A 111902-nucleotide genomic window follows, 5' to 3' on the forward strand; every position below is an offset into this window, starting at 1 on the left:
CGTGGCCTATCGCGGTCTCTCGGGTTCGCGGTGGTGACGGGAGGGCGGCGATACGGTCCAGGACGGCGTGTTGGGCGCGTTCGATGTCCTCCGTCCACTCGGCGACCACCGCCGCCTCGGCCCGGCCGCCCACGCCGGCGGTGAGCATCGTCCCGGGGCGGACCGCGAACGAGGCCACCCGCAGGCCCGCGCCGGCGCGGGCGGCCGTCCGCGCCGCCGAGGCCACCAGCTCCTCGGAGCCCTCGCCGGGGCCGTAGGCCGCCGTGACCCTGGTGAGCACCCCGTCCGGCCGGCAGCGGAACCCGCGCGGGGCCAGCGCGACCGGGATCGGCGAGCTGTGCAGCACCCGCTCGGCCACGCCGCCCAGCGACACCCGCCCGAGCGGGCCGGCCGGCGACGAGCCGAGCACGAGCATGCTCGCGCCGTGCCGCTCGGCGACCTCCAGCAGCCCGGCCGGGGTGGAGCGCGCCTTGGACACCACGGTGGTCGCGGGCAGGCGCGCGGTGCCCAGCGCGGCGTCCAGCGCCTCCCGTGCGCCGCGCTCCACGTCAGCCTGGTACTCCGCGTCCACGCGCGCGAAACCGGGCGGCCACGGGGCCGGGACCACCGAGCAGATCACCAGGTCGTCGCCGGTGGAGCGGGCGAGCAGGGCGGCCAGCTGCAGCACGGACTTGGCCCGCCCTTCGCGGGGCAGCCCGACGACGAGGGTCACGGCAGCTCCTCCGTCCGGGCCAGCCGGGAATGCCTGATGCCCCAGGTGAAGTACCAGACCAGCGCCACCGCCGTCCAGCCGAGGAAGGCCACGATGGTGATCAGCCGCAGGTTGTAGATGATCCACAGGCAGCCGGCCACGGAGAGCACCGGCGTCACCGGGTAGCCGGGCACCCGGAAGCCCCTCGGCAGGTCCGGCGCGGTGCGGCGCAGCACGATCACGCCGATCGAGACCACGATGAACGCCACCAGGGTGCCGATGCTGGTCATCTCGGACAGGAACGTGATCGGCAGGAAGCCGGCCAGCGCGGCGACCGCGGCGGCCACGATCAGCGTGTTGCGCACCGGGGTGACCGTGCGCGGGTTGACCCGGTGGAACACCCCGGGCACCAGACCGTCGCGGCTCATCGCGAACAGGATCCGGGTCTGCCCGTAGAGCACCACCAGCGTGACGCTGAAGATCGAGACGATGGCGCCGGCGGCCAGCAGCGAGCCCGGCCAGGTGGCGCCGGTGACGTCCTGCAGGATCGCGGCAAGGCCGGCGTCCTGGCCGGCGAACTTCTCCGCCGGCTGGGCGGCCAGCGCCACCACCGCGACGGCGATGTACACGGTGGTCACCCCGACCAGCGCGATCAGGATGGCCAGCGGCATGGTGCGCCGGGGGTTGCGGACCTCCTCGCCGGCGGTGGACGCCGCGTCCAGGCCGACGTAGCTGAAGAAGATGACCCCGGCCGCGCCCATCACGCCGCTGAACCCGGCCGGCGCGAAGTTGGCGAAGTTGTCGGCGCGCCAGCCCCCGATGCCGATCACCACGAACAGCACCAGCACCGCGAGCTTGGTCAGCACCATGATCGCGTTCACCCTGGCGGACTCGCTGGTGCCCCTGATCAGCAGCATCGCGCACAGCCCGACCAGCACCACCGCCGGCAGGTTGATCAGGCCGCCGCCCTCGGGGGCGTTGGCCAGCGCCTCCGGGATGCCCGCCCCGAACAGGTTGCCCAGCAGCTGGTTGAGGTACTGCGACCAGCCGACCGCGACCGCCGCGCAGGACACCCCGTACTCCAGCAGCAGGCAGGCCGCGACCACCATGGCGATCAGCTCGCCCATGGTGGCGTAGGCGTAGGAGTACGAGGAGCCGGACACCGGGACCGCGCCGGCCAGCTCGGCGTAGCACAGCGCGGTGAGCCCGGCGACCACGCCGGCGATCACGAACGACCAGATCACCGCGGGTCCGGCCAGTGGCACCGCCTCGGACAGGATGAAGAAGATGCCGGTCCCGACGGTGGCGCCGATGCCGATCATGGACAGCTGGAACAGCCCGATCGTCCTGGCCAGCTCGCCGGACCCGGAGTCGACGCCGGTCTCGGCGGCCATCGCGGTCACCGGCTTGCGGCGCATCAGCCTGGACATCAACGTTGGTGTCCCGTGGGCCACGGTGCCTCCTCGGCTGGGGTCCGACGCTCAGCGGGCGGTTGTCAGCTCGTCGAGCGCGGTGCCCAATGCTCTCACCGCGAGGTCCAGCTCGTCGCGCTCGACGACCAGCGGCGGGGCCAGCCGCAGCGTCGCGCCGTGGGTGTCCTTGGCCAGCACGCCGTGCGCGAGCAGCCGTTCGCACACGTCGCGGCCGGTGCCCAGCGCCGGGTCGATGTCCACCCCGGCCCACAGCCCGAGCCGGCGCACCGTTGTCACCCCTCTTCCCACCAGCCCGGCGAGCCCGTCCCCGAGGTGCTCGCCGAGCTGGTGGGCCCGCTCCTGGTACTCCCCGGTGGCCAGCAGCCCGACCACCGCCCGCCCGACCGCGCAGGCCAGCGGGTTGCCGCCGAACGTGGAGCCGTGCTGGCCCGGGCCGAGCACGCCGAGCACGTCCGCGTCCGCGACCACCGCCGACACCGGCACCACACCGCCGCCGAGCGCCTTGCCCAGCAGCACCACGTCCGGGACCACGCCGAAGTGCTCGCAGGCCAGCGTCCGCCCGGTGCGGGCCAGGCCGGACTGGATCTCGTCGGCGACGAACAGCGCGTCGTGGCGGGTGCAGAGGTCGCGGACGGCCTGGAGGTAACCGGGCGGTGGGACGATCACGCCGGCCTCGCCCTGGACGGGCTCCAGCAGCACCGCCACCGTGGTGTCGTCGATCGCTTCCGCGAGTGCGGTGGCGTCCCCGTAGGGCACCGTGCGGAAGCCGGGGGTGTACGGGCCGAAGCCGTCGCGCGCCTCGGGGTCGTCCGAGAAGCTGATCACGGTGGTGGTGCGGCCGTGGAAGTTCCCGCCGGCCACCACGATCGTGGCCTGGCCGTCCGGCACGCCCTTGACCTGGTAGCCCCACTTGCGGGCGACCTTGATCGCGGACTCCACCGCCTCCGCGCCGGTGTTCATCGGCAGCACCATGTCCTTGCCGACCAGCGCGGCCAGCTCGGCGCAGAACGGCCCGAACTGGTCGTGCGCGAACGCCCTGCTGACCAGCGTGACCCTGTCCAGCTGGGTACGGGCGGCGGCCATGATCCGCTCGTTGCGGTGGCCGAAGTTCACCGCGGAGTAGGCGGCCAGGCAGTCCAGGTAGCGGCGGCCGGCCACGTCGGTCACCCAGGCGCCGTCGCCGTCGGCGATCACCACCGGCAGCGGGGCGTAGTTGTGCGCGGCGTGCTCGTCGGCCAGCCGCAGGTGGTCGACGGTGTCATGGGTTTCGGCGAGCAGGCTCATGAGCGGATCTCCAGGGTGCAGCACTTGGCGCCGCCGCCGGCCTTGAGCAGCTCGGACAGGTCCACGCCGACGGTGTGGAAGCCGCGCTCGCGCAGCCGCGCGGCCAGCCCGGTGGCGCGCTCGGCCAGCACCACGTTGCGCCCGTCGGACACCGCGTTGAGCCCGAGCACGGCGGCGTCCGCCGCGTCGGCCAGCACCGCGTCCGGGAACAGCCGGCGCAGCACCTCGCGGCTGCCCGCGCTGAACGCCCCGGGGTAGTAGGCGACAGTCCGCTCGTCCAGCACCGCCAGCGCGGTGTCCAGGTGGTAGTAGCGCGGGTCCACCAGCCGCAGCGACACCACCGGCAGCCCGAACAGCTCCTGCGCCTCGTCGTGCGCGTTCGCCGAGGTGCGGAAGCCGGTGCCGGCGAGCACCAACCGCTCGCGCTCATCCCCGGAGTCGACCACGAGGAAGTCGCCCTCGCCCTCGTTGACATGCTCCGCCTCGGTGACCGAGCGCAGCCCGTGGCCACGCAGCCAGTCCAGGTAGGCCGGCGCCTCGGCGGCCCGCTGCGGGTGGGCGAACCTGGCGCCCAACGCGCGGCCGCCGATGACCAGCCCGCCGTTGGCCGCGAACACCATGTCCGGCAGCTCCGGGCGCGGCTCGATGACGTGCACGGTGTGCCCGAGCTCCAGGTAGACCTCGCGCAGCCGGTCCCACTGCCGGCGGGCCAGCGCGACATCGGTCGGCCGGGTGGTGTCCATCCAGGGGTTGATCGCGTACGAGACGTCGAAGTGGTCGGGTGGGCACATCAGGAACTGGCGCGGGCGAGCGACTCGATCGGCCGGCTCGCGGCGCGCCGGGGACTCCAGCAGCACTGTCACGCGATCACGGTATGTTCGGGCCGTTCGTGCAATCAATATCTAAACTTTGCAGGTATACGGTAGGTTTGTTGCGTGGTTCTGCGTCGAACGTTATTTATGTGCGTGCTATGGACGTGATCGACAGGCGGATCGTGGACTGCCTGCTCCGGGACGGGCGGGCCACCTACGGCGACATCGGCGCCCAGGTGGGGCTGTCCGCGCCGGCGGCCAAGCGGCGGGTGGACCGGCTGCGGGCCAGCGGCGCGATCCGAGGCTTCACCGTGGTGCTCGACCCGTCCGCGCTGGGCTGGACCACCGAGGCGTACGTGGAGGTCTACTGCCGGGGCAACGTGTCGCCGCGCCAGCTGCGGGAGAGCCTGGAACGGGTGCCCGAGGTGCTCGGCGCCTGCACGGTCTCCGGGGCGGCCGACGCGCTGCTGCACATGGCGGCCAGGGACATCGAGCACCTGGAGCAGGCCATGGAACGGGTCCGCGACCACCCCGACATCGACCACACCGAGAGCGTCATCGTGCTGTCCCGGCTGATCGACCGTCCCCGTTCGTGACGGCCGCGCGGGTTAGGCTCGCCGGGTGAGTGTCCCTGTGGCGGCCGCGCGCCTGGTGGCGGACGAGGCGGCGCGGCGGGCCGGGGTGCGCATCGCCCCGGTGGACGACGTGGCCGGGATCGTCGAGGTGGAGCGGCTGCTGACCCGGGTGTGGAACGCGCCGGAGCAGAACCCGCCGATGCGCGCCGACCTGCTGCGCAGCCTGTGGCACGCGGGCGGGGCCACGTTGGCCGCGTACGCCGGGGGCTCGCTGGTCGGGGCCGCCGTCGGGGTGTTCGAGCCGCCGGCCACCCGGGCGGCGTACTCGCTGGTCGCCGGCGCCTCGCCGTCCGACCGGGGCATCGGGTTCGCGCTCAAGCACGCCCAGCGGGCCTGGGCGCTGGAGCGCGGCGCTGGCGTCATGTCCTGGACGTTCGACCCGCTGATCGGCCGCAACGCGCGGTTCAACCTGGTCAAGCTCGGCGCGGTGGCCGTGGAGTACCTGGTCGACTTCTACGGGGCGATGGACGACGGCCTCAACGAGGGCGACGAGACCGACCGGCTCACCGCCCGGTGGGACCTGACGGCGGACCCGCCGGGTGCGGATCCGGGCGGGCCGCCGGCCTCGGCTTACCTCGGCGAGCGGGCGCCGGACGGTGAGGCGTTGACGGCTCGGCTGGACGGCGTGCTGTGGTGTCGGGTGCCGGCGGACGCGGCGGCGTTGCGGGCCGCCGATGCCTCGGCGGGGCTGGCCTGGCGGCGGGCGGTGCGGGCGGCGCTCGCACCGGCGTTCGACGATGGTTACCGGGCGGTGGGCATGTCCCGGGACGGGTGGTACCGGTTGGAAAAGGGGGACGGGTGAGGATCGAGCGCATCGAGCTGTGGCACATCGGCATTCCGTTGCGCAGCCCGTTCCGGACCTCGCACGGCACCCAGCACGACAAGGACACCTTCCTCGTACAAGTGGTCACCGATGCCGCCGAGGGCTGGTCGGAGTTCGCCGGCGAGCCGGAGCCGCTGTACTCCTCGGAGTTCGTGGCCGGCGCCGAGGCGGTTCTTGCCGATCACCTGGTGCCTCGGGTGCTGGCGTTGCCGTCGGTCACGGCGGCCGCCTCGGCGCGGGCGATGGCGCCGGTCAGCGGGCACCCGATGGCCAAGGCCGCGCTGGAGACCGCCGTGCTCGACGCCGAGCTCCGCACCCACGGCATGTCGCTCGGGTCGTACCTGGGCGCGGTGCGTGACCGGGTGCCGGCCGGGGTGTCGGTCGGGATCGCGGACTCCGTCCCCGAGCTGCTCGACCGGGTCGAGGGCTACCTCGCCGAGGGGTACGTCCGGATCAAGCTCAAGATCGAACCCGGCTGGGACCTGGAGCCGGTGCGCGCGGTCCGCGAGCGCTTCGGCGGTGACCTCGCGCTGCAGGTGGACGCGAACACCGCATACACCCTGGCCGACGCCGAACGCCTGCGCCGGCTCGACGAGTTCGACCTGCTCCTGATCGAGCAGCCGCTGCCCGAGGACGACCTGCGCGGACACGCCGAGCTGGCCCGCCGGCTGCGCACCCCGATCTGCCTGGACGAGTCGATCACCAGCGCCAGGGACGCGGCCACCGCGATCGCGCTGGACGCCTGCCGGGTGATCAACATCAAGCCGGCGCGGGTGGGGGGTTACCTGGAGGCGCGTCGGATTCACGATGTGGCGGTGGCGCACGGGGTGCCGGTGTGGTGCGGCGGCATGCTGGAAACCGGGATCGGGCGGGCGCCGAACCTCGCGCTCGCGGCGCTGCCGGGGTTCGTGCTGCCTGGGGATACGTCGGCGTCCGATCGGTATTTCGTGGAGGACCTGACCGAGCCGTTCGTGCTGGAAGACGGTCACGTTCGGGTGCCGGCCGGGGCGGGGATCGGTGCCGTGCCGGTGGGTGACGTGCTGCGGCGCGTCAGTCGCGGGCGGAGGAGTTTGTTCACTCGGTGATCGTGGTGCGTGCGGCTCGGTGATCCGGCCTAAGCTGCGGGCATGGCCAGGTACTTCGACGTGCATCCGGACAACCCGCAACCGCGTGCGATCGGCCAGGTCGCGGAGATGATCCAGGACGGCGGGCTGGTCGCCTACCCGACCGACTCCTGCTTCGCGCTCGGGTGCCAGCTGGGGAACAAGGCCGGGCTGGAGCGGATCAGGGAGATCCGCCACCTCGACGACCGCCACCACTTCACGCTGGTCTGCAGGGACTTCGCGCAGCTCGGGAAGTTCGTGCACATCGGCAACGCGGTGTTCCGGTCGATCAAGGCGGCCACGCCGGGCAGCTACACCTTCATCCTGCCGGCCACCAGGGACGTGCCGCGGCGGCTGATGCACCCGAAGAAGAAGACGGTGGGGGTGCGGATCCCGGAGCATGCGGTGGCGCAGGCGCTGCTCGCCGAGCTGGGCGAGCCGTTGCTGTCCAGCACGTTGCTGCTGCCCGACGAGGAGGAGCCGCTCACCCAGGGGTGGGAGATCAAGGAACGGCTGGACCACGCGGTGGACGCGGTGATCGACTCCTCGGACTGCGGAACCGAGCCGACCACGGTGATCGACTTCTCGCTGCCGGAGCCGGAGATCGTCCGGCGGGGGGCGGGGGATCCGGCCCGGTTCGAGGGCTAGTACCGGAGCGACCGGCCGGCGGCGGCGACTGAGGTTAAGCTGCCCGGCATGGCCAGCACCAGGGAGTGGTTCGAGAGCGTCGCCGAGGCGCAGCGGCGGGCGAAGCGGCGGCTGCCGAGGTCGGTCTACCTCGCGCTGGTCGCGGGCACCGAGCGGGGGATCACGCTCGAGGACAACGTGAACGCGTTCGGCGAGCTGGGCTTCCGTCCGCACATCGCCGACCTGCCGCGACAGCGTGAGCAGGCCACCACGGTGCTCGGCCAGGAGATCTCGTTCCCGGTGATCATCTCGCCGACGGGGGTGCAGGCGGTGCATCCCGAGGGCGAGGTGGCGGTGGCGCGGGCGGCGCAGGCCGCGGGCACGGCGATCGGACTCAGCTCGTTCGCCAGCAGGTCGATCGAGGACGTGGCGGCCGCCAACGAGCGGACGTTCTTCCAGGTCTACTGGGTGGGCTCGCGGGAGAGCATCCAACAGCGGCTGGAGCGGGCCAGGGCGGCGAAGGCCAAGGCGCTGATCGTCACGCTGGACTGGACGTTCGCGCACCGGCGGGACTGGGGCAGCCCGGCCATTCCGGAGCGGCTGGACCTCAAGGCCATGGCCAGGTTCGCGCCCGAGGTGCTCCGCCGCCCGCGCTGGCTGCTGGACTTCGCCCGCACCGGCAAGCTGCCCGACCTCACGGTGCCCAACCTGGCCAACCCGGGCGAGCCGGCGCCGACGTTCTTCGGGGCGTACGGGCAGTGGTTGGGCACGCCGCTGGCGAGCTGGGACGACATCAGGTGGCTGCGCGAGGAGTGGGGCGGCCCGTTCATGATCAAGGGGATCATGCACCCGGATGACGCCCGGCGGGCGGTGGACATCGGGGTCAGCGCGATCTCGGTGTCCAACCACGGCGGCAACAACCTGGACGGCACGCCGGCCACCATCCGCGTGCTGCCGTCCATCGTGGAGGCGGTCGGCGACCAGATCGAGGTGCTGCTGGACGGCGGGATCCGGCGGGGCAGCGACGTGGTCAAGGCGCTCGCGCTGGGCGCCAGGGCGGTGATGGTCGGCCGCGCCTACCTGTGGGGGATGGCCGCGAACGGCGAGGCCGGCGTGGCCAACGTGCTGGAGATCCTGCGCGGCGGGATCGACGAGGCGCTGCTCGGGCTCGGCCGGGCGTCCGTGCACGACCTCGTGCCCGAGGACCTGATCATCCCGTCGGACTTCACCCGGGCGCCGGCACCGGCCTGAGCCCGCCTGCCGGCGCGCGGCGTCAGCGGCGGGTCCAGTTGCGCGCCATCCGGGTGCCGGCGAGGGCGGCGGCCAGCACGCCGATCATCGCGCCGATGCCCAGCGTGATCAGCGTGTTGGGGAACACCGGGGCCAGCACCGAGAAGGCGGGCGCCACGATCGAGGCGATGTTGGACCTGGTCGCGAGCTGGGCGATCTGGCCCTGCAGGTCGGCGACCTGGCCCTGCAGGTCCGCGACCTGGGCCGGCGGGGTCGCCGGGTTGGCCAGCTGCTTCTGCAGGTTGTCCAGCTGGGCTTGGGTCCGTGCCCGGTCGCCGGCGTCGTTGGCCACGTCGAGGTAGCGGCGGGCCACCGCGTCGGCAAGCTGGATGCCGGAGCCCCGGTCGGGGTGGTTGACCTGGATCTGGATGATCTCGCTGTTCGGGACGATCGTGGCGATGACGTTCTTGGTCAGGTAGTCCACGGGCACGCCGGTGCTGTCCGCGACGGGCTGGAGCACCTCACGGCCGGTGATGATCACCGTCTGGGTGGTCAGCGTGCGGTCGGCGTCGCCGGCGCTGGAGCGGTCGCTGAGGTTGTAGCGGATGGTCGCCTGCGCGGCGTAGACGTGCGGCAGCGCCATCGTGGCGACCAGGCCGAGGGCGACCCCGAGCACGACCAGGATGGCCGACACCAGCCCGATACGGACCTGCTGCGGCTTGGTCAGTGACGGCCGGGAGGGCGGTCGCTGGCCGGGTGGCCCGAAGCCACCGCCCGCCGGCGGGCGGTACTGGCCGGGTACCGGTGGCGGCCCGGGTGGCCGAGGGGCCGGGCGGCCAGCGCCCCCGGCCGGGGCCGAGCTGGGGGTAGCCATCGGCAACGTGTCTCCTCGTGGGGCTCGCGGGTCAGGTTGTATCGGGCCACGACGGTATACCGTCAGTCACCAGGCTAGAGCCCTGACCCTGAGAACGCCGCGGTGAAATTCATCGTCCGCCGTGTCGCGCGGCGTGTCGCCATCCGGACCATCCGTCGACCTCGATCCGGATCACCGGGCCCGCCGGCGGGTCGGTCAGGTACTGCGGATACTTCGCCCGCAGCCGGCGTATCGGGTCGGCGCGGCCCGGCTCGTCGGTGAGCACCCGCGCCCGGCCGTCCGCGCGGACCCACCACAGCGCCGACCAGTCGGCGTCGTCATAGTGCTCGGCCAGCACCGCGACCCGGTCATTGCCGGCGATGTTGCGCAGCCGGCGCAGGTCGGTGGTCGTCTTGGGCTTCTGGTCGACCGCGATCACGATCACCGAGCCGTCCAGGTCGAACGTGACGGGCACCAGGTGCGGGCGGTTCAGCTCGGTCACGGTGGCCAGGTAGGCCACCCGCGCGGAGCCGAGCAGCCGCCGCGCCTCCGGTTCGGCCAGCCGCATGCCGTCGAGGGTACGCACCCGTGAGTGGTTAGCGTTGTCATAGCAACGCTAACCACTCACGGGTCAGTGGCCGGAGTCGCGGACGGCGCGCCAGCGGCGCATGATGTCCGGCGTCTGTGCGGTGACGAACTCGAAGAACCGGCGGGTGTCCTCCAGCCGGGTGCCGGCCGTGGTCTCGGACCCGGCGGCCTTGACCCCGTCGCCCAGCAGCCGCGCCCACCGCGCGTAGATGCGGTCCTTGCGGGCGATCGACTCGTACCACATGTCGTCGGAGAGCCGGTAGCGGTCCCGCCGCTCGCCCGGCTCGCGCTCCTTGACGACCATCTCCAGCTGGCCGAGGTAGCGGACCGCGCCGGACACGGCCGCCGGGCTCACCCGCAGCAGCTCGCCGATCTCGCCGGCGGTGGCGCCGCCGGACTCGGTGACCAGCAGCGCGACCAGCACCCTGGCGGCCATCCGGGGCATGCCGGCGTCGGCGAGCTCGAGGGCGAACCCCTCCACGAACCTCGCCAGCGCATCTTCGTCGCGATCGCTCATCGACCCCCCTTCGGGAGTGGAGGCTACACGGCTGATACAACTTTCACAAAGTTGTGAAAAGAGAGTAGGTTGCCGGCTCATGACCATGACGACCTCGTTCGACCAGGCCCTGCCGCTTGTTCGACAACTGGCCGACCCGTCGGCCGACCTGCCCCAGGTGGGCGGCAAGGGCGCCTCGCTGGCCCGGCTGGCCGCCGCCGGGCTGCCGGTGCCGACCGGGTTCCACGTCACCACCGAGGCCTACCGGCGCTTCGTCGCCGAGGCCGGCCTGAAGGACCCGATCCTGGCCGCCGTGGCCGGCGCCGACCCGGCGCGCCCGGACTCCCTGGAGACCGCGGCGGACACCATCGCCGCGCTGTTCGCCGAGCACCCCATCCCGGACGAGACGGCCGCCGCGATCGCGGAGTCCTACCGCGCGCTCGGCGCTGACGTCCCAGTGGCGGTGCGCTCCTCGGCGACCGCGGAGGACCTGCCCGAGCTGTCCTTCGCCGGCCAGCAGGACACCTACCTGAACATCCGCGGCGTGCCGGCGGTGCTGGACGCGGTGCGGCGCTGCTGGGCGTCGCTGTGGACCGCCCGTGCCATCGGCTACCGGGCGCGCACCGGCATCGACCCGGACGAGGTGAGCCTGGCCGTGGTGGTGCAGGAGCTGGTCACCGGGGCCGCCGACGCGGCCGCCGGCATCCTGTTCACCGCCAACCCGATGACCGGCGCGCGGGACCAGATCGTGATCAACGCCGGCTGGGGGCTCGGCGAGGCGGTGGTCGGCGGGCAGGTCACGCCGGACACGGTGGTCGTGGATCGCGCGAACGGCGCCGTCGTGGTGCGGCAGACGGCCGACAAGACGGTGATGACCGTCCGCACCGAGCACGGCACCGAGGAGGTCGACGTCCCCGACGAGCTGCGCCGCCGGCCGGTGCTCACCGACGCCGAGGTGGCGACGCTGGCCGGGCTGGGCGAGCGCATCGAGCGGCTCTACGGCGCGCCGATGGACGTGGAGTGGACCCGGCGCGACGGCACGTTCTACGTCGTGCAGGCCCGGCCGATCACCACGCTGCGCGTGGCCGTACCCACGCTGCCCGACCACGACTCCGCCGACGGCGGCCACCAGGTCTGGAACGACAGCCTGGCCGGCGACTTCCTGTGGACGTCGACCAACATCGGCGAGGCGGTGCCGGACGTGGTCACCCCGCTCGGCTGGTCCGTGGTCAAGATCTTCCTGGCCGGCTCGCTGCCGGTCGACGAGGTCGCCGGGCACAAGCTCGCCGGGATCATCGGCGGGCGGCCCTACCTGAACCTCAGCATGATCTACGGCCTGGCCGACGCGTTCTTCATGGGCCACCGGGCGCGGACCGGGGCCGAGCAGGTGTTCGGCTCGGTGCCGGCCGGGATGTCGGTGCCGCCGCTGGGGGAGTCCCGGTGGCGGATCATCCGGGAGGCGCTCGGCAAGGTGGTCAGGTCCAAGCGGAAGATCGCCGCCGACCGGAAGAACTTCGCCCAGGTGGTCGGGGACACCCCGGGCCGGTGCGCCGAGCTGCGCGCCAGGGTCCGGTCCGCCGGCACCCCGGCCGAGCTGGCCGAGCTGTGGCGCGCCGAGCTGGGGCCGCTGCACGGCCGGGTCTCCTCGATGCTCGGCGCCGGCACCCGCGACGACGAGAGCGCGCTCTCGATGGACGGTGACGAGCTGCGCGGGCTGGTCGGCGAGGAGGACGCGAACCTGCTGCTGTCCGGTGCGAAGGCCGACGGGAGCACGCTGGACAGCCTCGGCCCGGTGGTCGGGCTAGCGAAGGTGGCCAGGGGTGAGCTGGACCGGGAGGACTTCGTCCAGAAGTGGGGGCACCGGGGTCCGCACGAGCTGGACATCTCCGTGCCGCGCCCGGCGGAGGACCCGCACTGGCTGGACGGCCAGCTCGCCGGGCTGGCCGGGGCCGAGAAGGACGCGGTGGCGCTGCTGGAGCGCCAGGACGTGGCGCGGGCGCGGGCCTGGGAGCGGGTGTTGAAGGCGGACCCGGAGAAGGCCGCGCGGTTGCGTACCAAGCTGGACGCCTGGAGCGAGGCGGCCTCGCTGCGGGAGCGGGCGCGCTCGGAGGCGGTCCGGGTGTTCTGGGTGGTCCGCGACTGGGCGCTGCGCGCCGGGGAACTGACCGGTCGCGGTGACGACGTGTTCTACCTGGACCTGGACGAGCTCCTCGCGCTGCTGGACGGCACCCCTGGTGAAGCGCTCGGCGAGGTCGCGGCCCGGCGCGCGACCCACGACCGCTACGCCGCGCTGCCGCCGTACCCGACGTTCATCCGGGGCGCGTTCGACCCGTTCGCCTGGTTCGCCGACCCGAACCGGCGCAGCGACCGCTACGACGCCACCGCCAGCCCCTCGGCGGCCCCGGTCAGCGACACGATCACCGGCTACCCGGGCGCGGCCGGCGTGGTGGAGGGCACCGCGAGGGTGCTCACGAACGCCGCCGAGGGCGAGTCGCTGCGGCCGGGGGAGGTGCTGGTCACCATGATCACGAACGTGGGCTGGACACCGCTGTTCCCGCGCGCCGGCGCGGTGGTCACCGACGTCGGGGCGCCGCTCTCGCACGCCGCGATCGTGGCCCGCGAGCTGGGCATCCCGGCCGTGGTCGGCTGCGGCGACGCCACCATGCGGATCCGCACCGGCGACCGGGTCAGCGTGGACGGCTCGCGCGGCACCGTGCGGGTGCTCTAGGAGGTCAGAGCAGGAACCGGAACAGCGGGCTGTCCGGCGGGACCAGCTCGATGTGCGGGGGCGCGGCGTGCATGCGCTCCAGCAGGCCGTCCAGGTCCTCGGGCCGGCCCAGCTCGATCCCCACCAGGGCCGGGCCGGTCTCCCGGTTGTTGCGCTTGACGTACTCGAACAGCGTGATGTCGTCGTCCGGGCCGAGCACGTCGTCCAGGAACCGGCGCAGCGCGCCCGGCTCCTGCGGGAAGTCGACCAGGAAGTAGTGCTTGCGGCCCTCGTGCACCAGCGCGCGCTCGACGACCTCGGCGTAGCGGCTGACGTCGTTGTTGCCCCCGGAGAGCAGGCAGACGATCGTGCTCCCGTCCGCGATGTCGCCGGCCGCGCCGCTGGCCAGCGCGGCCGTGGCGAGCGCGCCGGCCGGCTCGGCGATGATGCCGTCGGACTGGTACAGCTCCAGCATCTCCACGCACACCCTGCCCTCGGGCACGGTGGTCAGGCTGGCGGCGCCGTCACGCACGCCGGCGGCCACGATCGGATGGGTGACCGCGCCCGCCCGGCGCACCGAGGCGCCGTCCACGAACGGGTCCACCTCGTCCAGGTCCACCGGCCCGCCGGCGGCGACGGCGGCGGCCATGCACGCGGCGCCGGCCGGCTCCACGCCGACCACCCGCACCTCGGGATGCCGTTCGCGCAGCCAGACCAGGGTGCCGGCCAGCAGCCCGCCGCCGCCCACCGGCACCACCAGCACGTCCGGCTCGCGCCCGAGCTGGCTGAGCACCTCGCGGACCACGGTGCCCTGCCCGGCCACCGTCCTAGGGTCGTCGAACGGGGGCACCTGGGTGGAGCCGGTGTCGCGGGCGTCGGCGAGGGCGGCCGCGGCGGCGTCGTCGTAGCCGTCGCCGACCACCCGGACGTCCACCACCTCGCCGCCGAGGAAGGCCACCCGGTCGCGCTTCTGCCTCGGCGTGGTGCGCGGCAGGTAGACCCTGGCCTGCACGCCGAGGCGGGCGCAGGCGTAGGCCACGCCCTGGGCGTGGTTGCCGGCGCTGGCGCACACCACGCCGTCCGCGCGGGCGTCCTCGTCGAGCTGGGCGATCAGGTTGTAGGCGCCGCGCAGCTTGTACGAGCGCACCGGCAGCAGGTCCTCGCGCTTGAGCCAGACGGCGGCGTCCAGGCGGGCGGTGAGCCGGCCGTTGGGTTGCAGGGGGCTCGGCGCGATCACGCCGCGCAGCCGCGCCGCCGCCTCGTCCACGTCGCCGGCGGTCACGGAGATCATCTGGGTGGCACCTGTCACGGGCCGACCGTGCCACGAGCGGCCGGGGCGCCGACGCGCGGGGGGATCACGCCGGCGCGCAGACGCCCTTGGCGGCCAGCACCCTGGCGGTGGCGGCGGCCACGTCCCGCGCGGGCAGCTGGCCGGACTGGACGGCGGCCTGCAGCCGATCCAGCACCGGCGGCACCGGCTCCCCGCTGGTCCACAGCGCCACGTCCGCCCCGGCGCGCAGCGCGGCGAACACCGCGTCCGGCAGGCTGTAGCGGTCGGTGATGGCGCGCATGGCGCCCAGGTCGTCGGTGTACACCAGCCCCCCGAAGCCGAGGTCGCCGCGCAGCAGCCGGTAGGCGGCCGGGCTCACCGTGGCCGGCAGCCCGTCGGTGAGCCCCGGCACGATCAGGTGGCCGACCATCACCGCCGTCGGCTCGGCGGCCATCAGGTTGCGGTAGGGCGCCAGGTCGGCGCCGAGCAGCGCGTTCAGCGGCGGCGTGGTGACCTCGCCCTTGTGCGAGTCGCCGCTGGAGCGACCGTGCCCGGGGAAGTGCTTGAGCACCGGATACACCCCGGCGTCGCGCAGGCCGGCCGCGAACGCCCCGGCGTAGCGGGTCACCCGGTCCGGGTCGGAACCGAAGGCGCGGTCGCCGATCACGCCGCCGGAGGATGCGCCGGGGTCGGTCATGTCCACCACCGGGGCCATGTCCATCGTGATGCCCCGGGCGCGCAGCTCCCGGCCCCGCTTGGCGGCCAGCTCGCGGACCTGCGCGGGGGTCATGGTGGCGGCCATCGCCCGGGCGCTCGGGATGGAGCCGTCCAGCTCGTCGATGCGCTGCACCCGGCCGCCCTCGTCGTCCACCGCGACGGTCACCGGCAACGGGCCGGCCGCGCGCATCGGGGCGAGCGCGTCACCCTTGAGGATGTCCGTGGGGTTGCCGCCGATGAAGATCCCGCCGATGCCGGTCTCGGCGACGACGGCGCGCGCCGAGTCCGGCCGGGCCGGGTTCACCCCGACCATCAGCCGCTGCGCGAGCTGTGCCCGTATCGGCATCTGGGCCACCCGGTCCGCGCAGCTGGGCTGGCGCGGCTCGGCGGCCGGCGGGCGGTTCTCGGGCGACCCCGGCGAGCCGGCCGGCCACGTCGTCCAGTTCGTCCATCTCGCGAGGCCGATGCCCAGGCCGGCCACGACCAGCAGGGCCAGCGCGATCAGGCCGAGGCGGCGCCTGGTGCGGGGCCGCAGTGGCACCATGCGGTGCCGGCCGGACCCGTTGGGCTGGGTCCGGTTCGAGGTGGGGAGCTGCTGCCGGCTGATATAGCAATGCTAGCGCCCTGTGCGGGGTGGACGTGCGCCGACCCCGCTACGGCTCGGCTATGGCACGGTGGCCAGCCGTACCCCCAGGCCGACCAGGAGCGTCCCGGTGACGGCCTCGACCGCGCGGCGCACCCTCGGGCGGCGCAGCACGTCACCGGCGCGCGCGATGACCGCCGAGTACAGCACCAGCCAGCCGAAGGTCATCGCCGCGAACAGCGCGCCGAGCAGCAGCAGGGTGGCGAAGGCGGCCGGGCCGGGCGGCGCGAACTGGGGCAGCAGGCTGGCGAAGAACACCGCCATCTTGGGGTTGCCCAGGTCGCTGATCAGGCCCTGCCGGTAGGCGGCGAGCGGTTGCAGCCTGGGCCGCCGCGCCGGTGCCTGGGCGGACCCGCCGTCGGACGACCGGCGCCACGCCGCCCGCAGCGCCTGCACGCCCAGGAACGCCAGGTAGGCGGCGCCGGCGTACTTGACGGCCAGGAACAGCGGCTCGGAGGCGATCAACAGCGCCACCACGCCGGCGCTGGTGGCCACCGCCCAGACGAGCTGCCCGCTGGCCACCCCGAGCCCGGTCAGCACCCCGCCGCGCCACCCGCCGGCCAGCGCCCCGCGCACGGTGACCACCGTGTCCGGCCCCGGCGTCATGATCACGACGGCGGAGACGCCCACGAACGCGAGCAGGGTCGCGGCGTCCATTCAGCTCCTCCGGCGGCCGGCTGGGCGTTCGTGCTCGGCGAGCATGCGGCGCTTGCCGGCCAGGATGTGGTCCTCCATCAGGCGGGCGACCGCGTCGGCGTCGTGCGCCTCCAGGTGGCGCAGGATGGCGCGGTGCTCGTCGTTGGAGCTGCGCCGGGCGGAGGCCGGTTCGAGCCCGTGCCGGCGGAACAGGTGCAGCTCCTTGGACACGTTGTCGTACAGCTCGACCAGCCGGGGGTTGCCGGACAGGGCCACCAGGTGGCGGTGGAACTCGACGTTGAGCGGGTAGTAGTCGTCCATGCCGGCGGCGTCGGCCAGCCGTTCGATCTTCGCCCGCAGCAGGTCGGCGTCGTCCCCGGTGAACCGCGCGGCGGCCAGCCGGCCGGCCAGCCCGAACAGGCTGGCCCTGATGTCGTAGAGCTGCGCGGCCTCCTCGACGGAGATCTCCCGCACGAACATGCCCCGGTTGGCGCGGAACTCCACCAGCCGGGTGCGTTCCAGGTGACGGCAGGCCTCCCGGACCGGACCCCGGCTCACGCCCAGCCGCATGGCCAGCGCCGACTCGTTGATCCGGTCGCCGCCCTCCAGCACCCCGGTGATGATCATCCGTTCCAGCTCCTCGACGATCAGGTGGGGCAGCGAGGTCGCCTGGCGTTCGGCCACCCGGCGCTGCAGCGCCGTGATCGGGCCGGTGCTCTCGGCCATGAACCTCCTCGGGGCCCGGACTGGAACGTCAACTGTCAGCGATTAACTGCCAAGCCGCGTTTCGGGCCGTCACACCGACAGATCATCACTTTATTAGCACGTCGCCGTCCGAAATAGCAAATCGTTGACAGTTGGCGATTTGGTGGCTCAGACTCTGCCGCACCGTTGGAGCCGACCCCCAGGGGGTGCGATGAAGATCAAGGACATCCGGGCGAGCGTGCACACCACCTCGATCGAGGTGCCGCTGCTGTCCGGGAAGGTCAGCGGCTACGGCCGTGAGGAGCAGCGCGAGTTCGTGTTCTGCGAGGTGGAGACCGACCAGGGGCTGACCGGGGTGGCGATCACCGGGCATTTCCTGGCCAGGTCGGTGGTGGCCGCCCTGCACGAGCACTTCCTGCCGGTGGTGGCGGGGATGGACCCGCGCGAGGTGGAGGCGGTGCACCAGCGGGTGGGGCGCGCGCTCAACCCCCGGGCGATGACCGGCGTGGTGTCCAGCGCGCTGTCGCTGCTGGACATCGCGCTGTGGGACATCGCCGGCCGGCACGCCGGGCGTTCGGTGGCCAGCCTGCTCGGCGGCGCGCGAACCGAGCTGCCGGTGTACGCCACCTTCGGGTTCCCGCAGTACGACAGGGACACCCTTGCGGCGGCGGCCCGGCTGCACGTCGACGCCGGGTTCCGGGCGCTGAAGCTGGTGGTCGGGGTGGACCCCGGCGGCTGGCGGGAGGATGCGGCCCGGGTGCGGGTGGTGCGCGAGGCGGTCGGCGACGACGTGGACATCATGATCGACGCCAACTACCTGTTCACCCCGACGGACGCGAAGTTTCTGTGCCGGGCAGTGGCGGACTGCGACCTGACCTGGTTCGAGGAGCCGCTGCACCAGAACGACGCGCGGGCCATGGCCGACCTGCGGGCGCACACCGCGATCCCGCTGGCGGGCGGGCAGATGGAGGGCCACCGCTGGCGGCTGCGCGAGCTGGTCGAGCACCGCGCGGTGGACATCCTGCAGCCCAACGCCTGCTACTGCGGCGGGTTCACCGAGGCGCGCAAGGCCGCGCACCTGGCCCAGGCGTACAACCTGCCGATCGCGCACGGCGGCGGCTGGCCGCTGTTCAGCATGCACACCCTGGCCGGGCTGGCGAACGGCTGGATCCTGGAGTGGCACCTGGGCATGGCGCAGGTCGGTGGCCTGCTCTTCCCGGACTCCCCGGTGCCGGCGAACGGCCGGATCACCGTCCCGGACCGGCCGGGCCTCGGCCTGGACGTGGACCGTGACGCGCTGCGCGACACGCTCGTGACGGACGGGTGAGCCACGATGACCACCCAGACCGGCAACGACGCCGGTACCAGGGCGGCACAGGCCCCACGCTGGCGCCGGCTGGCCACCAACACCAGCGTTCAGGTGCTGGTGGCGGCGGTCGCGGCGGCCGTGTTCGGCGTGCTCGCGCCCGGTGCGGCGGCCGGCCTCAAGCCGCTGGCCGACATGTTCATCGCGCTCATCCAGCTGGTCATCGCGCCGATCGTGTTCCTGGTGATGGTCACCGGGATCGTCACCGCCGGCGGCATGAAGACGGTCGGGCGGATCGCGCTGAAGGCGATCATCTACTTCGAGATCGTCACCACCGTCGGGATGCTGCTCGGGCTGCTCGCGGTCAACCTGTTCGGCCCCGGGCACGGCGTGGCGCCGCCGGGCGGGGCCTCCGGCGAGCTGTCCACCTACGTCAAGGGCGGCTCGGAGAAGTCGTTCACGGAGTTCCTCACCGACGTGGTGCCGCACAACGCCGTGAACGCCTTCGCCACCGGCAACATCCTGCAGGTGCTCGTGTTCGCGGTGCTGTTCGCGATTGCGCTGCTCGGCCTGCCGCGCGAGGTGTCCGACCCGATCCTGCGCGGCTGCCAGAAGCTGTCCGAGGTGTTCTTCCGGATCGTCGGGGTGGTCATGCTGTTCGCCCCGATCGGCACCTTCGGCGCGGTGGCGTACACGGTCGGGAAGTACGGCCCGGAGACGCTGACCGCGCTGATGAAGCTGGTCGCCGTCTCGTCGCTGGCGCTCGCCGTGTTCGTCACCGTCGTGCTCGGCGCCGCCACCCGGATGGTCGGCGTCTCGCTGTTCCGGCTGGTGCGCGAGCTGCGCAAGGAGCTCTACATCGTGCTCGGAACGTCCTCCTCCGAGGCGGTGCTGCCCCAGCTCATGGCGCGCCTGGAAAGCTTCGGATGCCGGCGCCGGGTGGTCGGCCTGGTGGTGCCGACCGGGTACTCGTTCAACCTCGACGGGGTCGCCGTGGTGATTCCGATCTGCGTCGTGTTCATCGGGCAGGTCTACGGCATACCGCTCACCTTTGGCGACCAGCTCGCCCTGTTCCTGGTCTTCCTCATCCTGTCCAAAGGCACCGCCGGGGTCACCGGATCCGCATTCGTCACGCTGGCGAACACGGTGGCCGCCACCAGCCTCGTGCCCATCGCCGGCCTCGCGCTCATCCTGTCCGTTGACCGTTTCCTCTCGCTCGTGCGGGCCCTGACCAACGTGCTCGGAAACGCCGTGGCCACCGTCGTCGTGGCCCGCTGGGAACCGGGCGGAATGGACGACGAACTGGCCGCCCGTACCATCGCCCGCCCGCACCGTCGGAAATAAGGAGAAAGCATGCCGAAAATCGTCGCCATCCACGAGGGAACGGTGCCGATCAGCTCATCCATGAGCAACGCCTACATCAACTTCCGGGACATGGACTGCTCGATCGTCGCGGTGGTCAGCGACGTGGTTCGGGACGGCCGTCCGGTGGTCGGGTACGGGTTCAGCTCGAACGGCCGCTACAGCGTGGGGGAGATCCTGCGGCGGCGGGTGATCCCCCGGCTGATGGCGGCCGGTCCGGAGGAGCTGCTGACCGAGGACGGCTCGAACATCGACCCCGCGCGGGCCTGGGCCGTGATGACCCGCAACGAGAAGCCGGGCGGCCACGGCGAACGGTCGGTGGCCGTCGGCGTGGTGGACATGGCGTTGTTCGACCTGGCCGCGAAAATCGACGAGGAACCGCTGTACCGGTGGCTGGCGCGGCGCCATGGCCTGGGCCAACCGGATAACGACGTGTTCGTCTACGCCGCCGGCGGCTACTACGCGCCCGGAAAGGGAATCCACGAGCTGCAGGACGAGATGAGACATTTCCTCGATCTGGGCTACCGCGTGGTCAAGATGAAGATCGGCGGAGCGGGACTCGGCGAGGACATCGAACGCATCGAGGCGGTGCTGGATGTTCTCGACGGGGACGGCTCACGCCTCGCGGTCGACGCCAACGGCCGGTTCGACCTGGACACCGCGCTGGCCTATGGCCGTGAGCTGGAACCGTACGGACTGTTCTGGTACGAAGAACCGGGCGACCCGCTCGACTTCGCCCTGCACGCCACCCTCGCCGAACACTATTCCGGCCCGCTGGCGACCGGCGAGAACCTCTTCTCCCTCCCGGACGCGCGCAACCTCCTCCGCTATGCCGGAATGCGCCCGGACCGCGACGTCATCCAGGTCGACCCGGTGCTCAGCTACGGCCTCGTCGAATACCTCCGTATCCAGGAAATGCTCCGCCAACAAGGCTGGTCACCCCGGCGGTGCATTCCGCACGGCGGCCATCAGTTCGCCCTGCACATCGCCGCCGCCCTCGGCCTCGGCGGCAACGAGTCCTACCCCGGCGAGTTCCAGCCCACCGGCGGGTTCGCCGACTCCGCCGTGGTCCGCGACGGCCGGATCGCCCTCACCGAGTCCCCGGGCATCGGCTTCGAAGAGAAGTCCACGCTGTACAAGGTCTTCCGCGGCCTGCACACCTGAGGGTTGACAATGGCCAGCGGTCACGGACGCCGCTAGTCCAAGGTGCCTCGTCGGCGGAGGACGGCCACCGGACGGGCCGGCTTGATCTTGTCGTGGTAGGTGGCACGCCGGGCCTGTCGGCCTCCGTCGATGCGGAGCTCGACGTCGCTGTAGAAGCTGTCGATGTGTTCGTCGATGGCGCCGAGGCTGGCGTCCACCTCGCCGCCTTCGATGGCATCGACAAGATCGTGGTGGGACTGCTCGAACGTCTCGGGCGTGTGGGACCGCAGCATCTGGGGGTAGAACAGGATGCTCAGCCTCGGGTACAACATGCGCATCGCGGCGGCGAGCGTGCCGTGGTGGGCGGCATCGCAGATGGCGAGGTGGAAGCCGAGGTCGAGGTCGAGGAGCTCGTCGACACGGCCGGCGGCGAAGGCTGGACCCATCTTCCTCGCGAGCTGACGAAGACCGGCGATATCTTGCCCGGTCGCGCGCAACGTCGCGCCGGCGATGGAGAAGTACTCGACCTGACGTCGTAACGCGACGATCTCGTCGATCTCGTCCCTGTCGATGGTGGCGACGCACGCGCCGGCGAACGGGCGCACCTCAACCAGGCCTTCGTGGTGAAGAGTCTTGATCGCGTCCCGGATCGGTCCCCGGCTCACGCCGAGGCGGCTCGCGAGGTCGCGTTCGACGATGCGTTCGCCCGGTGCCAACGCGCCGGTGGCGATGAGACGGCGCAGCTCGACAACCGCGGTGTCGCCGAGGAAGCCACGCATCTCGATGTTGTCGGACTCCGTCATGGGGAACATCTTCCACCACACCACTCTTGGTATGCCAAATCGACGAGATGGTTGACCATTTGGGGTTTTCGTTCGTAGCATGCGGACCCTGAAGTTCCAACCGGAGAGGCAGGCCATGCGGCACGTCGGACGAGTTCGGTGGCAGGTCTCCGGGCTGATCGGCGTGGGCATCGTCGTCAACTACCTCGACCGCACGGCGCTGTCGTTCGCCGGCACTTCGGTACGGGAGGAGTTCGGGCTGACCACGGGGGAGCTCGGCCTGGTCCTGTCCGCGTTCTACTGGACGTACTGCGCCTCCCAGCTGCCCGTCGGTCTGCTCCTCGACCGGATGGGCGTGCGCTGGATCACGCGGGCTTGTATCGCGGTCTGGTCGCTGGCGTCGTTCCTCACGGCGCTGGCGAGCGGGTTCGGGCTCATCCTGGCGTTCCGGCTGCTGCTGGGTATCGGTGAGAGCCCGGTGTTCCCGGCCGCCGCCAAAGCAACCGGTTACTGGTTCCCGCGCAACGAACGCGGTCTCGCCACGGCGTTCTTCGACGGCGCCGCCAGGGTGTCCAACGTCGTGGCCGCGCCGGTGCTCGCGGCCATCGTGAGCCTGTGGGGCTGGCGGGCCAGCTTCGTTGTCCTCGGCGCGTTGAGCGTGGTGTTCGGTGCCGCGTGGTGGGTGCTCTACCGGGATCCGGCCGACCACGCCCGGCTTTCGCGGGCCGAGCGTGCGTACATCATGGCGGGCGGCGCGCAGGAGCCCGGGCAGGCCACCGGAGGTGTGCTGCGCGGACTCGGTGAGCTGCTCAGGATGCGCAAGGCGTGGGCGATCATCCTCGGCTTCGCGTGTTACGAGTACGCGTTCTCGCTGTTGCTGAACTGGCTGCCGAGCTATCTGCAGCTGCAGTACGGCGTGCCACTGCTGCGTACCGGCCTGTGGGTGACGGTTCCCTGGGTGGTCGCGGCGTTGGCGTCATTCGTCGTCGGCGGCTGGCTGCTCGATCGGTTGGTTACGTCGGGTCGTGACCCCAGCCGGGTGCGCAAGGGGTTCCTCGCCGGGGGTCTCGTGCTCGGGCTCACGATCGGTCTGGCGGGGTCTGCTGGCTCGGCGGAGCTCGCGGTGGTCTATGTGAGCGTTTCCATCGCGGGGCTCTCCGTCGTTGGCGTGGTCGGCTGGAGCCTGCCCGCGCTGGTTGCTCCGCATGGCCGGGTCGGCAGCCTCGGCGGGTCGATGAACTTCGTGGCGACGTTGGTCGACATCGTGAGCATCGTCGTCGCCGGCTACCTGGCGCAGGCCACCGACTCGTTCCTGCTGCCGTTCGCGTTCGCCGCCGGCGTGCTGGCGCTCGGCCTGCTCTGTTATCTGCCGTTGCTCGGCCGGATCGAGCCGGCGCAACAGTCATCCACGGCGAGGAGGCAGCCGGTATGAGGATCGAGGACGTCCACGCGCTCGGACTGCGAGGGGCGACGCCGCGCGGCGGCTGGGCGCGCGAGCTCGAGCCGGCTGACGTGGTGCACACGCTCGTGGTGGTCACGACGGACGGCGGCGTTGTCGGCTACGGCAGCGTCTTCACCAGCGAGGACCTTGTTCGCGCCGCGCTGGCGGTGCTCCGCGACCTTCTCCTGGGCGAGAGCGCGGTCGAACCCGAACGGGTGGCAGAGAAGCTGCACAGGCACACGTTCTGGCAGGGACGCGGCGGCGCGGTCACCCACACCGTCGGCGGCATCGACATCGCGCTGTGGGACATCCTCGGCAAGGTGACCGGTCAACCGGTGGGTCGGCTGCTCGGCGGCACCTACCGCGACCGGGTGATGCCGTACGCGTCGCTGCTCGCCGACAGCGTCGAACAAGTGACCTCGCAGATCGCCGAGCTGCGCGAGCACGGGTTCCGCGCGTTCAAGATCGGCTGGGGGGCGTTGGGCCGTAAGGACAGGCGGTATGACGAGAAGCTCGTCGCCGCCGCGCGCGAGGCGGCCGACGACGCGACGGTCGCCGTGGACGTCGGGGCGAGCGACGCGAACTGGCCGCACGGCTACAAGTGGGCACTGGCCACGGCCCGGATGCTCGCCGACTACGACGTGGCCTGGCTGGAGGAACCGCTCGACCCCGACCACATCACCGAGTACGCGATGCTGCGCCGAGCGGCCGCCGTGCCGATCGCCGGTGGCGAAGTGCTCACGCGCAGGCAGTCGTTCGTACCGTTCCTCGACGCGTACGCATGGGACATCGTGCAGCCCGATGTCACGAAGGTCGGCGGGTTGAGCGAGCAGCGCAGGATCGGCTGGTACGCGCAGGAGCGCGGTGTCCGGTTGATCCCGCACGGCTGGAACACCGCCGTCGGGCTGGCCAGCGACCTCCAGCTGGCCAGCGCGCTACCGGGGACGGACCTCGTCGAGTACAAGACCGGTTCGCCCTACATCGACGAGATCGTGCGCAGCCCGTGGACCCTGGATGCCGACGGAATGCTCGCGGTTCCCGACCGGCCGGGGCTCGGTATCGCCCTCGACCCGGAGGCGGTCGGCCGGTACTGCGATGTCCCGCCCGCGTTGCGCCACGTGCTGCTCAGGGACCAGACCGAACACAACCGCCAGGAGACACGGGCGTGACCGCGACAGACGAATCCCCACAGCACGAGCAGGGCACCGCTCTGGTCGAGAAGCTGCTCGCCAGCATGACGCTGGAGGACAAGCTCGGCCAACTGCACATGCCGTTCCTCGGCCCGGCGACCAAGGCGCGCGGGCGTCACCCGTTCGTCACCGGTGAGCTGCTGGACTTCCTCGGTCCCGGCGGCGGGTTCTTCGGCGTCGTCGCAACCGCCGGGAAGACCCCGCGCGAGCAGGCGCAATGGAGCAACGACATGCAACGAGCCGCCCTCAACACCAGGCTCGGTATCCCGCTGCTGCAGATCGTGGAGGGCACGCACGGCTCGACGGCTCCCGGTGCCACGGTGTTTCCCGAAGGGCCGGGCATCGGGAGCACCTGGAACATGCGGCTGGTCCAGCGGGTGTACCAAGCGGCTGCCACGGAGGCGAGGGCCGTCGGAGTGCACGCGTTGAGCTCGTTGGTGGCGGAGGTGAACCGGGACCCACGGCTCGGCCGCAACTGCGAAACCTACAGCGAGGACCCGTACCTGACCGCCGAGATCGTCCGCGCCATCGTGCGCGGCGTGCAGGGCGAGGACGTGGCCTCGGACGAGCACACGGCGGCCATGTTGACGGTGTTCCCCACCCAGAACCCGACCGAAGGCGGGCTGGAACGAGGCGAGGTGCAGCTCAGCGAGCGCGAGCTGCGCTCGGTCGCGTTGCCTGCCTGGGTGGCGGGTGTCAGCGAGGAACACGCCTTGATGGTGATGGCCTCCTACGCGGTCGTCCTCGGCGAGGCCACCCACATGTCGGAGCGGCTGCTGACCGGCTGGCTGCGTGACGAGCTCGGTTTCGACGGTGTCGTTGTGGAGGAGGGAGGCGGGCTGTCGTCGCTGCTGCCGGACGGCGACACGTCCACGCAGAACTTCACGGATTCCTGGGAGGACGCCGGGGCGGCGGCCATCCGCGCGGGACTGGACGTCAGCATCAGCTTCATGCCCGGATACCTCGACGCTCTGGTGACCGCCGTGTGCAATGGCCAGGTCCCGATGCGGCTCGTCGACAGGGCCGTGCGACGCGTGCTGTCGGTCAAGGTCAGACTGGGGCTCTTCGACCGGCCGTACGTCGATCCGCGACGTGCCGAAGAAGTCGTCCATTCGTCCGCGCATCGCGCGCTCGCCCGTGAGGCGGCCGCCGAATCGCTCGTGTTGCTGAAGAACGAGGGTGGGTTGCTGCCGCTGGCCAAGGACGTTCGTTCGGTAGCCGTCATCGGCCCCGCCGCCGACGATGCGACAAACCAGCTGGGTGACTACGCCGCGCCGTCGAGCGACTCCGTTGTCACGGTGCTCGACGGGCTTCGGCGCAAGCTTCCACACGCCCAGGTCAGTTACAACCTGGGCTGCCAGTTCCGTGGCAACGATCGTGGCGGTATTGCCCCAGCCGTCGAGGCCGCGCGGGCCGCCGAGGTAGCCGTCGTGGTGGTCGGGGAGCGGGCCGGCCTCTGGGCGTTCGAGAACCAGGACCCGATAACAGGGCCGACGGTGGGCGAGACTTCCGACGTGGCCGACCTCGACCTCGGCGGCCTCCAAGAGGAGCTCGTCCACGCGGTCCATGCGACCGGAACCCCCACGATCGTCGTGCTGGTCAACGGGCGCACCCTTTCCATCCCGTGGATTGCCGAGCACATCCCGGCCATCGTCGAGGCGTGGTTCCCCGGCGAAGCCGGCGGAGACGCCGTCGCCGACATCCTGGTCGGAGACGTCGACCCGAGCGGCCGCTTGCCGATGACGATCCCTCGGCACGTCGGGCAGCTGCCCGTTTACTACAACACCAAGCACGCATTCGCGCGGGCGCTCGACGCGGGCACACCGCTGCTGTTCCCCGTCTCCTACGCCGATATCGGTCACGAGCCGTTGTTCGAGTTCGGGTTCGGTCTCAGCTACACCACCTTCCGATGGCAGAACCTGTGCGTCACACCCGGTCCGCTCGGCATGGGCGAGAGCCTCGACGTCGCCGTCGACGTGACGAACACCGGTCCCCGGGAAGGGTTCGAGGTCGTGCAGCTTTACCTCAAGGACCTGCTCGCCAGCGCCTCGGTCCCGGTCAAGGAGCTCCGGGGCTTCCGGAAGGTCGGGTTGGCTCCCGGCGAGACGACAACCGTGCGGTTCCAGCTACCGCCGGAGGCGTTCTCGCTGGTGGATGCCGCGTGCAGGCGCGTCGTCGAGCCTGGAGGCTTCGAGATCCAACTGGGCACGTCAGCCACGCGCATCATGCTGCGCGAGACCGTCACCCTGGCCGGCTGACATGACGAAACCGAGCGGCGGGTTGCTGATACCCGAGCTGGTCCTCGATGCCCACGCCGACGTCGGTGAAGGACCTGTCTGGGACCAGACGCGGCATCGGCTGCTCTGGGTCGACATCACGCGCGGCGTGCTCCACCGTTTCAACCCGGCCACGGGTATGGACACCGCCCTGCGGGTGGGCCCCACCCTCGGCTGCGTCGCCCTACGCGAACGTGGCGGCCTACTGCTGGGTCATGGTGCCGGGTTGGTCCTGCTCGACGAGGAGACAGAGCGGATCGAACCGCTCGCGTCCGTTGCGGCGGACCCGACAATGTGGCTCAACGACGGCAGGTGCGACACCGAAGGCCGGTTCTGGGTCGGCAGCGTGCACGAGGACGAAACCACACCGTGCGGCGCGCTGCACCGGGTCGACGTGACGGGCTCGGTCACCGCGGTCGTGCCGGGCACCACCATGGCCAACGGCATCGGATGGAGCCCGGACGGACGCACCATGTACTTCGTCGACTCGGTGACGCACGGGATCGACGCGTTCGCGTTCGATCCCCGGCACGGAACGATCCGCGATCGGCGTCGGCTGGTCACCACGGACCCGGACAAGGGCCTGCCCGACGGCTTGGCCGTGGACGCCGAAGGATTCCTCTGGGTGGCCTACTGGGGTGGTTGGTGCATCCGACGGTTCACCCCCGATGGCGGCGTCGACCACGTCGTGCCCCTGCCGGTCAGCCAGGTGAGCTGCCCGGGCTTCGGCGGGCCCGACCTCCGTGACCTCTATGTCACGACCGCCGCTCACGGCCTGACGCCGAGCCAACTCGATGAGCAACCGACCGCCGGCGGTCTGTACCGGCTCCGGACCGAGGTGCCGGGCCAGCCGGCGCCGTCGTATCGCGGCTAACGAGACCAAGGCGGTGGCGGGTGACCGATCAGACATCCACATCGAAGCAGACCTGGTTCGTCTACCTGACCGCGGGCATCGCCGGCACCGGCGGACTGCTGTTCGGCTACGACACCGGCGTGATATCGGGAGCGTTGCTGTTCATCCGCGCCGACTTCGCCTTGTCGGTGTTCGCCCAAGGCGCGATCGTCAGCTCGCTCGTCGGTGCCGCGGTCATCGGCGCGCTCGCCGGTGGACCGCTCGCCGACCGGATCGGCAGGAAACCGCTGCTCGTCGGGGTTGCCGCGGTATTCGCCCTCGGTGCGCTGCTGGCCGCCGCCGCTCCAGGGCCGGCGGTCCTCGCGCTGGCACGGATGGTGCTCGGCCTCGCGGTCGGCGCGGTGTCGCTGACCGTCCCGCTCTACCTCGCCGAGATCGTGCCCGCCGACGTGCGCGGCCGCCTGGTCTCGCTCTACCAGCTGATGGTGACCATCGGCATCGCCGTTTCCTACGCGATCGGCTACGTCTTCGCCTCAACCGGGCAATGGCGCTGGATGCTGGGCCTCGCCGTGGTCCCGGCGGTCGTGCTCGGCGTGGGAATGGCCCTGCTCCCCGAGACACCACGCTGGCTCGTCGCCCACGACCGCCCCGACGAGGCCACCCGCGTCCTGCGACGCATCCACCCTCCCGACGAGGTGGCCGCCCAACTGCGCGACATCGAGCGCGCCGCCGCATCGGAGTCCAGCATGAGCGACCTGTTCGCTCCCGCGATGCGACCAACGATCGGCATCGGCATCGGCCTCGGGCTTCTCACCGAGGCAAGCGGGATCGACACGATCCTCTACTACGCGCCGACCGTCCTCGAGTCGACCGGCCTCGGGCCGGCGTCCTCGCTGCTCGCCACCTTCGGCGCCGGGCTCGCGCTCATCGCCACCACGTTGATCGCCGTACGACTCGTCGACCGCGTCGGACGCCGGCCGCTGCTCCTGACCGGAATCGCGGGGATGACATGCACACTCGCCCTGCTCGGCGCCGTCTTCCTGATGCCCGGCCCCTCGGCCGGTTCGCCGTGGCTCATCGTCGTCGCGCTGATGTGTCACGTCGCTTGTTTCGGTTTCAGCCTGGGCCCGGTGTTCTGGCTGGTCCTCGCCGAGATCTACCCGCTGCGACTGCGTGGCGCAGCAATGAGCCTCGGCACCATCGCGGTCTGGGCGGCCACGTTCGTCGCCTCGTTGACCTTCCTGCCGCTCATCGAAGCCGTCGGAGAGACCGGAGCGTTCTGGCTCTACGGGCTCGTCTGCGTCGCCGGTTGGATCTTCGTCTACCTCCTCGTCCCCGAGACCAAGAAACGCACTCTGGAACAGATCGAAGCGAGCATGCGGCAACGGCGTGGGGACCGCCGACCGCTGGCACGACCATGACACGGCGGCCATCGTGCGTCATCACGGGCGCCGCGGCCGGGATCGGCCGGGCGACCGTGCACCGCCTGGTCCGCGCGGGCTGGGCGGTGGCGGCGGTCGACGTCACCCGGACGACACTCGACCGGCTCGTCGCCGATGCGGAAGGAAACGTGGCCGCCGTCGTCGGTGATGTCGCGACGGCACGGACCAGTGCCCGGGCAGCCGACACGGCCGCCGAGCTCGGCGAGCTGCGCGGGTGGGTCAACAACGCGGGGATCGAACTCGACGAGCCGGCTCACCGGGTCACCGAGAAACGGCTACGGCGTCAGCTCGACGTCAACCTGGTCGGGGTGATGTGGGGTTGCGCCGAGGCGGTGCGCCGGTTCCTCCCCCTCGGCGCGGGCGCGATCGTCTCGACCAGCTCGATCATGGCGGCCCGAGGTTTCCCGGGCGCGTTCGCCTACACGGCGACCAAAGGCGCCGTCAGCGCGCTGACCCGGCAGCTCGCCGTCGAGTACGCCCCCTTCGGGATCCGGGCCAACTGCGTGCTTCCCGGCGCGATCCGCACACCGCTGTCCGAAACGACCTGGAACCGCGCGGCCAACCCGGCCGAGGCGGAACGCTCGGACGCGCTGCTCCACCCGGTACGCAGGGTCGGCGAGCCCGACGAGGTCGCGGCGGTCATCGAGTTCCTCCTCTCCGACGGAGCATCCTTCGTCACTGGCCAGGACATCCTGGTCGACGGTGGCGCGTCGGCTCGCTGCTACGGCTTCGACCCCAGCCCGGAGCTGGCCCGCCAGTACCCGGTGCAGGGCGTCGGCCGCGGCGGTACCTGACGGCGTCGCTGGGCCGGTCAGGCCTGGTAGTGACGGACGTGGTCGGTGACCGTGCGGCGCAGCCTGCCCTGTTCGGCGAGCAGGTCGAGGTGGGCGGAGGTCTCGACCACGGCCAGGCACCTGTTGAACAGGTCCAGCTCGTCGAGGCGGCGGCCTCGGCGGGTCCAGGTGATGCGGCTGGCCACCTCGTAGGCGGTGTTCGCCCCGTGGGTGATCACGGCGGCCATCTCGTCCAGCCGGGTGGCGTGGTGGTCGAGCAGTTGGTCCACCCTGGCGTGCACGCTGGGGGAGACCGGGCCGTGGGCGGGCAGCATCGTGCGGTCGGGCATGCCGCGCACCAGCCGCAGCGACTGGAGGTAGTCGCCGAGCGGGGAGTGCGCGATCTCGGCCTCGAAGCCCACCGACGGGGTGATGTGCGGCAGTACGTGGTCGCCGGTGAACATCGCGTCCCGGTCGGGGTCGACGAACACGACGTGGCCCCTGGTGTGGCCGGGCGTGGGCACCGCGCGCAGGGTTCGGCCGCGCAGCGCGACGTCGACCGGCGGGTCCAGCCAGTCGTCCGGGTCCTCCCAGTCCGACGCGGTGTGCTCGCTGTCCACCTGCTCGGCCGCGGCGGCGGCCTCGGCGGCGAGCTGGTCGATCAGCGGCTGGCCGCCGCCCCGGGACAGCTGGATGAACATGGACGCCCACGGCGGGCGCTTCGGGTCGGCGACCAGGCGCAGCGAGGGCAGCTCGGCGGCGCCCATGCTGATCCGGTTGCCGAACTCGCGGCGCAGCCGCACCGCCAGCGTGTAGTGGTCCCGGTGCACGTGCGTGATCAGGAACCGGTGCACGTCGCCGATGCCGTGGCCGAGCGCGGCCAGCGCCTTCTCCAGCACCTCCCTGGCGTCCTCGATCGCCCAGCCCGAGTCGATCAGGACCAGCCCGTCGCCGTCGCGCATGGCGTAGACGTTGACCGCCTTGAGCCCGTCGGACGGCAGCGGCAGCGGGATCCGATACAGGTCGGGGGACACCTCGTACACGCCCTGCGCGACCCAGTCGCCGCCCGGGTCATCCGGCTCGATCCGCACGCCCGCTCCTCTCCAGGGACGGCACCGGGCGGACCGCGTCGGCCGGCCGGCGCTCGTACTTAACGTCGATTCGAACGGTTGCAGGCTGCAACGGCAAGTCGAGAGCGCCCGGCGGCGGTGACTGTGGGCGGAGTCACCGCCTGCGACACGGTCTCGGGCACCCTGGGAGGGGTGAGGCGGACGGTGTGTGGGGCGCTGTTGCCCGGCAGGTGGCGGGTGGCGGTCGCGGTGGTCGCGGTGGTGAGCGCGGTCGGGGTGCTGGCGTTGGGATGGTGGTACGGCGGCGAGCGGTCGGCGGGGACGCTGGACTCGGTGCTGGGCGACCCGTTGGTGGGGTTCGGCGAGGAGTACGAGGACCTGCTCTGGCCGGTGACCGGGCTGGGCACCGCGAAGGGGCTGCTGCTCGGGGTGGTCGTGCTGGCGGTGGCCGCCGTGGCGACCCGTCGGCGGCGGGCGCTGGCGCTGGCGGTCCTCGGGCCGGCGCTGTCCGTGGGGCTGTCCGCGCTGGTGCTCAAGCCGCTGGTCGGGCGCACCCACTACGGCGACCTGGCGCTGCCCAGCGGGCATGCCACCAGCGTCACCTCGATGGCCTGGGTGCTGGTGCTCGGGTTCGTGGCCGGCGGGGTGCCCCGCGCGCGGTGGCTGCGGGCGGTGCTGGTGGTCCTGGCGGTGTTGGCGGTGGTCGGGGTGTCCGGGGCGATGGTCGCGCTGGAGCGGCACTACGCCACCGACACGGTGGCCGGGGTGCTGGTCGCCACCGCGGTGGTCGGCGGGCTGGCGGTGCTGTTGGACCGTTGGCCCCGGCGGTCGTTGGCCGGGCGGTTCCGGTGAACGGACCCTTCCAGTGAGCGGAAGCGCGCCTGCCGCGGCAGGCTGATCCGGGGACACCATGCGGTACTGGACACGCCCGCAGTGAGGAGGAGCCGCTGTGACACGACCTGCGACCACACCCGCCGGGACCGCCGGCCAGTCGGACGCGACGGCGCGCGGCCTTCCGGCGTACCGACGCGACCCCGAGGGCACGCAGCCGCCGCTGGACTACCCGGGCTACAAGTCGACCGCGCTGCGGCACCCGTCGCAGCCGCTGGTGCTGCTGCCGCACCGGCTCACCGAGGTCACCGGGCCGCTGCTGGGGCCGGGGCGGCTGGGCGAGCTGGACCACGACCTGACCCGCCAGCACGCCGCCGAGCCGATCGGCCAGCGGATCATCGTGCACGGCACGCTGCGCGACGGCGACGGCCGCCCGGTGCCGGACTCGCTGATCGAGATCTGGCAGGCCAACGCGGGCGGGCGGTACCGGCACAAGGTGGACAACTGGCCGACCCCGCTGGACCCCAACTTCACCGGGGTGGGCCGGGCGCTGACCGACTCGGCCGGACGCTACGAGTTCGTCACCATCAGGCCGGGCGCCTACCCGTGGGGCAACCACGACAACGCCTGGCGTCCGGCGCACATCCACTTCTCGGTGTTCGGGCGGGCGTTCACCCAGCGGCTGGTCACCCAGATGTACTTCCCGGACGACCCGCTGTTCGCCCACGACCCGATCTTCAACTCGGTGCGTGACGAGAAAGCCCGCCGGCGCATGGTCTCGGAGTTCGACCTGTCCCGGACGATGCCGCAGTGGGCGCTGGCGTTCCGCTGGGACATCGTGCTGCGCGGGCGCGAGGCCACCCCGTTCGAGGAGCCGCACCAGTGACTGAGGTGAGCACGCCGTCGCAGACAGTGGGGCCGTTCCTGTCCATCGGGCTGCCCTGGCCGGACGGGCCCGACGTGGTGCCGCCGGGCACGCCGGGGGCCGTCACCATCTCCGGGCGGGTGTTCGACGGCGCCGGGGTGCCGGTGCCGGACGCGATGGTGGAGACCTGGCAGGCGGACGCGGACGGCCGGTTCGACCACCCCGACGACCTGCGCGGGCCGGTGATCGGGTGGCGCGGTTTCGGCCGCTGCCCGACCGAGCCCGACGGCGGCTACCACATCAACACGGTGCTGCCCGGCGCGCTGCCCGGCCAGGCGCCGCACCTGGACGTCTCGGTGTTCGCGCGCGGCCTGCTGCACCGGGTGGTGACCCGGATCTACTTCCCCGAGCACGCCGACGCGCACGCGTCCGATCCGGTTCTGGCCTCGGTTCCCGAGCAGCGGCGTCATACCCTGGTGGCCGTGGCATCAGACGGCGGATACCTGTTCGACATCCGGTTACAGGGCGCGGAGGAGACGGTCTTCTTCGATGTCTGACCGGGTGCCGGGCGGGAGCCAGGTACCGGGCGAGGCGACACGATCGTCTGTGGGGCGGGCGATGAGCGTGCTCGCGACCTTCACCGCCGCACGAGTCGAGCTGAACCTCTCCGAGATCAGCCGCCGCTCCGGGCTGCCGCTGACCACCACCCACCGGCTGGTCGGCCAGCTGACCCGGTGGGGCGCGCTGGAGCAGACCCAGCACGGCTACCAGGTGGGGCTGCGGCTGTGGGAGATCGGCGCGCTGGCCCCGCGCGGGCACGGGCTGCGCGAGATCGCGATGCCGTTCCTGGAGGACCTCTACGAGGCCACCCGGCAGAACGTCCAGCTCGCCGTGGTGGACGGCCGGGACGCGGTGTACGTGGAGCGGCTGTCCTCGCGCACCGCTGTCGGGATCATCACCAGGGTGGGCGGGCGGCTGCCGCTGCACGCCACCGGGGTCGGACTGGTGCTGCTCGCGTTCGCCGACCCGGAGTTCCAGGAGCGCGTGCTGGCGGCGCCGATGCGGCGGTTCACCGAGAAGACGATCGTGTCGCCGGGGAAGCTGCGCCGGGTGATCGCGGACGTGCGCAAGCGCCGGATCGCGGTCAGCGACGGCCAGATCACCCTGGACGCGCTGTCCGTGGCGGCCCCGGTGTTCGGCCCGGACGGGACGGTGCAGGCCGCGCTGTCGGTGGTGGTTCCCAGCGACCGGCCGCCCTCGGAGTACATCCCTGCGGTGCACGCGGCGGCCAGGGGCATCTCCCGGGGGCTCGGCTGGATGCCGGACAACCCTTCCGGTCGGCGGAAGGCGCGGTAGGTGCGGCGGCGCCGACCGCCCACGATTCGGGTATGACGTCCGCCACAGGCTTGCGGGTCGAGGCGCCCACCAGCGACCTGGACCCGTTCTGCGACGAGTTCCTCACCGACCCCTACCCGGGGCACGCCGCGCTGCGCGAGGCCGGGCCGGTGGTGTACCTGAGCCGCTACCGCGTGTGGGCGCTGGCCCGGCACGCGGACATCGACGCGGTGTTGAAGGACCCGGAGGCGTTCTGCTCCTCGGCCGGGGTGGGGCTGACCGACTTCCGCAAGGAGACGCCGTGGCGCCCGCCCAGCCTGCTGCTGGAGGCCGACCCGCCGGACCACACCCGGGCCCGGTCGGTGGTGTCGCGGGTGCTGACGCCGCCCGCGGTGCGCCGGCTGCGCGACGAGTTCGCCCGCCGCGCCGACGAGCTGGTGGCCTCGCTGGTGGCGCGCGGTGAGTTCGACGCGGTGGGCGAGCTGGCCGAGGTGTTCCCGGTGGCCGTCTTCCCGGACGCGGTCGGGCTGGCGGTGGACGGGCGCGAGCACCTGATGGCCTACGCCGCGATGGTGTTCAACGGCTTCGGGCCGCGCAACGCGCACTTCGAGCGCTCGCTGCGCAACGCCGAACAGGTGCAGGCCTGGATCGCCGCCAACTGCGAGCCGGACGCGGTGAGCCCGGACGGGCTGGGCGCGAAGCTGCACGCGGCCGCCCGCGAGGAGGGCTACTCGCCGGCCGAGGCGGCCCGGCTGCTGCGCTCGTTCCTGTCCGCCGGGGTGGACACCACCGTGTACGCGCTGGGCAACGCGGTGGCCTGCCTGGCCGAGCACCCCGACCAGTACGCCGCGCTGCGCGCCGACCCGTCGCGGGCGCGGGCCGCGTTCGAGGAGGTGCTGCGGTTCCGCTCGCCGGTGCAGACGTTCTTCCGGACCACCACCCGTCCGGTGGAGGTCGGCGCTCCCGATGACGCGGTGACGATCCCGGCCGGGGAGAAGGTGCTGCTGTTCCTCGGCGCGGCGAACCGGGACCCGCGCCGCTGGGCGGACCCGGACCAGTTCGACATCGGCCGCCGCGCGGTCGGGCACCTCGGGCTCGGCGCCGGGCCGCACGCGTGTGTCGGCCAGATGATGGCTCGGCTGGAGGGCGAGGTCATCCTCACCGCGCTGGCCGGCCGGGCCGCCGAGCTGCACCTGGCCGGTCCGGTACGGCCGCGGCTGAACAACACCCTGCACGGGCTGGACTCGCTGCCGGTCCGGGTGGTCGCCTAGCGGTCGTCTAGGCTGCGCGCCGTGCCTGAGGCTGGACGGCGGCGGCTGGGGCCGCGCGACCCGGCGGTGACCAGCCGGATGATGTCCCGGGTACGGCACAAGGACTCCAAGGCCGAGCTCGCGCTGCGCCGCGCCCTGCACGCGGCCGGGGTGCGCTACCGGCTGCACGCCCCGGACGTGGTCGGGCGCCCGGACCTGGTGATCCGCTCCCGGCGGCTGGCCGTGTTCGTGGACGGCGACCTGTGGCACGGCAACCCGGACGAGGTGCGCAGGCGCGGCCGGGAGTCGCTGGCCGACGTGTTCCCCAGCCGCACCGAATGGTGGGTGGCCAAGATCGAACGCACCATGGCGCGGGACCGCGAGGTCACCGAGGCGCTGCGCGAGCGGGGGTGGACCGTGGTCCGGCTGTGGGAGCACGACGTGCTGCGCGACCCCTCCGGCTGCGCGGAGACGGTCCGGCGCGCGCTCGCCGGTGACTGAGCGTGCGTGCGCGGGTGCGCCCAGTGGCCGGTCCGCCGCGATTACCCGAGCGTCATCACCTCATCACCCGGTGTAGCTAAAAGTTCTACACGTTCGCCGACGAACGATGCTCGTTTGTCGAATAAGCTCGGAGAAGGCCCCGTCACGTGCGACGCTCGCGGCGTAAGGGGGGACGCTCTGCTGTACACGGAGGCGAAACATGCACCCTGACGAGGGCGCCGTCGGCGAGGATGGTGCCGACCGGACGGCCAACCCGATAGCTGTCACGATGTCGGGCATGCCCGAGGTGTGGCAGGGCCTGCTGGAGGCACACATCCCGGACGACCACGGGCGCTGCTCGGCGTGCAACAACGCCGGCACCGCGGGGGTGCCGTGGCCGTGCACGCTGCAGGTCATCGCGGAGAGCGCGCGCGGCATCTTCTACGCGTCCGGGCATTCCGGCCAGGCCTCGTGCCACCTGGCCAGCTGAGCGGCGGTGGCGCGAGCGCGGGCACGGGCGGTGGGGCTGCTCCTCGGGGTGGCCGCCGACGCGGTGTTCGCGGACCCGGCCCGGTGGCATCCGGTCGCGGGCTTCGGCCGGCTGGCCGCGCGGCTGGAGCGGCGCTGGTACGCGGACTCGCGGCTGGCCGGGGTCGGCCACCTGGCGGCGTGTGCGGGCGCGGCGGTCGGCGTCGGCGCGGTGGTGGGCAGGGCGGTGGCGCGGCGGCCCGCGCTGGAGACGGTGGCGGTCGCGGCGGCCACCTGGACGGTGCTCGGCGGCGCGTCGCTGGCCGGTGAGGCGTCCGCGCTGGCCCGCGCGCTGGACGCCGGCGACCTGCCCGCCGCGCGGGCACGGATCCCGCGTTTGTGCGGGCGTGACCCGAACGCGCTGGACGCGGCCGGGATGGCGCGGGCCGGCTGTGAGTCGGTCGCGGAGAACACCTCGGACGCGGTGGTCGCCCCGCTGCTGTGGGGCGCGGTGGCCGGAATCCCCGGGCTGCTCGGCTACCGCGCGGTGAACACGCTCGACGCCATGGTCGGCTACCGCTCGCCGCGCTACGGCCGGTTCGGCTGGGCGGCCGCCCGCGCCGACGACCTGGCCAACCTGGTCCCGGCCCGGCTGACCGCCGCGCTCACGGTGGCCGCCGCCCCGCTGCTGGCCGGCCCCGGTTCGCCGGCCGCCGCCGTCCGCGCCTGGCGACGCGACGCCCGTGCGCACCCCAGCCCGAACGCCGGGCCGGTGGAGGCCACAGCGGCCGGCGCGCTCGGCGTTCGCCTCGGCGGGCCGACCCGGTACGCGCACGGGACCGAGCGGCGGCCCACCCTGGGCGAGGGCGCCGCGCCCACCCCCGCCGACCTGCGCAGGGCGGCCAGGTTGTCCCGGCTGCTTGGCTGGTCCGCGGCGGTTGTGGCCACCGTGCTCGGTCACCGGGTGACGAGGGCGTGCAGGCCGGCGCGGATGCGGTCGGTGCTCATCCGCCGGTCGGTGCGCAGATAGTCGATCACGTCGGCGCGCAGGGCGGTGAAGACGGCGTGCGCCAGGTAGTCGGCGTCGGCGTCCGGGTGGGCGGCGTGGATGCGGCGACCGAGTTCGTCGATCCAGAACCGGCTGGCCGGGTTGGCGTAGTAGGCGTGCGGGCGGCGGTTCTCCAGGGCGCGGATCAGCGCGCGGTTGTCCAGCACGAAGTCGAGCAGGGCGTCCAGGTAGGCGTGCAGTCGCTCGGGTGGCCGGCCGCCGGGGCCCAGCGGCGGGTTCCCGGTGCGCAGGGCGTCCCGCAGCGCCGTGACCCTGGGCGCGATGACGGCCTCGACCACGCCGGTCAGGTCGCCGAACCGTCGTAGCACGGTGGCCTTGCCGACCCCTGCCGCGTCGGCGATCCGAGCGAGCGTGACGTGTTCCAGGTCGTCGCGCCGGAACAGGTCCTCGGCGGCGCGCAGGACCGCGGCGCGGTTGCGGACCGCGTCGGCTCGCTCGCCCACCCTTGGCCTCCCGTTGCTGAAGTGGACCGTCGGACCGTATCGTAGGCGGCAGGAAGTGGACCGTTGGACCGTTTTGAGGTGGACAGTGGACCAGCGCGAGACCAACCGGGCGATGGTCGAGCGGCTGCGCGCGAGCCCGTCGCCGCCGTATCGGGATCGCCGGCCGGTGCCGAGGGTGATCGACGTGGTGGGCCGGCGCAGTGGCCGCCCGCGCCCGTTCCCGGTCAACGTCACGGCCGTCGACGGACGGCTCTACGCCTGCTCGTCGACGCGGGCGCGGGACTGGGTGCGCAACCTGCTCGCGGCCGGCGGCTGCCGCATCGAGCGCGACGGCCCTGCCGGCGGCGACACCGAGCGGCGGCCGGTGTTGGTGGACGGGCGGGAGGCGGCGGCGGTGCTGGCGACCTACCTGCCGCTGGCCGGGTTCCGGGACCCGCTGCTGCCGTTCGAGCCCGACGCGCCCGTCGAGGAGATCGAGCGGCACGTCGGCTCGGTCGCCGTCATCCGCTTCGACCCGGTGAAGCCCGTGAGCTAGAAGCGGGCCTTGCCGTAGCGCTCCGCAAGCGTGTCGACCTCGGGCTCGGGCTCGTCCGTCGGCTCGGCGGGGGCGCGCGGGTCCGGGCCGCCGCCCCGGCGTTGCAGCAGCTCCAGCCGGACGAAGTAGACGAGCCCGAACAGCGCCATCGCGCCGAACGTGAGCCACTGCCAGGCGTAGGACAGGAACGGGCCGCTGTCGGTCTCGGGCAGCGGCAGCACCCCGAGCCCGCCGGGCTGGCCGTCCACCAGCTGCAGGTACCCGCCGGTCAGCGGCTGGCCGGTCACGCTTGCGAGCTGGCGGCTGTCGGCGGCGTAGAGCTGGCGGCGCCCGTCGACGGTGAGCGGCGGGCGCTGTTGCGGGTCGTTCTCGTCCAGCCGGATCCGCCCGGTGAGCGTGACCGGGCCGTCCGGGGCCGCCGCGAAGTCGGCGACCTGCTGGCCCCGGCCGGGGCGCACGTACCCCCGGTCCACGGTGACCAGCCTGCCCTCGTCGGTGCGGAACGCGGTGAGCACCTCGAACGCCGGGCGCCCCTCCACGACGCGCAGCCGCACCAGCGCCTCGTCCGAGGGCAGGTAGCGCCCGCGCACGGTGGCCTGCCGCCACACCATGTCCGGCGCCGGCGCCGGGCCGGGGACCAGCTCGGCCAGCGGCGCCGGCCGGTGGGCGTAGGAGGCGGCGATCGCGTCGTTCTGCGCCTCCCGCTCGGCGTTGCGGCGGAACTGCCAGGGCGCGAGCAGCGTGTAGCAGGCCACCGCGAACCCGATGACGACCAGGACGAACGCCACCCAACCCGGCTTGAACAGGAACCGCACGCCTCTACGGTATGCCGCCGGCGAGGCGCAGCGCGGATCGGGCGGCGGCGATCGCCTGGCCGGCGTACCCGCGCCCGAACAGCACCACGTGCACCAGCAGCGGGAACATCTGGTGCAGGCCCACGCGCTCGGCCCAGCCGGCGGCCAGCGGGGTGACCTCCCGGTAGCCCGCGAGCACGGACTCCAGGTGCGGGCAGCCGAACAGAGCGAGCATGGCCAGGTCCGTCTCGGGGTGACCACCGTGCGCAGCCGGGTCGATCACCCAGGCCTCTGTGCGGCCGTCCCGGGCGCTCCAGCAGACGTTGCCGGACCACAGGTCGCCGTGCAGCCGCGCCGGCTCCACCGGCGGCCCGGCTACCTCGGGCAGCACGGCGCAGGCCGCCTCCACGGTGGCCACCTCGTCGGCGGCGAGCTGGCCGTCGTCGCTGGCCGTCCGCAGGTACGGCAGCACCCGGTGCTCGGCGTACCAGCTCGGCCAGTTGGTACCGGCGACGTTGCGCATCGGCGCGAGCCCGATCCGGGCGTCCACCGGCCCGCCCGGCGGCGCGGCGCCGAACGCGGGCGCGCCGGCCAGGTGCAGCCGCGCCAGCCGGGCGCCGAAGCGTGCCGCGGCCTCGGCATCCGGCGGCGCGGGCGGCAGGTACTCCAGCAGCAGCCACCGCTCGTCGTGGCCGATCACGGCGGGGACCGGGACCTCGGACGGCCCGGCCAGCCAGCGCAGCCCGGCCACCTCCGCGTCGACCTGGCCGGGCGTGGACTTGAGCAACGCCAACCGCCCGTCGGCGAGCGCGACGGTGCCGTCCGGGCGCACCTCGCGCGGCGGCGAACCGGCCAGCCGGCGCACCACCGCGGCCCGGTCGCGGCTCACGACACCCGTTCGCGCGTCCAGCCGAGCAGGCCCGGCATGGCCGCCTCCACCATCGCCAGCACCTCGTCGAAGCCCTGGTCACCGCCGTAGTACGGGTCGGGAAGCTCCGCCCCGGCCGGAGCGGCGGGGTCGAACGAGCGCAGCAGCCGTACCTTCTCCGCGGCCTCCCGCCCGCCGAGGACCCTGGTCAGCGCGGCCACGTGCTCGTCGGTGGCGGCCACCAGCAGGTCCGCCTCCAGGTGCTCGGGGTTGACCTGGCGCGCCACGTGGCCGGTCGGGTAGCCGTGCCGGCCCAGCACCTCCACGGCGCGCTCGTCGGCCGGGTCGCCGGCGTGCCACGGCCCGGTGCCGGCGCTGGTCACCCGCACCCGGTCGGCCAGCCCGGCGCGGTCCAGCTCGGTGGCGAACACCTTCTCCGCGATCGGCGAGCGGCAGATGTTGCCGGTGCAGACGAAGCACACGTGCAGCAGTTTCGGATCACCCACCCGAGCAGTCTGACCGACGCTCCACCGTGGTGCTCAGCGCCACCCATTGGTGTCCCGCCGTAGACCACCCGGCCGCGGTAGAAGGGACGTATGGCCGAGTTGGCGGTGTTGGGGATCTTCCTCGGGCTGTGGCGCGCGTTGGCCGCGAGCGCCGGTATGCGGCGCGATCACACCGAGACGATGTGGAGTTGGTCGCTGGTTGGTGTTTCCGTGTTACTTGCCCTCACCGCCACCTTCCCGAGCAGCCTGACCGACCCGACCGCGCCGCCGTGCTCCCGGCCGACGTCCTGCCCAGCCCGACCGCAGGCCCAGGACATCCCCCGGATGCGCGGCCCCGTGGTGGGCGACCCCGGGCTGCCGATGCCCGTGCAGCTCACCGGATAACGCACGATCGGACCCTGCGGGGAACCGGAGGTGCCCGAAGCGCGACACTGACCACGATGAACGTCGTGAAAACCGCGCCGGCCCGGCCGGTGCACGGATGGTTGGCCTTGCTGGCCCGGCTGATCCTGGCGGGAGTCTGGATCGCCGCCGGGTTGTCCAAGATCACAGACCTGAACGAGTCGGTGCGCGCGGTGCGTGCCTACCGCCTGCTGCCCGAGCCGGCCGCCCAGGTGGTGGGTGCCGGGTTGCCCATGGTGGAGCTGCTGCTCGGGCTGTTGTTGCTGGTCGGAGCGGTGGTGCGGGCGTCGGCGGTGATCTCGGCGGTGCTGATGCTCGGCTTCGTGATAGGCATAGCGTCTGCATGGGCGCGGGGGTTGCGCATCGACTGCGGCTGCTTCGGCTCGGGTGGCGAGCTGGCCGCCGGGGAGAGCCCGAACTACGGCTGGGACCTGGTCAGGGACGGTGCGCTGTTCGTCCTCGCGCTCGCGCTGGCGCGGTGGCCGTCCGGGTACCTCGCCGTTGACGGCCTGCTCGCGGGTGGGCGGAAGGAGGAGCGGCCATGATGATGGCCAAGAAGAACCGCCGGCGGCCCAAGCCCGTGGCGGTCCAGCAGCGCGGGCCGTCGATGGGGATGATCATCGGCGTGGTGGTCGTGGTGCTGTTCGCCGGCGCCGTGGGTTTCGGCATCTACTGGACGCAGCAGCAGAACACGGTGGCCGCCGCGGCGAACACGCCGGCGGGCGCCGTTGCCGACGGGGTGCCGGTCGGGCGCGCGGACGCGCCCGCCACCGTGGACGTCTACCTGGACTTCCAGTGCCCGGTCTGCCAGCGCTACGAGCAGCAGTCCGGCCCGACGCTGGAGGGGTTCGTCGCCAGCGGCGCGGCCCGCGTGGTGTACCACCCGGTCGCCTTCCTGGACAGGGTGTCCGGCGGGTACTCCAGCCGCGCCTCGGCGGCCGCCGGCTGCGCGTCCGTCGCCGGGGTGTTCCCGCCGTTCCTGAAGTCGATGTTCGCCAACCAACCGCCCGAAGGCGGCAGCGGCCTGCCCGCCGACCGGATCATCGCGCTCGGCCAGCAGGCCGGCGCCGGGCCGGACTTCGCCCAGTGCGTCAACGCGAAGACCTACGCGCCGTGGACGGCCTCGCTCACCGACGCCGCGTCCAAGGCCGGCGTCAACGCCACCCCCACCGTCAAGGTCAACGGCCAGGACATCGACAACACCGACCAGGCGCTGCGCCAGGCGGTGGAGGCCGCGAAGAAGTGACCACCGACACCCCGAGGTTCGCGCCGATCTTCCCGGTCGCCGACCTCGCCCGCGCGCTGGAGCACTACCGCGCGCTGGGCTTCGACGTGGAGCCGTATGAGGACGGCGAGGAGTACGGCTTCGCCGAGCGGGACGGTGCCCAGATCCACTTCTCGGTGCAGCGCGACCTGGATCCGAAGGTCGGCGCGGCGGCGGCGTACCTGTACGTGGCCGATGCGGACGCGCTGGCCGAGCAGTGGAGCCGACCCGGCATCGGTGGGAAGACCCTGCCGGCCCAGGACACCGACTACGGGATGCGCGAGGGCGCGCACATCGACCCGGACAACAACCTGATCAGGTTCGGCTCGGGCCGGTGAGCCGGGCGAAGTAGGCGAACGGCGGGCCGACCACCCGTTCGACCCGCAGGCCGGCCAGCGTCGCGTACCGGGCCAGGGCCGCGCGCCGTACCTGGTGGCGGTCGAAGAACTCGCCGACGACGAGGCGTCCGCCCGGTTTCAGGACGCGTTCCAGTTCGAGCAGGGTGAGGCCGGGGCTGGGGATCTCGCCGAGTGCGGTCACGAGGTAGGCGGCGTCGAAGGTGTCGGTCGGGAACGGCAGGCGCTGGGCGTCGGCCCTGGTCGGGACGATGTTGGTCAGGCCGAGGTCGGTCGCGCGGCGCATCACGTGGTCGAGCATGTCCTGTTGGATGTCGACGATGTCCAGGCGGCCGGCCGGGCCCAGCGCGCGGGCCACCGGCAGCGACTGGAGGCCGGTTCCGGGGCCGATCTCCAGGATCCGGTCGCCGGGGGCGGGGCGGAGCAGGCCGTCCAGGCGGCGTTGGGTCAGGAACGGCAGCGGCAGGTCGAGCAGCCGGCGTTGCGCGTAGGGGTACGGCGCGGCGTCCAACGCCCACCACGACCAGGCCGCCGCCGCGCCGACGGCGCCCGCCGCGAGCGCCCAGCCCGTTCGCTGACGCCGCCGTACACGATGATCACGAGTTCGCACCCCGGCGACGCTAACCGGCCGATGCTGAGAGATCGCCCAGCCGTCAGCCCAGCCGTCAGCCCGGGCGCTGGTCGCGCAGCAGGGTGACCAGCTCGGCGGCCTGCCGGGACAGCGGGCGGATCACCGGCAGCCGGGACAGGCGGACCAGGCGGGCGACCATCGGCACCGTGTGGTCGATCAGCGCGCGGGTGCGGGCGGTGCCGGGGGAGGAGTCGTGCACCCAGTAGAGGACCACGCCGAGCTGGTAGAGCCAGAGCAGCTCGGGCAGGGTGGCCGCCAGCTCGCCGCCCACCCGCGTCGAGGAGCCGTCGATCAGCTCCCGGAACAGCGCGATCGCGGCATCCTTGGCCGGCGCGGAGGCCTCGCTGAACGGGGACAGCGGGTTGCCCGGCCGCGCGGCGGTGGCGAAGAACGAGCCGGCGAACTCCTGGTACGGCTCGGCGGCGGCCAGCCAGGCCAGCAGTGTGGCGCGCAGCCGCTCGGCGAAGTCCGTGCTGGCCGCGAAGGCCTCGGCGCAGCCGGCCGCCTGTTCGGCCACCAACTGGTCGTAGAAGCCCTGGACCAGCTCCTCCTTCGAGGAGAAGTAGTAGTACGCGTTGCCCACCGAGACCCCGGCGCTAGCCGCCACCGCGCGCATCGTGGTGCCCTGGTAGCCCTGCTCGCGGAACAGCCGCAGCGCGGCCGACACGATCTGCTCCCGGGTCCGCTCCGACTTGCGCGGCCGCGTGCCCGTCATGGCCGGGGGTGCGTCGCGGCGCGGAACTCCTGGTCGAGCGCCTCGGCGCGGCGGGCGTCGCGGATCCGGCCCAGGGCCAGCAGCGTCAGCCCGTACGCCGCGCCGAGCATGAGCAGCACCACGCCGAGCTTGGTCACCACCGCCTGCACCAGGCCGTCCACCGGCACGCCGAGCGTCGAGATCAGCGCCAGCACGCCGAGCGCCACCAGGTAGAAGCCGACGGCGACCAGCCGGGTCAGGCCCGCCGCGCGTGGCTCCGGATAGACCTCCTCGAGCAGGGCCTGGCCGTTGCGGCGGAGGATCACCCCGACCGCGAAGGTCAGCGCCGTGCCGATGAGGAGTACCGCCAGATAGCTCACCAGAGCCGTGTTCATGGGGATCACCCTCTTTTTGAACGTGTTCGAAACCTAGTGAACACCCAGGTCGGGCCGCGCGCAAGGGCGTTCGACGGTGAGCCGCGTCGCGTCCGGGCACATACGGTTGGCGGCATGGACCTGCGCCACCATGGGGACGCCGAAGCCGAGCCCGGCCTGTTGGACTTCGCGGTGAACGTGCGGGGCGCGGGGCCGCCGGGGTGGCTGCGCGAGCGGCTGGTGGCCGCCGTGGACAGGCTGGGCAGCTACCCGTCCGCCGCCGACGAGCTGGCCGCCCGCCGCGCGGTGGCCGCCCGGCACGGCCGGAGCCCGGACGAGGTGCTGGTGCTGGCCGGGGTCGCCGAGGGGTTCGCGCTGCTGCCCGCGCTGCGGCCCCGGCTCGCGGCCGTGCTGCACCCCGGGTTCACCGAGCCGGAGGTCGCGCTGCGCACGGCCGGGGTCGAGGTGCGCCGGGTGCTCACCGCCGCCGCCGACGGGCACCGGCTGCACCCGGATGACGTCCCGACCGCCGCCGACCTGGTCGTGCTGGGCAACCCGACCAACCCGACGTCCGTCCTGCACCCGGCCGAGGCGGTACGCCGGCTGGCCCGGCCAGGGCGGGTGCTGGTGGTGGACGAGGCGTTCGCCGACGCCGTCCCCGGCGAGCCCGAGTCGCTGGCCTCGGACTCGGACTCGGACACCCCGGGCCTGGTGGTGCTGCGCAGCCTGACCAAGACCTGGGCGCTGCCGGGGCTGCGCGCCGGGTACGCGCTCGGTGCCCCCGAGTTGTTGGAACGGCTGGCCGCCGCCCGACCCCCATGGCCGGTCGGCACGCTCGGGCTGGAGGCGGTGCGGGCCTGCTGCGAGCCGGCGGCGGTGGCCGAGGCGGCGGCGGTCGCCACGGAGCTGACCGCGCACCGGGACTGGCTGGTCCACGCGCTGCGCGAGGTGCCGGGCGTGCACGTACAACTGCCGGCGGCGGGTCCGTACCTGCTGCTGCGGGTGCCGGACGGGCCGGCGGTGCGGGACGCGCTGCGCGGGCGCGGGATCGCCGTGCGGCGCGGCGACACGTTCCCCGGGCTGGACGCCGACCACCTGCGGGTGGCGGTGCGCCCGCCGGAGCTGGCGCGGGTTCTGGTCGACGAGCTGAGCCGCGTGCTCGCGCGCTACCGTGCCCCTACGGGGCTGTGAGAAGGGGCGAGCATGCCACTGGTCAACAACGCCATTTACATCGACGGCAAGCGCGCCGTCAAACCCGAGTCGCTGGACCAGACCTACGAGGAGCTGCGCCGCTGCCCCGACTCCGGGCACAGCTTCTGCTGGATCGGGCTGCTGAACCCCTCCGAGGAGGAGATCCGGTCGGTGGCCGCCGAGTTCGACCTGCACCACCTCGCGGTCGAGGACGCCATCGACGCCCACCAGCGGCCCAAGCTGGAGCGCTACGACGACACCCTGTTCGTGGTGCTGCGCCCGGCCCGGTACGTGGACCCGGTCGAGGTGGTCGAGGTCGGCGAGGTGCACCTGTTCCTCGGCCGCGACTTCGTGGTGGCCCTGCGCCACGCCCAGGAGCCCGACCTGACCCAGGTGCGCAGCCGCCTGGAGGAGAACCCCGAGCTGCTCAAGCTCGGCCCGTTCGCCGTGCTCTACACCGTGCTCGACCAGGTGGTCGACGACTACGGGCCGGTCCTGGACGGGCTGCAGAAGGACGTCGACGAGATCGAGGTCCAGGTCTTCGACGGCGACCCGGGCGCGTCGCGGCGGATCTACCAGCTCTCCCGGGAGGTCATCGAGTTCCAGCGCGCGGTGGACCCGCTCACCGAGCTGTTGGACAACCTGCGCGACGTGCTCAAGGGCCGGGCCGGCGAGGCGGACCTGGAGCTGCGCCGGATGCTGCGCGACGTGGCCGACCACCACGCCAGGGTGGTGGAGCGCACCGACGGCTTCCGTCAGCTCCTGACCAACATCCTCACCGTCAACGCCGCGCTGGTCGCGCAGCGCCAGAACGAGGAGATGACCCGGCTCACCGAGGCGAGCTACCAGCAGAACGAGCAGGTCAAACGCATCTCCGCGGTCGCGGCCATCCTGTTCGCCCCGACCCTGATCGCCGGCATCTACGGCATGAACTTCACCCACATGCCCGAGATCGACTGGGCGCTGGGCTACCCGTTCGCGGTGATGCTGATGCTCATGCTCTCGCTGGGGCTCTACCTCACGTTCAAGTTCCGGAACTGGCTGTAGGCGCCACGGGCTACACTTTCCCGGCGCCCGTCCGGGGGTGCGCGCTGTGAGTGGCGGCTGGCTGAGGATGGCAGATGCGGCGTCCGGCGATCGCGCCCTCGGCGGCCGTCGTGCTGGTCACCGTGCTGTTGCCGGTGGTGATCAACCTGGCCACCGGCACGGTGCCCGACGAGTGGCGCCCCTGGTTGTGGCTGGCCTGGCCGGCGGCGGGGGTGCTGGGTGTCGTCGCCGTCGTCCTGGAGACGCGGCGGCAACGTTCGCGGCCGGACCCTGCGCCCGCCGATTCGACCGAGCCGGCGGACGACGGCGCGCGCCTGGACCTCGCGGCCGCCGCGCTGGCGACCGCGGTGCGCGAGCAGTGGACCGAGGAGGCCGCCCACCGGGGCCTGCGGGTGCGTGACCCGATGCGGGTGCGCTGGTCGGCGGTGACCGGCCGGTTCGCGGCGGAACCCTCGGCGGTGCTCGGCACCGCGCCCGCGGTGGGCCGGCCGCTGCGGCTGCGCGCCAGCGGTGACGTGCTGGACGCCATCGCCGGCTTCCGCCGGCTGCCGCGCAGGCAGCTGATGGTGCTCGGCGAGGCGGGCTCCGGCAAGAGCGTGCTGGCCATCCTGCTGACCCTGGGCCTGCTCGAGCACCGGACGGCGGACGAGCCGGTCCCGGTGCTGCTGACGCTGTCGTCGTGGCACCCCCGGGTCGAGCATCTGTACACCTGGCTGGCCCGCAACCTGGTCGCCGAGTACGCGTTCCTGGGTGATGCGCGCCGGTACGGGCGGGACGCCGCGCTGCGGCTGCTCACCTCCGGGCGGGTCATGCCGGTGCTGGACGGCCTGGACGAGATGTCCGCCGAGCTGCGGCCGGCCGCGATCGGCGAGGTCGACAGGGTGGTGCAGGACCGGCCGGTGGTGGTGACCTGCCGGTGGCAGGAGTACCGGACGGCCGCCGACGCCCTCGGGCAGAAGATGTCGTTCATGGCCGTCCAGCTCGATCCGGTCCGGGTCGACGACGCCGAGCGGTACCTGGCGCGGACGTCGACGTCGGCCGCGAAGTGGCGGGCGGTGCTGGCCGAGCTGCGCGCCGACCCCGAGCTGCCGCTGGCGCGGGCACTGTCCAGCCCGCTGCTGCTCGGGCTGGCCCGAGACGTCTACGCCCCGGCCGGCAGCGACCCGGCCGAGCTGCTGGACCGCGACCGGTTCCCCGACCAGCGGGCCATCGAGCGCTCGCTGCTCGACACGCTCATCCCGGTCAGCTACGCCGAGCACCCTCGGCTCCCCGGTGGCCGGCCCGGCGCCCGCTACGGGGAGGACAGCGCCCGCCGGTGGCTGGCCTTCCTCGCCGGCCACCTGCACCGGCTGGGCAGCTACGACCTGGCCTGGTGGCGGCTGCACCGGGCGCTTCCGCCCCGTGGCCTGGAGGTGCTCGCCGGTCTCGCCTGCGCGGTGCTGACCGGGCCGTCCATCGGGCTGCTCGCCGGCCTGGTGTTCGGGCCCCGCTACCTCCTGGTGGCCGGGCTGGCGACCGGGCTGGGCATCGGGCCCGGGGCGGCCCTGCTGGTCGGCCTGCGGCACGGGCCGGCGCCGTCCCGGATCCTGTTCAGCCTGCGCGGCCGGGGCGGCCAGGTGCGCCGGGCCCTGGCGGTCGGCCTCGCCGCCGGCCCGGTCGCCGGTACCATCTTCGGCCTGCTGTTCTGGCTGGTCGGACGGGTACAGCCGGGCCTGGAGATCGGAATGGTGGCCGGGCTGGTGGCAGGGACCGTGGGCGGGCTCGGGGTGGGCGTGATGTCCGCGCTGCGGGCGCCGATCGAGTCCGCCCGGGTGGTCGACCCGGCCTCGCTGCTGGCCGCCGACCGGGGCGCGGCGCTGGTCCAGGCCGGGGCCGGTGGACTGGCCGCCGCGCTGGTGGCTGGCACGCTGGCCGCGCTCGCCGCCGGCCCGCACACCCGGCCCGGGCTGCCGCTGGTCGCCGGGCTCGGGGTCGGGGTCGGCGTCGCGCTGGTCGCGACCTGCACCACCGCCTGGGGCCAGTGGGTGCTCACCCGGCTGTGGCTGGCCCTGGGCGGCCGCACGCCGTGGCGCCTGCTCGGCTTCCTCCGGGACGCGCACCGGCGCAACGTGCTGCGCCAGACCGGCGGCGTCCACCAGTTCCGGCACGCGCTGCTGCAGGCCCACCTGGCCGGAGCCGTGCCTGACGTCTGAGCGGCGCGCCGCGCGCACTACGGTGCCCGTGTGCCAGGAGACGTGATCAGGCTGCGGGACGTGGTGGCCGCGCTGGAAAGGGCCTACCCGCCGGCGCTGGCCGAGGCGTGGGACGCGGTGGGGCTGGTCTGCGGCGACCCGGAGGAGCCGGTGTCGCGGGTGCTGGTCGCCGTCGACCCGGTGCCGGAGACCGTCGAGGAGGCCATCGCCTCCGGGGCACAACTGCTGGTCACGCACCACCCGCTGCTGCTGCGCGGGGTGCACGGCGTGCCCGCCGACAGCCCGAAGGGCCGGCTGGTGCACCGGATGGTCAGGGCCGGGATCGGGCTCTACACCGCGCACACCAACGCCGACTCCGCCGACCCAGGGGTGTCCGACGCGCTGGCCGAGGCGCTGGGGGTGACCGTCACCGGGCCGTTGCGGCCCAGGGCCGCCGAGGCGCTGGACAAGATCGTCACGTTCGTCCCCACCGGCGCGCCGGCGGCCCGGGTGCTGGACGCCCTCACCGAGGCCGGCGCGCACGGCAGGGCCGCCGAGGGCGCCGCCCAGTTCGCGCCCGAAGAGGTCAGGCTGGAGCTGGTGCTGCCGCGCGCCCGCCGCCGCGACGTGGTCGCCGCGCTGCGGGCCGCGCACCCGTACCAGGAACCGGCGTTCGACCTGTTCGAGATGGCCGAGGTCCCGGGCCGGCGCGGGCTGGGCAGGGTCGGCGAGCTGGACCGGCCCGAACCGCTGGCCGCGTTCGCCGAGCGGGCGGCCGCCGCGCTGCCGGCCACCGCGTGGGGGGTGCGCGCGGCCGGCGACCCGGAGCGGATGGTCGGCACCGTTGCGGTGTGCGGCGGCGCCGGAGACTCCGCGCTGGACGCAGCCACCGCCGCCGGCGCGGACGTCTACCTGACCGCCGACCTGCGCCACCACCCGGCGTCCGAGCACCTGCTCGCCGGCACCGCGCCGGCCCGCCCGACCCCCGCGCTGGTGGACGTGGCGCACTGGGCGTCGGAACACCCGTGGTGCGCGCAGGCCGCCTCCGTGATCGAGACCGCGCTGCGGGGTACGGTCGAGGTTCGCGTCTCGTGGCTGCGCACCGACCCGTGGACGGTCGGTGCCCGCGCGCCGGAGAACCGACCGGAGAGCTCGCCAGAAGGGACCCCGCCGTGAACGCCGAACCCGCTGTCCAACAGCGGCTGCTCCAACTGGCCGAGGTCGATGCCGAGCTCAACCGGATCGACCACCGCCGCCGTGCCATGCCGGAGCTGACCGAGATCACCGACGCCGAGCGGACCGTGCGGGAACGCAAGGACGCCGTGGTGGCCGCCGAGACCCAGGCCGGCGACCTGGACCGGGAGATCGCCCGGCTGGAGCGCGACGTGGACGGCGTGCGCGCGCGGGCCAAGCGGGACAACGACATGCTCGCCGGCTCCGGGCTGCCCGCCAAGCAGGCCGCCGACCTGCAGCACGAGCTGGAGACGCTGGCCCGCCGCCAGGGCGTCCTGGAGGACGAGCTGCTCGAGGTGATGGAGCGCCGCGAGGCGGTGCAGGCCAACGTGGACGCCACCAGGACCGAGCTGGCCACCGCCGAGCAGGCGCTGGCCGACGCCACCGAGCGCAGGGACATCGCGCTGGCCGACCTGGACGCCACCGAGGCCGGCCGCCGGCGCGACCGCGAGCCGCTGGCCGCCGAGATGCCCGCCGAGCTGCTGGAGCTGTACGAGTCGCTGCGGGCGAAGAACGGCACCGGCGCGGCGCCGCTGCGGGCCCGCCGCTGTGGGGCCTGCCGGCTGGAGCTGGACCGATCGGAGCTGAGCCACATCAAGGCGGCGGCCCCGCAGACAGTGCTACGGCACGAGGAGTGTGGAGTGATCATGGTGCGTACGCCGGAGTCCGGGCTGTGAGGCTGGTCATCGAGGCGGACGGCGGCGCGCGGGGCAACCCGGGCCCGGCCGGCTACGGCGCTGTGGTGTGCGACGCCGAGTCCGGCGAGGTGCTCGCGGAGGCCTCCGACGGCCTGGGCGTGACCACCAACAACGTCGCCGAGTACCGGGGCCTGCTTGCCGGCCTGCGCGCCGCCGCCGACCTGGCCGCCGCCGTGACCGAGGTAGAAGTCCGCATGGACTCCAAGCTCGTGGTCGAACAGATGTCCGGCCGCTGGAAGATCAAGAACGACACCCTCCGCCCGCTCGCGCTGGAAGCCGCCCGCCTGGCCCGCGACCTGGGCACCGTCCGCTACACCTGGATCCCCCGAGCCCGCAACCAACGAGCCGACCGCCTCGCCAACCTGGCTATGGACGCCCAAGCCTCCCCAAGCGCACGCCCGTGAACCCCCCCGCGAGTCGGGACATTCGTCAGGGTGAGTCGGGACATTCGTCAGACTCGGCGGCCCAGGCCCCGGCCTCGGCGAGCTGGACCGGCCAGACCGGCCACCCGACCCGCCTGCTGCTGCTCCGGCACGGCCAGACCGAGATGTCCGTCGAACGCCGCTACTCCGGCCGCGCCAACCCGGACCTGACCGAGCACGGCCACGCCCAGGCCGCCGCCGTCGCCGCCGGCATCCGCTCGCTGGACGGCGCCGCCGACGTGACCGCCGTGCTCAGCTCGCCGCTGCGCCGCGCCCGGCAGACCGCCGACCCGGTCGCCGCCGCCCTGGGCCTGCCCGTGACCAGCCACGACGCGCTCCTGGAGACCGACTTCGGCGCGTGGGACGGGCTCACGTTCGCGCAAGCTCGCGACCGCGACCCGGACATCCACCGCCGCTGGCTGGGCGACGAGACGGTCCGCCCGCCCGGCGGGGAGAGCTTCGCCGACGTGTCCTCCCGCGTGACCGGCCTGCGCGACGAGCTCGTGGCCGGACACCCGAACCAGACGTTGCTGCTGGTCAGCCACGTCACGCCGATCAAGCTCCTGCTCCGGATGGCGCTGGACGCCGGCCCGTCCGTGCTCTACCGCCTGCACCTCGACCTGGCCTCGCTGTCCATCACCGACCTCTACCCCGACGGCGGCGCCTCCGTACGCCTGGTCAACTACCGTTTCCCCTGGTCAGAACCCGTGAGTGGTTAGCGTCGCTATAGCGACGCTAACCACTCACGGCCTTTGACCTCGGCAAACCCCGCGCAGTCGGAACCGCAACCCGCCGCCTCGGGGCCTACCGTCCGTCCTGGACCCCCCGGCGCGCGAGCCACAGCAGCCCGACCGGGATGAGGCCGAGCGGGAAACCCGCGTGGACATCGACCGCAGCTCGCCCCGGACCCAGCCGTCCAGGTGCCCGAGCCAGGCGGCCTGCACCAGGAAGAGGGCCAGGTGGACCGAGCCGATCGCGATCAGCGACAGGCCGGCCCATCTCGCCTGGCGGAGTCCGGCCTGGGCGGGGGTCATGACGGCACCAGGCGCAGGGCCAGCTCGTAGATCCTGCGCAGCTGGTCGGTCGTCAGCGGCGGCAGCAGGTGGGTGGCGCCGATGAGCAGTACGTAGAAGATCTGGGCCAGCGGCTCGGCCTCGTCGTCGCCGAGCTCTCGACAGAGCCCGAGGAGGTACTCGATGCGGATGGCGTCGATGCGTTCCTGGGCGGCGCGCACGTCGTCGTCCTGGTGTGCCCAGGCCCGCACCGCGACCTCCAGGGCGTCCACGCCGTCGACGGGATGCGCCCGCAGCCCCAGCTCGACCAGGCGGCGCAGCCGCTGCTCGGCCCCCAGACCGGGCGTGGCCTCCACGGCCTCGATGTAGCGCCGGGTGTGAACGTTCTCCAGCCGTTCCAGCAGGGCGAGCTTGAACCCGCGCGCGCTGCCGAAATGGTGGTAGTACGAGCCCTTGCTCGCCTCCAGCCGCGCCGCCAGCTTGTCGATCTTCACGCCGGGCGCGCCGTCCGTGACCAGGGCCTCCTCGCCGGCCGCCAGCCACGCCTCTCGACTCGCCATGGCCGGGACCGTACCATACGGTTTAGTCTAGTCCGGAGACGGAGGTCCAGGAGTGAAGCTTCCGAATACCGCGCACACCGCGCGTCCCTGGCGCATCCACGAGATCGCCCCCGACTTCACGGTCGAGGACGTGTGGGCGCTGCCGACACCGGGCGGGCCGGACGACCTGCCCCGGCTGGTCGAGCAGACCGCCCGGGGCGAGTTCCCCGGCCGCGACAGCCCGCTCATCGTCCAGTTCCTGTGGGCCGCGCGCTGGACGATCGGCGCGGTGCTGGGCCTGGACCGTTCCGGCGACGGCCTCGACTCGCGGGCGGCCTCGCTGCGGGAGCGGCTGCCGGCGGACATGCGCGAGGTGCCGGCGGGGCCCGAGTTCACGACGCTTCCCTTCCGCTCGGTGTACCAGCTCCACGACGAGTGGGCGGCGGAGATCGCGAACCGGACGGTGCACGGGGTCATGCACATGGGCTGGGTCCCGGACGGCGCGGGCGGTTACCGGGGCCAGATGGCGGTGCTGGTCAAGCCGAACGGCCTGTTCGGCGCCGCCTACATGGCCGCGATCAAGCCGTTTCGCCACCTGTTCGTCTACCCGGCGCTGATGCGCGCGATCGAGCGCGAGTGGCGGGCGTCGGAGGCGGTCGACGGGTAGCCCGTGCATATCCGCCGCCGGCGCGGGTATGCATGAGTCATGCATGACGCAGCGGTAGCGCGGACGGCGAACCTGCTCGGCGCGGCGGCGCTGGCGGTCACGGACCTGATGCTGGCGGCGGCGGCGAGCTCGGGCGGGGTCGGGCCGAGCGCGGCCGCCGCGCTGGTCGTGTTGCGCGCCACGCCGGACCTGAGCGCCACCGAGCTCGGCCGGCGGATCGGGCTCAGCCAGCCGGCGGCGGCGCGGATGCTCGACTCGATGGCGGCGGCCGGGTTGGTGCGGCGCGAGCGGGGGCAGGGCCGGACGGTGCCGGTCCGGCTCACGGCGGACGGTGCCAGAGCGGCGGAGGATCTGGTCAGGGCGCGGGCGGAGCCGTTGGCGGTGCTGGTCGCGGGCCTGGACGAGGCGGACCGGGCCGCGCTGGACGGGCTGCTCGCCACGCTGCTGGCCCGGCTCTACGACCGGGTGGGCAGCACCGAGCTGTTGTGCCGGCTGTGTGACAGGCCGGCGTGTACGAAGGGCGCGCGGTGCCCGGTCGGGGCCGCCGCCGAGGGGCGTTGATGGGCACGGCGCTGGGGTTGGCCTCGGCGGCCTGTTACGGCATCGCCGACGTGGCCGGTGGGCTGCTGGCCCGGCGGATGAACTTCGCGGTGGTCGCGATGGTCGGGCAGGCGGCGGCGTTCGTGCTGGTGGTGGTGGTGGCCGCTGTGGCGGTTCCGGCTCAGGCGGGGGCGGGTGACCTCGGCTGGGGCGCGCTGTCCGGGGTCGGCACCGGGCTCGGCATGGCGTTCCTGTACCGGGGGCTGGCGCGCGGCGCGATGAGCGTGGTGGTGCCGGTGAGCGCGGTCGGCGGCCTGGCCATTCCGGTCGCGGTGGGCGTGGCGCTGTTCGGCGACCGGCCGACGCCGCTGGCCACGGTGGGCATGGTGGTCGCGGTGCCGGCGCTCTGGCTGGTCTCGGGCGGGCGCGCGCGGGTCACCTCGGCGGCGGTGGACGGGCTGCTCGCCAGCCTGGGCATCGCGTTGCAGTACCTGGCGCTGGCCGCCGCCGGGCCGGCCGCGGGCATCTGGCCGGTGGCCGCCGGTCGGCTGGCCGCCGTGCTGGCCATCGCGCCGCTGCTCGCCCGGTCGGGGCCGGGGTTGTGGCCGCCCGTCCGGCACCTGTTCGGCGCGGCGCTGGCCGGCGGCTTCGCCGCACTGGCCCTGGTCACCTACCTGCTGGCCACCCGCCAGCAGTTGGTCAGCATCGCGGTCGTGCTGTCCTCGCTGTACCCGGTGATCCCGGTGCTGCTCGGGCTCACCGTGCTGCGGGAACGGCTCGGCGTCGGCCAGGCGCTGGGGCTGGTCGGGGCCGGCGCGGCGGTGGTGCTGCTCTCGCTGTAGCCGACGGCGCGGTCAGGGCGCGGTGTTGCCGACGGTGAAGCCGGCGAAGTCGATCGTCTGGTTGACCGGGCTGGCCCACGAGACGTCGCTGCCGCCGAAGAACGTCGAGAAGAACACCCCGTCGATGTGCAGCCCGCCCGACGAGCGGTAGTCCAGGTCGGCCTTCTGGAACACCTGCTTGCCGTCCAGCCACACCGTCACCGAGCCGTTCTTCTGCCCCGGCGTGTTCAGCTGCACCCGCTGAGTGATCTTCGTCCACTTGCCGGGCTGGAACGTCCAGGACCCGCGCCCCAGGCTGTCCCCGTACCCGTTGTCGCCCTTCGTGCCCGGCAGGTAGGCGTACACCTCGCCGGCCCCGTTGGTCCGCCACATGAACCGGGTGGAGAACCCGTCGTCCTTGTGCTCGCCCCCGCTGCCGGCCGACCCGCCGAACAGCCCCGGCAGCTTGCCGCCCTTCACGAACTGGAAGCCGGGCTGGAACCGCACGTTGTAGGTCAACGTCAACGCGTCGCCGGACTGCGGGAAGTGCGCGTAGACCTGGGTGCCGCCCTCCGGCCCGTGGCTCTTGCGGGCCGCCTGCGGCGACGCCGACCCCTTCGGGAAGCTCACCCGCAGCAGCCGCCCGCCCGGCGCGCTCGGGTCGGCGACCACCTGGGAGCGCTCCAGCCCCCAGTTGCCCTTCTCGGCGGGCTTGAAGCCGGCGCCGAGGAACGCGGCCAGGGTGTCCGCCGTGCGCACCGGGCCGGGGGGCACCTGCGCCTGCGGGGCGGGCGGGGTCTCCGGCGCGGGCTGGTCGGCGGCGGGCGGGCTCGGCGGCGGGACGGTCGGTTTCGGGGCCGGTTCCGATGAGCAGCCCGCGACCAGGCCCAGCCCGACGGCCAGCGTGGCCGCCAGTGCCCAGCGCGGTCGGCTTATCGTCCGCCGACACCTGTACCGCATCATTGCCTCCGTCCGAGATCGTGGCTCGTGCCGGGCCGAGTCTGGTGGGCGGGGGCGCCGCGCGGCCAACCAATTGGTGTCCGGAATCGATGAGCGCGGCCGTGGCCGCGATGGCGGGGGCGTTACCGGTCAGTACGGCTTGACGAACAGGTAGATCCCGACCGCGATCCCGAACAGCACCACCGACCAGCGCAGCACCGGCTCCGGCAGCACCCGGGCCAGCCGCATGCCCAGGAAGCCGCCGACCAGCGTGCTGGGCGCCAGCGCGGCCACCGCCAGCCAGTGCACCGGGCCGCCCAGCGTGAAGATCACCACCGTGACCGTGGCGATGACCAGCGAGAGCACCGCCTTGACCGCGTTCAGCCTGACCAGCCGGTCGTGCGCGGTCAGCGACAGCACCGAGATCAGGATCAGGCCGAGCGCGCCGCCGAAGTACCCGCCGTACACCGAGCCGAGGAACACCCCGGGCAGCAGCACGGCCCGTCGGTCCGGCCCGTCCGGCTGGGGCGCGCCGATCCAGCGCCGCAGCCACGGTGACAGCGCGAGCAGCAGGCTGGCCAGCAGGACCAGGGCCGGCACCACCGCGTTGAACACCGCGCCCGGCAGCACCAGCAGCAGCGCGCAGCCCAGCCCGGCGCCGGCCACCGCGACCCCGATCGTGCTGACCACCCTGGCCCGCTGCCCGCGCAGGTCGGACCGGGCGCCGGCGACCATGCCGACGTAGCCGGGCCACTGCGCGATGGAGTTGGTGACGTTCGCCGGCAGCGGCGGCATGCCGACCGCGAGCAGCGCCGGGAACACCAGCAGGGAGCCGCCACCGGCGACGGCGTTCACCACCCCGGAGACCAGCCCCGCGACGAGCAGGAAGATCAACTGACCGGGGAAGGGTATAGCCACGAGCGGGCACGTTAACCCGGCGCCGCGGCCAGAAACGCTCTGTGACAGGCGCGGGTGCGAAGAGTCACAGGCGTTTCGCCCTATCTCACACCCGTCCGGGTCAGGTTCCGGCCCCGCCAGCGGCGAGAACCCAATAGTTGACCGGCGGGTCGCAGCGCGCCACGCCGTCCAGCCTCAGCCCGGCCCTGGCGAGCAGCGAGCGGAACTCGCCCTCGGTGCGCTCCCGCCCGCCGGCGCAGACCAGCATGTTGAGGTCGCTCATCAGCGTGCCGGCGGCGTCGGCCAGCCTGGTCGGGTCGTCCGGCACCACGGGCTCGGCAACGTAGAGCACGGCACCCGGCGCCATCGCCTCCCGGCAGCGTCGCAGGATGCGGGTGGCCGCCTCGTCGTCCCAGTCGTGGATCACGCTCTTGAGCACGTAGGCGTCGCAGCCCTCGGGGACGGAGTCGAAGAAGTCGCCGGTCACGATCTCGCAGCGGTCCCGGACGCCGGCCTCGGTGAGCACCCGCTCCGCGTCGCGCAGCCCGGAGGCGGTGTCGTGGAGCACGCCCCGCACGCCGGGATTGGCGGTGAGCAGCCCGGCCAGCAGCGCGCCGTTGCCGCCGCCCAGGTCGGCGACCCGGCCGCGCCCGTCCAGCGGGCAGCGGGCCGCGATGGCCGGCGCGACCTCGCGGGTGTGCTCGGCCATCGCCGCGTTGAACACCGCCTCCTCGTCCGGGTGCGCGGCCAGGTACTCGAACGTGGGCAGCCCCGTCACCTGCTCGAACGCGGTCTGACCGGTGCGGACGCTGTACTCCAGCCGGCCCCAGGACCGCCACACCGCGTCCCCGCCGAACAACAGCACCAGGTTGCGTATCGACCCGGGCGCGTCCGCGCACAGCAGCCGGCCGCCCTCGGTGAGCTCGAAGCGCTCGCCGTCCAGCGCGAACAGCCCGAGCGCCGCGCCCGCCCGGAGCAACCGATACAGCGCCGCCGGCTGGGTGCCGGTTCCCGAGGCGAGCTGCCTGGCGGTGGCCGGCCCGTCGGCCAGCCGGTCCGCGACCCCGAGCCTGGTCAGCGTGTGCAGCACCTGCGCGTGCATGGCGCCGAACAGCATCGGCATCAGCCGCCCCCGCTCGGCCGCTGCCCGCTCGGCCGCTGCCGGCTCGGCGGTGAGCTCGGTCATCGGCTCTCGGCCGGCTGGGGCGCGGCCGGTTGGTAGGTGCCGAAGCACCACATGTTGCCCTCCGGGTCGCGCGCGGCGAACTCACGGGAGCCGTACGGCTGGTCGACCAGCCCCAGGACGATCTCCGCGCCGGCCGCCTCGGCCTTGCCGTGCAGCGCGTCCGGGTCCTCGGTGACCAGGTAGAGCACGGCCTTTCCGGTGTTGAACGGGCTGGACTCGTCGCGGCGCGAGCTGAGCATGATGACGTCGTGGTGCCAGCCCAGGACGGCGTGGTTGACCCGTCCTTCGGCGTCCCGCGCGACCTCGGCGGGGACCATGCCGAACGCGCCGGTGAGGAACGCGATGGCCGCGTCGGCGTCGTCGTAGCTGAGGGTTGGGAAGACTGTCGGTGCGTTCTGGTTGAGTGCCATGTCGGCAGGCTAGGATGCACCGGAGGGAGACGGCTTGGACGAATGTGACCTGGGCTCGGTCGGTCTCGCGCCACGGCCCGTGGCCACCACCTCGACCTACCGGGAGCTGCTGCCGCCGCCGTCATGGCGGCACGCGGTCTACCGGATGTGGGAGCAGCGGACTTCCGACGGCGGTGCGGGCTACCCGCAGCGCGTGCTGCCGGACGGCCATGCCGACATCCTCGTGTTCGACGACGGCCGCGCCGAGCTGGTCGGGCCGGCGACCGGGACGGAGATACCGGTGTTGCGCCCCGGTTCCACCGTGCGCGGGATGCGGCTGGTGTCCGACGGAGTGCGCGCGGTGCTCGGGGTGCCGGCCTGGGAGCTGACCGACCGCACGGTGCCGCTGCCCCAACTGGTGACCGGGCCGACGGCCAGGGCGCTGGTGGACGCCATCGGCGCCCGGGACGCCCGCGCGCAGGCCACCGTCGCGGGCTGGCTGGCCGGCGCCGAGCCGGACGCTCGGGTGGCCGAGGCGACCAGGGTGCTGTGGCGCCACTCCGGGCTGGACGTGAGCGCCGTGGCCGACCTGGTCGGGCTGTCGCCGCGCCAGCTGCGGCGCGCCCTGCTCGCCGACGTCGGGCTCGGGCCGAAGACGTTCCAGCGGATCGGCCGGCTGCAGCGGTTCCTGGCGCTGGCCCGGGCCGGCGGGGTCGGCGGGCTGGCCGAGCTGGCCGCGCACGCCGGCTACGCCGACCAGCCACACCTGACCCGGGAGGCGCAGGCGCTCGCCGGGCTCACCCCGGTGGAGCTACTGGCCGAGCAGCTCGCCGAGTAGCGCGGACGGGGGCGCCCCCGCGAGCCGGCGGAACTCCCTGACCAGGTGGCTGTGGTCGGCGTACCCGGCCTCCGCGGCCGCGTCGCTGATCGACCCGGTACCGGAGAGCAGCGACAGCGCGCGGCGGAACCGCAGCACCTGGGCGGCCGGCTTGGGCGGCAGCCCGACCTGGTCGCGGAACCGGGCCGCGAAGTGCCGCCGGCTCCAGCCCACCTCGGCGGCCAGCTCGCCCACCGGCACCGCCCCGTGCGAGCGCGCCAGCCGCCGCCACGCCCAGCGGACCTCGGGGTCCGCGGCGCGCCCGTCCGCGAAACGGGCGCCCAGCGCGTGGTCGAGCAGCTCGAACCGCTCCGGCCACCCGGGCAGCGCGGCCATCCGCTCGCCGAGGTCGCGCCACACCGGCCCCGGCAGCGGCAGCGCGTCCGGCGCGACCACCGTGTCGGCCAGCTCGGACATCGGCATGCCCAGCAGCCGGTATGCCCCCAGCGGGCTGAGGTCGACCTGGACGCAGGACAGCGCGCCGTCGTGCTCGGTGTCGACCGGGATCTCGTGCATGCCGGCAAGGAACGAGGTGAACGTGCCGGACCCGGTGGCCGAGCCGATCCGGATGGGCTCGCCGAGGCTCAGGATGAGGGTGACGCTCGCGGTCGGCAGCTCGCGCCGGAACATGGCGCCCTCGGTGCGCTCGGAGAAGCCGGCGACCCGCCGCACGTGCTCGCGCAGGCCCGGCGGCGGCCGGTGCGCCACCATGGTGCTCACGCTGGTTGTCGGGTCGGCCTCGGACACCCCACCAGTCTGGCAGCAACCCCGGACATCCCGGCCGCACGGATCATGGTCCCCGAAGTTCGCGCCGGTCGCCGGGCTTATACTCGGGCGGGCGGACGAGCTGGCCGGGCGGCCGCGTCGGCGTGGACGGTGGCGACACCTGCCGCGCCGCCGAGGAAAGTCCGGACTCCGCAGGGCAGGGTGGTTGCTAACGGCAACCCGGGGCGACTCGCGGGACAGTGCCACAGAAAACAGACCGCTCCGGCGCGCGAGCGTGCGGAGCAAGGGTGAAACGGTGGTGTAAGAGACCACCAGCACCCCGGGTGACCGGGGTGGCTAGGTAAACCCCACCCGGAGCAAGGCCAGGCAGCAGGCGTTCGAGGGCGGCCCGTCCGATGCCTGCGGGTAGGCTGCACAGAGCCCGTCGGCGACGGCGGGCCGAGATGGATGGCCGCCGAACGGAGCGCCGCAAGGCGCCCGGGAACAGGATCCGGCTTACAGGCCAGCTCGTCCGCTCTTAGGCCTGTGACCTGCCCGAACGCTGGTTCGATCTTGATTTGGGTCCTCGGCAGCCAACTTCGGCACGCGGTTCGGCCGGAGCGCGGTGTCGACCGCTGCCCGCCGCCTCGAGCAGCTTGATGTCGACCATGCTTGCCCGCGCCGGAATGCCATCGCGGCTTCTCTCGGGTTCAGCCGCTTGCCGAGGCGGTGGGCGCCACGGAGCCTGCCTTGGGTTCGGGTTTCATGACCAGCATGAGCACGGCCGCGATCGCGGCGAACGCAGCGGCGGGCAGAAAGAACCCGCTTACAGCGGCGAGGCCGGCCCAGATGCATCCGAAGGTGGCCAGGGCGCACAGGATGCGCACCCACCGCCGAGGGACCCACGCCAGGAACGCCAGAGCCAGGATGAACAGTGCCATCCAGAAGCCGGTAGCGGCGTTAGGGCCTTCCTTGCCTTGATTGAACACTGCGTCGCCCATGCCCAAGAACAAGGAGAATGCTATTCCGAGCAGTGAGCCTATCACTGCCATCGCGGTCATCCAGCTTTTCATTCGTACTCCAGTGTGTGCTTCGGTGTTTCTGACGTCTTGAGGGTGAGACTGGTTGGTTGTGTAACCGTCGGCAGCCTGGACCGCGTTTGCCCCGCTCGCGGCCGAGATGGAGCGTGATTGTCGACATCGCAACCCGTTAGTTGACGTTGCTGCTGCTGGCGCACATGGCGACGGCGTAGGCACCTTCGGAGGTGACCTCGGAAACAACCTCGCCGTCGACGGTGATGCGGCAGGTCAGGGTGCCGCTACCGGCGTTCTGGGCGGTCAGCGTGGGCACGAAGAAGCCCTCTCCGGTGGCCTGGACCTCTCGCCGCCAGGGCAGCCGCGCCGAGGACACCTGAGCGATGGACATGCCCTTGCCGGTCATCCAGGTGATGTTGGACGCCCGACTCGCACCGGTCACTTCGTAGATCACACGCCCGCTCGACACAGCCACGGCCGATGCCGCGGGTGTCGGTTGGTTGCCGCCGTTGGCGATACCGATGGCGACAAACAGCGCGACCGCCGCGCCGAGCGCCCAGGGCCAACGGCGCCGTTTCGCCGGGACGGGCGTGCTCACATGGGTGTTCGGGGGCTGGTGGATGCTGGGCTGAGCCGTCATGGCCGTGTGTGCTCTCTCGCTGGAAGGGGTAGCGCTGACCTGCGCTATCACCGCAACCCATCGAGACCGCGCAGGCTTCGTTACGCACATCGGCACCAAGCGCGCCACATTCCCCCATTCGGCCGCATCGCCCGCTCCCGTTAACAAGCGGAGCTAGCTTCATGTGTGTCGACAATCCAGGACATTGGGCCTGTAAAACCCACGAGTGGCGTCGCGCCGCGAACTTCTAGGTATCGTCTCGGGCCGCAAACGGATGCCGGTGCCGATAGACGATAGGGATTCGGTTCGACCGCCTGAACCGGGCCGCGGTGATTTTGCGGAGTAGATCAGTCGGAAAGTCGCTTGGAGCGGCACGCCGAGTGTGCGGCGCCACCTGGAGTGGGCGGCAGGTGGCATGACCTTGGGAATCGGCTGCGCACTCGCTGATGACGGTGCCGTTGCGGGCGGCGTCCAGCATCCGCCGGGCGGCATGTTCGCTGATGTCCGGCTCGGCCGCCAGTCGACGCCGACCGGCGCCCTCCGCGATCAGTACCGCCGGCCGTCACCGGGTGCAGCCGTTGATCAAGGCGTGGCCGTCGATCTTGGCTGCGGGCCGGTGCGCGCGAGCGGCCAAGTCTCGGTATCCCTCAAATATAGATGAAAATGGAAACCAGTTTCAGTAGGTTCGTGCCGGCTGACGTTGGGACCAGGGAGAGGGCCGCGATGTGCGTGGAGCTCGAAACGCCCACCTTCGGGCGCCGGGAGCAAGTGGCCACGACGCTCGTCGCCGGCCTGTCGGTGATGCTGGTGATGCTCGACCTCACCGTCGTGAACGTCGCGCTCGACGCGATCAACGCCGACTTCGACGTGCCGCTGGCCGGCCTGCAATGGGTTGTCAACGGCTACTCGCTCGCGACCGCCGCGCTGCTGCTCACCGCGGGCTCGCTCGCCGACCGGCTGGGGCGGCGGGGCGTGTTCCTGATCGGCACGGTGGTGTTCACCGTCGCATCGGTGGGCTGTGCGTTCGCGCCCGGCGTGACGTGGCTGATCGTCGCCCGGATCGTCCAGGGGTTCGGTGGCGCGCTGGTCATGGGAACGGCGGTCGGTCTCATCGCCGGCGTCTACGAGGGTGCCGACCGCCGGCGCAGGCAGTCCGCGATCGGCACCTTCAGCGGTATGGCCGCCACGGCTTCGGCATTCGGCCCGCTCATCGGCGGAGTGCTGGTCGGCGTCGGTGGCTGGCGGCTGGTCTTCGTCGTCAACATCCCGATCGGCGTCGTGATCATCGCCGGCGCGCTCGCCTTCGTGGGGCGGCAGCGGCGCCGGGAGGGTTCGCGGCTCGACCTGTCCGGCGCCGCACTGACCGTGCTCGCCCTGTTCTTGCTGAACTACGGCATGCTCACCGGCACCGACCGCGGCTGGAACCGGCCGGATGTGGTCGCGGCGCTGGTGGCCGCCGGCCTGCTGCTGGGCGCGCTCCTGGTCCGCCAGCGGCGGCTCGGTCCGAATGCGTTGCTGGACCTGAACCTCTTCCGGACCCCGACCTTCGTCGGCGCGATCACCCTCGGGTTCATCTCCCGGCTGGCCAGCCTCGGCCTTTACCCGTTCCTCGTCCTCTGGGTGACCGGGGTCATCGGCGGCACCCCGCTGGAGGCGGGGCTCGCCATGTTGACGATCTCGCTGCCGATGGCGGTCGTGTCGCTGTTCAGTGGACTCCTGGCCCGCCTCGCTCCGGCGCGGGTGCTCTGCTGCGTCGGCACGGTGGTCATCGGTGCCGGCCTGCTGGGGGGCTCCTCGGTCGTCGGCGCGGCCGATGACTGGACCGCCGTGCTGCCGTTCTTGGTGATCATGGGCATCGGATCCGGTGTCGTGATGCCGCAACTGGTCGGCCTGGCGGTCGGCGTCGTGCCCGCCGACCGTGCCGGGATGGCCTCCAGCCTGTCCAACACGTTCTTCCCCCTCGGCACCAGCATCGGGGTCGCCGCCTATGGCGCGATCATGATCTCGACCGTGGCCGCCCGCGTCTCCGATCCCGATGCGGTGCGCGACATCGTCGCCGGACGCGTCGACGGAGTCCGCGCCGAGCTGGTCGCCCGGGCACGCGAGGCGTTCACCGCCGGTTTGTCGTCCGTCCTGCTCGTCGCCGGCATCGTCGTCCTGGCTTCGGCGGTTGCCGCGCTCCTGCTCATCCGTGACGGGGACGCCGTGCCTTCCCGTGTTGGCGACCGTTAATAATAATGATTTTCATTACGAGATACGGTTGACGGGTCATCGAGATCACATGGGGGGCCAGACGATGAGTCCGACCGAGGCGAAGGCGGTGCCCGGCACGTCCGTGGCGGGCGGCGGAGAGTCCGGACCCGCCGAGCGGGCCCCGGCGCGGGGGGATGCGCTCCGGCTGGTGGCGCGGTTCGCCGGGGTGGTGCGTGGGCCGCTGGTGGTGGCGGTGGTCCTGGCGGTCGTCGCGGCGATGTTCGAGCTGCTGCCGTACTGGCTGGTCTACAGCCTGGTGCGGGACCTCGTCGCGGGCAACGTCGACGAGCGTGCGTTCCTTGCGGCGGCCGCTGTCGGCGTGGTGGCGGTGGTGGGCCAGTACACGCTGTTCGGCGCCGCGATGACGCTCTCGCACCGGGCGGCGTTCGGGATGCTCTACGAGATTCGGATGGCGCTGGCGCGGCGGCTGGGGCGGCTGCCGTTGGGGTACTTCACCCGCACCCGCAGCGGCGAGGTCAAGCGGGTGCTCAACGACGGGACCGAGCGGATCGAGCTGGTGGTGGCCCATGCGCTCCCGGACGCGGTGGCGGGCGCGGCGGTATGGCTCGGCGTGTCGATCTGGATGTTCGCGGTGGACTGGCGCCTGGCGCTCGCCTCGGCGGTCGCGGTGCCGGCGGCGTTCGCCTGCATGGGCACCGCGCTGCGCGTGAGCCGGGATCGGTTGGCGCCGTTCCTGGCCGCGGACGCCCGGATGAACGGCTCCATCGTGGAGTACCTGGCCGGGATGCCGGTGGTGAAGGTGTTCAACCGCACCGGGGAGGCCTTCACCGAGACCAGCCGGGCGGTGCGCGACTACACCGACCAGGAGACCGCGTGGGCCCGGGCCTGGGTCCCGCTGGGCGGGGCGTTCTACACGCTGATCCTGGCCAACATCGTGGTGATCCTCCCGGTCGGCCTTGGGCTGCTGCGCGACGGCGCGGTCGATGTCGCGACGCTGCTGTTCTTCGTGATCGTGGGGGCGCACTACAGCCGCCCGCTGCTCAAGCTGTTCGCGATCTTCGCGCAGTTCGCGCACATCGCGGGCGGCGCGCGGGAGATCACCGCCGTGCTCGAGCAGCCGGAGCTGCCGGACACCGGGCGGCGCCCCGCGCTGGCCGGCGGCGACGTGGAGTTCGACCGGGTCGGGTTCGCCTACGGCGACCGGGAGGTACTGCACGAGGTCTCGTTCACCGCGCGCGGCGGGCAGGTCACCGCGCTGGTCGGCCCGTCGGGGGCGGGCAAGACGACGATCGCCCGGCTGGTGCCACGCTTCGCCGACGTCACCGGCGGGAGCATCCGGGTCGGCGGGCACGATGTCCGCGAGATCGGCATCGAAGCGCTGATGGACGCGGTGGCGTTCGTGTTCCAGGACACCTTCCTGTTCGACGACACGGTGGCCGCCAACATCCGGGTGGGCCGCGCGGACGCGAGCGACGACGACGTGGTGGCGGCGGCGCGGCTGGCGCGCTGCGACGAGTTCGTCTCGGCCCTGCCGGCGGGCTACGACACGGTCATCGGCGAGCGCGGCGCGATGCTGTCCGGGGGAGAGCGGCAACGGGTCACGATCGCGCGGGCGATCCTCAAGAACGCCCCGATCGTGGTTCTCGACGAGGCGACCGCGTTCGTCGACCCGGACAACGAGGCGGCGATCCAGGACGCCATCAGCGCGCTGGCACGGGGGCGCACCGTGCTCGTGGTCGCCCACCGGCTCTCCACGATCGTCGGTGCGGACCAGATCCTGGTGGTCGACGGCGGGCGGGTCGTCGAGTCCGGGCGCCACGACGACCTGGTCGCCGCGAACGGCACCTACGCGAGGCTGTGGAACGACTTCGTCGACGCCCAGTCGGTGGTGTTGCACCGATGAGCTCGGGGCTGGCGGTGGTCGCCGGGGTGTGGCGCGCGGCGGGGACGGGGCGCGGCCGGCTCGCGCGCGGGATCGCGTTCCGGTTCGCCCAGTCGATGTCGCTGGGGGTCTCGTTCGCCGTGGTGGCCTGGGTTCTCACCGTGCTGCGCGAAGGCCCGCTGGCGGCCGGGCAGGTCCGGCTGGCTGTGGTGCTGGTCGTGGTGTCGCTGGTCGGGCAGCTCGGGTTCGGGTACCTGGCGGTCACGGACAACTGGGCCGCGAGCTTCGCGATGGTCGGGCGGCTGCGGCTCGCGGTCCTCGACCACCTGCGGCGGCTGCCGATGGGCTTCCACCTCGGTCGCGGGCAGGCCGACACGGTCACCGCCGTGACCTCGGACATGGCCATGATCGAGACGTTTGCCTCGGACGCGTTCCCGACCGTGGCCCAGGCGCTGGGGCTGCCGGCCGCGGTCCTGATCGCGCTCGGGATCGTCGACCCGCCGCTCGCGGGCGCGGTCGCGGTGAGCGTCGTGGCCGCGGCGCCCGTGCTGCTGTGGGCCAACCGCCGGATGGCGGCGTTGAGCCGGCAGCGCCAGGACCGCCAGGCCGACGCGGTGGCCCGGATGCTGGCCTACGTCCAGGGCATCGCGGTCGTGCGGGCGTTCAACCTGACGGGGGAGCGCCAGCGGCGGTTCCGGGAGGCCCTCGAGGAGTTCCGCGAGATCAGCCTGCGGATGGTCGCCCGACTGATCGTCCCGGTGATGGTGTTCGCCTCGGTCCTGCTGCTGGGCATCCCGCTGGTGATCGCCGCGGTGGGGTACTGGTTGCTCGGCGGCCGCATCGATGCCACCTCGGCGCTGATCGCGCTGGTGCTGGTGCTCAGCGTGTACGCCCCGCTGCTGGCGTTGCTGTCGGTGATGGAGGTGCTGCGGCTGGCCGACGCGTCCATGGCGCGCTTCTCGCGGGTCGCCGAGGCGCCCGTCCAACCCGAACCGGCCGAGCCGCTCGAGCCCGCCGACGCCGGCCTGAGCTTCGACCGGGTCAGCTTCGGCTACCTGCCCGGCCGGCCGGTGCTGCACGAGGTGTCGTTCACGGTGCCGGAGCGGTCCATGACCGCGATCGTCGGGCCCTCCGGATCCGGCAAGTCCACGGTGCTGAGCCTCCTTGCCAGGTTCTGGGACGTCGACTCCGGCGCGGTCCGCATCGGCGGGGTCGACGTGCGCTCGCTCGGCGCGCGGCGGCTGTACGCGAGCGTCAGCGTGATGTTCCAGGACGTCTACCTGTTCCAGGGAACGATCTTCGACAACATCGCCTTCGGGCGGCCCGAGACCGAGCCGGAGCGGGTCCACGCCGCGGCCGAGGCGGCCCAGGCCCACGGTTTCATCACCGCGTTGCCCGACGGGTACGACACCCGGGTCGGCGAAGGCGGTGCGGCCCTGTCCGGCGGGGAGCGCCAACGGATCGCGATCGCCCGCGCCATCCTCAAGGACGCCCCGATCGTCCTGCTCGACGAGGCCACCTCCGCGATCGACCCCACCAACGAGAAGCACGTCACCGAGGCCCTGGCCAACCTGGTCACCGACAAGACGCTGCTCGTGGTCGCCCACAAGCTCTCCACCATCCGCGCCGCGGACCAGGTGATCGCCCTGGAGCACGGCCGGGTCGCCGAGGTCGGCAGCCCAGCCGAGTTGATCACCATGGGAGGAGTGTTCGCCCGTTTTCACGCCCAACGCGAGCGCGCCCAAGGGTGGCGCCTGGACACGAACCGGCGGTAGGTCACCGCCAGTACGCGGTCATGAGCTCGTGTGACCACGGCGGTTGGCGGACCGGGCCGCGCGGGCCGAACTCGGCCATCCAGGGCTTGATGTCCAGGACGGGCGTGCCGTCGATGGCGTCGAGCCCGGTGACGGTCAGGGTGAGCCCGGTGACGCGGGTCAGCGCGCAGACGGTGACGCCGAGCCGGTTGGGCCGGTTCTTGCCGCGCTGGGCGAAGATGCCGACCTCGGGCCATGCCGGGTTGTTGCGCGGTCGGCGCGCGCCTCGCTGCACCGAGTCGGGGTCGACCCGATGGAACAGGTAGACGACCTCGACGTGCGAGAAGTCCTCCAGTCCGGCCAACGCGCGGGGGTCGTACCGGTCGGCGTCGAGGCCGATGCTCGCGGTGACCTCGTCCCATCCGTCGTCGACCGCCTCGCTCCTGGTCGAACGGACGTACCCGATCGGCTCCACCTGCTCGATCACCGGTGCCTCGCCCCGGAGGACGAGAGAGCGTCGCGGGTGTGGCTGCGCGGGTCGATCACGGGGGAGTCCTCCTGGACGGCGCTGGAGCCGGCGTGGCAATTTCGCTGATCTTTCCAAACGCCGAGCGACACTACCGCCTGGCCGACCGCGTGGCGTATTGGGGTATCCAGGCAAGGGCCGCGCACTTTGCCGCGGACGGAAACTGGGCCTTTAATGTTGCTAAATGGTCGAAGTTCTCCTTCCGATCAGATTCGGGGCCTGCCATGATTATTTCGTTCCTATGTCGAGGCGCGGAGATTCCAATGAGGAGGTCGGCATGGCGCATCAACAGGATTTCGAGTCGAGTGCGGGTGGCGCCGGATGGGTCCATCCGTTGATCGAGGAGGTCGGCACGATCGTGGACATCACGCTCGGCCGGTGTGCCGGGAACACCCTGGATGGCTACCAGTACTGGCGTTGCTGTTGGTCTGCCTGACGTACACGTAGTCCGGCCATTCTTGGCGACCGTGCCTGCTCGAACCGTTCGGGCGGGCACGGCGCCGGTACGACAAGGTCGATCATGCTCATTTCGAGGTGCCTCAGAACAACTGACGCCGTGCGGCCCGCCTGGCCGACTTTCGCGGGCGGCCGCCACGACCACCTGCTCGAAGACGACACCGGAGTTGTCGGCGGCGCGTACACCAATGAGTGGGTGGTTCTGGTCGCCGGGGACGTGTGCGGGGCGGCCGGTGACGATGTCGCGATGGCGGTGTCCGACGCTTTGGTAAAGGGGCGAGCGCCGACAGCCACACTCGATCAATTCCACGGTGAGTTCGTACTCGTCGTCATCGAGCCACGCGACGACCGAATCACGGTGATCGCCAGCAGATTCGGTATCCATCCCGTGTTCATGCACCGGCGCTCGGGTGATGAGCTGCTGATCGCCGATGACCTCGGGGTGCTGACCACCGCATTGTCGGCCCGTGATGTCCCGCTGCGTCCGGATCGGGAGTTCTTCGCGTCCGTGGTGGCCGAACTGCCGGATGATCCGATCGGAGGTCCGCTGCGTCTCACTCCCTACCGGGGAGTCCTGCGGGTCCCCGCCGGCACCCGGGTGACCATTGACGTCGGCCCGAGCCCACCGGTGCGCTACTGGCGCTACTGGGAGCAGGATCCGTTGCGCAGGAGAGAGGTGCTGGGCGCGGTTCGTGACGCCTTCTGTCGCGCGGTCGAGCTGCGCACGGTGCCCGGCGAGACCGGGATCATGCTCAGCGGAGGCCTGGACTCCAGCTCGGTGGCGGTCGCGGCGGCACGATCGGGCCAGGGGCGCCCTCCGCACTGCTACACCAGGTTCCTCGCCGGCGACCGTTCCCTCGACGAACGCCGTCACGCGGCGACGGTCACCGCCGCGATCGCGGCGCCGGCACGCTACCTCGACGCCAGTGGCCGGTGGGCGTTGCGCGACGTGCCGGACCTGTCCCGGCCCCCGCTCGCCGAGCCGAGGCAGGGCTGGTTCTACGCGCTGGAGGTCCAGCTCGCCGAGGCCGCGGCGGCCGACGGGATCCGTGTGCTGCTGGACGGGAACGGTGGCGACGAGCTGTTCAGCGGTGACTTCAGGTACGGGGAGTTCGGTGTCACGCCGTGGCGGCCGGGACCGACCGTGCCACTGCTGGCGCCGCTTCGGGTGCTGCCCGTGCTCTCGCGAGCCTTCCCCCGGTCGCTCACCCGGCCGGCGGCCTACCGGCCGGAGATGCTGCCCTCGCTGCTCTCCCCGGAGCTGGCACGGGGGATCGATCTCGTCGAGCTGGCGAACGCCCGGCTGGCCGGGTTGAACGATCTCGAGCTGGATCCTTTGACCAAGGGGCGTCTGCTGAGCTTCGCCGCGGGCGGTGACCGGGCGGTCGCGGACTTCATCTGGGGGCAGCGGGAGGTGTTCGGGCCGCGCGGAGTCATCTGGCGGCAGCCCTTCTACGACCACCGGCTGGTCGAAACCGTGTTCGGCGTGCCGATGGATATGCAGCTCTCCCGCGCGGTGCAGAAGCCGCTCCTGCGCAAGGCCGTCGAACCTCTGTTGCCAACCCGGACCATCCGCCGCAGGTACAACGCGAACTTCGACGCGCTGCTTCAGCTCGGCCTGGCTCACGAACGCGAGCGATTAATGGCTTGCGCCGAGGGATCTCTGCTTGGCAAGCTCGGCATTGTCGACCCGCAAACCTTCTCTCGCAAGATGAGTGGTTACATCGACAACGACATCGACAACGACGGCGGCCTTGAGCGACCCCACCTCTGGAACCTACTGGTCTGCGAACTGTGGCTGAGGGATCACGCCGAACGCGCGCGGCTCCTCGTCTGAACGACTGGTTCATATCGCCTCGTGTACGTGAACGGGCTACCGCGCCGCGTCTTGTCGATCGGTTCGCCAATGGGTGTGGGCGATGTGCTTCGCGACGGTCGTGAACGCGCTGATGGCGGCGGTTTCACGGTCGGCGCGCCAAACGAGCGTCATGAGCATCGGGGGGAGGTCGTTAACGGGGACGAGGACCAACCCTGGGTACGGGTGATAGTCGAGGACGGAGGAGATGGTCAGGTGCGCGAGCCGGCTGCGGGCCACGACGGTGAGCGTGTCTTCGAGGTAGTACGGCTCACGGCCCAACACCGTCGCCATTTCCTTCTCGGCGCGGCGAATGGGCTTGCCCGACGGCGTGTATCGGGGCGCCCAGCCTTCGACGAACGCCCGGGGGCCGTCGATGGCGAGGCTGAGCAGTTCGTGGTCGGCGACCTCCTCGATGCTGATCCGTGTGCGCGCGGCGAGCGGGTGTCCGGCGGAGACGAGCACCGCGCGCGGATCGGAGGCGAGAACGGGGCCCGCGCGACGGCCCTCGCCCCGGACCGAGTCGAGGCCCGGGCACCAGAGCAGCAGGACGTCCACCTGCTCGGTGCGGAGTGCACGGAACGCGGCCTGGCGGGAGATCGGGATCGTCAGCAGCCGGTGGGCGGGGTGCTGGGCCTCGAACGCGGCGGCCAGCCGGGCCACGAACGCGGCCCCGATGGCCCTGAAGTGGCCGACCCTCAGCTCGCCGACGACACCGCGCGCTTCGGCCTGCGCCTCCCGCAGCGCGCATCGGAGCTGGGTGAACCCGCGCTCGGCTTCGACCCGGAATCGTTCTCCGAGTGGTGTGAGCCGAACCCTGCGGCTGTTGCGGGCGAACAGCGGCGCGCCGATCTCCGCCTCGAGCGTCCGTACGGTCTGGCTCACCCGGCCGGTGGTGACGAACAATCTGTCGGCGGCACGCCGAAAATGCAGTTCCTCGGCAAGCACGAGGAACCTCTCAACATCACGCAATTCCATTCGCGGGCACTCCTCGGTTCGATGCCATCACTCACTCGCCCGAGCCGCGGCTCGGCGAAAATGTCGGCGCATGGCCGGCCGGGCTGAGATGCCGCCGGACAGGAATCCGACATGATGAGGTGCAGCGGGCATGGATGTTCGGAAGCGCGCCGCCGTGGCCCGTCTCGTCTGTGGATCTCTTCTCGGCGCACCGCTCGCGCCGATTCCAGCTAAATCAGGTCGATTCGGTCAACGGCCGGCCCCGGCCATCCGGAAGTGCCCGCCCCGAGCCTATGCTCGGTGAGACAGGCCTATGGTCAACAAACTTCGGGCCGGGCCGTTCATGGCCCCTTTGCACGGTCCAGAACGCTGTCGCTCCATGTGGACCCCCTCAGACAATTAGCCAAACTGTGGCACAGGCCACGCTGTCATCATTCCATCTTGGTGTACAGATCGGAAGTGGCAGGGCACGGCGGCCGATGATCGGCTCCGGGGCGGGGCCAGGGGATCTTCCAGCGGCCGGGCCTCGTCCATCGCGGTTGGCCCATCGGGGTGTCGTCACTCTTCGGAGAGGTGCACCCGATGCTTGTTGTTGTTGTTGGTGGTGGTGTGGAGGTAGTTGCGGGCCTGGATGTCGAACAGCTCGGCGTAGGTGCCGCCGTGCCGGATGAGTTGTTCGTGGGTTCCCCGTTCGGTGATACGTCCTTTGTCGAGGACGACGATGTCATCGGCGTGCCGGATGTTGGCGAGGCGGTGGGTGATGAGAATCGTGGTCCGGATCGGGTGAGTGGTGGTGCCGCCGTCGGCCGCGTGCGGACTGTGGAGGCTGCGAAAGATGATCTGTTCGGCTCGGGCGTCGAGGGCGGCGGTGGGTTCGTCGGCGATGAGAAGCGGGGCGTTGCGGTAGAGGCCGCGCGCGGCGCTGACGCGTTGCCATTGTCCCCCTGACAAATCGTGTCCGGTCTGGAATTGACGGGAGAGCAAGCTTTTCCAACCCCGCGGCAGCCCGGTGACGATGGCGTCGAGGCCGGCGGCCTCGGCCGCGCCATTCAGGGCGCGGCGATCTGGGTCGGGCCGTTCGAGCCGCCCGATACGCACGTTGTTCTCGGCGGTCATGGGCCAGGGGGTGGGGCTCTGCGGCAGCAGGGTGAGGTGGGCGTGCAGTTCGTCGGGATGGATCTCGGCGATGTCCAGGCCGTCCCAGGTGACCTTGCCTCGGTCGGGGCGGTAGAGCCCGGCGATCAGCTTGGCGAGGGTTGTCTTCCCGGAGCCGTTCTCCCCGACCAGGGCGACGACGTGGCCCGGTTCGAGCGTCAGGCCTATGCCGGTCAGGGCGGGTTCGTCCTTGCCGGGGTAGGTGAAGGACACGTCGTGCAGCTCGATGAGGTGCGGCCCGGGCGCGAGTCGTCGGGCAGTGCTGGGGACCCGGTGCCGGTAGCGGCGGGCGGTGGCCAGGCAGGTGTTGAGCATGTCGAGGTAGAACCCCTCCTCGAAGACGCGGTTGGCGGCCTGCACGGTGGTGGCCACCGCGGTGGTGGCGGTACGCATGGCGATGGCGGCGGCACCCGCGAGCGCGAGGGGCATGATGCCGGCGTAGAGCAGGGCGCCGAGCACGCCGTAGGCGAGGACGGCGCCGACGCCGGCCATGCCCCGGCCGAGGAGGCGGACGACGGTCTTGCGGTGCTCGACCCGTACCGCTTCGGCGGCGAGTTGGGTGTTGATGCGCCTGTGTTCGGCGAGCAGGGTCGGGCCGGTGGTGTAGGCGCGGATCTCGGCGGCCGGGTCCCGGCTGGTGATCAGGTCGCTGGTGACCGCGCGCCGTTGGACGTGGGAGACGGTGCGCGCGAGCGACTGGTAGTCCAGTTTGGCGGCGCGCAGGCAGGCCCAGCCGTGGGGGGCGGCGGCCAGCAGCACGACCGGAGCGAGGACGGGGTGCAGCAGGCCGGCGGTGGCGACCGCGGCGGCCAGTGAGACCAGCGAGCTGAGCAGGGTGCCGGCGTCGGTGACCGCCTCGCGGATGATCAGGATGCCCTGTGTCGAGCTGCGCCGGACCAGCTCGGTGAAACCCGCGTCGTCGAAGGCGACCAGCTCGGTGTCGATCACGGCGGCATGCAGCTCGTCCTGCGCGTGCTGCTCGACCCGTGGGGCGAGCGAGGCATGCACGGCACCGACCGCGGACTCCAGCGCGCCTCGGGCCGCGTAGGCGCCCGCCGCCAGGGCCAGCGCCGGCAGCGCGGCCACCACCCGCTGCGGGGTCGGGCCCTGGGCGAGCAGCTCGGCGAACACCGTCGTGGTGGCCAGCAGGCCGAACGACGTTGCGCATCCCGAGGCGAGCTCGAGCGCCGCGGCCAGCAGGGACAGCGGTGGGCTGGCCCGCCAGGCCAGGCGCGCGAGCTCCCTGAGCGTGACCGGCGCGGCGGCGAGCATTCGCCCCGAGCCTGACCTGGCCACGTGCTCACCGACCTGCGCCCAGGGCGGGGTGGCGAGGCCCTCGGTGCCGATGAGCGGCGCGGTGGCCGGCGCGGGTTCGGTCGTGCGGGTGGTGTGCGGTTCGGCGGGTGGCACGGTGGTTCAGCGCCGGGAGTGCGCGACGGGCCGGCGGGCGGTGGCCAGGATGATGTCGGCGACCTGTTCGGGGTCGGCCCACCGCGGGCGTTCGGCCCTGTCGGGCAGCTCGGGCGCGTCGGCGAGCGCCGCGCGGGCGGCGTGCCAGACCGCGTCCGGAGAACTGTCCTCGCGGACGGGTTGGATCAGGCCCGCCGAGTGCAGGTGCGCCGCGAGCCAGGAGAGCGTGGGGTCGGCGAAGCAGACGGTGGGGATGGCGTTGCGGGTCAGCTCGGAGAGGGTGGCCAGGCCGGGAAACGCGAACACCACGTCGGACGCGCGGTAGTGGACCCTCGGCTCGGTGGTGATTCCCACCCAGTTCACGGCGCCGGGCCCGGACGGTTGCTCGCGGCCGGCCTGGTCGGCCGGCAACAGCACGTTGAGCACGTCGGCCGAGGTCGCGTGGGCGGCCCAGGCGGCGAGCACGGTGTCCAGCAGCGGCCCGGTGAACGGCCGCTTCACCCCGTGCACCGAGCCGAACGCCACCGTCGCGACCAGCCCACCCGGGTCGAGCCCGAGCCGTGCCCTGGCCTGCCGGCGGGTCAGGCCGATGCGGCTGGCCACGGGGCCGAGGCCGCGCAGCGGCACCGGAAGCTCCGGGAGGTTCGGATGCGCCTCCGGAAAGTCGACAAGCAGGACGGCTTCGGCGCCGACGACGGCCCGGTCCAGCTCGGGACGGCCCACGTCGGCCCAGAAGAAGTCGGTGAGCAGCAGCGACCGCAGCCGAAGCCCCCGGCAGATCCCCGGCACGCAGAACAGCTCGTCGGCGACCACCAGGTCGGCGCGGCCGGCGCCGGCGAGATAGGCCAGCACCTTGCGGGTGGCGGCGAGGTCGAGATCCTGGTTGTCGGACAGGCCCAGGTCGGCGCACCGTTCGCCTCGGGAGGCGAAGTAGTCCAGCCCGGTGCCGGACGAGGCCAGGACGACCTCGACGCCGGGTCGGGCACGCAGCGCACGCAGGATGTGCAAGTCCCGTGCGGCATGCCCGTATCCGTGGCCGCGAGCCAGCAGGATCACCCGGGTCATGCCGGGCCGCCGATGCGCATGATCGGCCGGTACGCCCGTGCCTTCGCCGAGGACTCGGCCACCAGGGTGTCGCCGGACTCCAACCAGGCGTGCGCGAAGGACTCCCGCCGACGCTGCCCGGACACCCCGATCACCATGGTGGTCCGCATGTTCCGCCCGTTCAGCAGGAGAAAGGCGGCAAAGGCCTCGCTGAGACATGCCGCACCGGGGAAGCAGCGGCTGGCCACCCGCACCCCCCACACCACCTGGTCCACCTCCACGTCCAACGGGTCGGGCGGGCTCGCGTGGGCCGCGTTGCCGGCCACCTGCCGGGCGAGCGCGGTCAGGCCCTGGAAGCCGCGGCTCGAGCAGCGCAGCCAGCTCTCCACGAACGACAGGGCGCGGAACCCGGCCAGGACGGCGCGGCGGTCCTCCCGATCCAGGCCGGCCAGCAGCGAGGGCAGGAACACCGCGCCCCTGGCGGTGAACCACAGCTGTAGCAGCGGTCGCATCGAGCGACGCGCCCGGTCGGGGGTGTTGTCAGCGTGCGGCATGGTCCCTCAGCCCTGGTCGGTGGGTGGGGTGGCCGCGCCCGTCAGCGCGGGCGGGCGCGGCCACCAGAACACTGGGCCGGCAATCAGATGGCGACGCAGCAGAAGCAGTACCTGCTGCCGCCGTCCTGTTGGAGGCCGTAGTTCCCACCGAGGGTGATGTCGACGACCGTTCCGACCTCCTCGATCGACGGTCGAACCCACTCCACCGACGCGTCAGCTAACTTGGCGTGTTGGTTTTTCTCCATCTTGACCCCCTCCTAGGGTTTCCCAACTTGCGGTGATGTCATGATTGCACTGTTTACAACTGATCGAATTCTTCTCCTTCGGTTATCGTTTACTGGCAAATCTTGACCGCTCAGAGAATGAGTCGGGAACGCTCGGCATGGTCCCTCAGCCACAATTCGCAGACCAGTAGGTTCCAGACGTGGTGGTGCTCCATCGGGTTCGCCGGATCGCCGCCGTCGTGGTCGTAGGTCAGGCCCCTCACCTTGTTGTGGAAGATCTGTTCGTCGACGATCCCGAGTTTGCCCAGCATCGCCCCCTCGGTGCAGGCCACCAGTCGCTCACGCTCCTGGGTCAGCCCTGTTCGAACCAACGCGTCGAAGGCCCCGTTGTATTTGCGGCGCACCGTGGACGACGGGAGCAGCGGCGTTACGGCCTTGCGCAGCAGAGGCTTCTTCACCGCGCGGGAGAGCAGCATGTCCATCGGCACCGAGAACGCCGTCTCGATCAGCCGGTGGTCGTAGAAAGGCTGCCGCCAGGTCAGCCCGCGCGGCCCGAACACCTCTCGTTGCCCCCAGGCGTAGCCGGCCACCACCCGGTCACTGCCGCCGCCGAAGGTGAGCAACCTGCCTTTCGTCATCGGGTCAAGGTCCAGGTCGTTGAGATCGGCCAGCCGCGCGTTGGCCAGCCCGACGAGATCGATCTCCCGTACCACTTCCGGTGAGAGCAGCGAGGGCAGCAGCTCCGGCCGGTAGACCACCGGTCGGGTCAGCGGCCGGGGGCACGCGCGGGACAGCGTGGACAGCAGCCGAATCGGCGCCAACAACGGCACCCTCGAGCCCGGCCGCCACGGCGTGAGGCGGCCGTCACCGTTGTTGAAGTCGCCGCCGAACAGGTCGTCCGAGCCATTTCCGTCCAGCAGCACGCGGACGCCGTCGGCCGCCGCGGCCTCGGCGAGGTGCACCTCCTGTGCATAGAACCAACCCTGCCTCGGTTCGGCGATCGGCGGCCGGGACAGGTCCGGCACGTCGCGGAAGGACCATCGACCCGTGGCGTCGAGGAAGCGCCCCTTCGCTCCGATCGCGGACGTCACCGCCGCCGCGTGCCGGCGTTCGTCGAGGGAACGGTCACCGGCGAGGAACGTGGTGTAGCAGCGTGGCGGGCCGCCCCGCGCGTACCTCGCGGCCATGGCGGCCACCGAGCTGGAGTCCAGCCCGCCGCTGAGCATGACGCCCGTCGCGCCCGGCACCGTGCGCAGCTCGACCGCGCGACGCAGCGAGTCTCGAACCGCGTCGAGCACCTCCGACCTGCGCAACAGGTCGCGCTCCCAGTAACGCCAGTAGCGCACCGGACGGCCGAGGCCGGTGCCGATGGTCAGCCTGGTGCCCGGCGGAACCCGCAGGACTCCCTGGTACGGAGTGGGTTGGAGCGGGCCCGCGATCGGATCTGTCGGCAGTTCGGCCACCACGCAGGCGAAGAAGGCCCGGTCCGGGCGCAGCGGGACGCCGCGGCCGACCAGTGCCGCCGCGAGCGCCCCGAGGTCGTCGGCGACCAGCAGCTCACCGCCCGAGCGATGGTGCACGAACAGCGGCCGGATGCCGGACCTGCTGGCGACCACGGTGACCTCGTCGTCGCCCGGGTCCGCGACAACGACGACGAACTCGCCGTGGAAACCGTCCAGCACCGCCGTGGGCTCCCGCCCGCCGCCCAGCACCCCGGACACCGCCGCCGCGACCTCGGCGCCGTCGGCACCACACACGTCGCCGGCGACCAGCACCGCCGGTCCTCGCGATCGCGCGATCCCGACAACCCCGGCCTGGTCTTCGAGCACATGGTCGTGGCGACCGCCTTCGGCCAACGGACCCGGCCCGCCGGCGGCCCTGGCCGCCCTGAGGTGCCTCGAGAAGAGCATCACCGCTCCCTTGGTTCCATCCCGATGCCGCGACTCAGCCCTCCGCGACGACTCAGCCCTCCGCTACGACGACGCCCAACCTGACCATCTCGCCGAGCAGCGAGTCGATGTCGCCTCGGATGTCGACCGCGCGCAGGTCGTGTGACGTGCTCACTTTCGTGGTGATCTCGTCGGGGTCGCTCGTTTCCGCCAGAAGTCGCCAGACCTCGCTCCCGGTCTCATTGAGCCGGAAGTACTTGCCGGAACGCATGTCCAGCAGAACTCCGGAACCATCGACCGCCTCGAACTCCACACCAGCGGCCTGAGAAAACCTTTTCTCCATTTTTTCATGCTGCTGATCCATATCGTCCCCCTCGTAGGACTTCCAGCCGCAGCTCACACGCTACGTGCAGGGTTTCATTTTTGCCAGGGCCAGGCGGAGGGAATTGTTTAGCATCAAAGGGCCACCGTTGCGTATTTCTAACCGATAGACGATATAGCTGTTTTGCAAAAGGCTCTCAGCTGTTGATCAAGGTTGACCGCGCTGATGTAAAGTGCTTTCTTCGGTAGTATCTCGTTTTCCGGCCAAGGCTTGTCGGACCTCAGGGGGCACGTGATGACCAAGCCGCCGAATACGTCAGGGCCGTTGACCCGGGTTCGCCGAATGTCACCTAATCTGACCTTGACCCTGATGGTGGTCATCGTCGCGGTCGTCGTGATCCTCGGAGTACTGGTCGTCAACCGATCTCAGCGGCCGGGCGGCGAGCCGGCCGAGGCGTCGCGGACGGTGGAAGGCCATGCCCTCCTGGAGGCGGCCGACGGCAAGGTCACGGTGGTGGAGTTCCTCGACTACCAGTGCCCGGCCTGTGCCGCCTTCTACAGCAACGTCATCAACGGGCTCGAGCACGACTACGCGGGGCGGATCACCCTGGTGGTCCGCAACTTTCCAATCCAGAAGCATCCCCTGGCCGTTCCGGCCGCCCGGATGGCCGAGGCGGCGGCGATGCAGGGCAAGTATCGGCAGATGTACCACGCCCTGTACGACAACTACGACTCGTGGGCGCTGAGCCCCGGCGGCGACGAACCCAGCGCCGATCTGGGCCGGGCACAGGCGCGGTTCGACGAGCTCGCCCGCCAGCTCGGGCTGGACCTGGACCGGCTCCACCGCGACGCCGACTCGGACCATGCGAGCCGGCGCATCGAGGCGGACCGTGCCGCCGGTGTGCGAGCCGGCGTGTCCGGCACCCCCACCATCTTCGTCAACGGCGTCGAGTTCTCCGCCGGCGAGAGCTCGTTCGCCGAGTTCGACAGCCGGTTCCGCGCCCGGATAGACCGGGCGCTCGGCCGATGACCTCACCCCGGAGGATCGACATCCCGAGCGCCGACCGAGAGCTGGCCGGACCAGGTGGGGGACGGCTGGCCTGGATCTGGGTTGCCGGCGGCGGCATCGGGCTGGCGGCGGCGTTCGCCCTGACGCTCGAGGAGCTGGCCACGCTGGCCCACCCCGGCCGCGTGCCTGCCTGCGACCTCAGTCCGATCGTCTCGTGCGGCTCGGTCATGGGCAGCTCGCAAGGCGCCGCTTTCGGGTTCCCGAACCCGCTCATCGGTGTCGCCGCGTTCGCCGTCGTGGTCTCGGTCGGCGTGGCGCTGCTGTCGGGGTTCCGGCCGCCTCGATTGTTCTGGCTCGGCATGCAGCTCGGAACCACGCTCGGCGTCGGCTTCGTGCACTGGCTGATCCATTCCAGCCTCTACCGGCTCGGGGCGCTCTGTCCCTACTGCATGGTCGTGTGGGCCGTCACCATTCCGATCTTCTGGTACACCACCCTGCACAACGTCGTCCACGGTCATCTGCCCGTTGGTCACCGTCGAGTCGTCCAGGGTCTAGCTCGCTATCACTCGCTGGTGCTCGCCATCTGGTATCTCGTCCTGGTAGTCCTCATCCTGCTCGCGTTCTGGCCCTACTGGGCGGCAGTTCGCTAAGACCCGGTGGGCGACGATGCGCCGCATCCCGCCCGGCTACCCGTTCTGACCGGTCTCGGTGAGGAACCGGGTCACGATGTCGCGGCCGGTCGTGCCGTAATCGGCGGTGTTCTGCGTGATGTGACCGGCGCCGGGGACGACCGCGAGCCGGCCGTTCGGGGCGCGGGCGGCCTCGCGCTGCGTCCAGGCCAACGGGGTGGTCAGGTCGCGCTCGCCGGCGAGCAGCAGCGTCGGCACCGGCGGCAGGTCACGCCCGACCGGGAACGGCGCCACCGCCGTCTCCGGCCACCGCTGGCAGGTCGCCGAGGTGCCGTTCTCCAGCGCGGTGGCCCGGTCGAACGGGAAGAACGCCTGGTCGGGCAGGGCATCGACGGCGGCCCGCGCGGACTCGACCCTGGCCGCCGGGGTGGCCGAGGCGCCGCCCCACGGGCCCTGCATGTCCTGGCACGAGGTCGTGACGTTCAGGCCCCGGCTGTACTCGTCGACCCGGGGCGGTGAGCCCTGGTCCTTGCGCCGGGCGGCCAGCAGGTCGTCGAGCTTGCCGGGGTCGCCCCGCGAGGCCTCGCGCAGCGCGGCGATCAGGTCGGTCAGCCGGGGTTTGGCCGACAGCGAGGTGAGCGCGCTCAGCAGCTCGGGGCCGTTGTGGTGGGTGCGCACCACCTCGGCGAGGTCGGCGGCGGGGTCGGAGGGGCAGCCGGTCCGCGCGCAGGTCTGGCGGAGCAGGTCGGCGGCGCGGGGGTACAGGTCGAGCATGAGCGGGTCGAGCCCGTCGTGCGGGACGACGGAGTCCAGCACCAGGCGCGACACCCGGTCGGGGTGGACGACCGCGTACCGCGCCGCGACCAGCGTGCCGTAGGACGCACCGATGAGCGTGAGCCGGTCCGCGCCGAGCAGCTCGCGCACCCGTTCCAGGTCGGCGACGGTGTCGGCGGTGCTGAAGAACCGGCGGTCCGGGCCGATCTCGCGCGCGCAGTCCTCCACCGCGCCGGTCGGCGGGGACTGCAGGGCCGAGACCATCTCCTTCTGCAGCCGCGAGCATCGCAGCGCGGTGGGCCCGGTGCCACGCTGGCCGAACATCACCAGCCGGTAGTCGCGCAGCACGGCCGGGTCGAGCTGGCTGGAGACCTCGCCGGCGGAGAGAACCCCGGGTCCGCCCGGCCCTCCGGTCAGCCACACCAGCACCCCCTTCGGGGCCGTCGCGTTGTCGGTCATCGCGACGGGCAGCGACAGCCGCCGTCCGTCCCGGGGCCCCGGCAGCAGGCCGTGATCGAGCGGCACCGCCAGCGAGGTGCAGACGAACCGCACCCCCGGCGGTGGATCATCCGACCCCAGCTCGTCGCCGTCGCACTCGTGCATCCCGGCCGGCGCCGGTGTCGAGATCCACGAAGGGCCTCCACAGGCCGCCACACCGCACCCGAGCAGCGCGGCGGCCGCCAGCGCCACCCGGGATAACCAGTGCATCGCGATGCATCATCTCGCGGTCCGAAGCGGCTCGCGGGTGTTTCCGCCGCGTGTCCGGCCTACTCGACCTCGATGTGCGTGCCGCGCAGCGCGGTGGTGATGCGCCCGAGGTTGTCCGTCGCCGTCTCGTGGCGTCGCATCGCGACCAGCACGAACAGCGCGTCGAGGACGGCGAGCAGGGTCAGCCGGGCCGCCATGGCCTCGGTCCCGAACGCGGACTCGCGGGCGGCCGCCGGGAGCACGACGTGGGCCAGCCGGGCCAGCGGCGAACTGGGGGCGTGGGTGACCGCGAGCACCGTCGCGCCCCGCTCGCGCGCCTGCCTGGTGGCGGCGACGGTGTCACGCGACGCGCCGCCGCTGGAGACGGCGATGACCAGCGCGGACTGCGGCAGCAGCGACGCGCGGACGGCCTGGTCGACCCCGGAGGTCTCCACGTTGACCGGGATCCCGATCCGCATCAGCCGGCGCATCGCGTCCAGCGCGACGTACGCCGACGTGCCCACCCCGAACAGGGTCACCTCGCTGGCGCGTTCCACCGCCTCGACGGCACGCAGCAACAGCGTCGGCTCCAGCAGCGTCGCCGTCTCGTACAGCGACGCGGTGGCGGCGGCGAACATCTTGCGCACCACGATCCGCACCCCGTCGTCGGGGTCGACCTCGCCGCCGTCCGGGATCGGCGCGCCGGCCAGGTCCCGCAGCAGGCGGGTCTTGAGGTCCTGGTACCCCTCGAACCCGGCCTTCTTGCACATCCGCACCACGGTCGCCTCGCTGGTGGCTGCGGCGCGGGCCAGGTCGGTCACCGAGCGTCGGGTCGCCTCGTCGGGCGCGTCCAGCAGCACCCGGGCCACCCGTCGCTCGGCCGAGGCCAGCGTGTCCAGTACCGCGGCCACCTGGCGCAGGGTGTACGGGGCAGTCACGAAACTTCCTTACGTCTTGACGGGCCAGCAAGCGAAATCTAGTTTCGTTTGCCATGGAGGCAAGGGTACTGGACGAGGTTGGCCGGCAGCTCGATCATCTGATGAGCCTGGACACCTCCGGCAAGGGCGTGGTTCCCCCGCTGTACCGCGCGGCCACCTCGGGCGCGGCTGAGCCGTTGTCCACCGGCGCGGCCCGCATGCTCGCCGAGCGGGTCGAGCCCGGCGACGTCGTCGGGATCATCACCGGGTTCCCGTCCCGGTCGTTCCTGCTGGAAGGGGTCACCGAGACCGACGGCCCGGTCGGGGCGGCACTGCTGGCCAGGGTGCTGGAGGAGGCCCTCGGCGTGGTGCCGGTGATCATCACCGAGCGCCGGGTGGCGCACTTCTGCGCGCTGTGCGCGACCGCCGCCGGCCTGCTGGTCACCGATGCCGAGCGGGCGCTGCGCTCCAAGCGCGGTCCGCACCACGCCGCGTGCACTGCGGTGGTGGACGTCCCCACCGAGCACGACGCGGCCCGGGCCCGCGCCGCCGAGCTGTTCGACACGCTGGCGCCGGCCGCGCTGGTCGCCGTCGAGCAGCCCAGCGTGGGCGCGGACGGCCTCGCGCACACCGCCGCCGGCCGGGCGATCACCGACCACCTGCTGGCGAAGATGGACCACCTGTTCACCGAGGCCGCGCGCCGGGGCGTGCCCAGGATCGGCATCGGCGACAACGGCAACGAGATGGGCATGGCGTCCATCCGGGACGCGGTGCACGCCTCCGGCCCGCTGGGCCCGACGATCTGCGCCGGCTCGGACTGCGACGCGCTGCTGGTGGCCGGCAACTCCAACTGGGGGGCGTACGCGCTCGCGGCCGCGGTCGAGGCGACCGCCGCCGGGCGCTGCGAGGTGCTGCCCAGGGTGGACATCGAGGCCATCCACCGCCGGTGCGCGGAGGCCGGCGCCATCGACGGCATCAGCCAGCGCCCGGAGCCGAAGTCGGACGGCACCCCGATCGAGCTGAACCGGGGCGTGCTGGCGCTGATGGCCTGGGTGGTCAACGTCGCGGCGGCCAAGGGCTGAGCGCCGGTGGACCAGCTGATCGCCGACCTCGGGCTCGCGCCGCTGGTCAACGCGGCCGGAAAGATGACCTACCTGGGCGGCTCGGCGTGCGCGCCGCCGGTGGCCGCCGCGCTGGCCGACGGCTCGCGGCTGTGGGCCGACATGGACGAGCTGATGACGGTGGCCGACCGGGAGATCGCCGCCGCGACCGGCGCCGAGGCCGGGTTCGTCACCGCGTGCGCGGCGGCCGGGATCGCGATCGCCACCGCCGCCTGCCTCACCGGCGGCGACATCGACCTGGTCGAGCGCGTCCCGCACCTGCCGGCGGAGCTGCCGTCCGAGGTCCTGCTCCAGAAGCCGCACGCCATCCACTTCGGGGCGCAGCTCACGCAGATGCTGCGCCTGGGCGGCGGGCAGGTCGTCGAGGTCGGCGCCGCCAACCGGTGCACGCTCGGGGAGCTGGCCTCGGCGGCGGACCGCCGGCGGGTCGGCGCGGTCGGTTACGTCGTGTCCCACCACGTGCCGGCGTCGCAGGCGTGCGGGCTCGGCGAGGTCGTCGAGCTGGCCCACGCGCACGGCGTCCCGGTGATCGTGGACGCCGCCGCCGAGACCGACCTGCGCCGCTACCTCGCCGCCGGGGCCGACCTGGTGGTCTACAGCGGGCACAAGGCGGTCGGCGGGCCGACCTCCGGCCTGGTGTGCGGGCGCCGCGAGCTGGTCGACGCGTGCCGGGCGCAGAACGCGGGGATCGGCCGCACCATGAAGGTCGGCAAGGAGAGCATCCTCGGCGCGCTGGTCGCGTTGCGACGCTACGCCGCCGCCGATCCGGACGCGGAGCCTCGGCGGCTGGCCGAGCTGGCCACCCTGCTCGCCGAGGAGCTGGCCGGGCTGCCCGGCGTGACCGCCCGCGTCGTCGCCGACCCCACCCGCCCGATCCGCCGCACCCGCGTCGACGTCGACCCGAGGGCGGCCGGGATGGACGCCGCCGAGCTGGTCGCACGGCTGGCGGCGCACACGCCGAGCATCCGTTGCCGCGCGCACCACGCCGCCGAGGGCCGGTTCGAGCTGGACCCCAGGGGGCTCACCCGCGAGCACCCGAGGGTGATCGCGGACGCCGTGCGCGCGGCGCTGCGCTAGCCCGGACAAGAAAGGGTCACCGATGACCTCTCCCGAGCCTCGAACCGCCTGGTTCCGCCAGCTCGACCGTGGCCAGGTCAAGTCGTTCGTCGCGGCCTGGATGGGCTACGCGCTGGACGGCTTCGACTTCGTGCTGATCACCTACGTGCTCAGCGACATCGCCGAGGAGTTCCACCTCTCGCTGGTGACGGCGAGCAGCCTGGTCTCGGCCGCGTTCCTCACCCGCTGGCTGGGCGGCGCACTGGTCGGAGCCGTGGCGGACCATCTCGGCCGCACCAAGGCGATGGTCCTGGGCGTGCTGCTCTACTCCGGCGGCACCTTCCTGTGCGGGCTGTCCTGGGACTACTGGTCGCTGTTCGCGTTCCGGCTGGTCGTCGGCATGGGGATGGCCGGCGAGTACGCGGCGAGCAGCACCTACGCGATGGAGAGCTGGCCGGCCGCGCTGCGCAACAAGGCCAGCGGGTTCCTGATCTCCGGGTTCCCCCTGGGCGGGATCCTGGCGTCGCAGGCCTACCCGCTGCTGGTGCCGTCGCTGGGGTGGCGGGCGCTGTTCTTCCTCGGGCTGGCGCCGGTGGTCGTCGCCCTGTACATCCGGTTCCGGCTGCCGGAGAGCGCCGAGTGGGAGCGCAGCCGCTCCGACGACAAGCCGTCCAGGCCCTCGGTGGTGGAGCTGTTCGGCCGCCGCCGGCTGCCGCTGACGTTGGCGCTGCTGGTGCTGACGTTCGTCGCGTTCTGTTCGAACTGGCCGATCGGCAGCCTCATGCCGACGTACCTCAAGTCCGTGGGGTTCGACGCCGGCCACGTCGGCTCGGTGATGTTCGCGGCGAACTTCGGGCTGCTGGTCGGCACCTGCCTGGCCGGGTTCCTCGGCGACCGCCTCGGAACCCGCCGGACCTACGTGGTCTCCATCTTGGTCTCGCTGGTGCTGATCCTGCCGGTGTTCGCGCTGCGGGGCGGCAACGTCGTGCTGCTCGGGGTGCTGGTCTTCTTCCTGCAGCTGACCAACTACGGCCCGGCGGGCATCCTGCCCAAGTACCTCGCGGACTACTTCGACGTGCGGGTGCGCGGCGCCGGCCTGGGGCTGGTGTACAACCTCGGCGCGCTCGGTGGCGCCGTGTCGCCGGTGCTCGGCGCCTGGATCGGGGCGCGGCTCGGGCTGGGCGCCGCGCTCGCGGTGCTGACCTTCGGCTGGACGCTGCTGCTCGCCGCGATGATCGGTTTCGGGCTCCCGGACCGGGTCCGGCGCCGCGCGCCGGCGCGGCAACTTCCCGACGGGACGTGACGTGGGCACCGTCGTCGTCGACCTCGGCAGCTCGACCGTCAAGTGCGGGCTGGCCGGGCCGGACGGGCGGGTGGCCAGGCGTACCGCGCGACCCATGCCGACCGAGCTGGGGGCCGACTCCGCCGAGGTGTCGCCGGCGGCGCTGACCGCGGCCGTGCGGGAGGCGGTGCGCGAGCTGCTCGTGGACCGGCCGGCCGTGTCCGACGTGGTGATCACCGGCCAGATGGGCAGCCACGTCTGGGTGGACGACGGGGGCCGGCCGGTGGGGAAGGCCGTGCTGTGGTCCGACCGGCGGGACATGCCGGCGGGCACGGCGCTGATGTCCGGGGTCAACGCCGCCTGGTTCAGCGAGGTGTCCGGCCAGCGCTATCCGACGCTCGCGGCGCGGTCCCGGTGGGGGGAGCAGGCCGGGCGGCGCGGGGACCCGGTCCCGCTGCGCCAGTGGCTGGTGCGGGTGGTGACCGGTCGGTGGTGCATCGACCCGACGGACGCGAGCGTGACCGGGTGCCTGGACATCCGCGCGGCCCGGTGGAGCGAGGAGCTGGGGCGGCGGCTGCCGGTGCCCGCGCGCAGCCTCCTGCCGCTGCGCGCGCCCGACGAGGTGATCGGCCCCGTCACCGGCGACGGCGCCGCCCTGCTGGGCCTGCCCGCCGGCGCGAGCGTGCGCTGCGGCGCGGGCGACGGGCCGTGTGCCTCGCTGGGAGCGGGCGCGACGGGTGCGGACGCCTGCTTGACCCTGGGCTCCGGCGGCACCCTGCGGATGGTTGTCGACGAGCCGGTGACCGACCGCGACCGGCAGGCCACCTGCCTGGCGTTCGGCACGGCCGCCGGCCGGTACGTGATCTCGCTGCCGGTGAGCAACGTCGGCTTCGCCCTGGAGTGGGCCCGGCGCACCCTCGGTTTCGACGACGCGGCGGAGCTGGACGAGGCCGCCCGGTCCGCGCCGGTCGACCCGGGTCTGGTGTTCCTGCCCTACCTGGCCGGTGAGCGGTTCCCGTACTGGGACCGCGGACGCACCGCCGGCCTGACGGGCTTGCGGGCACACCATGACCGGGCCGACATCGCCAGGGCGGTGCTGGTCTCGATCGGGTGCTGCCTGCGCCGCGCGGTCGAGCACGTGCTCGCCCTGGGCGTGCCGATCGCCGCCATCCGCGTCAACGGCGGCGCCGCCCGGTTCCCCGGCCTGCTGTCGCTGCTGGCCGCGACGATCCCGCTCCCGCTGCGCCACGTGACGGCGGAGTCGCTGGAGGGCGCCGCCCTGCTGGCCGGCGGCACCGGCGAGCCTCCCGCGCCCGGCAGGGACGTAGCGCCCGCCGACCTACCCGCCGACCTCCTCGACCTGGCTTACGAACGCTTCATCGCGGCGTCCGAAGCCGCGCCGGGCCAGGGACGATCCTGAAGATGATCCCACCATCGGCCGCCGTATCCGAGAGATCAGGGTATGGCGTGGGATGGATTGATGGGCGCTGGCGCGAGATCGGGCATATGAGGTGGTGACCCGAGCGGCCGACAACCTGACCGGCGAGCTGGACCGACCTGAGGTAGGTGAGCTGTACGGGCTGATGCATCTACTCGCCGATCCAGCCGAGCTCGACCGCCTGCTTGTGCATGGCGTCTTCGACCACCGGCAGTGTGAGGTAGGAAACGCCATACAGGACAACGAGAAGCCCGATCGGAACGGCCCACGCGCGAGGACGTCTTTCCCAGGCGCGAGGACGCGTTTCCGACGGAGTGGACCCATCCTGTCCGGCTTCGGCAGGGTGGTCCCGGCGCAGCCGCGTCTCCGGGAGTCGACGGTCGGCCGGCCTCAGCACCCACGACGTGACAGCGCACGTCGCGAACACCAGCGGCACCAACCACGACTCAAGAATGTCGCCGACTGACAGATGCGACGCCACGGCGCCCGACCACAGGAGAAAGGCGCCCGCGTACGCCCATTCTTTGATCAGTGGGAGCTTGGGCGCTGTAATGGCAACCGCCGCGCCAGCCTGCCACACGCCTAGGATATAGGCGAAGAAGTGCGGGTACCCCAGGTGACGCAACTGGACTTCCACCCATTCGATCGTCAGAAGGTTCCACACCGATCCCGCGGCAAGCTCGAAGACGATGAGGAACGTGGTGACCCAGAAGGCGATGGGGCGGATCCGGCTCCGCTTCCTCTCGCTGCGTGGGCTGGTGTCCGGCTTCTCGTCAGTTGCGTGCTGGACCATTCGCATCTCATCCTCGCTCGTCAGAATCGGTGTCATCGGGAGTGGTCGGAGCGCGGGGTGTTCGTCTCAGTAGTACGACGACAGAGCCCCTCGGAATGTGATGTGACGCGCCGCGCATGATGGGGCATCGCGGCGGCCGAGGCATGGCTGATGCTGGAGAAGGCGTCCCCATGTCAGTCACATCGGCGCGGCATCAGGGCTCATGGGTGTGCGGACGACACAGACACACCCGTTGAGGAGGACATGATGCAGTTCGTGTTGGTGATCCACCACGGCACGTATCCGTTGCCGGGCACGCCGGGGGCGGACACAGTGTCGCCGGAGGTGGTGAAGGCGGCCTACGCCGACTGGGCGGCCATCGGCGCGATGGAGAACGTGACAAGCTCGCCGCCGCTGGGCCTGCCGAAGGACGCGACGACGGTCAGGGTCGAGAACGGCTCGACGGTCAGAACCGAGGGGCCGTTCCTCGACGCCGCCAGCGCGGTGGGCGGGTTCCTCGTGGTCGAGGTCGAGGACATGGACGCCGCGGTCGCGATCGCGGCACGCATCCCGCAGGCACGCCTGGGCGGCGCGGTCGAGGTGCGGCGGCCGGCGACGTACTACTGACCGACGGCGGACGCGACGCCGAGGACACGGGCGGTGTCGCGGATGACGTCGATCCGGACGATCCTGTCGCCCGCGACGGTGAAGGCCATCACGGAGTACGGCCGCCCGTCGCGGGCGACCAGGGCGCCGATCGTGCCGTTGACCAGGATGGGGCGCAGCCGGCCACCGCCGGGGGCGCGAGCCTGTGAGGCCACGGCCGCCGCGCCGCGCACGACATCCGGGGGCCGGGTGCCGCCGAAGTCGGTCCGCAGCACGACCTCGGGATCGAGCACCCTGACGAGCGCGTCGAAATCCGCCGTTCGCGCGGCCGCGTAGAAGGCATTCACCACCTTCCGCTGGCGGGCCAGATCCGGGTCGGGCCGAGGGATGTCGGCGTCGTGCACGCGGCGCCGCGCCCGGCTGGCGAGCTGCCGGGCGGCGGCGGGGCTGCGGCCCACCATGTCGGCGATCTCACCGAAGGGCACGTCGAACATGTCGTGGAGCACGAACGCCAACCGCTCCCCGGGGGTGAGCCGTTCGAGCACGACCAGCAACGCCAGCCCCACCGAGTCGGCCAGCAGCGTCTCCTGCTCCGGGTCGGGCTCTCCGTCCGAGACGACCAGATCGGGCAGGTGCGCGGCCAGCGGGTCCTCCCTGCGGCGCCGGCGGGACCGCAGCTGGTGCAGGCACTCCCGCGCGACGATGGTGGTCAACCAGCCGCCGAGGTTGTCGATCCCCTCCGCGTCGGCCCGGCTCAACCGCAGCCACGCGTCCTGCACCGCGTCCTCGGCCTCCGCCACCGAGCCCAGCATCCGGTAGGCCACGGCGCGCAACCGCGGCCGCTCCCGCTCGAACCGATCGGCCAGCCACCCGGTCTCGTCCATCGACTCACACCGTCCTGTCGTCAAGGCCCACCAGAACGAGCCCCGAGACGCCCCCGATGTGACGGCGCTACCGCAGCTGTGGCGCCACCCGCTCGGCGATCAGGTCGATCTGGTCGAGGTCGGTGAGGTCGAGCGTCTGGACGTAGACGCGGGTGATCCCGGTCCGTTCCCGCCAGCGGCCGAGCCGGTCGACGATCTCGGAGGGCGAGCCGGCGAGCGGGTTGGCGCGCAGGTCGTCCGGGCTCTGGCCGTACCCTTCGCCGCGCCGGGCGACCTCGGCGTCGGTGTCGCCGAGCACCAGCGTGTGCGCGCAGGAACGGACGATCTCGGAGGGGTCGCGGCCCAGGTCGGCGCAGGCCTGTTCGAGCCGGTCGAACCGCGCGACGGTCTCCTCCAGCGTGGAGAACGGCACGTTGAACTCGCTCGCGAACCGGGCGGCCAGCGCGGGCGTCCGCCTCGGCCCCTTGCCGCCGATGATCACCGGGATCGGCCGGGCCGGCTTGGGCAGCGCGGGGGAGTCGACCAGCGTGTAGTGCTCGCCGGTGAACGAGTAGGTCTTCCCGGCCGGCGTCTCCCACAGCCCCGTGACGATCTCCAGCTGCTCGGCCAGCCGCGCGAACCGCTCGCCCAGCGGCGGGAACGGGATGCCGTAGCCGGTGTGCTCGGCCTCGAACCAGCCCGCGCCCAACCCGAGCTCCACCCGCCCGCCGGACATCTGGTCGGCCTGCGCGACGGCGATCGCGAGCGGCCCGGGCAGCCGGAAGGTTGCGGACGTGACGAGCGTGCCGAGCCGGATCCGCTCGGTCTGGACGGCCAGCGCCGACAGCGTCGTCCAGGCGTCGGTGGGGCCGGGCTCGCCGGAGGCACCGTCGATAGCGCTGCCCATCGCTCGGTAGTGGTCGGAGCGGAAGAACGCGTCGAACCCGGCGGCCTCGGCGGCCCGCGCGACGCGCAGCAGATCGGAGTAGGAGGCGCCCTGCTGGGGCTCGGTGAAGATCCTGAAGTCCACAATTCGACCTTAGCCCCGACAGAGGATGTCGCGGTCCGGGCGCGTCCCGGTGACCAGGAACTCGGTCACCGTCCGGTCGCCGCAGGCGTTGCCGTTGGCCAGGTACGCGCCGTGGCCGCCGGAGTCCACGCTGACCATCCGCGCCCGCTCACCCAGCGCGGCGCGCATCTGCAGCGCGCCCCGGTGCGGGGTGGACGGGTCGCGCAGGTTCTGGACGAGCAGCACGTTCGCCGGGCCGTGCGCGCCGACCCGCACCGGCGGCTCGAACGGCTCGGGCCAGAACGCGCACGGGAAGATGTTCACCGGCATGCCGGCGGTGAGCGGGAACGCCTCCCGGTTGCGCGCCACCGCGCCCTGGTACTCCGGGCCGGGCGGTGGCCACCTGACGTCGTTGCAGATCGTGGCGATCAGGACCGCCGCGCTGTTCTGCAGCTCGGCCTCGGGCGGGGACGGCATGGCGGGCAGCGGGCCGCGCGCCTGTGCGGCTCGCATCAGCCCGGCCAGCTTGGGGAAGCCGGAGTCGGAGTAGAGCGCGCTGAGCATCGTGTCGCGCAGGACGTTGCCGCTGAGCGTCCCGCCACCGCCGGGCCAGGGCAGCGGTTCGCGGTCCAACCTGGCCGCCAGCCGCAGGAACGTCGCCCGCACCGCGCCAGGGTCGGCGCCGAGGTGGTACTCGCCGTCGCGGGCCGAGGCCCAGGCGGCGAAGTCGGGGAACCGGTCCTCGATGGCCGTCGAGTAGTTGACCGCCCAGCCCCGGGCCACCAGGTCCGGGTTCGGGTCGTCGTTGCTGTCCAGGACCACGCGGTCGGTGTGCTCACCGAACATCGTCGCGTACACCGCGCCGACGTAGGTGCCGTAGGACACGCCCCAGTACGAGATCCGCTCCACCCCGAGCGCCTGCCTGATCCGGTCGATGTCGCGGGCCTCGTTGCCGGTGCTGATGTGCCTGACCAGCTCGCCGCCGCGCTCGGCGCAGGCCCGCGCGACCCGGCGCGCGCGGGCGACGTTCTCGGAGATGTCGCCGTCCGGCGCCGGCCAGGGGCGCAGCGCCGCGAGCGTCGTGTCCTCCGGCCCGAGCCGGCAGCTCACCGGCGTGCTGGCGGCCATCCCCCTGGGGTCGAACCCGATGATGTCGTAGCGGTCGAGCACCTCCGGAGGCAGCCGCTTGACGTGCGTGCTCGGGCGGTACAGCGCCGAGCTGCCCGGCCCGCCGGGTATCAGCAGCAGCACCCCGTGCCGCTTCTCGGGCACCGCCGTCCTGATCCGGGACACCGCCAGCGAGATCCGCCGGCCCTCGGGCTCGCGGTAGTCCAGCGGCACCGACACCGACCCGCACTCCTGCCGTGGGTCCAGCTCGACCCCCGGCGGCGCGGGCGCACACGGACCCCACGCCACCTGACCGTCACGCGCCGGGCCGTCCCCGGAGCATCCGGCCAACGCGGCGACCGACACGGCGAACGCGGCGAGCGCCCGGCCGACCCTGTTCACGAAGGTCCTCGTCCTGTCCACCGCGCCAACATGCCGCACCGGACGGACCTGTGCACAATTTTTTGTGCACAGGTGTCGTCAGGCGGGGTAGTCGACGGGCGTGAGGTAGCGCGGGTCCTTGTGCGCCTGCCAGTACCGCTCGCGGATCAGGCGGGTCGTCGCCCCCACCCGGCCGTCGCCGACGGGTCGGCCGTCCAGCGAGGTGATGGGCATGACGCCGCCGGCGGTGGAGGTGGCGAAGGCCTCGGTGGCGGTGCGGAACGTCGACTCCGACAGGTCCACGGCCACCGCCTCGATCCCTTCCTCGGCGGCGAGCTCGAGCACGGTGCGGCGCGTGATGCCCTCCAGCGCGCCGCCGGCCGGGGTCAGCAGGCGCTGTCCGACCAGCGCGAAGAGGTTGTAACCGGCGCCTTCGGTGATGTTGTCGTCCCGGTCGAGCAGGATCGGATAGTGCGCGCCACGGTCGTAGGCCTCGAAAAGGCCTCGGGTGAGGTCGCCCCAGTGGAAGTTCTTGACGGTGGGGTCGACGGAGCTGGTCGGGATTCGGCGCACGGTCCGGGTGATGACGGCGTCCATTCCCATTTCGGCCTGCTCGGGCCGCAGCAGCCAGACATACGGAATGGCGTAGGCGTAGAAACGGTTCTCGAATGTCCTCGGATCGCGTGAGCCGTGGCGGGCGACTCCACGGGTGCAGAGCATCTCGACATACGCTTCGCGCAGGCCGGACACCCGGGCGAGGTCGAGCAGAATGCGCGTCATCTCGGCGCGGTCGTAGGGCGGCGTGAGCCGCAACATCCGGCAGCTCCGCTCGAATCGGTCCAGGTGGTCGTCGAGGCGGAAGAAGGCCCCGTCCCACACCGCGACGACGTCATAGGTGACATCCGAACGCGAGAACCCGGTGTCGACGAGAGATATCTTCGCCCGCTCGATCGGCACCAGTTCACCGTCGACAAAGGCGGCACCATGCTCGAACTCTGAGGTCATGAATGCAGGCTACTGAGCGTCTCAGTCCAGGCGCAGCGTCCGGTCCACGATGTGCGCGGCCACCTGCTCGGTCGGTTCGTCGGCGGCGAACGCGTGGGCACGGATGAGGGCGAGCGCGTCGCTGACCGGGCAGCGGCGTTGGGCGGCCAGCATGCCGGCGGCCTGGTTGATCACGGCCTGCACGTCGGTCTCCCGCAGCAGCGGCATGCCCAGGCTGTTCTCGGTGTTGGGCAGCACGCTCTGGGCTATCGCGTCGGCGAGGTCGTCGACGGCGACCGGCGGGTCCGACGGTGCGTCGAAGGCGGTGAGCGCACCGAAGTAGCGGGTCTGGTCGTGCAGCGGGGCCGCCTCGACGGCCCGGATGCCCAGCGCCGCCACCGCCGGGCCGTAGTGCGGCCAGCGGGTGGGGATCTCGACGCCCCTGGCTGTGACGTTCTTGCGGTGGGCGGCGGCATCCTGCCCGGGCCCCTCGTGCAGGGTGTACTCCAGGTCGAGGGCCGCCCGGGCGGCTGGGGTGGAGGCCGAGCGCAGCGCCTCGGCGTTGTGCACGTCGAGCAGGGTGATGCCCACGCCGGTGGCCCCCAGCGCGCCGGCGATCGCGGTGATGAACGGCGGCCGGGCGGTCCGCGGAATCCGCTGGTCGAGCCAGGTGAGCAGCTTCTCGGCGTACGCGGTGTGCAGGCAGCTGGCCGCGAGGTGACGCTGCTGGTTGCGCCGGAACAGGGTGGCCATCCGGCGGTGGTGCCCGCGCATGGCGGCCGGGCCGACGTCGGCGAGCTGCTCGTGGCGGACGGCGACGGCGGCTGCCCGCGCGCCCCGTTCCTTCTCCTGGGCCGCCTCGTGCAGGACCTGCTCGATGTTCGGGAGAGCATCTCCATACCCGCCCACGAGCCGAGCCTACGCCGATCCGGCGCCGGTCACCCGGGTTGTTCCGGGTTCGGTCTGTTCCATCAGAATCACCACGCCACCGCCGCTGCTGTCCAGTGGTGAGCAGGTGATCGTGCAGGTGATCGCCCGGCCCTTGCGGTTGACCGCGTCCACCTTGACCGGCCCGGTCCGCCGGGAGAGCGCGAGGCACTCCGCGAGCGGCTCGCGCAGCTTCTCGGTGGGCAGCCCGAAGTCGAGGCTGAAGAACTCCTGGCGGCCGACCTCCTCGGTCCGCAGGCCCCACAGGTCCTCGGCGCCCCGGTTCCAGCTCCACACCCGCAGCTCGCCGTCCAGCACCACCACGCCGGCGGCGAGGCTGGCCAGCACGCCTTCGAGGTAGGTGCGCGCCTCACCGAGCTCGGTGCCGCGCACCCGCAGCTCCTCGTTCATCGTCTCCAGCTCCTCGTTGCCGGACTGGAGCTCTTCGTTGGTGGTTTCGAGCTCTTCGTTGGTGGACTGGAGCTCCTCGTTCGTGGTCTCCAGCTCCTCGATGCTGGACTGAAGCTCTTCGTTGGTGGTTTCGAGCTCTTCGTTGGTGGACTGCAGCTCCTCGTAGGCGGTCTCCAGGTCCTCCCGGTTGCGCTTGATCTCCCGCTGCAGCCGGGTCGTCGCCGTCACGTCGACGAACATCACCGAGGACCCGACCGGGAGCCCGTCGCCGCCCCACAGCGGTTGCACGGTGACGTCGAGGTACTGCACGTCGTCGGAGTTCACCCTGCGTTCGGCGGCGTTGATCCGGATGCTGCGCCGCTCGCCGTGCGCCAGCTCGATGAGCGAGCGCAGCTCCACGGGCCGGTAGGAGATCTCCAGGTCACGGAAGGGCCGGCCGACGTCGTGCGGGGTCAGCCCGAACTGCGCCCTGGCCTGGCCGTTGATCATCTCGACGTTGCCGTCGACATCGATGGCGATCATGACGTTGGGCGCGCCGTCCAGCACCATGTCCCGCAGCAGCCGCCGCCGGGTGGCGTCGCGCTTCTCGGCAACGCTTGCCGCCTCGAAGGCCACCGGCAGCGTCTGGTGCGGGCGGCGCGCCTCACCGGGACGGCGCCGGAAGACGCGCTGGCGCATGTTCGAGACCTCGAACCGGTCGCCGTCGGAGAGCAGCATCTCGGCCTTGCCGAGGAACAGGTAGCCCTCCTCGCGCAGCGCGAAATGGAACCGGTCGATGATCTGGGTCTGCGCCTCAACGTTGAAGTACATCAACGTGTTGCGGCACGTCAGCAGGTTCAGCCGGGAGATCGGCGCGTCCCGGGTGATGTCGTGCCTACCGAAGATCACCCTGCGGCGCAGGTCGGTCCGGAAGCTGAACCTGGAGTTGCTCTGTTCGAAGTACTTCTCGCGCAGCTCGGCGGACAACGGTTCGAGGGAGCGCGCGCTGTACGTGCCGCCCCGGGCCTCGTGCAGGGCCTCCTCGTCGACATCGGTGCCGTAAATCTTCACCCGTTTGAGATAGTCGTCGACCCCGAGCGCCTCGGCGAACGCGATCGCCAGCGAGTACGCCTCCTCGCCGCTGGAGCAGCCGGCGCTCCACACCCGGATCTCCTCGCCGGCGGGAATGTCGGAGAGCAGCTCGGGAATGATGTCCCGTTGCAGGTAGTTCCACGCCTCGGGGTCGCGGAAGAACCCGGTGACATTGATCAGGATCGTGTTGAAGAGCTGCTCGAACTCCTCGGCGCTGGTCTCCAGCAGGTCCTGGTAGCTGGGGAAGTCGACGACGTCGACGGCCATCATCCGCTTGCGGATGCGCCGGACCAGCGAGGAGCGCTTGTAGCCGGTGAGGTCGAACCCGCGCGAGTCGCGCACGAACACCAACAGGCGCTCGAGGTCCTCGTCGGGGGCGGCGGCGATCCGGTCGTCCATCACGACCGACCGGCCTGGACCAGGCTGCGGATCACCGGGGCGACCTCGGCCAGCGGCAGCACGAAGTCGGGCGTGCCGGTCGCCGCGGCGGCGCCCGGCATGCCGCCGAACTCCGCGGTCTCCGGATCCTCGACGACCACGGTTCCACCTCGAGACTTGATTGCGCTCACACCCATCGCACCGTCACTTCCCGACCCGGTCAACACGCAGGCGATCGCGGCGGCGCCGTAGGCCCCGGCGACGGACTCGAACAGCAGGTCGGCCGACGGGCGGACGAAGTGCACCAGCTCGCTGCTGGACAGCGTCAGCACGCCGGCGTGCCCCACGAGCAGGTGCCGGTTCGGCGGCGCGATGTGCACGACCCCGGGCTCGACGCGCTCGTCCTGCTCGGCGAGCTTGACCCGCAGCCGGGTGCGGCGGGCCAGCACCTCGGCGATCACCGTCTCGTGCCGGGGGTCCAGGTGCTGCACCACCAGCACCGGCACCGGGAAGTCGGCGGGAAGATCGCCGAGGACGCTCGTGAGCGCCCGGATCCCGCCCGCCGACGAGCACACGGCCACCACGTCGAACCGATCGGCGTCGCCGCTCGCGAACTCGGCCGGGCTCGATTCCGACGACGGGGCGCTCACGCCGCCCGGCCGCCGCCGCGCCGAGGCACCTGACACGCCACGAGCCTACTCACCGGGCGCCGCGAGCCTCAGCGCCCGGCATACGCCGCCCGGCGGGTCGGGTCGAGGCCTCCTCCCGTCCAGCCGGAAGCCAGATAGATCGTCAGCACCTCGGGCAGCCGCGCGACGTTCAGCAGGGACAGCACCTGCTCGCTCAGGCCGACCAGCCGGAGCCAGCCACCCCGGCCCCGCGCCTCGAGGTAGCTCTCGGTCAGGACCCGGAAAATCGCGGTGGGGCACTCGGTGACGCCGGAAAGGTCGACGGCGAGGTGCGGACCGGTGCCGCCCTGCGTGGCATGAATCTGCTCGCGCAGGACGAATCGGAGATCCTCGACCCCGGCGACGCTCAGCGCGCCCCGGGCGGTGATCAATGCCATCGGAAATAATTCGACAGACGGGTTGCCGGCCACGTCGTGTTCCGTCGACATCGGAACCGCATGCGGCCTCGCGCCGTTGATCGGCGGCGCGGATGGTAGGGACACAGCCCGAGACATGGCCCGACTTTCGTGTGGCTTGGGTGGAAGGAAAGAGATCCGCGCCGCCGGGGTCTCGGGCAACGAGCACCACACGGTAGCGCCGCCCATGTCTCGGACAGTCACGCAGGGGTGCCGTTTTGATAACCAATAATCCGATGGCCGAGGGTAGTTGCCGCTGAGGTCGGCGTGAGTAGAGTGGCCCCGAGCTGACGGCGCAGCGTGGCCCGGATCCGGCTCGTCACGTGACGCCTTCCGGGAAGAACCAACCGGTATGGAAATTCGCACCACCGATCCGCTCGCCGTAAAGATCGCTCGGGCGCTCGCGACGCTCGCCGACACCGGCGTGCCCGACTTCGACCAGGCGGCGTTCGCGGGGCTGCTCGTCGGGCAGTGCGTCGAGCTGGTCGGCGTGGACGCGGCCGGCCTGTTGCTCGCGGACCAGGGCGGGATCCTCGACGTGATCGCGGCGTCCAGCGAGCCGGCGCGGACGGTGGAGCTGTCCGGGCTGCGCGGCCACGAGGGCGCCGGCATCGAGTGTTACCGCAGCGCGGGGCGGGTGCAGTCGGCCGACCTCGGGCGCGAGCGGGCCCGGTGGCCCCGGTTCGCCGGCGCCGCGCGGGCGGCCGGCTTCGCCTCGGTCAGCTCGCTGCCGATGCGGTCGCGGGAGCGGGTCATCGGCGCGATGAGCATGTTCGGCGCCTCGGCCGGGGCGCTGGACGACAACCGGCTCGTGCTCGGCCAGGCGCTCGCCGATGTGGCCACCATCGGCCTGCTCAACCACCGCACCCTGCGCCGGCACGAGACGCTGGTCGAACAGTTGCAGGGCGCGCTGGAGAGCCGGGTCCTGATCGAGCAGGCCAAGGGCATCCTGGCGGTGCGTCGCCAGCTCGGGGTGGAGGAGGCGTTCGCGGTGCTGCGCGCGCACGCCCGAGGCCACAACCGCCGCCTCACCGACGTGGCGCGGGCGGTGGTCGACTCGACGGGCGACGCCGACGACCCGCTCGACGGCTCGTAATGCCGATCCTGGGGCCGACCAGGCGGGAAAGCCGCCAGCCGAGCGCGTACACCGCGAACCCCAACCCGGCGCCCTGAACCGCCCCCACGAGGAACTGGCGCACCCAGTCGTACGTGCTGACCCCGCTCACCGGATCGGTGAGCGCGACACCCGCGCCGGCGGCCGCGCCGACCGCGATCCCACCCAGCACCCACGCGCGGACCCTCCCGGATAGGCACGGCCACCGGCCGTCGCGCACCGGGCGAGCGCGGCGGTACCAGCGCAGGGCGACGATGCCGAGCAGCAGCAGCCCACCGAGCGAGGACGCATAGCCGATCACGTTGTACAGCCGGTGAGGGCCCACGACCGGCTCGCGCAGCACATCCCACCGGGACACCGCCGCACCGTGGGTGTGGGTGAGGCTGTCCCAGGCCAGATGGGTCGCGGCGCCGACGGCCACCGATGCGACCGCGAGGGCACCGGCCCGCCAGGAGCGCACGCGGGCGGTGAGCTCCGCCGCGGCGACGCGGGAGCGCGGATCGTCGGGAACCAGCGCCAGGCACAGGTGTCCCAGGGCCGCCAGCGCGGCCCCGAGCAGGAGGTCGATCCCGAGCAGGCCGGCCAACGAATGGGTCAGGGCCGGACCGCCGGGCACCGGGAGGTAGTACGCCACGTCCGGAGCGATCGAGCCGGCCACCAGTCCGGGGAACCACAGCACCCTTCTCATCGGCAGTACCGCCGCCGGATGGGCGAGCGTGAACGGCATACCAACCCCTGTATCGCGATGTGGCGTTCCGACGAGTGGCAGCCTCGTCCGGTTCTGGTCACGAATGGGCCGGACCGGCCTGCCGCTCGCACCGATCATTTCAGTGCGGTCCGGTGATCTTCTGGTCGGGCTCATCGGAAGCCGACAAATCCGGATACCATTACGCCGGTGCGGGTCCGCGACCTGATCGAGATGCTGGATGCCTCGGTTACGGTGCTCACCGCCCGATACCGGCTGGATGACGACATTCGCTGGGTGCACGTCACGGACCTGCCCGACCCGGCGCCGTACCTGCACGGCGGCGAGCTGATCCTGACCAGCGCGCTCTGGTACCGGGGGCCGGCCGACGCGGAACAGTTCATCGGCGGACTGGTCTCGCGCGGGGTACGGGCGGTGGGCATTGCCCTGATCGGAAACGCCACGATTCCGCGCGCCCTCATCAGCACGTGTGCCGAGCGCGACGTATTGCTGATCTCGCTTCCGGACATTCCTTTCATGGACGTCACGGAGATCGCCATCGCGCGGTTGATGGAGGAACGGCATGCCGGGTCGGCGCGGGCGGTGTCGTTGGGCCGGCGGGTGGCCGAGCGGGGTGGCGACGCCGTCACCGCACTGCTGGACGTGCTGCGGCGGGAGGTCGGGGCGCCGTGTTGGATCCTGGGGCGCGACGCGCTGCCGGCGACCGGCCCGGACGGACCGCCGGGTCACGGGTTGCTGCGCGCGGTGTGGGCCGAGGGCTTCGGCCAGCACGCGCGGTGGCGGCAGGTCACCGAGATCCGGGCGCCGCACGGGCGGGCGCTGACCCTGCTCGCGGTGCGCGCCGAGCACGAGCCGCACGCGACGCCGCCACCGGCCGTGCTGGTGTACGAGGCGCCGCTGGCGCTGGTCCAGCCGCACGCGGCCACCGTGGTGGCGCTGGCCGAACGCTGCCTGCCGATGGCCACCGAGGCCGGCCGCGACCGGCGGCGGCTGCGCCGCAAGGCCGCCGAGGACGCGCTGGCCCAGGGTGCGGACGGGGTTGCCCGGGGCGGCGAGGTCACCGTGCTGGTGGCGGGGCCGGTCGAGGACGGCGAGCTGGCCGCCGACGCGCTGGAGGCCGCCGTCCGGCTGTCCGGCGTCGGCGTCGGTGTCGGCGAGCTCGCCGACCCGCCGGTGGCCGCGACCGCGCGCGAGGGGCGGGTGCTCGCGGTCCTCGAGGCGGCCGCCCGCGACCCCGCGCGCCTCGCCGAGGCGGTGTGGCGGGAGCTGCGCACGGTGCTGGGGGCCTCGGCCGCCGTGGGCCTGGCGACCGGCGCGGGCGGCCCGCACGGGTGCCTGGTCGAGGCCGCCGAGGCCTACCGGGTGGCGCTGCTGCCCGGCCGTGAGCGGTGGGCGACGGCGCGCGAGGCGGCCTCACACGTGCTGCTGCTGGCCGACGCCTCCGCCGGCGTGCGCCGGGTGCTGTACGCCGGCACGCTGGAGCCCGTGCTGCGCCACGACGCCGCGCACGGCACCGACCTGGCCCGTACCCTCGCCGTCTTCCTCGACCACGCCTGCTCCTGGCAGCGAACGGCCGAGGTGCTCCACCTGCACGTCAACAGCCTGCGCTACCGGGTGCGCCGGATCGAGGAGCTGACCGGCCGCAACCTCGGCGACATGGCCGACCGGGTGGACATGTACCTGGGCCTGCGCGCCGGCGGCCCCACCTCGTAGGAACCTCCAGCCGAACCAGGACAGGTTCTGAGCAATCACCACTGTCTCGCCCGGCCCGGCGCGCACCACACTCGTGACTGCCGCGAAGGGAGCACGCATGGACCAGCCGCTCGACCCCCGTTCCAAACGCCTGGTGCTCGCCTCGGCGGATCTCGACGCGCTGCGCAGGCCGGTGCTGGAGGCGTCGACGCTGCCCCCGTCGTGCTATCGGTCCCGGCAGGCCTACGAGGCCGAGGTCGAGCACATCTTCCTCAAGGAATGGGTCTGCGTGGGCCGGGTCGATCACATCCCGAACCCGGGCGACTACCTCACCGAGACGATCGTCGGCCAGCCCGTCCTGGTGGTGCGCACCCACGAGGGCCGGATCCGGGCGCACCTGAACGTCTGCCGGCACCGCGGCTGCAAGATCATGGAAAGCGCCGGGACGGCGAAGTCCATCAAATGCCCCTACCACGGCTGGATGTACGGGCTCGACGGCGATCTGCGGGCCACGCCGGACTTCAAGGAGACCGTCGGGTTCGACAAGGCGGACTACGGCCTGCATCCGGTGCGCACCGAGGTCTGGGAGGGCTTCATCCTGGTCAACCTGGATCCGGGCGCGACGCCGTTCGTCGACCGGGTCAGCGACGTCGACGTCTGGGGGCTCTCGCACTACGAGGTGGGCCGGCAGGTCACGCTGCACCGCTGGACGTTCGACCTGGCGTGCAACTGGAAGACCTACGTGGAGAACTACATCGAGTCGTACCACGTGCCCTGGGTGCACGCGAAGACGCTCGGGGCGGGCTCGACGCTCAAGGACGAGGTCTACCACCCGAACATCACCGACAAGCAGTGGGACCTGATCTGCTCGCCCGGCCCGAGCATGTCGCTCAGCGACGACCGCGACCCCCGGTTCCCGGTCAGCGAGGGGCTGCGGAACGTGCCTGCCCAGTTCCTCGGCCTGCCGGTCTGGGTGTGCTACCCGGGGTTCGCCATCATCCCGATGCTGGACTGCACGCTCTGGCACAACATCGTCCCGCTGGGCCCCGAGCGGATGGAGCTGACCATGGGCCTGTCGTTCGGGGCGGAGGTGGCGGCGGCGTACGCGGCGGGCGACGAGCGCACCCGGGAGATCGTGGACAGCTACGTCCGCAACCAGGAGACGATCGCCGCCGAGGACAACGACATCTGCGAGCGCCAGCAGCTCGGGCTGGCGGCGCGGGCCGCGACGCCGGGGCGGTTCTGCAAGCACGAGGTGCTGGCCTGGAAGTTCGACAACTGGGTCGCGCGGATGGCCTACACCGACGACCGCGCGCTGGCGGCCGTCCGGTGACGGCTCGGGTCGTCGACCTGTGCGGGTACGTCCTGCCGGCCGCCGAGCTGCTCTACGAGCGCGGGGACGGCCCGCTGCGCGGGCACTGGTCGCGGCTGGAGGCGCACCTCGAACCGACCGCCGTGACCCCGGGGGTCGGCGACTGGACGAGGCCGTACCTGCGGTTCGTCCGGGACGCCGGTCCCGCCCTGCCCCGGCCGCCGGCCGGGCGCGACGACGTCGAGCCGGGCGTGCTGCACGACAACCCCTCCGGCCGGCTGCGGGCGCTGGACCGGGTGGGCATCGACGTCCAGTTCATCCACCCCGGGCCTGGGGTGGACGCGGTCAGCTCGCTCGGGGTGGACGTGGCCGTCGCCCTGCTCGCCGCCTACAACCGCTATGTCACCACGTACTGCGAGGCCGACCCCGACCGGCTCAAGGCGGTGGTCCAGGTGCTCGGCGCGGAGCCCGCCTGGTCGGCGTCGGAGATCCGCGACCTGGCCGCCGACCCGTCGGTGGCAGGGGTCACGGTCCACCTGCCGGTCGACGTCTCGCCGGACCACCGGAACTTCGACGGCGTGTGGGACGCGCTGGAGCAGACCGGGCTGCCGCTGGTCTACCGCCCTGGCAGCGCGGCCAGGCTCTGGGCGCCGCCCCGGCTGGCGTCCTACCTGCACCACACCGGCGTGCTCGACAGGTGGCCGGGTGTGCGGATGATCCTGGTGCACGCTCCGGTCGGGGAGTCGTACGGGCGCCTGCTCTGGGCAGTGCCGACCGTTGACTTGGCCGACCCTGCCGGGTTGCTCTGGGCGTCACACTTCCCGTTCGACGACCCGCGACACACGGCCGACCAGATCCGGCGCGCCCGCCGGGGCGACGGGCACGGCCGGGTAGATCCGTGGACCGGTGTCAGTGGTGCAGTACGAAGTCCGTCACCAGGCGGTTGAACTCGGCCGCGTGTTCCAGCTGCGCCCAGTGCCCGCAACGGTTGATCAGCACCGCCCGCGAGTCCGGGATGTTCGCGGCCAGGAAGAGCGTCGACTCGAACGACACCACGCGGTCGTCGCGGCCGTGGATCAGCAGCGACGGCGCGGTGATCCCGGAGACCGCCGCGAGGTCGAGCCAGCGCGGGATCGGCGCCTTCGGCGCGGCGGCGGCGACGTTGCGCAGGTGCTCGGGACGCGCGAGCGCCGCATCCGACCGTTCCTGGCACAGCTCGGGCGTCGCGAACCGAGTCCGGTCGTAGACCATGATCTCGACCAGCCGGCGCATGCCCTCCGGCGAGGCGTCGGAGTACGCCTCGAACATGATCTTCAGGCCCTCGCTGGGCCCGCCGCCCGCGCCGAAAAGGAACGGCTTCATCTGGATCGGCGGCCCCATCGTGACCAGGTGCGACACCCGCTCGGGACGCTCGGCGGCCAGCCGCAGCGAGGTGTGCCCGCCCATCGAGTTGCCGACGAACGCGGCCCTGTCGATGCCGAGCGCGTCCAGGAGCTGGCAGGCGGCCTCGACGTGGTCGAGGGTGTCGAAGTCCGCCTCATCGGAGTCGCCCCAGCCCGGCATGTCCGGGGCGACCACCCGGAAACGCCGCGACAGCGCGGCCATGTTCGGCGCGTAGTTGCTCCGGCCGGTCGCACCGGGCCCGCCGCCGTGCAGCAGAACCAGCGGGTGCCCCTCGCCGGCCTCCCGGTAGTGGATCTTCCAGTCGCGGGTCCGTACGTAGGCCATCAGCGCTCGCCTCCGGGGACGACGGCCGCCCGGAGCCGTTCGGCGAGGGCTTCCGGCGCCCGGTGGCCCCACCAGTGCAGTTGGTCGAGCGTGCGGACCTCCCAGGTCGCGTCGTCGATGAGCAGGCCGCCCCAGCCGTACTCGACGGAGAAGCCGGACGGCGTGCGGACGTAGAAGCTGAACATGTGATCGTTCGGGTGCATGCCCAGCGTCATCTCCAGCGGCTGTCTCGCGTCGAGGCAGCGGTCGTAGGCGAGGCCGACGTCGCGGATGTCGGCGACCTCGAGCATGAAATGGTGCGTGCGCTTCGGGTGCGGCAGCTCCCCGAACGCGACGGTGTGGTGGCGCGGGTTGCAGTGCAGGAACGCGAGATCCGCGACCACGCCCGGCTCGACCTCCTCGACGATGACGTCGCTGAGCTTGAAGCCCAGCAGATCCCGGTAGAACGCCAGGTAGGTCTCGCGCGGCACGTCGTTCGCCACCAGCACCTGGTGCCCCGCGCCGCCGGAGCCGGTGACGAAACCGCCGAGCAGGAGCTCGCTGTGGAACGGTGTCGGCGCGTCGGCGAGGCCGGTGACGAGCTCGAGCTCGTTGCCCAGCGGATCGGTGACGAGCACGATCCGGTCGACCTGTCGCGCGGCGGCCAGCTCGGCGTCGCCGTCGACGGTGTCGACGCCCGCGCCCCGCAGCCGTGCCACCAGGGAGTCCAGTGCCTCGGCCGACTCCAGTTCGTACCCGCTGCGGGCGAGATCGTCGGCCGGTCCTTCGGCGAGGATCCAGCGGTGCGCCCTGTCGTCGGTGCGCAGGGTGAGGCCGTCGGCGGACTTCTCGCCCGGCCGCATGCCGAGCAGGGACACCGCGAAGCGTTCCCACTCGGCGAGGTCGCTGACCTCGTAGACGACGTAGGCGAGCTCTGTCACTCCGGTCATCGGGTTCCTTTCGGTACGGCGAGGCCTGTCTTGTCGGCCGCCGCGACGAACTTGTCGGGACGCACGGCGATCGCCTGGACGCCGTAGCGGTCGAACCACGGCAGCAGCGCGTTCTCGAGATCCACGAGATCGGTGGCCGCACGGGTGTAGGCGGTGCGGGGCCGGATGGCGACGTAGGACGCGCGGAGTGCGTCCCAGGCCGTCCTTTCCTCGGACGTCAGCAGGGTTGCCGGGTCGACATCGTTGCCGAGCAGGACGAAACCGTGGGGCAGCAACGCATCCAGCCGGTCCATCCGGCCGATGGCGTCGCAGGCGAGCGGCTGCGGGAGATACCGGCCGACGACGGACGCGTCCCCCGTATCCCCGCGCAGCCATCCGGCGGTGAGGGTGGGCGGCGCGCTGAGCGGTGGCTCCCAGGGCGTGACCAGGTTCGGCGGGACGGCGTTCATCGCCTCGATCTCGGCCGGGCTCGCCTCCTGCTTGATCACGCGGCCCAGCGCGACCGCCATGCCGGTGTAGAGCTCGGCGGACGGGCGGCGCTCGGGTTCGTAGGTGTCGAGCCAGTGCTCGCCGAGCTCGCCGCCAACGATCCCGGCGATCTTCCAGCCGAGGTCGTACGCGTCGCGCATCCCGGTCTGCATGCCCGCGCCCGCCCACGGCGGCATCAGGTGCGCGGCGTCGCCGGCCAGGAACACCCGTCCCTGACGGTACGTTTTGGCCATCCGTACGTGGTGGCGGTAGAACGCGTACCGGTGGATCTCGACGTCGTCCTCGGTCACGCCCAGCGCCCGCAGCAGCGGCCAGACCTCGTCGTCCGTCGGGAAGTCGGCCTCCGACTCGCCGGGCTTGAGCGGGATCTCCCAGCGGTGGTTGCCCGCCGAGAGCGCGATGTCGACGACCGGGCGATCGCGGTCGGTCCAGAACGTGAGGAAGTCGCGGTCCGGCCACCAGCGCCTGACCCGGCAGTCGATGACGATCCACAACGTGTCACCCGTGTCGCCGCGCATCGGGATGCCGAGCATCTTGCGCACCGGGGACGAGCCGCCGTCGGCCGCGATCGCGTACCGGGCGCGGACGGCGGTCTCGGCCCCGGTCTCGCGGTCGCGGGCGGTGACCGTCACGCCGCGCCGGTCGTGCTCGACCGCGACGACCTCGGCGCCGAACCGGACGGTCAGGCCGTCGAGCTCGTCGCCGCACCGGCGCAGCTCGGCTTCCAGCGCCGGCTGGTAGATGTTGTAGAAGCGCGGCCTGCTCCCTCGGGTGCCGAGCGTGCTCGGCGGGTGCTCGACGCGCATCACCTCGCGGCCGTCGTAGGTCACCCAGCGCAGCGCCCGCTGTGGCTCGACGACGCGCTCGACCCGGTCGTCGACGCCGAGGTCCTGCAGGATCCGCATCGTCCAGTCGTTGATCGTGACCGCCCGGGCTCGGGCGTAGACGTCCCGTTCCCGTTCGAACGCGACCACCCGGGCGCCCTTGCCGGCCAGGGTCAGCGCACCGACCAGGCCCGTCGGGCCGTAGCCGACGAGAGCGACGTCGGCGTCGTAGTGCTCGGTCATGCCGGCTCCCCGTTTTGGACCGGTCGTTCGGTTCGTTAGTGGTCACAGTCACATGCTGGCCGAGCGGTCGTCAAGCGGGAACGGCACGATTCCGGTACGCAGAAAAGTCGGGCCTACGCTGCTCGGCGTGGATACAGCGCGGGCCGGGAACCGGCGAGGACGGCGTTCCCGGGAGGAGATCCTCGACGCGGCGTCGCGGATCATGGCCGAACGCGGCTACTCCGCCACGACGATGTCGGTGCTGAGCGCGGAGACCGGTCTGCCGAGGAGCGCGATCTACCACCACTTCCAGTCCAAGGGCGGGCTGCTGTCGGCCGTGATGGAGCGCGGGGCGTACGAGTTCTTCCGGCACCTGCGCGAGTCCCAGGCCGATCCGCCCTCGGACCTGCCGCCGGCCGAGCTGCTGGGCTGGTTCCTGCAGCGCACCGGCGAGGTCTTCCTCGCCAAGCCCGACTTCCTGCGGCTGCACCTGATCCTGCTGATGAGCGCCGAAGCTGTCGAGGACGTCGAGGTGAAGGAGATCATCCAGCGGGTCCGCACCGACGGCCGCCGGCACATGCGCCGGATGATCTCCCGGTCGTGGGGGAGCCTCGGGCCGGAGGTCGCCGGCGAGGTGGGGGAGGCGCTGGACTACTTCGGCATCGCCGGGTTCGACGGCGCGTTCGTCGCCTGGCAGGCCGAACCCGAGCGCTCGATGCGCGACCAGATGGCGTTGCTGACCGAGGCCATGGTCGCCATCGCCGAACGCGTCATCGCCGCGCGTTAGCCGGTGGGGAGCGCGGTGGCCAGGTCGGGGCGGATGGTCAGGTGCACGCGGGTGTCGGCGGGCGGTGGTACGGCCGTGCCGCCCGGGAGGTCGACCCGGATGCGGACGCCCGGCTCGACGTCGCAGAGCACCTGGATCTGGTTGCCCATGTACACCGCCGAGTGCACGGTGGCCGGCGCCCCGGCGGCGGCGAGCTCGATCCCGTCGCCGGGGATGGCCAGGCAGGCGTCCGTGGCGTCCTCGGCCAGCCGGGGCGAGCGCCGCACCTCCAGCACCTGGCCGAGACAGCGGACCCGAGCCGTGTCACCGCCCGGCGGCGCCGCGTCGAGGACCTTCTCGCACGGCACGCAGTTGTGACCGCCGAAGAAGGACGCGACGAACGCCGTCTCCGGCCGGCCGTAGAGCCGCTGCGGCGTGCCGACCGCCTCCAGCTTCCCGTCCCGCAGCACCGCGATCCTGTCCGACAGGGTGAGCGCCTCCTCCCGGTCGTGCGTCACGTACAGGACGGTGTTGCCCAGCTCCTCGTGCAGCCGCCGCAGCTCGCCGGCCATCCGCACCCGAAGCTCGCGGTCCAGCGCGCCCAGCGGCTCGTCCATCAGCAGCATCGTCGGCTCGAAGGCCAGCGCGCGGGCCAGCGCCACCCGCTGCTGCTGGCCGCCGGAGAGCTGGCGCGGCAGCCGCCGGTCGTAGCCCTCCAGCCCGACCAGCGCGAGCACCTCCCTCGCCCTTCGGGCCCGCTCCGCCCGGCCCCGGCCGCGCACCTTCAGCCCGTACCCGACGTTCTCGATCACCGACAGGTGCGGGAACAGCGCGTAGTTCTGGAACACCATCCCGATGTCGCGCCCGCCCGGCGGGACCCGGGACACGTCGCGCCCGGCCAGCCGGATCAGCCCGTCGGTCACCGGCAGGAAACCGGCGATCATTCGCAGCAGCGTCGTCTTCCCCGAGCCGCTGGGCCCCAGGATGGTCAGGAAGGTGCCGGGCTCGACGTCCAGTGACACCCCGGCCACGGCGGTGACGTCGCCGAACCGCTTCACCACCGACTCCAGCCGCAGGCTCACGGCCGTTCTCCTCCCGCGCGCAGCCGGGCGGCGAGCAGCATCAGCGCGCCGGTCAGCACCATCAGCAGCGTCGCGATCGCCGTGATCAGCGGGTTGATGCCGGTGCGGAACGAGTCGAAGATCGCCTTGGGCAGCGTCACGACCTCGCCGCCGCCCAGGAAGTTGACCAGCACCGCCTCGTCGAACGTGGTCACGAAGCCGAGCACGGCGGCCGCCGCGATGGACGGCGCCAGCAGCCGCAGGGTGATCCCGACGGTGGCTCGCGTGCGGGACGCGCCCAGGCTCATGGCCATCAGCTCCAGGTCGACCGGGATTCGCCGCAGGCCCGCGCCGACGACCAGGATCACGAACGGCAGCGCCAGCACGGTGTCGGCCAGGATGACGCCGGCCACGCTGCCGATCAGGTGCAGGTCGGCGTAGAACGCGTAGAGCGCGACCGCGTAGGCCACGCCGGGCAGCACCAGCGGCGCCACCCCGAGCACCCGCAGCAGCGTCTTCCCCGGCAGCCGGCTGCGCTCGAACGCCAGCACCGAGGGCACCCCGACCACCGTGGCCAGCACCGCCGTGGGCACCGCGACCAGGAACGACTCCCACACGCTGGCCAGCCAGTAGCCCGAGCCGAACAGGTCGGCGTACTGCCGCGTACCCCAGCCGTCCGGCGGGAAGGCCATCGTGCGCTGGTCGGAGAACGAGAGCGCCACGACCAGCAGCACCGGCGCGATCATGAACACCACGGTGGCCGCCTTGAGCAGCCACTCCAGCCCGTACAGGGCGGTGGCGGTGCCGCCGCGCCGGATCCTCACGCCGCGACCGCCCTGGCCAGCCGCTCCCGCCCGACCACCCAGTAGCCCACCCCGACCACCGCGAGGCTGCCGACCAGCAGCACCAGCGCGGACACCGCCGCCGAGGTGACGTCGTAGAACTCGAAGACGTCCTGGTAGATCAACGACGCGGTGAACGGCGAGGACGGCCCGCCCAGCACCTCGGGCGTCAGGAAGAACCCGAGCGTGATGATGTAGACCAGCGTGCCGGTGGCCAGCAGGCTGGGCACCGCCAGCGGCACCACCGTGTCCCACACCGCCCGCAACCGCCCGGCGCCCAGTCCCTCGGCGGCGCGCGCCAGCTCGGGGTCGATCGTCCGGAACCCGGCCAGCAGCGGCAGCACCGCGAACGGCAGCATCTGGTAAGTCAGCCCGAGCACCACGGCGAACCGGTTGTACAGCAGCTCCACCGGCTCGTCCGCCATCCCGAGCAGCCGCAGCGCCCCGTTCACCACCCCGTGGCTCTCCAACAGGATCGTGAACGCGTACAGCTTGAGCACCGAGCCCATCAGGAACGGCACGATCATCGCCGTCCACAGCAGCAGCCGGTTCGCGCGCCGCTCGGTGACCCGCAGCGACCAGGCCACCACCGCGCCGACCGCCAGGCAGAGCACCGTCACCAGCGCCGAGTCCAGGAAGGTGATCCGGATGACGCGGGTGTTCGCCGGGTGGTCGAAGAACGCGGCGAGGTTGCCGAACCCGTGCGGCGGCCCCAGGGCGACGGTCACCAGCCGGCCCAGCGGATAGACCAGCAGGGCGGCGACCAGCAGCATCATCGGCAGCGCCAGCAGCACCCCGGCGCCCACGCCCCGCTCCGCCCGCCATGCCCTGCTTCGTGACCGGGGCCGCCGCGGCATCGTGCGCACCCGATCAGCCGGCGGTGAACCGCTGGAACGCCCGCTGCACCTCCGGCAGGTGCGCGACCAACCACTGGTCGTCCTCCGCCGTCGAGCTGTGCGCGGCGGGCAGCGCGTCCCAGGTGGCGGGCGGCACCAGCTCACGCAGCCGCGTCGTCGGCGTCGAGTAGGTGAGCGCCTCGGCCCAGCCGGCCTGGTTCTTCGGGTGGTCGGCGATCCAGCTCAGGTAGGCGAACGCGGCCGCCTTGTTGGGCGCGTCCCTGGTGACCACCATCGCGTCGTTGGTGCTCATCGAGCCGGCCCAGGAGACCTTCAGGTTCGGGATGCGGTTGCGCTGGACCAGGAACGCGCCCGGGTGGTCGATGTACTCGATCCCGACCTCCTTGTCGGCCAGCAGCTGCTGGGCCTGCGCCGGCGACTGCGCCCACACCGCGACCTGGGGCTTGATCCGGTGCAGCTTGCCGATCGCGCGGTCGATGTCCAGCGGGTACACCTGCGCCGGGGAAACACCGTCCGCGACCAGCGCGAAGTCCAGCACCGTCTGCGGCAGCCCGACCAGGATGCCCCGCCGGCCCGGGTAGGCGTCGACGTCCCAGAACTGCTGGGGGCTTTCGGGGCAGCGCCGCACCAGGTCGGGATTGCACGCGATCACCATCCCGGTCTGGCCGATCTTCATCGCGTCCGGCAGGAACGACTCCGGCCGCGACGTCTCCTGGAGCTTGCGCATCAGCTCCGGCGGGAACGGCGCGAGCAGGTTCTTCGACCGCAACACCGCCGGCGACTCGGCGTCGACGACATCGACCTTCACATCACCGGACTGCGCCTGCAGCAGCACCGGTGTCATCGGCGAGGTGGACAGCGCCCGGTACTCGACCTTGATCCCGGTCTCCGCGGTAAAGGGGTCGCCGAACCACTTCTTCTCCGCCGCCGTGAAGTCCCCGCCCCAGGTGGACACCGTGATCGTCCCTGCGGTGTCTCCGGTGTTGGTTCCGCCGCAGGCCGCGAGGGTGGTGGCCGAAGCGACCGCGGCGAGCAGTGCCGTCGCCGCCCTGAGCCGCATCGCTTCTCCTCGTCGCCACCCGGGTCATCAGTGTGGACGGGCCGCGCGCGCCGGAGACATTGTCGATTGCTCAGAACCTGGCCGGTGTCCGCTAGAGGTTCCTACGAAGGTGCCGCGGGCTCCCGACCCAACTGGTGGACCATGATGACGAGGTCGGCGGCGGTGCCGTCGGGGTTGGCAATCGCGTTCGTGCGCATTTCCCGCACGACGAATCCAGAGGACTCGTACAGCCGGCGTGCCCGGCGGTTGTGTTCCTTGACGTCCAGCCAGACCGTGCCCGCACCGTGATCGCGATAGGCCCGTGCGAGCACGGCCTCGAGCAGCGCACGCCCTCGCCCGGCGCCGCGGTGAGCCGGCGCGACCACCATCCTGCGCAGCTCGATGCCCTCACCGCCGCGCAGGCCCGCGAGCACGGCGAACCCAACGAGCGCGTCGCCGTCCGCGGCGACGAGGTGCTCCTGATCGAGGTCGGTCAGGGCGCGAGCGTGCCAGTCGGCCCCGGTCTCGCCCAGCCACGTCGAGGTGTCCGGCTCGGTCTCCCAGCCAGCCAGGTGGCGGAGGTCGTCCGGGGTCGTGGCTCGGAGCGTCAGCATGCCGGCACGGTGACACATCGTCGTGGCTGGCGTCAGCCGGTGTCCTCTCCGATGAACCCGGGCGTCCAGAGGCGGCGGAAGGCGGGGGAGACGATCTCGTCGTGGGTGGGGGCGCGGTCGGTCAGGTGGGCGCGGACGGTGAAGTCGGCGAGCGCCCGGCTGGTGTCGGTGGTGATGCGCGGGTCGTAGTACGGGCTGTCGCGGGCGACCAGGGTGGCGATCATCGAGGTCTCCAGCGGCGGGAACAGGCCGGTCGCGGCCTTGGTGGCGAGGTCTGGGTCGTCGCGGAGCAGTTGTTGGGCGCGGACCAGCGCGCGGGTGAGCGCGGCGACCGCGTCCGGGCGGTGCTCGATCGTGCGGTCGGTCGCCGCGAGGGCCGGGAACGTGTACGAGCCGGCGGGGCCGCCGTCGCGGCGGGCGTCCAGGACGAGCGTGCCGGTGCCCTGGCGCACGGCGAGCTCGGCGCCCATGCCGTTGGCCCAGAAGCCGTCGATCCGCCCGGACGCGAGCGCCTGCGCGGCGGCCACCCCGAACGAGACCCCGGTCCCCTCGGCGGCCGGGATCGGTCCGATCTCGATGGCGCGCTCCTCGATGTCGACGCCCGCGTCGGCCAACAACAGTCGCAACCCGAGGTCGGGGCCGGGAGCGGCGCCGATGCGGACCCCGCGCAACGCCGCCAGGTCGCCGCGGGCGATGCCGGCGTCCGGGCGCATCACCAGGAACCAGTACATGCCGTGCGACAATGCCGCCACCAGCTTCGCCCCCGACCAGCCGGGGAAGGCGTGCGCAGGCGCGTGCGCGGCCCCGGCCAGGAAGTCGATCTCGCCGGTGCGCAGCGCGTGCGCCGCGTCGGTGACCGGGAACAACAGCTCCAGCTCCAGCTCGACGCCCTCGTCGCGGGCCAGGCCGAGCTCGACGGCGGCGATCGCCGGGAAGTACGAGGGGGACACCAGGTCCGGTACCGCGATCCGCACATTTCCTCCTAGCTGACAGCCAGCACGTCGTCGTGGCCGGCGCCGCCGAGCCGGTGGTAGCGGCCCCGGTAGAACACCAGCGGCGACTCGGGGGATCGGCGGCACGCGAGGACCCGGCCGACCACTATGTGGTGGTCGCCTCCTGGGTGCGCGGCGTCGACGGCGCATTCGAAGCGGGCGGCGCAGCCGGGGAGCGCGGGCAGGCCGTCGGGGGTGAGTACGAACGGCAGGTCCGCGAAGTGCGCCCGGCCGGGGCGGGCGAACCGGTCGGCCAGGTGCCGCTGCCGCCGGGTGAGCACGTTGACCACGAACCCGCCGGTCGAGAGCACTGCGGCGGCGGTGCGGGAGCGGCGGTCCAGGCAGACCAGCAGCAGCGGCGGGTCGAGGGACACCGAGGTCAGCGAGTTGGCGGTCATGCCGTGCGGCTGGCCGTCCAGCTCGGTGCTGATCACGGCGACGCCGGTGGTGAACACGCCCATTGCGTCCCGGAACACGCGTGGGCCGGGCGCCTCGGCAAGTCCGGCTTCGGTCGGCATGTCCGGGACGGTAACCGACGCAAATAGTTAACTCAAGTACTTGACCTGTGGACTGCATGCTGACACGCTCCCTGCCACGCGGCACCCGCCGCCCGGCCGGCACCCGCCGGCCCCGCCTCGAACCGGGAGGGACCAATGGCGTCACCCGACCCGCCTGAGACGTCGCCGTGGCGGGTGGCCGCCGCCGGGTTCATCGGCACCGCCATCGAGTACTACGACTTCTTCATCTTCGGCACGGCGGCGGCGCTGGTGTTCGGCAAGGCGTTCTTCCCCGACCTGTCGCCGACCAGCGCGCTGCTCGCCTCGTTCGCGACCTTCGCCGTCGCGTTCATCGCCCGGCCGCTGGGCGCGGTGTTCTTCGGGCACTTCGGCGACCGGCTCGGCCGCAAGACGATGCTGGTCGCCT

At 72.3% G+C, this 111902-nt stretch carries 114 protein-coding genes, 1 other RNA gene and 1 pseudogene (2 of these 116 cut by a window edge); 58 read left to right on the top strand and 58 right to left on the bottom strand.

Features of this window, described 5'->3' with window-relative positions:
- The 4 genes in view from N912_RS0110650 to ddaH are tightly spaced (at most 51 nt apart) and all read right to left on the bottom strand, a layout consistent with a single transcriptional unit that may run on beyond the window.
- Positions 1-712, bottom strand: partial view of a universal stress protein gene (locus N912_RS0110650; RefSeq protein WP_028922415.1) — the 5' portion only. 170 nt of this gene lie to the left of the window's left edge; only the first 712 of its 882 coding nucleotides appear in the window; its start codon is at positions 710-712; its stop codon lies off the left edge, out of view.
- Positions 709-2121, bottom strand: a complete 1413-nt coding sequence (locus N912_RS0110655) for an amino acid permease (RefSeq protein ID WP_037064141.1) — start codon at positions 2119-2121, stop codon at positions 709-711. The genes N912_RS0110650 and N912_RS0110655 overlap by 4 nt, the downstream gene beginning before the upstream one ends.
- 51 nt (positions 2122-2172) lie before the next feature.
- Positions 2173-3408: an ornithine--oxo-acid transaminase gene (gene rocD, locus N912_RS50975; RefSeq protein ID WP_051580017.1), complete on the bottom strand. Its 1236-nt coding sequence runs from the start codon at positions 3406-3408 to the stop codon at positions 2173-2175.
- Positions 3405-4271: a dimethylargininase gene (gene ddaH / locus N912_RS0110665; RefSeq protein ID WP_342670845.1), complete on the bottom strand. Its 867-nt coding sequence runs from the start codon at positions 4269-4271 to the stop codon at positions 3405-3407. The genes rocD and ddaH overlap by 4 nt, the downstream gene beginning before the upstream one ends.
- A 107-nt stretch (positions 4272-4378) precedes the next feature.
- On the opposite strand from ddaH, the gene N912_RS0110670 reads away from it, so the two are divergent.
- Genes N912_RS0110670 through mftD form a run of 5 tightly spaced genes read left to right on the top strand, consistent with a single transcriptional unit; the run spans position 4379 to position 8659 of the window.
- Entirely contained in the window at positions 4379-4816 is a 438-nt protein-coding gene (locus tag N912_RS0110670) for an Lrp/AsnC family transcriptional regulator (RefSeq protein ID WP_211261205.1), read from the top strand.
- Between the two features lie 25 nt (positions 4817-4841).
- Entirely contained in the window at positions 4842-5657 is an 816-nt protein-coding gene (locus N912_RS0110675) for a hypothetical protein (RefSeq protein WP_028922419.1), read from the top strand.
- On the top strand, positions 5654-6763 hold the full coding sequence (gene menC / locus N912_RS0110680) for an o-succinylbenzoate synthase (RefSeq protein WP_028922420.1): 1110 nt from the start codon (positions 5654-5656) through the stop codon (positions 6761-6763). Before N912_RS0110675 ends, menC begins: the two co-directional genes overlap by 4 nt.
- A gap of 42 nt (positions 6764-6805) precedes the next feature.
- Complete coding sequence (locus N912_RS0110685) at positions 6806-7429, top strand: L-threonylcarbamoyladenylate synthase (protein WP_028922421.1); 624 nt, start codon at positions 6806-6808, stop codon at positions 7427-7429.
- A 48-nt stretch (positions 7430-7477) separates the two neighbouring features.
- Positions 7478-8659: a pre-mycofactocin synthase MftD gene (mftD, locus tag N912_RS0110690; protein WP_028922422.1), complete on the top strand. Its 1182-nt coding sequence runs from the start codon at positions 7478-7480 to the stop codon at positions 8657-8659.
- A 22-nt stretch (positions 8660-8681) separates the two neighbouring features.
- On the opposite strand, the gene N912_RS0110695 is transcribed toward mftD, so the two are convergent.
- The 3 genes from N912_RS0110695 to N912_RS0110705 form a co-directional block, all read right to left on the bottom strand.
- Positions 8682-9512, bottom strand: a complete 831-nt coding sequence (locus N912_RS0110695; RefSeq protein ID WP_084210796.1) for a YveK family protein — start codon at positions 9510-9512, stop codon at positions 8682-8684.
- A 109-nt stretch (positions 9513-9621) separates the two neighbouring features.
- Positions 9622-10077 carry a TIGR03668 family PPOX class F420-dependent oxidoreductase gene (locus N912_RS0110700; RefSeq protein WP_342670846.1) on the bottom strand — a complete coding sequence of 152 codons (456 nt, stop codon included), beginning with the start codon at positions 10075-10077 and terminating at the stop codon, positions 9622-9624.
- A 45-nt stretch (positions 10078-10122) separates the two neighbouring features.
- Positions 10123-10596 (bottom strand): GbsR/MarR family transcriptional regulator, encoded by a 474-nt coding sequence (locus tag N912_RS0110705; RefSeq protein WP_028922425.1) that lies wholly within the window; start codon positions 10594-10596, stop codon positions 10123-10125.
- 79 nt (positions 10597-10675) lie between these two features.
- Here N912_RS0110705 and N912_RS0110710 point away from each other — a divergent pair, with 79 nt between their 5' ends.
- Positions 10676-13303, top strand: coding sequence for a PEP/pyruvate-binding domain-containing protein (locus N912_RS0110710; RefSeq protein ID WP_211261206.1), 2628 nt, complete (start codon positions 10676-10678; stop codon positions 13301-13303).
- Between the two features lie 4 nt (positions 13304-13307).
- Here N912_RS0110710 and ilvA read toward each other — a convergent pair whose 3' ends face one another.
- The 4 genes from ilvA to N912_RS0110730 form a co-directional block, all read right to left on the bottom strand.
- Entirely contained in the window at positions 13308-14573 is a 1266-nt protein-coding gene (ilvA, locus tag N912_RS0110715; RefSeq protein WP_156993395.1) for a threonine ammonia-lyase IlvA, read from the bottom strand.
- A 64-nt stretch (positions 14574-14637) separates the two neighbouring features.
- Complete coding sequence (locus N912_RS0110720) at positions 14638-15813, bottom strand: glycoside hydrolase family 3 N-terminal domain-containing protein (protein WP_028922428.1); 1176 nt, start codon at positions 15811-15813, stop codon at positions 14638-14640.
- Positions 15814-15933: 120 nt separating this feature from the next.
- Positions 15934-16569 (bottom strand): LysE family translocator, encoded by a 636-nt coding sequence (locus N912_RS0110725; protein ID WP_028922429.1) that lies wholly within the window; start codon positions 16567-16569, stop codon positions 15934-15936.
- Complete coding sequence (locus N912_RS0110730) at positions 16570-17274, bottom strand: FCD domain-containing protein (RefSeq protein WP_028922430.1); 705 nt, start codon at positions 17272-17274, stop codon at positions 16570-16572. It lies immediately after the preceding gene.
- 190 nt (positions 17275-17464) lie between these two features.
- On the opposite strand from N912_RS0110730, the gene N912_RS0110735 reads away from it, so the two are divergent.
- Genes N912_RS0110735 through N912_RS0110745 form a run of 3 tightly spaced genes read left to right on the top strand, consistent with a single transcriptional unit; the run spans position 17465 to position 21085 of the window.
- Positions 17465-18580 carry a mandelate racemase/muconate lactonizing enzyme family protein gene (locus tag N912_RS0110735; protein ID WP_028922431.1) on the top strand — a complete coding sequence of 372 codons (1116 nt, stop codon included), beginning with the start codon at positions 17465-17467 and terminating at the stop codon, positions 18578-18580.
- Between the two features lie 6 nt (positions 18581-18586).
- On the top strand, positions 18587-19903 hold the full coding sequence (locus tag N912_RS50980) for a cation:dicarboxylate symporter family transporter (protein ID WP_051580018.1): 1317 nt from the start codon (positions 18587-18589) through the stop codon (positions 19901-19903).
- Between the two features lie 9 nt (positions 19904-19912).
- Positions 19913-21085, top strand: a complete 1173-nt coding sequence (locus tag N912_RS0110745) for a mandelate racemase/muconate lactonizing enzyme family protein (protein WP_028922432.1) — start codon at positions 19913-19915, stop codon at positions 21083-21085.
- Between the two features lie 32 nt (positions 21086-21117).
- Here N912_RS0110745 and N912_RS63385 read toward each other — a convergent pair whose 3' ends face one another.
- Entirely contained in the window at positions 21118-21867 is a 750-nt protein-coding gene (locus N912_RS63385; protein WP_169747858.1) for a GntR family transcriptional regulator, read from the bottom strand.
- Between the two features lie 79 nt (positions 21868-21946).
- Between N912_RS63385 and N912_RS50990 the strand changes: the two genes are divergently transcribed.
- From N912_RS50990 to N912_RS51010, 6 genes are read left to right on the top strand one after another with little or no spacing between them, the layout of a single operon-like run.
- Positions 21947-23278, top strand: coding sequence for an MFS transporter (locus tag N912_RS50990; protein WP_245645247.1), 1332 nt, complete (start codon positions 21947-21949; stop codon positions 23276-23278).
- Complete coding sequence (locus tag N912_RS50995; RefSeq protein ID WP_051580020.1) at positions 23275-24456, top strand: mandelate racemase/muconate lactonizing enzyme family protein; 1182 nt, start codon at positions 23275-23277, stop codon at positions 24454-24456. Before N912_RS50990 ends, N912_RS50995 begins: the two co-directional genes overlap by 4 nt.
- Positions 24453-26735 carry a glycoside hydrolase family 3 C-terminal domain-containing protein gene (locus N912_RS51000; protein ID WP_051580021.1) on the top strand — a complete coding sequence of 761 codons (2283 nt, stop codon included), beginning with the start codon at positions 24453-24455 and terminating at the stop codon, positions 26733-26735. Before N912_RS50995 ends, N912_RS51000 begins: the two co-directional genes overlap by 4 nt.
- A 22-nt stretch (positions 26736-26757) precedes the next feature.
- Positions 26758-27627, top strand: coding sequence for an SMP-30/gluconolactonase/LRE family protein (locus tag N912_RS0110770; protein WP_169747859.1), 870 nt, complete (start codon positions 26758-26760; stop codon positions 27625-27627).
- A 20-nt stretch (positions 27628-27647) separates the two neighbouring features.
- Positions 27648-29027 carry a sugar porter family MFS transporter gene (locus N912_RS51005; protein ID WP_037064144.1) on the top strand — a complete coding sequence of 460 codons (1380 nt, stop codon included), beginning with the start codon at positions 27648-27650 and terminating at the stop codon, positions 29025-29027.
- Positions 29024-29842, top strand: coding sequence for an SDR family NAD(P)-dependent oxidoreductase (locus N912_RS51010; protein ID WP_037064146.1), 819 nt, complete (start codon positions 29024-29026; stop codon positions 29840-29842). Before N912_RS51005 ends, N912_RS51010 begins: the two co-directional genes overlap by 4 nt.
- Positions 29843-29859: 17 nt before the next feature.
- On the opposite strand, the gene N912_RS63390 is transcribed toward N912_RS51010, so the two are convergent.
- On the bottom strand, positions 29860-30906 hold the full coding sequence (locus tag N912_RS63390; protein ID WP_028922434.1) for an MBL fold metallo-hydrolase: 1047 nt from the start codon (positions 30904-30906) through the stop codon (positions 29860-29862).
- Positions 30907-31083: 177 nt separating this feature from the next.
- Between N912_RS63390 and N912_RS65690 the strand changes: the two genes are divergently transcribed.
- The 8 genes from N912_RS65690 (at position 31084) to N912_RS51025 (ending at position 37150) form a co-directional block, all read left to right on the top strand.
- Positions 31084-31743, top strand: a complete 660-nt coding sequence (locus N912_RS65690; protein ID WP_245645249.1) for a phosphatase PAP2 family protein — start codon at positions 31084-31086, stop codon at positions 31741-31743.
- Positions 31744-31840: 97 nt separating this feature from the next.
- Positions 31841-32608 (top strand): protocatechuate 3,4-dioxygenase subunit beta, encoded by a 768-nt coding sequence (gene pcaH, locus N912_RS0110795; RefSeq protein ID WP_028922435.1) that lies wholly within the window; start codon positions 31841-31843, stop codon positions 32606-32608.
- A gap of 5 nt (positions 32609-32613) precedes the next feature.
- Positions 32614-33144 (top strand): protocatechuate 3,4-dioxygenase subunit alpha, encoded by a 531-nt coding sequence (pcaG, locus tag N912_RS0110800; RefSeq protein WP_037064149.1) that lies wholly within the window; start codon positions 32614-32616, stop codon positions 33142-33144.
- Complete coding sequence (locus tag N912_RS63400; protein WP_051580024.1) at positions 33137-33943, top strand: IclR family transcriptional regulator; 807 nt, start codon at positions 33137-33139, stop codon at positions 33941-33943. Before pcaG ends, N912_RS63400 begins: the two co-directional genes overlap by 8 nt.
- A 32-nt stretch (positions 33944-33975) precedes the next feature.
- A complete protein-coding gene (locus tag N912_RS0110810; protein ID WP_037064152.1) occupies positions 33976-35193 on the top strand; it encodes a cytochrome P450 in 1218 nt (405 codons plus the stop codon).
- A gap of 21 nt (positions 35194-35214) precedes the next feature.
- Positions 35215-35673 carry a very short patch repair endonuclease gene (locus N912_RS0110815; protein WP_156993408.1) on the top strand — a complete coding sequence of 153 codons (459 nt, stop codon included), beginning with the start codon at positions 35215-35217 and terminating at the stop codon, positions 35671-35673.
- Between the two features lie 199 nt (positions 35674-35872).
- Positions 35873-36142, top strand: a complete 270-nt coding sequence (locus N912_RS51020) for a hypothetical protein (RefSeq protein WP_028922440.1) — start codon at positions 35873-35875, stop codon at positions 36140-36142.
- A 6-nt stretch (positions 36143-36148) separates the two neighbouring features.
- Positions 36149-37150, top strand: coding sequence for a cobalamin biosynthesis protein (locus N912_RS51025; protein WP_051580025.1), 1002 nt, complete (start codon positions 36149-36151; stop codon positions 37148-37150).
- Here the strand turns inward: N912_RS51025 and N912_RS0110830 are convergent.
- Positions 37078-37632, bottom strand: a complete 555-nt coding sequence (locus N912_RS0110830) for a TetR/AcrR family transcriptional regulator (protein WP_028922441.1) — start codon at positions 37630-37632, stop codon at positions 37078-37080. The two genes, N912_RS51025 and N912_RS0110830, sit on opposite strands and share 73 nt — an antisense overlap.
- An 85-nt stretch (positions 37633-37717) precedes the next feature.
- On the opposite strand from N912_RS0110830, the gene N912_RS60160 reads away from it, so the two are divergent.
- Positions 37718-38167: a PNPOx family protein gene (locus tag N912_RS60160; protein WP_051580026.1), complete on the top strand. Its 450-nt coding sequence runs from the start codon at positions 37718-37720 to the stop codon at positions 38165-38167.
- Here N912_RS60160 and N912_RS0110840 read toward each other — a convergent pair.
- Genes N912_RS0110840 through N912_RS0110850 form a run of 3 tightly spaced genes read right to left on the bottom strand, consistent with a single transcriptional unit; the run spans position 38164 to position 40320 of the window.
- Positions 38164-38982: an SURF1 family cytochrome oxidase biogenesis protein gene (locus N912_RS0110840; protein ID WP_028922442.1), complete on the bottom strand. Its 819-nt coding sequence runs from the start codon at positions 38980-38982 to the stop codon at positions 38164-38166. The genes N912_RS60160 and N912_RS0110840 overlap by 4 nt on opposite strands.
- Positions 38983-38986: 4 nt before the next feature.
- The gene (locus N912_RS51035) at positions 38987-39829 is read right to left on the bottom strand and encodes a fructosamine kinase family protein (RefSeq protein ID WP_084210923.1); all 843 of its coding nucleotides are present in this window, start codon (positions 39827-39829) and stop codon (positions 38987-38989) included.
- Positions 39830-39846: 17 nt separating this feature from the next.
- The gene (locus tag N912_RS0110850) at positions 39847-40320 is read right to left on the bottom strand and encodes a low molecular weight protein-tyrosine-phosphatase (protein WP_028922443.1); all 474 of its coding nucleotides are present in this window, start codon (positions 40318-40320) and stop codon (positions 39847-39849) included.
- A gap of 105 nt (positions 40321-40425) precedes the next feature.
- Between N912_RS0110850 and N912_RS0110855 the strand changes: the two genes are divergently transcribed.
- From N912_RS0110855 to N912_RS0110870, 4 genes are read left to right on the top strand one after another with little or no spacing between them, the layout of a single operon-like run.
- On the top strand, positions 40426-40719 hold the full coding sequence (locus N912_RS0110855; protein ID WP_028922444.1) for a hypothetical protein: 294 nt from the start codon (positions 40426-40428) through the stop codon (positions 40717-40719).
- A gap of 56 nt (positions 40720-40775) precedes the next feature.
- Complete coding sequence (locus tag N912_RS0110860; RefSeq protein WP_051580027.1) at positions 40776-41282, top strand: MauE/DoxX family redox-associated membrane protein; 507 nt, start codon at positions 40776-40778, stop codon at positions 41280-41282.
- Positions 41279-41983, top strand: a complete 705-nt coding sequence (locus N912_RS0110865) for a DsbA family protein (protein ID WP_051580028.1) — start codon at positions 41279-41281, stop codon at positions 41981-41983. Before N912_RS0110860 ends, N912_RS0110865 begins: the two co-directional genes overlap by 4 nt.
- Complete coding sequence (locus tag N912_RS0110870; RefSeq protein ID WP_028922447.1) at positions 41980-42339, top strand: bleomycin resistance protein; 360 nt, start codon at positions 41980-41982, stop codon at positions 42337-42339. The genes N912_RS0110865 and N912_RS0110870 overlap by 4 nt, the downstream gene beginning before the upstream one ends.
- On the opposite strand, the gene N912_RS51040 is transcribed toward N912_RS0110870, so the two are convergent.
- Genes N912_RS51040 through N912_RS51045 form a run of 3 tightly spaced genes read right to left on the bottom strand, consistent with a single transcriptional unit; the run spans position 42317 to position 44077 of the window.
- Positions 42317-42967, bottom strand: coding sequence for a class I SAM-dependent methyltransferase (locus N912_RS51040; protein ID WP_051580029.1), 651 nt, complete (start codon positions 42965-42967; stop codon positions 42317-42319). The genes N912_RS0110870 and N912_RS51040 overlap by 23 nt on opposite strands.
- Before the next feature lie 55 nt (positions 42968-43022).
- Positions 43023-43703 carry a TetR/AcrR family transcriptional regulator gene (locus N912_RS0110880; RefSeq protein ID WP_028922448.1) on the bottom strand — a complete coding sequence of 227 codons (681 nt, stop codon included), beginning with the start codon at positions 43701-43703 and terminating at the stop codon, positions 43023-43025.
- On the bottom strand, positions 43700-44077 hold the full coding sequence (locus N912_RS51045) for a hypothetical protein (protein ID WP_051580030.1): 378 nt from the start codon (positions 44075-44077) through the stop codon (positions 43700-43702). Before N912_RS51045 ends, N912_RS0110880 begins: the two co-directional genes overlap by 4 nt.
- Positions 44078-44191: 114 nt before the next feature.
- Here N912_RS51045 and cobC point away from each other — a divergent pair, with 114 nt between their 5' ends.
- The 6 genes and pseudogenes from cobC (at position 44192) to N912_RS65130 (ending at position 51537) form a co-directional block, all read left to right on the top strand.
- Complete coding sequence (cobC, locus tag N912_RS0110890; RefSeq protein ID WP_028922449.1) at positions 44192-45247, top strand: Rv2231c family histidinol phosphate aminotransferase CobC; 1056 nt, start codon at positions 44192-44194, stop codon at positions 45245-45247.
- Between the two features lie 12 nt (positions 45248-45259).
- Positions 45260-46294: a magnesium and cobalt transport protein CorA gene (locus tag N912_RS0110895; RefSeq protein WP_028922450.1), complete on the top strand. Its 1035-nt coding sequence runs from the start codon at positions 45260-45262 to the stop codon at positions 46292-46294.
- Positions 46295-46368: 74 nt separating this feature from the next.
- Positions 46369-48486, top strand: coding sequence for an NACHT domain-containing protein (locus tag N912_RS51050; RefSeq protein WP_051580031.1), 2118 nt, complete (start codon positions 46369-46371; stop codon positions 48484-48486).
- 30 nt (positions 48487-48516) lie between these two features.
- Positions 48517-49641, top strand: coding sequence for a Nif3-like dinuclear metal center hexameric protein (locus N912_RS51055; RefSeq protein ID WP_051580032.1), 1125 nt, complete (start codon positions 48517-48519; stop codon positions 49639-49641).
- A complete protein-coding gene (locus tag N912_RS0110910) occupies positions 49638-50375 on the top strand; it encodes a zinc ribbon domain-containing protein (RefSeq protein WP_028922451.1) in 738 nt (245 codons plus the stop codon). The genes N912_RS51055 and N912_RS0110910 overlap by 4 nt, the downstream gene beginning before the upstream one ends.
- Positions 50376-50377: 2 nt before the next feature.
- A pseudogene (locus N912_RS65130) lies at positions 50378-51537 on the top strand (bifunctional RNase H/acid phosphatase).
- 311 nt (positions 51538-51848) lie between these two features.
- Here the strand turns inward: N912_RS65130 and N912_RS0110925 are convergent.
- Positions 51849-52391 (bottom strand): TetR/AcrR family transcriptional regulator, encoded by a 543-nt coding sequence (locus N912_RS0110925; protein ID WP_028922453.1) that lies wholly within the window; start codon positions 52389-52391, stop codon positions 51849-51851.
- 52 nt (positions 52392-52443) lie between these two features.
- Between N912_RS0110925 and N912_RS0110930 the strand changes: the two genes are divergently transcribed.
- The 3 genes from N912_RS0110930 to N912_RS0110940 are packed head-to-tail and all read left to right on the top strand — an operon-like array spanning position 52444 to position 54419.
- The gene (locus N912_RS0110930; protein ID WP_028922454.1) at positions 52444-53037 is read left to right on the top strand and encodes a DUF2867 domain-containing protein; all 594 of its coding nucleotides are present in this window, start codon (positions 52444-52446) and stop codon (positions 53035-53037) included.
- Positions 53038-53076: 39 nt separating this feature from the next.
- Positions 53077-53598, top strand: a complete 522-nt coding sequence (locus N912_RS0110935) for a MarR family winged helix-turn-helix transcriptional regulator (RefSeq protein WP_028922455.1) — start codon at positions 53077-53079, stop codon at positions 53596-53598.
- Entirely contained in the window at positions 53598-54419 is an 822-nt protein-coding gene (locus N912_RS0110940) for an EamA family transporter (RefSeq protein WP_028922456.1), read from the top strand. Before N912_RS0110935 ends, N912_RS0110940 begins: the two co-directional genes overlap by 1 nt.
- A 12-nt stretch (positions 54420-54431) precedes the next feature.
- Here N912_RS0110940 and N912_RS51070 read toward each other — a convergent pair whose 3' ends face one another.
- From N912_RS51070 to N912_RS0110960, 4 genes are all read right to left on the bottom strand, one after another.
- Positions 54432-55358: a polysaccharide lyase gene (locus N912_RS51070; protein WP_064745270.1), complete on the bottom strand. Its 927-nt coding sequence runs from the start codon at positions 55356-55358 to the stop codon at positions 54432-54434.
- 129 nt (positions 55359-55487) lie between these two features.
- Entirely contained in the window at positions 55488-56255 is a 768-nt protein-coding gene (locus N912_RS0110950; RefSeq protein WP_245645251.1) for a sulfite exporter TauE/SafE family protein, read from the bottom strand.
- A 100-nt stretch (positions 56256-56355) separates the two neighbouring features.
- On the bottom strand, positions 56356-57420 hold the full coding sequence (locus N912_RS0110955; RefSeq protein ID WP_051580034.1) for a methyltransferase: 1065 nt from the start codon (positions 57418-57420) through the stop codon (positions 56356-56358).
- Entirely contained in the window at positions 57417-57830 is a 414-nt protein-coding gene (locus tag N912_RS0110960; protein WP_028922459.1) for a VOC family protein, read from the bottom strand. The genes N912_RS0110955 and N912_RS0110960 overlap by 4 nt, the downstream gene beginning before the upstream one ends.
- A gap of 34 nt (positions 57831-57864) precedes the next feature.
- On the opposite strand from N912_RS0110960, the gene N912_RS51075 reads away from it, so the two are divergent.
- Positions 57865-58647 (top strand): DUF6597 domain-containing transcriptional factor, encoded by a 783-nt coding sequence (locus N912_RS51075; RefSeq protein WP_156993411.1) that lies wholly within the window; start codon positions 57865-57867, stop codon positions 58645-58647.
- On the opposite strand, the gene N912_RS51080 is transcribed toward N912_RS51075, so the two are convergent.
- The gene (locus N912_RS51080; protein WP_051580036.1) at positions 58621-59433 is read right to left on the bottom strand and encodes a helix-turn-helix domain-containing protein; all 813 of its coding nucleotides are present in this window, start codon (positions 59431-59433) and stop codon (positions 58621-58623) included. The genes N912_RS51075 and N912_RS51080 overlap by 27 nt on opposite strands.
- A gap of 96 nt (positions 59434-59529) precedes the next feature.
- Here N912_RS51080 and rnpB point away from each other — a divergent pair.
- Positions 59530-59926, top strand: an RNA gene (gene rnpB / locus N912_RS60415) — RNase P RNA component class A.
- 175 nt (positions 59927-60101) lie between these two features.
- Here rnpB and N912_RS0110975 read toward each other — a convergent pair.
- Both N912_RS0110975 and N912_RS61995 read right to left on the bottom strand, forming a co-directional pair.
- Positions 60102-60464: a hypothetical protein gene (locus tag N912_RS0110975; protein ID WP_028922460.1), complete on the bottom strand. Its 363-nt coding sequence runs from the start codon at positions 60462-60464 to the stop codon at positions 60102-60104.
- Between the two features lie 136 nt (positions 60465-60600).
- Positions 60601-61065: an MmpS family transport accessory protein gene (locus N912_RS61995; protein WP_169747861.1), complete on the bottom strand. Its 465-nt coding sequence runs from the start codon at positions 61063-61065 to the stop codon at positions 60601-60603.
- 394 nt (positions 61066-61459) lie between these two features.
- Between N912_RS61995 and N912_RS63405 the strand changes: the two genes are divergently transcribed.
- From N912_RS63405 to N912_RS0110995, 4 genes are all read left to right on the top strand, one after another.
- Entirely contained in the window at positions 61460-61705 is a 246-nt protein-coding gene (locus tag N912_RS63405; protein ID WP_156993414.1) for a hypothetical protein, read from the top strand.
- A gap of 26 nt (positions 61706-61731) precedes the next feature.
- Entirely contained in the window at positions 61732-63276 is a 1545-nt protein-coding gene (locus tag N912_RS51090; protein WP_169747862.1) for an MFS transporter, read from the top strand.
- 64 nt (positions 63277-63340) lie between these two features.
- The gene (locus N912_RS51095; RefSeq protein ID WP_051580039.1) at positions 63341-65161 is read left to right on the top strand and encodes an ABC transporter ATP-binding protein; all 1821 of its coding nucleotides are present in this window, start codon (positions 63341-63343) and stop codon (positions 65159-65161) included.
- Positions 65158-66915, top strand: coding sequence for an ABC transporter ATP-binding protein (locus N912_RS0110995; RefSeq protein ID WP_028922461.1), 1758 nt, complete (start codon positions 65158-65160; stop codon positions 66913-66915). The genes N912_RS51095 and N912_RS0110995 overlap by 4 nt, the downstream gene beginning before the upstream one ends.
- A 1-nt stretch (position 66916) precedes the next feature.
- On the opposite strand, the gene N912_RS0111000 is transcribed toward N912_RS0110995, so the two are convergent.
- The gene (locus N912_RS0111000) at positions 66917-67381 is read right to left on the bottom strand and encodes an SAM-dependent methyltransferase (protein ID WP_028922462.1); all 465 of its coding nucleotides are present in this window, start codon (positions 67379-67381) and stop codon (positions 66917-66919) included.
- Between the two features lie 316 nt (positions 67382-67697).
- Between N912_RS0111000 and N912_RS0111005 the strand changes: the two genes are divergently transcribed.
- Positions 67698-67856 (top strand): hypothetical protein, encoded by a 159-nt coding sequence (locus N912_RS0111005; protein WP_156993416.1) that lies wholly within the window; start codon positions 67698-67700, stop codon positions 67854-67856.
- Positions 67857-67976: 120 nt separating this feature from the next.
- The gene (locus N912_RS0111010; RefSeq protein ID WP_028922464.1) at positions 67977-69713 is read left to right on the top strand and encodes an asparagine synthase-related protein; all 1737 of its coding nucleotides are present in this window, start codon (positions 67977-67979) and stop codon (positions 69711-69713) included.
- A 36-nt stretch (positions 69714-69749) separates the two neighbouring features.
- Here the strand turns inward: N912_RS0111010 and N912_RS0111015 are convergent, their stop codons facing one another.
- From N912_RS0111015 to N912_RS51105, 7 genes are all read right to left on the bottom strand, one after another.
- Positions 69750-70709 (bottom strand): LysR family transcriptional regulator, encoded by a 960-nt coding sequence (locus tag N912_RS0111015; protein WP_028922465.1) that lies wholly within the window; start codon positions 70707-70709, stop codon positions 69750-69752.
- 537 nt (positions 70710-71246) lie between these two features.
- Positions 71247-73253, bottom strand: coding sequence for an ABC transporter ATP-binding protein (locus tag N912_RS51100; RefSeq protein ID WP_051580040.1), 2007 nt, complete (start codon positions 73251-73253; stop codon positions 71247-71249).
- A 6-nt stretch (positions 73254-73259) separates the two neighbouring features.
- A complete protein-coding gene (locus N912_RS0111025) occupies positions 73260-74318 on the bottom strand; it encodes a hypothetical protein (protein ID WP_028922466.1) in 1059 nt (352 codons plus the stop codon).
- Positions 74315-74809, bottom strand: a complete 495-nt coding sequence (locus tag N912_RS0111030; protein ID WP_028922467.1) for a lasso peptide biosynthesis B2 protein — start codon at positions 74807-74809, stop codon at positions 74315-74317. The genes N912_RS0111025 and N912_RS0111030 overlap by 4 nt, the downstream gene beginning before the upstream one ends.
- Before the next feature lie 125 nt (positions 74810-74934).
- Positions 74935-75096: a hypothetical protein gene (locus N912_RS63410; RefSeq protein ID WP_156993419.1), complete on the bottom strand. Its 162-nt coding sequence runs from the start codon at positions 75094-75096 to the stop codon at positions 74935-74937.
- Between the two features lie 110 nt (positions 75097-75206).
- Positions 75207-76985 (bottom strand): asparagine synthase-related protein, encoded by a 1779-nt coding sequence (locus tag N912_RS0111040; protein WP_156993422.1) that lies wholly within the window; start codon positions 76983-76985, stop codon positions 75207-75209.
- A 52-nt stretch (positions 76986-77037) separates the two neighbouring features.
- Positions 77038-77328 carry a PqqD family protein gene (locus N912_RS51105; protein ID WP_156993425.1) on the bottom strand — a complete coding sequence of 97 codons (291 nt, stop codon included), beginning with the start codon at positions 77326-77328 and terminating at the stop codon, positions 77038-77040.
- 327 nt (positions 77329-77655) lie between these two features.
- Here N912_RS51105 and N912_RS0111050 point away from each other — a divergent pair, with 327 nt between their 5' ends.
- Both N912_RS0111050 and N912_RS0111055 read left to right on the top strand, forming a co-directional pair.
- The gene (locus tag N912_RS0111050; protein ID WP_245645252.1) at positions 77656-78315 is read left to right on the top strand and encodes a DsbA family protein; all 660 of its coding nucleotides are present in this window, start codon (positions 77656-77658) and stop codon (positions 78313-78315) included.
- On the top strand, positions 78312-78944 hold the full coding sequence (locus N912_RS0111055) for a vitamin K epoxide reductase family protein (RefSeq protein ID WP_037064168.1): 633 nt from the start codon (positions 78312-78314) through the stop codon (positions 78942-78944). Before N912_RS0111050 ends, N912_RS0111055 begins: the two co-directional genes overlap by 4 nt.
- Before the next feature lie 36 nt (positions 78945-78980).
- Here N912_RS0111055 and N912_RS51110 read toward each other — a convergent pair whose 3' ends face one another.
- Both N912_RS51110 and N912_RS51115 read right to left on the bottom strand, forming a co-directional pair.
- Entirely contained in the window at positions 78981-80405 is a 1425-nt protein-coding gene (locus N912_RS51110) for an alpha/beta fold hydrolase (RefSeq protein WP_084210804.1), read from the bottom strand.
- Between the two features lie 59 nt (positions 80406-80464).
- Positions 80465-81322, bottom strand: coding sequence for a MurR/RpiR family transcriptional regulator (locus N912_RS51115; protein WP_051580044.1), 858 nt, complete (start codon positions 81320-81322; stop codon positions 80465-80467).
- 53 nt (positions 81323-81375) lie between these two features.
- Between N912_RS51115 and N912_RS0111070 the strand changes: the two genes are divergently transcribed.
- Genes N912_RS0111070 through N912_RS0111085 form a run of 4 tightly spaced genes read left to right on the top strand, consistent with a single transcriptional unit; the run spans position 81376 to position 86180 of the window.
- Positions 81376-82383: a glutamate cyclase domain-containing protein gene (locus N912_RS0111070; RefSeq protein ID WP_084210805.1), complete on the top strand. Its 1008-nt coding sequence runs from the start codon at positions 81376-81378 to the stop codon at positions 82381-82383.
- 6 nt (positions 82384-82389) lie between these two features.
- Positions 82390-83499: an aminotransferase class V-fold PLP-dependent enzyme gene (locus N912_RS51120; RefSeq protein WP_084210806.1), complete on the top strand. Its 1110-nt coding sequence runs from the start codon at positions 82390-82392 to the stop codon at positions 83497-83499.
- A gap of 22 nt (positions 83500-83521) precedes the next feature.
- Positions 83522-84781, top strand: coding sequence for an MFS transporter (locus N912_RS51125; RefSeq protein WP_037064170.1), 1260 nt, complete (start codon positions 83522-83524; stop codon positions 84779-84781).
- Position 84782: 1 nt separating this feature from the next.
- On the top strand, positions 84783-86180 hold the full coding sequence (locus tag N912_RS0111085) for a xylulokinase (protein ID WP_028922472.1): 1398 nt from the start codon (positions 84783-84785) through the stop codon (positions 86178-86180).
- 169 nt (positions 86181-86349) lie between these two features.
- Here N912_RS0111085 and N912_RS60165 read toward each other — a convergent pair whose 3' ends face one another.
- The gene (locus N912_RS60165; RefSeq protein ID WP_211261208.1) at positions 86350-87027 is read right to left on the bottom strand and encodes a DoxX family protein; all 678 of its coding nucleotides are present in this window, start codon (positions 87025-87027) and stop codon (positions 86350-86352) included.
- Between the two features lie 210 nt (positions 87028-87237).
- On the opposite strand from N912_RS60165, the gene N912_RS0111095 reads away from it, so the two are divergent.
- The gene (locus N912_RS0111095; RefSeq protein WP_211261209.1) at positions 87238-87597 is read left to right on the top strand and encodes a YciI family protein; all 360 of its coding nucleotides are present in this window, start codon (positions 87238-87240) and stop codon (positions 87595-87597) included.
- Here the strand turns inward: N912_RS0111095 and N912_RS0111100 are convergent.
- The 8 genes from N912_RS0111100 to N912_RS0111135 form a co-directional block, all read right to left on the bottom strand.
- Positions 87591-88460 (bottom strand): sigma-70 family RNA polymerase sigma factor, encoded by an 870-nt coding sequence (locus N912_RS0111100; RefSeq protein ID WP_028922475.1) that lies wholly within the window; start codon positions 88458-88460, stop codon positions 87591-87593. The genes N912_RS0111095 and N912_RS0111100 overlap by 7 nt on opposite strands.
- Before the next feature lie 67 nt (positions 88461-88527).
- Positions 88528-89469, bottom strand: coding sequence for an LLM class F420-dependent oxidoreductase (locus N912_RS0111105; protein WP_028922476.1), 942 nt, complete (start codon positions 89467-89469; stop codon positions 88528-88530).
- A 9-nt stretch (positions 89470-89478) separates the two neighbouring features.
- A complete protein-coding gene (locus N912_RS51135; RefSeq protein WP_051580045.1) occupies positions 89479-90957 on the bottom strand; it encodes an alpha/beta hydrolase in 1479 nt (492 codons plus the stop codon).
- Positions 90958-91035: 78 nt separating this feature from the next.
- On the bottom strand, positions 91036-91941 hold the full coding sequence (locus N912_RS0111115; protein WP_028922477.1) for an aminotransferase class IV: 906 nt from the start codon (positions 91939-91941) through the stop codon (positions 91036-91038).
- A gap of 21 nt (positions 91942-91962) precedes the next feature.
- The gene (locus N912_RS0111120) at positions 91963-92829 is read right to left on the bottom strand and encodes an ANTAR domain-containing protein (RefSeq protein WP_028922478.1); all 867 of its coding nucleotides are present in this window, start codon (positions 92827-92829) and stop codon (positions 91963-91965) included.
- Between the two features lie 9 nt (positions 92830-92838).
- Positions 92839-94728, bottom strand: coding sequence for a CheR family methyltransferase (locus N912_RS0111125; protein ID WP_028922479.1), 1890 nt, complete (start codon positions 94726-94728; stop codon positions 92839-92841).
- Positions 94728-95393, bottom strand: a complete 666-nt coding sequence (locus N912_RS51140; protein WP_245645253.1) for a chemotaxis protein CheB — start codon at positions 95391-95393, stop codon at positions 94728-94730. Before N912_RS51140 ends, N912_RS0111125 begins: the two co-directional genes overlap by 1 nt.
- Positions 95394-95425: 32 nt before the next feature.
- Positions 95426-95806: an STAS domain-containing protein gene (locus N912_RS0111135; protein WP_169747863.1), complete on the bottom strand. Its 381-nt coding sequence runs from the start codon at positions 95804-95806 to the stop codon at positions 95426-95428.
- Between the two features lie 337 nt (positions 95807-96143).
- Here N912_RS0111135 and N912_RS0111140 point away from each other — a divergent pair, with 337 nt between their 5' ends.
- A complete protein-coding gene (locus tag N912_RS0111140) occupies positions 96144-96887 on the top strand; it encodes a GAF and ANTAR domain-containing protein (RefSeq protein ID WP_051580046.1) in 744 nt (247 codons plus the stop codon).
- Here N912_RS0111140 and N912_RS51145 read toward each other — a convergent pair.
- The gene (locus tag N912_RS51145) at positions 96820-97632 is read right to left on the bottom strand and encodes a DUF4184 family protein (protein ID WP_064745238.1); all 813 of its coding nucleotides are present in this window, start codon (positions 97630-97632) and stop codon (positions 96820-96822) included. The genes N912_RS0111140 and N912_RS51145 overlap by 68 nt on opposite strands.
- 168 nt (positions 97633-97800) lie before the next feature.
- Between N912_RS51145 and N912_RS0111150 the strand changes: the two genes are divergently transcribed.
- From N912_RS0111150 to N912_RS0111160, 3 genes are all read left to right on the top strand, one after another.
- The gene (locus N912_RS0111150) at positions 97801-99324 is read left to right on the top strand and encodes a PucR family transcriptional regulator (protein WP_028922482.1); all 1524 of its coding nucleotides are present in this window, start codon (positions 97801-97803) and stop codon (positions 99322-99324) included.
- Positions 99325-99421: 97 nt separating this feature from the next.
- Entirely contained in the window at positions 99422-100636 is a 1215-nt protein-coding gene (locus N912_RS60170) for an aromatic ring-hydroxylating oxygenase subunit alpha (protein ID WP_051580047.1), read from the top strand.
- Entirely contained in the window at positions 100633-101562 is a 930-nt protein-coding gene (locus N912_RS0111160) for an amidohydrolase family protein (protein WP_028922483.1), read from the top strand. Before N912_RS60170 ends, N912_RS0111160 begins: the two co-directional genes overlap by 4 nt.
- Here N912_RS0111160 and N912_RS0111165 read toward each other — a convergent pair.
- The 3 genes from N912_RS0111165 to N912_RS0111175 are packed head-to-tail and all read right to left on the bottom strand — an operon-like array spanning position 101525 to position 104828.
- A complete protein-coding gene (locus tag N912_RS0111165) occupies positions 101525-102343 on the bottom strand; it encodes an alpha/beta fold hydrolase (RefSeq protein WP_037064174.1) in 819 nt (272 codons plus the stop codon). The genes N912_RS0111160 and N912_RS0111165 overlap by 38 nt on opposite strands.
- Complete coding sequence (locus N912_RS0111170; protein WP_028922485.1) at positions 102343-103272, bottom strand: VOC family protein; 930 nt, start codon at positions 103270-103272, stop codon at positions 102343-102345. Before N912_RS0111170 ends, N912_RS0111165 begins: the two co-directional genes overlap by 1 nt.
- Positions 103269-104828, bottom strand: coding sequence for an FAD-dependent monooxygenase (locus N912_RS0111175; RefSeq protein WP_028922486.1), 1560 nt, complete (start codon positions 104826-104828; stop codon positions 103269-103271). The genes N912_RS0111170 and N912_RS0111175 overlap by 4 nt, the downstream gene beginning before the upstream one ends.
- Positions 104829-104955: 127 nt before the next feature.
- Here N912_RS0111175 and N912_RS0111180 point away from each other — a divergent pair, with 127 nt between their 5' ends.
- Complete coding sequence (locus tag N912_RS0111180; protein WP_028922487.1) at positions 104956-105594, top strand: TetR/AcrR family transcriptional regulator; 639 nt, start codon at positions 104956-104958, stop codon at positions 105592-105594.
- On the opposite strand, the gene N912_RS51155 is transcribed toward N912_RS0111180, so the two are convergent.
- The 7 genes from N912_RS51155 to N912_RS0111215 all read right to left on the bottom strand — a co-directional run bounded on the left by N912_RS51155 (position 105591) and on the right by N912_RS0111215 (position 111496).
- A complete protein-coding gene (locus N912_RS51155; protein WP_051580048.1) occupies positions 105591-106655 on the bottom strand; it encodes an ABC transporter ATP-binding protein in 1065 nt (354 codons plus the stop codon). The two genes, N912_RS0111180 and N912_RS51155, sit on opposite strands and share 4 nt — an antisense overlap.
- The gene (locus N912_RS0111190) at positions 106652-107458 is read right to left on the bottom strand and encodes an ABC transporter permease (protein ID WP_211261210.1); all 807 of its coding nucleotides are present in this window, start codon (positions 107456-107458) and stop codon (positions 106652-106654) included. Before N912_RS0111190 ends, N912_RS51155 begins: the two co-directional genes overlap by 4 nt.
- On the bottom strand, positions 107455-108333 hold the full coding sequence (locus N912_RS0111195; RefSeq protein ID WP_156993428.1) for an ABC transporter permease: 879 nt from the start codon (positions 108331-108333) through the stop codon (positions 107455-107457). The genes N912_RS0111190 and N912_RS0111195 overlap by 4 nt, the downstream gene beginning before the upstream one ends.
- 13 nt (positions 108334-108346) lie before the next feature.
- A complete protein-coding gene (locus N912_RS0111200; protein WP_028922490.1) occupies positions 108347-109393 on the bottom strand; it encodes an extracellular solute-binding protein in 1047 nt (348 codons plus the stop codon).
- A gap of 101 nt (positions 109394-109494) precedes the next feature.
- Positions 109495-109986 (bottom strand): GNAT family N-acetyltransferase, encoded by a 492-nt coding sequence (locus N912_RS51160; protein WP_051580049.1) that lies wholly within the window; start codon positions 109984-109986, stop codon positions 109495-109497.
- A 32-nt stretch (positions 109987-110018) separates the two neighbouring features.
- The gene (locus tag N912_RS0111210; RefSeq protein WP_028922491.1) at positions 110019-110960 is read right to left on the bottom strand and encodes an ABC transporter substrate-binding protein; all 942 of its coding nucleotides are present in this window, start codon (positions 110958-110960) and stop codon (positions 110019-110021) included.
- An 8-nt stretch (positions 110961-110968) separates the two neighbouring features.
- The gene (locus tag N912_RS0111215; RefSeq protein WP_028922492.1) at positions 110969-111496 is read right to left on the bottom strand and encodes a flavin reductase family protein; all 528 of its coding nucleotides are present in this window, start codon (positions 111494-111496) and stop codon (positions 110969-110971) included.
- Between the two features lie 135 nt (positions 111497-111631).
- On the opposite strand from N912_RS0111215, the gene N912_RS0111220 reads away from it, so the two are divergent.
- Positions 111632-111902, top strand: the 5' end (the start) of a protein-coding gene (locus N912_RS0111220) for an MFS transporter (RefSeq protein ID WP_028922493.1). The gene runs 1052 nt beyond the window's last position; 271 of the gene's 1323 nt are visible here — the first part of the coding sequence; its start codon is at positions 111632-111634; its stop codon lies beyond the right edge, outside the window.

Source organism: Actinospineispora acaciae DSM 45401 (genome assembly GCF_000620785.1).
GTDB lineage: Bacteria > Actinomycetota > Actinomycetes > Mycobacteriales > Pseudonocardiaceae > Pseudonocardia > Pseudonocardia acaciae.

Excerpts from the sequence above, each read along its gene's own strand:
- N912_RS0110655 (WP_037064141.1), bottom strand. The coding sequence starts at position 2,121 with ATGTCCAGGCTGATGCGCCGCAAGCCGGTGACCGCGATGGCCGCCGAG.
- rocD (WP_051580017.1), bottom strand. The coding sequence starts at position 3,408 with ATGAGCCTGCTCGCCGAAACCCATGACACCGTCGACCACCTGCGGCTG.
- N912_RS0110670 (WP_211261205.1), top strand. The coding sequence starts at position 4,379 with ATGGACGTGATCGACAGGCGGATCGTGGACTGCCTGCTCCGGGACGGG.
- N912_RS0110685 (WP_028922421.1), top strand. The coding sequence starts at position 6,806 with ATGGCCAGGTACTTCGACGTGCATCCGGACAACCCGCAACCGCGTGCG.
- mftD (WP_028922422.1), top strand. The coding sequence starts at position 7,478 with ATGGCCAGCACCAGGGAGTGGTTCGAGAGCGTCGCCGAGGCGCAGCGG.
- N912_RS0110695 (WP_084210796.1), bottom strand. The coding sequence starts at position 9,512 with ATGGCTACCCCCAGCTCGGCCCCGGCCGGGGGCGCTGGCCGCCCGGCC.
- N912_RS0110705 (WP_028922425.1), bottom strand. The coding sequence starts at position 10,596 with ATGAGCGATCGCGACGAAGATGCGCTGGCGAGGTTCGTGGAGGGGTTC.
- N912_RS0110710 (WP_211261206.1), top strand. The coding sequence starts at position 10,676 with ATGACCATGACGACCTCGTTCGACCAGGCCCTGCCGCTTGTTCGACAA.
- ilvA (WP_156993395.1), bottom strand. The coding sequence starts at position 14,573 with ATGATCTCCGTGACCGCCGGCGACGTGGACGAGGCGGCGGCGCGGCTG.
- N912_RS0110720 (WP_028922428.1), bottom strand. The coding sequence starts at position 15,813 with ATGGTGCCACTGCGGCCCCGCACCAGGCGCCGCCTCGGCCTGATCGCG.
- N912_RS0110725 (WP_028922429.1), bottom strand. The coding sequence starts at position 16,569 with ATGGACGCCGCGACCCTGCTCGCGTTCGTGGGCGTCTCCGCCGTCGTG.
- N912_RS0110730 (WP_028922430.1), bottom strand. The coding sequence starts at position 17,274 with ATGGCCGAGAGCACCGGCCCGATCACGGCGCTGCAGCGCCGGGTGGCC.
- N912_RS0110735 (WP_028922431.1), top strand. The coding sequence starts at position 17,465 with ATGAAGATCAAGGACATCCGGGCGAGCGTGCACACCACCTCGATCGAG.
- N912_RS50980 (WP_051580018.1), top strand. The coding sequence starts at position 18,587 with ATGACCACCCAGACCGGCAACGACGCCGGTACCAGGGCGGCACAGGCC.
- N912_RS0110745 (WP_028922432.1), top strand. The coding sequence starts at position 19,913 with ATGCCGAAAATCGTCGCCATCCACGAGGGAACGGTGCCGATCAGCTCA.
- N912_RS63385 (WP_169747858.1), bottom strand. The coding sequence starts at position 21,867 with ATGACGGAGTCCGACAACATCGAGATGCGTGGCTTCCTCGGCGACACC.
- N912_RS50990 (WP_245645247.1), top strand. The coding sequence starts at position 21,947 with ATGCGGACCCTGAAGTTCCAACCGGAGAGGCAGGCCATGCGGCACGTC.
- N912_RS50995 (WP_051580020.1), top strand. The coding sequence starts at position 23,275 with ATGAGGATCGAGGACGTCCACGCGCTCGGACTGCGAGGGGCGACGCCG.
- N912_RS51010 (WP_037064146.1), top strand. The coding sequence starts at position 29,024 with ATGACACGGCGGCCATCGTGCGTCATCACGGGCGCCGCGGCCGGGATC.
- N912_RS63400 (WP_051580024.1), top strand. The coding sequence starts at position 33,137 with ATGTCTGACCGGGTGCCGGGCGGGAGCCAGGTACCGGGCGAGGCGACA.
- N912_RS0110810 (WP_037064152.1), top strand. The coding sequence starts at position 33,976 with ATGACGTCCGCCACAGGCTTGCGGGTCGAGGCGCCCACCAGCGACCTG.
- N912_RS51020 (WP_028922440.1), top strand. The coding sequence starts at position 35,873 with ATGCACCCTGACGAGGGCGCCGTCGGCGAGGATGGTGCCGACCGGACG.
- N912_RS0110855 (WP_028922444.1), top strand. The coding sequence starts at position 40,426 with ATGGCCGAGTTGGCGGTGTTGGGGATCTTCCTCGGGCTGTGGCGCGCG.
- N912_RS0110860 (WP_051580027.1), top strand. The coding sequence starts at position 40,776 with ATGAACGTCGTGAAAACCGCGCCGGCCCGGCCGGTGCACGGATGGTTG.
- N912_RS0110865 (WP_051580028.1), top strand. The coding sequence starts at position 41,279 with ATGATGATGGCCAAGAAGAACCGCCGGCGGCCCAAGCCCGTGGCGGTC.
- N912_RS0110880 (WP_028922448.1), bottom strand. The coding sequence starts at position 43,703 with ATGACGGGCACGCGGCCGCGCAAGTCGGAGCGGACCCGGGAGCAGATC.
- N912_RS51045 (WP_051580030.1), bottom strand. The coding sequence starts at position 44,077 with ATGAACACGGCTCTGGTGAGCTATCTGGCGGTACTCCTCATCGGCACG.
- cobC (WP_028922449.1), top strand. The coding sequence starts at position 44,192 with ATGGACCTGCGCCACCATGGGGACGCCGAAGCCGAGCCCGGCCTGTTG.
- N912_RS0110895 (WP_028922450.1), top strand. The coding sequence starts at position 45,260 with ATGCCACTGGTCAACAACGCCATTTACATCGACGGCAAGCGCGCCGTC.
- N912_RS51050 (WP_051580031.1), top strand. The coding sequence starts at position 46,369 with ATGCGGCGTCCGGCGATCGCGCCCTCGGCGGCCGTCGTGCTGGTCACC.
- N912_RS0110925 (WP_028922453.1), bottom strand. The coding sequence starts at position 52,391 with ATGGCGAGTCGAGAGGCGTGGCTGGCGGCCGGCGAGGAGGCCCTGGTC.
- N912_RS0110935 (WP_028922455.1), top strand. The coding sequence starts at position 53,077 with ATGCATGACGCAGCGGTAGCGCGGACGGCGAACCTGCTCGGCGCGGCG.
- N912_RS0110940 (WP_028922456.1), top strand. The coding sequence starts at position 53,598 with ATGGGCACGGCGCTGGGGTTGGCCTCGGCGGCCTGTTACGGCATCGCC.
- N912_RS51070 (WP_064745270.1), bottom strand. The coding sequence starts at position 55,358 with ATGCGGTACAGGTGTCGGCGGACGATAAGCCGACCGCGCTGGGCACTG.
- N912_RS0110955 (WP_051580034.1), bottom strand. The coding sequence starts at position 57,420 with ATGACCGAGCTCACCGCCGAGCCGGCAGCGGCCGAGCGGGCAGCGGCC.
- N912_RS0110960 (WP_028922459.1), bottom strand. The coding sequence starts at position 57,830 with ATGGCACTCAACCAGAACGCACCGACAGTCTTCCCAACCCTCAGCTAC.
- N912_RS0110975 (WP_028922460.1), bottom strand. The coding sequence starts at position 60,464 with ATGAAAAGCTGGATGACCGCGATGGCAGTGATAGGCTCACTGCTCGGA.
- N912_RS61995 (WP_169747861.1), bottom strand. The coding sequence starts at position 61,065 with ATGACGGCTCAGCCCAGCATCCACCAGCCCCCGAACACCCATGTGAGC.
- N912_RS63405 (WP_156993414.1), top strand. The coding sequence starts at position 61,460 with ATGACCTTGGGAATCGGCTGCGCACTCGCTGATGACGGTGCCGTTGCG.
- N912_RS51095 (WP_051580039.1), top strand. The coding sequence starts at position 63,341 with ATGAGTCCGACCGAGGCGAAGGCGGTGCCCGGCACGTCCGTGGCGGGC.
- N912_RS0110995 (WP_028922461.1), top strand. The coding sequence starts at position 65,158 with ATGAGCTCGGGGCTGGCGGTGGTCGCCGGGGTGTGGCGCGCGGCGGGG.
- N912_RS0111005 (WP_156993416.1), top strand. The coding sequence starts at position 67,698 with ATGGCGCATCAACAGGATTTCGAGTCGAGTGCGGGTGGCGCCGGATGG.
- N912_RS0111015 (WP_028922465.1), bottom strand. The coding sequence starts at position 70,709 with ATGGAATTGCGTGATGTTGAGAGGTTCCTCGTGCTTGCCGAGGAACTG.
- N912_RS0111025 (WP_028922466.1), bottom strand. The coding sequence starts at position 74,318 with ATGACCCGGGTGATCCTGCTGGCTCGCGGCCACGGATACGGGCATGCC.
- N912_RS0111030 (WP_028922467.1), bottom strand. The coding sequence starts at position 74,809 with ATGCGACCGCTGCTACAGCTGTGGTTCACCGCCAGGGGCGCGGTGTTC.
- N912_RS63410 (WP_156993419.1), bottom strand. The coding sequence starts at position 75,096 with ATGGAGAAAAACCAACACGCCAAGTTAGCTGACGCGTCGGTGGAGTGG.
- N912_RS0111040 (WP_156993422.1), bottom strand. The coding sequence starts at position 76,985 with ATGCTCTTCTCGAGGCACCTCAGGGCGGCCAGGGCCGCCGGCGGGCCG.
- N912_RS51105 (WP_156993425.1), bottom strand. The coding sequence starts at position 77,328 with ATGGATCAGCAGCATGAAAAAATGGAGAAAAGGTTTTCTCAGGCCGCT.
- N912_RS0111050 (WP_245645252.1), top strand. The coding sequence starts at position 77,656 with ATGGTGGTCATCGTCGCGGTCGTCGTGATCCTCGGAGTACTGGTCGTC.
- N912_RS0111055 (WP_037064168.1), top strand. The coding sequence starts at position 78,312 with ATGACCTCACCCCGGAGGATCGACATCCCGAGCGCCGACCGAGAGCTG.
- N912_RS51110 (WP_084210804.1), bottom strand. The coding sequence starts at position 80,405 with ATGCACTGGTTATCCCGGGTGGCGCTGGCGGCCGCCGCGCTGCTCGGG.
- N912_RS0111070 (WP_084210805.1), top strand. The coding sequence starts at position 81,376 with ATGGAGGCAAGGGTACTGGACGAGGTTGGCCGGCAGCTCGATCATCTG.
- N912_RS51125 (WP_037064170.1), top strand. The coding sequence starts at position 83,522 with ATGACCTCTCCCGAGCCTCGAACCGCCTGGTTCCGCCAGCTCGACCGT.
- N912_RS60165 (WP_211261208.1), bottom strand. The coding sequence starts at position 87,027 with ATGACACCGATTCTGACGAGCGAGGATGAGATGCGAATGGTCCAGCAC.
- N912_RS0111095 (WP_211261209.1), top strand. The coding sequence starts at position 87,238 with ATGCAGTTCGTGTTGGTGATCCACCACGGCACGTATCCGTTGCCGGGC.
- N912_RS0111100 (WP_028922475.1), bottom strand. The coding sequence starts at position 88,460 with ATGGACGAGACCGGGTGGCTGGCCGATCGGTTCGAGCGGGAGCGGCCG.
- N912_RS0111115 (WP_028922477.1), bottom strand. The coding sequence starts at position 91,941 with ATGACCTCAGAGTTCGAGCATGGTGCCGCCTTTGTCGACGGTGAACTG.
- N912_RS0111125 (WP_028922479.1), bottom strand. The coding sequence starts at position 94,728 with ATGGACGACCGGATCGCCGCCGCCCCCGACGAGGACCTCGAGCGCCTG.
- N912_RS0111140 (WP_051580046.1), top strand. The coding sequence starts at position 96,144 with ATGGAAATTCGCACCACCGATCCGCTCGCCGTAAAGATCGCTCGGGCG.
- N912_RS51145 (WP_064745238.1), bottom strand. The coding sequence starts at position 97,632 with ATGCCGTTCACGCTCGCCCATCCGGCGGCGGTACTGCCGATGAGAAGG.
- N912_RS60170 (WP_051580047.1), top strand. The coding sequence starts at position 99,422 with ATGGACCAGCCGCTCGACCCCCGTTCCAAACGCCTGGTGCTCGCCTCG.
- N912_RS0111165 (WP_037064174.1), bottom strand. The coding sequence starts at position 102,343 with ATGGCCTACGTACGGACCCGCGACTGGAAGATCCACTACCGGGAGGCC.
- N912_RS0111170 (WP_028922485.1), bottom strand. The coding sequence starts at position 103,272 with ATGACCGGAGTGACAGAGCTCGCCTACGTCGTCTACGAGGTCAGCGAC.
- N912_RS0111175 (WP_028922486.1), bottom strand. The coding sequence starts at position 104,828 with ATGACCGAGCACTACGACGCCGACGTCGCTCTCGTCGGCTACGGCCCG.
- N912_RS0111195 (WP_156993428.1), bottom strand. The coding sequence starts at position 108,333 with ATGCCGCGGCGGCCCCGGTCACGAAGCAGGGCATGGCGGGCGGAGCGG.
- N912_RS0111200 (WP_028922490.1), bottom strand. The coding sequence starts at position 109,393 with ATGCGGCTCAGGGCGGCGACGGCACTGCTCGCCGCGGTCGCTTCGGCC.
- N912_RS51160 (WP_051580049.1), bottom strand. The coding sequence starts at position 109,986 with ATGCTGACGCTCCGAGCCACGACCCCGGACGACCTCCGCCACCTGGCT.
- N912_RS0111215 (WP_028922492.1), bottom strand. The coding sequence starts at position 111,496 with ATGCCGACCGAAGCCGGACTTGCCGAGGCGCCCGGCCCACGCGTGTTC.